Below are 115,343 nucleotides of genomic sequence, written 5' to 3'. Positions count from 1 at the left end.
GCTGCTGTCGACCCTGCGCTCGGTCTCGTTCAGCGACGACGCCGAACCCAACGTCGTGCTGCTGACGCCCGGCCACTACAACAGCGCCTACTTCGAGCATGCGTTTCTGGCCGACGAAATGGGCATCGAACTCGCCAAGGGTTCCGACCTGTTCGTCGACGAGGGCCGCGTCTACATGCGCACGCCGCGCGGCCCGCAGCGGGTCGATGTCATCTATCGGCGAGTCGACGACGCCTTCCTCGATCCGCTGGCCATGCGGCCGGACTCCTATCTCGGCGTGGCCGGATTGCTGGGCGCGTTGCGGGCAGGCCGGGTCAACATCGTGAACGCGCTCGGCAATGGCGTGGCCGACGACAAGTCGACCTATACCTACGTGCCCGAGATGGTCCGATTCTATCTCGGCGAGGAACCGATCCTGCAGAACGTGCCGACCTATCGCGGCGATCGCGCGGACGATCTGAAATACATCCTCGAGCACATGCCCGAACTGGTGGTCAAGGAAGTGCACGGCTCCGGCGGCAAGGGCATGCTGGTCGGTCCCACCTCGAGCCGGAAGGAGATCGAGGACTTCGCCCAGCTGGTGAAGGCGCGGCCCGACAACTACATCGCGCAGCCGACGCTGGCGCTGTCGACCTGCCCGACCTTCGTCGCCCAGGGAGTCGCGCCGCGCCATGTCGATCTCCGCCCCTTCGTCCTCTCCGGCCGCAAGATCACCATCGTGCCGGGCGGCCTCACCCGCGTTGCCCTCAAGGAAGGCTCGCTGGTGGTGAATTCGAGCCAGGGCGGCGGCACCAAGGACACCTGGGTTTTGTCCCCCGAAGCGGCGACGGCGGATTGAATGCTCTCCAGTACCGCCAAGAATCTCTACTGGATGGGCCGCTACCTGCAGCGGGCGAAAACCACGGCACGGCTGATCGAAGCGACGCAACGCATGGCGCTGCAGTCCCGCGGCAAGGAAGCCGAGGCAGTCGTGGCGATCTTCGGCATGGAGGACGAGTTCCGGCACAGCCTGGTCCAGAACCAGAACCATTCCCAGCGCCAGAACGGCTCCGGCAAGAAGCAATTGTCCGATCTCGTCGACTTCCTGGCCTTCGACGAGAACAACCCCTCCTCGATCGTGAGCTCCATCGGCTCGGCCCGGCGCAATGCCCGCGAGGAACGCAACAACATCACGGTCGATGTGTGGGAGAGCCTGAACGGGCTGTGGCTCGAACTCAGTGCGAAACTGAGAGGTGATCGTGCCGGCCTCGACCGTGGTGCCCTGATCGAATCGGTGAAGAAGCAGGCGGTGATGATCTTCGGCGCCGCGCAGGTCACGCTGTTGCGCGACGAAGCCTACAATTTCTTCCAGCTCGGCGCGTTCCTCGAGCGCGGCGACAATACCGCCCGCATTCTCGACGTGAAGTATCATCGGCTGATGCCGGACGGCAGCCCGCATGCCGAGAACCTCGACTACTTCGCCTGGTCCGAGGTGCTGGCCTGCATCGGCGCCGTGCGCACCTATCGCCGCATCTTCCGCAGCTCGCTCGATCCGATGAAGATTGCCGAGCTGATGATGCTGCGTCGCGACGTGCCGCGTTCCGTTCATCACTGCCTTTGGATGGTCGATCTCTCCATGCGCGAGCTCGCCGACATCTACGGCACGCACGGCGAAGCCGATCGCCTGGCCGGCGAGCTGCATGCCCGCCTGCGCTACGCCCGCATCGACAAGGTGTTCCAGATGGGCCTGCACGCGTTCCTGGGTGGCGTGCGCGACGACATCGCCACCCTGTCGGACGAAATCGGCCGCCAGTTCCTGCTGGACTGATCCATGCGCCTCTCGGTCCATCACGTCACCCACTTCGAGTTCGACCGGCCTTCCGGACATTCGATCCACGATGTCCGGCTGACGCCGAAGCCCGCGACCGGGCAAAGAATCATTTCCTGGCGCATCGATGGCCCGGGCAAGCGCTCGGAATGGACCGACGGTCATGGCAACCAGGTCACGACCTTCTCGGTCGCGCACCAGCACAGCGCCGTGGAGATCGTGGTCACCGGACTCTACGACTACAGCGGTGCCGACCAGTGGCTTCGCTATGCCGACACGCCGACGCTGCCGGCGCCCTTCTGGCTCCGCAACACCGGCATGGCCCGACACGACGCGAGCTTCGACCCCGTGATCGCGGGCCTTCAAGATGGGGTGATCGACCCGACCAAGCGCGTATCGGTCCTGCACGAGTTGATGGCGCGGGTGCGGGACCGCATGGCCTACAAGACGGGCGTGTCCACCGTCGATACGACCGCGATCGAGGCCCTGGCGCGAGGCGCCGGCGTGGCGCAGGACACGGCCCATGTCTTCATCGCCTGCTGCCGCCGGCTCGGCGTGCCGGCCCGCTATGTCAGCGGCTACCTGCGCAACGACGATCCCGAACTGCATGTCGGCCACACCAGCCACTCCTGGGCGGAGGCTTGGGTGCCGGGACTCGACTGGGTCGGCTTCGATCCCGCCAACGGCATCTCGCCGCGCGGCGACAGCCTGCGCGTGGCGATCGGGCTCGACTATCACGACGCGGCCCCGGTGAGCGGGCGCCGCATCGGGTTCGGCGACGCCCGCATGACGGTCGACGCCGAGGTGAAGCTGGTCGGCTGAGCCGTTTCCATTAAATAAATGGAAATATAATGGATCGGGCTCCGCCGAAACGGAGTCCGGCACATGGTCTCATCATAGCGGCGCCCGGCCTCGCCGCGGATTATGGTCCTTAGCACCGCGCGCCAGGCCCATCGATGGAGGGCGCAGAATGGCGCGCTCTACCGTCCCGTCAGCAACAGGACGATATGCCGGATCTGGACCACGGCGGCGACGGCGATCAGGGCCACGGACATCCAGAGCAGCTCGTACTCTATGCCAGTCGCGTTGATGATGCGGTCCGGCAGGCTGATCATGGCGACCGGGATATCCGAAAACAGCCCGAGGACGAGCTGGGCCACGCCGAAGGAATGGCACTGGCTGTCGATCAAGGCTTGGGCCTTCTCGTCGGGCCGCCCCTTCATGCCGGCGACCCTGCGGATCACCTCGCGCTCCTCCAGGGCGACGCCCCATCCGATCATGATCGAGGAAACAGTCGTCATGATGTTGACGAGCTCATCGGGGTTGGCCCGCAAAGCTATGCTCTTGGCGACATCGACGATCGACAGGACCATCAGGAAAAGGATGAGGAAGTTGATGGCCGCAATGGCGAACGGCGAAACCAACATACGCAACGGTGCAAGCAACACTGTCAATTTTACGTCTTCCCGGGCGGCAGCAGCCGCCGGACTATCGCCCGGCCGGACCGCCGGGCGCAATCGCGACGGCATCGGAGCCACAAGCCCTAGCGACGATAGGGCGCGCCCCGACGAGAAATCCCGCCTGTTGCCTTGCGGAGGACAGGCGCTGTCATTAGCTTCGCGCCCGCACAAAACCGCCTGAAAGGAGGCGTCTTCGTTATGGCGTTCATTGCCGATCGTCTTGGCCGCATCAAGCCCTCTCCGACCAATGCCGCGCAAGGCAAGTTCCTGGAGATGAAAGCGGCCGGCAAGGACGTGATCGGTCTCGCAGCCGGCGAGCCCGACTTCCCGACTCCCGACCACATCAAGGAAGCGGCGATCCAGGCGATCCGCAACAACGAGACCAAGTACACCGCCGTGCCCGGCACCCCGGCGCTGCGCCAGGCGATCGTCGCCAAGATGAAGCGCGACCACGGCCTCGAGTACAAGCCGAGCCAGACCGTCGTCACCTCGGGCGGCAAGCAGATCATCTTCAACGCCATGCTGGCGACGCTGAACCCCGGCGACGAGGTCATCATCCCGGCGCCGTACTGGGTGTCCTACCCGGAGATGGTGATGTTCGGCGACGGCACGCCCGTCATCGTCGACTGCCCCGAATCGACCGGCTTCAAGCTGACGCCGGAGGCGCTCGACCGCGCCATCACGCCCAAGACCAAGTGGCTGATCCTGAACTCGCCCAGCAACCCGACCGGCGCCGCCTACACGCAGGCCGACCTGCGCGGCCTGTGCGACGTACTGCTGAAGCATCCGCAGGTGTGGGTGCTGACCGACGACATGTACGAGAAGCTCGTCTACGACGACTTCGTGTTCGCCACACCGGCCCAGGTCGAGCCGCGCCTCTATGACCGCACGCTGACCATGAACGGCGTGTCGAAGGCCTACAACATGACCGGCTGGCGCATCGGCTACGCCGCCGGCCCGCAGAAGCTGATCGACGCCATGATCACGGTGCAGAGCCAGAGCACCTCGAACGCCAGCTCGATCAGCCAGGCGGCCTCGGTGGCGGCGCTCAACGGCCCGACCGACTTCATCCCGAGAAACGTCGCCGTCTTCAAGCAGCGCCGCGACCTGATCGTGTCGATGCTGAACCAGTCCAAGGGCCTGCGCTGCCCGCGGCCGGAAGGCGCCTTCTACGTCTATCCGTCCTGCGCCGGCACGATCGGCAAGAAGACCCCGGACGGCAAGGTGATCGCCAACGACACCGACTTCGTGAACTACCTGCTCGAATCCGAAGGCCTGTCGGTGGTCCAGGGTTCGGCCTTCGGCCAGGGTCCTGCCTTCCGCATCTCCTACGCGACGGCCACCGACCTGCTCGAGGAGGCGGGCCGGCGCATCCAGCGGGCTTGTGCCGCGCTGGCCTGATCTCCAAATACTGCGACAAGCAGCGGCCGACTCTGCGAAGGGTCGGCCGTTTTCGTTTCTGCCGGCCGTCGTCATTTCCGAGAGAGTCGCGTCATGAGTACCGCTGCCGTCGCCGCCGTGCCCGTCGAGGAGAACGAGGGCCTGCCGCCGCCACGGCGCTACTGGGTACTGGCCTGCGTGCTCTGCGGCGTGGCGCTGATGAGCATCGACGGCGCGATCGCCAACATCGCCCTGCCCACCATGGCGCGCGATCTCGGGGCCAGCGACGCGGCCACGGTGTGGGTGGTGAACATCTACCAGCTCGGCTCGGTGGTCTGCCTGCTGCCCGCCGCCGCGCTGGGCGAAATTCTCGGCCTGAAGCGGGTCTATGCCTTCGGCCTCATCCTCTTCACCCTGTCCTCGCTCGCCTGCGCGCTGTCGCCCACCCTGCCGATCCTGATCCTGGCGCGCTTCGTCCAGGGCGCGGGCTGCGCTTGCATCGCCGCCATCGGCCCGGCGGTGGTGCGCGACATCTATCCCCGCCGCCTGATCGGCAGCGGCCTCGCCATGATCGCGCTGTGCGTCGCGGCGGGCGGCGCGCTTGGCCCCACCATCGCCTCGCTGATCCTCTCGGTCGCCACCTGGCCGTGGCTGTTCCTGGTCAATGTGCCGATCGGCATCGTGGCGGTCCCGCTGTTCCTGTCGCTGGCCCGTCCCGGACGGCCGTATCCACGCCCGTTCGACTATGCCGCCGCCCTGCTGAGCGCCGCCGCCCTCAGCTTGCTGCTGATCGGCGTCGATTCGCTCGGCAGCAGCGAACGGACGCTGGCGATCGGCGAGATGGCGGCCGGCCTCGCCTGCGGGGCGGCGCTGGTATGGCACCAGAGCGGACGAACCAACGCGCTGCTGCCGCTCGACCTGCTGCGGATTCCCCTGATGTCGCTGTCGCTGGCGACCTCGACCTGCGCCTACATCGCGCAGATCCTCGCCTATGTCTCGCTGCCCTTCCTGTTCGAGACGGTGATGCACCGGTCGCAGACCGAGACCGGCTTCCTGGTCACGCCATGGCCGGCCCTGATCTTCTTCGCCGCCCCGCTGGCGGGCCGGCTGGTGCGGCGCTATCCGGCCGCGCTGCTGAGCAGCATCGGACTGGCGATCCTCGCCACCGGCCTGCTGCTGCTGGCGACAATGCCGACCCAGCCGTCGGATCTCGACATCGCCTGGCGCATGGCGATCTGCGGTATCGGCTTCGGCTTCTACCAGACACCCAACAACGCCACCGTCATGACGGCCGGTCCGGTCTCGCGCTCGGGTGCGGCCGGCGGCATGCTGGCGGTCGCGCGCACGCTCGGCTGGTGCATCGGCTCGGCGCTGGTGACGGTGATCTTCTCGCTCTCCGCCCAGGGCGCGACCATCCTCTGCCTCGAAATCGCCTGCGGCTTCGCGATCGTCGGCGCCATCGTCAGCGTCGCCCGGTTCTCGGCGCGGCGATAGCGCCGTCTGACAGCGAGGCCTCGGCCAGGGCCACTTCCGTTTATGCCCCGCCGACTACATCATGCCCATCGGTCCGATCATGATGCCGTCGGCGATCTTCTTCTGCTCATCGCTGAACGACGCATAGAGCGGCTGCAGCGCCTCTTCCAGGGTCTTCAACGCGGCGAGGTGGGCGGTGATTGCCTTCTCCTGCAGCGCCAGCCGCTCCGGAAGGGGCTTGCCGGTGCGTGCCGCCATCATCTGCTGGTGCATATCGCCCATCGACTTGCCCGCAGCTCGCATCGCATCGGCGAATCGGTTCCATTGCGGCATCTGCGCATCGGTGATCTTGAGCTGCGATTTGAGTTCGGCGATGCGGCCCTCGACATGCGACGTCATCATGCCGCTCTCGGCGCTCATCATGGTCATCATGTTTCGCATCATTTGCATCATGTCGGACCGCATCATGCCGCCCTGCCCCATCATGCCCATGCCATCGGCCTTACCATCGGACTTGGCGTCAGGCTTGGCATCGGGATGATGCATGCTGTGATCCTGATTGGCGGGAGCAGCCGGAGGCGACGTTTGGGCGAAGGTCGAAGGACCTCCCGCGAGAACGGCGAGAGCGATCGCCAAAGCGGCAAGACTGGCGGAAGAACGTATGGTCATGATGTCCTCCTTCTCGACCATCCAATAATCGAACGGCGACTGTAAAAGCCTATGACCTGCATCAACCCGTCAGAGGATGCGTGCGCTTGATCTATGCGCGATCGGATCGTCGAGGAGACGCTCGGCGTCATTGCCGGCTCTCGCCGGGAGCGCTCCGTCCTGTCGAATGCATGGCGTGCTCATGCTCTTCTGCCGCATTCCCGATTGCTGCCCGGTAATCTGTCGCGGAAAACGACGGAAGCTTGCCGAGGAACGCCACCATATCCCAGATGAGTTCGTCGCTATGGGTGACACCCCATGCGGCCATGCCGCTCATCTTCACGCCGTGCTTGATCACCCAGAATGCCTGTTGCGGCCTGAGGCCGGTTCCTTGACGGAAATCCGGTGCGCGAGGATAGAGGCCTTGACTGATCTCGCTGGGCTCCATGCCTGGGGCGAGGTGGCAACCGCTGCACATTTCTCCGTAAAGGGCCGCTCCCTGGGCAAGACGTTGGGGATCGCCAAGGTCCGCGGGCAGCGCGATGTCCGCCGACCGGACGGCGATGGATCGCTGCCGAATAATACCGAGCAGCCACGAAACAAGCTCGTAATGGGGCGCATCGGCGCCGACATCGTAGGCGCCGCCGTAAATCAGGAGCCAAAGGCCGCCCAGACATGCGGCTGTGACGATCAACCCGTTCCGCAGGCGCGCTAGGCTTCGGCTTGGCGGCATGAATCGGTCCTTTCCGGCCTCCATTGCAAGCTGATACGCACAACATGCCGCCATCCCTCCCGGAGGGTTGCACTCCGCTAATGCGTATTCAAAGAGCGGATTGATCGAGGAACCTTGCATGATTGACGACGACATTCGGAAATTGGTCGAGCGGGACCACCGGGCCGATCTCGGCGCCCTGGAAGCCGATGTCTGGCGCCGAGAAGGCCTTCTGCGGACCCGCCGGAACACCACGCGCCGGATCGCAGTCTGGCAGGGTGTGATGATGGCCGTGGCCGTCGCCGGCAGCGCCAGCGCGGGCTTTGCCGTCGCCCGCCAGGCCGATCCGCATCAGGCCCGGCTTCTGGTGCCGGGTGAACAGTTCGCGCCCTCGACCCTGCTGTTCGGGGCGCATCGATGAAGAGCCCGTGGCGGACCTTTGTGGTCATGCTGCTGGTGACCGTGGCCGCAGCCGGCGTCGCTGGCTGGGCCGGCGCTCGCTATGGTCTGAGCCATGCGCCCGAGGTGACCGACCTCGATATTGCCATCCATCGCGACTTGAACCTGACTTCCGAGCAGGATCGCCAGATCCATACGCTGGAAGCCGCTTTCGCCGTGCAGCGGTCCGATCTCCAGGCCGAAATGCGCGCCGCCAACAAGGATCTGGCCGAGGCGCTCAGCCAACGTCACAGCTATGACGAGCCGGCGCGGCAGGCGGTCGCGCGCCTGCATGCGGCGATGAGCAAGCTTCAGGAGAGGACCATCGAGCATGTGCTGGCAATTCGCGCGCTGCTCGATCCTTCCCAGGCGGCTGCCTTCGACCGGCAGGTGTCCAAGGCGCTGGGCCTGCCGCCTTCGTGACCTTGCCACTCCCTGAAAGCGACGAGGCGCTCGCCGCACGCGCACGTGACGGAGAGCGCGCGGCCTTCGATGCGCTCGTACGTCGCCACAAGGACGGGCTGTTCGCTTTCGTACGGCGTTACATGGGGTCGGCCGAGGAGGGCTACGATGTGTTGCAGGAGAGCTTCGTGTCGGCCTGGCTGGCGTTGCGCCGATATGATCCTGAGCGGCCCTTTCTCCCTTGGCTGCGCACCATCGCCCTCAACAAATGCCGCGATTCGGCCCGTCGCCAGAAAGTGCGTCGTCTCGTGATGCGGGCCTTTCTTCTCGAGCAGCCGGACATCGAGCCGACCACCGCCCGACAGGACCAGGCGCGTGAGGATGAAGCGGCTCTGGCGGATCGCCTCGCCCGGCTCGATCGGGCAATCGCGGCACTGCCCGGCCTTTACAAGGAGCCGCTGCTGCTGACGACAGTCAGCGGCCTTTCGCACAAGGAAGCGGCCGAGGTGCTGAAGACGACCCCCAAGGCCATCGAAATGCGCCTGGCCCGTGCACGGCAGAGACTCCAGGCTATGCTGGCGCAGGGATAGAGGGATGCCGCCGCGTGGCGCGTATCCAAACCAAGCTCACGCCCTCCGGCCACAGGTCGCCATGAAAGACACCGCATCCAATCCAGGCCCAAGGCTCGGCCGCCGCCGCTTCGTCGAGGGGCTGGCCCTGACGGCCGGCCTCGCTTCCGTGGGAGCCTCGCGCGGCCACGCCGCTGACTATGCACCAGGCCCGACGACACTGACCGGCGATCGCTTCGACCTCGTGGTCGCCAGCACGGCGGTCAACTTCACGGGCCGCGCGCGGACGGCGACGACCGTGAACGGTTCGGTTCCGGCGCCAATCCTGCGCTTCCGCGAAGGCGACACAGTGACCCTGAACGTCACCAATCGCCTGTCCGAACCGACCTCGATCCATTGGCACGGGCTGATCCTGCCCAATGCGATGGATGGCGTCCCAGGCCTCACCTTTCGCGGCATCATGCCGGGCCAGACTTTCGCCTACCGCTTCCCGATCCGACAGGCCGGGACCTACTGGTACCACAGCCACAGCGGCATGCAGGAGCAGACCGGCCTCTATGGCCCGCTGATCCTCGAACCGCGACGGCCGGAGCCCTACAGCTATCAGCGCGATTATGTCGTCATGCTCTCGGACTGGACCGACGACGACCCGATGACCGTCGTGTCCAACCTCAAGCAGCAGAGCGACTACTACAATTACGGTCAGCGCACGCTCGGCACCTTCATCAAGGATGCGCGACGCGACGGTCTGGGAGCCACCATCGACGATCGGATGATGTGGGGCCAGATGCGCATGAGCCCGACCGATCTGATGGATGTGTCGGGCGCCACCTACACCTTCCTCATGAACGGTCGGCCACCGGCGGCAAACTGGACGGGTCTGTTCCGCCGCGGCGAGCGCGTGCGGCTGCGCTTCATCAACGGCTCGTCGATGAGTACCTTCGACATCCGCATTCCGGGCCTTGCGATGACCGTGGTGCAGGCCGACGGCTCCGATGTCGAGCCGATCGAGATCGAGGAGTTTCGCATCGGCGTCGCCGAAACCTACGACGTGATCGTCACCCCGATGCAGGACGCCTATACGATCTTTGCCCAGGCGATGGACCGCAGCGGCTATGCGCGCGGGACGCTCTGCGTACGCGAAGGCCTGGCGGCACCGATCCCGCCGCTCGATCCGCGGCCCCAGCTCAGTATGGTCGATATGGGAATGGGGGGCATGGATCACGCGATGTCGGGTTCTGGCCATGCCGGTCATGATGCCGGCGGTGCCAAATCCGCACCGGCCATGGACATGAGTCACATGGACATGAGCCATATGAGCCCCGAGGAGCTGAAGCAGCATATGGCGATGATGGCCGCGGCCGCACCCGTCGCGCCGTCGTCGGATACCGTCCCGACCAGCAACGCCGATGGCATCGATCCCGCCTCTCTCGCCGGTCAGCCCAGCGTCGACAATGTCGCGATGCAGACACGCGACCGCCTGGGCGAAGCGGGCATTGGTCTCGACGGCAACGGCCGCCGGACGCTGACCTACCGCGATCTGCGAGCGTTACATCCGGTCCCGAGCAGTGCTCCGCCGACGCGCGCGCTCGAGTTCCATCTCACCGGCAACATGCAGCGTTACATGTGGGGCTTCGACGGCAGGAAATTCTCGCAGGCCGGCCCGATCCGCGTCGCGCGGGGCGAACGCATCCGCTTCGTGCTGATCAACGACACGATGATGGAACATCCCATCCATCTGCACGGCTATCTGTTCGAGCTCGAGAACGGCCAAGGCGATCGTCTGCCGCTGAAGCACACGATCCGCGTCAAACCGGCCGAACGGCTGAGCTTCGTCTTCACCGCCGACATGCCGGGCCACTGGGCCTTCCACTGCCATCTGCTCTTCCACATGGACGCCGGCATGTTCCGGACGATCCTGGTGTCGTGATGCCCCGCACCGGATTTCTGCTGCTCACCCTGCTGCTTGCCGGCATGGCCCTGCCGGCCCAGGCGCAGATGGCTCACGGAGCGATGGACAACAACGCGCCTGCCTCGGGCGATCCGGCCTCGGCCGCGCCCTTCGGGCCGCCGGTCACCGACGAGCACATCTACTATCATCTGCTGTTCGATCAGCTCGAGGGCCGGTTCGGCGCCGATGCGGCCTTTCGCTGGCAGGGTCAAGCCTGGGCCGGGACCGACGAAAACCGCGTGCGGCTGCGCAGCGAAGGCTTCGTCTCCAGAGGAGAGGTGGACGACGGCCAGCAGGAACTCTTCTACAGCCGCGCCATCAGTACCTTCTTCGACGCGCAGATCGGCGCGCGTTACGACCTCGACTCCAAACCCGGCCGCGGCTGGGGCGCCATCGGCATCGAGGGCCTGGCCCCCCTCTTCTTCCATGTCTCCGCCACCGGCTATATCAGTGGCGAGGGTCGGCTCGCCGCCAAGCTGGAAGGCAGCTACGACCTGCTGCTCACCCAGCGCCTGATCCTGCAGCCACAGGCCGAGATGAATTTCTACTCGCTGAGCGACCCCGCCCGCGGCATCGGCAGCGGCCTGTCCGAACTCGATGCGGGCCTGCGGCTGCGCTACGAGATCACGCGCAAGATCGCGCCCTATGTCGGCGTCTCGTATACCGGCCTCTATGGCGGCACGGGCGATTTCGCGCGCGCCGCCGGAGCGCCGGCAAACGAGGTGCGCTTCGTCATCGGCCTGCGCACCTGGCTCTAGCGCCTGCTCGCAGCGCGCTCAGATCAGCGATTTGGGCGGGCGCCAGCTCAGCAGCAGACCGATGACGACGAGCCCGCTCAGGACCGTGCCGAGGGCCAGCCCCAGATGCAGATAGCTCTTTTTGACGAGCACGTCGGCAATCGCGATACCGTCGGCGCGGACCAAGGTCGTCGTGATCCAGAAGGCGTGCAGCCGTCCGCGACGGGTAGGCCACTGCAGATAGACGAGGACGATCGCGACCACGGAGATCGCGAGTGCCGATCCCGCCGCGCCCAGATGGAAGGTGATGGCGAAGAGATCGGCGGCGACCGAGCCCGCCACGCTGGCGATCAGCAATCCCATCCAGTGCGGAAAATCAGCCATCGGCCGCGCGTCTGCGGCAGGACGCTCGAGCTGGAGCCGGGAGAAGATCCTAGTCTCGTCCGAGCGCGACATGACAAGGGTCGCCGCGAGCAGCACCATGAGCCCGATCACCAGCTCGATGCGATTGATATGAAGCTGGATCACGGAGAAATCCGCCAAGCGGACCGCCATCATCTGCACGATGATCACGGCGGACCAGTAATGGATGTCGGAAGCGCGACGATCGCGCCGCTCGATGACAAAAACCAGCGACAGGAAACCGGCGAGCACCAGGATCTGGCACAGCAGGCCACTGCTAACGAGCGACCGCACGGCGTCGCCCATGTGAGAGCCAAAGACGCTGGTGATCAGAAACAAAAGCCAGTAGCGCAGCCCAACCGGCGGAACGTGTCGCTCATCCATTACTCGCCCTCGATACCCCATTCACAGCTGATGCAGCAATGAGAGAATGCGAGGTATTCGCAACAACGGTTCTTTTTATCAGCATATGAGTTGGGTGCGACATCGTTGGAACGGTCGCTTCTCCTTGGTCGTAAACAATTTGCACAATGATCGGCGCGGATTGCCTCACGGTGCATCCCGTCGCAGCTGCGCGCATCGAAGCCACTCCATCAATGGTGGCATGGAACAGGTCTCACGACCTGCCTCGATCGGTCCACCTGTTCAACCGTTTCACCCGATTGGACGGTCCGTGACTTCTTCGATTCTTCCCCCGGCTGCAGATTGACTCACTCCGCCCGCAGTGAAAGCATTTCCATGACAAAGAGCTTCGCTCCGATCGAGGCGCCGCGGGTTCGCATCCTGCGTTCGCGTCACGGCCGAGCGTAGGAGCGACCGTCCACGGACGCTGGAGCAGCTCGCCGACCTTGCGCGATAGCGGCGCAGGGCCGTCCTTCCCGGAGACGCCGTCCGGGGCTTCTACGCGCTTGCTATCGCGCAGGAGGAGGACGTTGTCGTGACCGACCTCAGAACAGGAACCATATCCGGCGGCAGACCAGGCAGCGGCGCGCATCGCGTCGTGGCGCTGTGCGGGCCGTACCTCTCGGGCAAGACAAGCCTGCTGGAAAGCATCCTCTACGCCATGGGCGCCATCGGCCGGCGCGGCTCGACCCGGGCCGGTACCGCCATCGGCGATGGATCGGCCGAAGCCCGCAAGCGCGGCATGAGCACGGAGATCAACATCGCCTCGGCCGACTATCTCGGCGATCAATGGACCTTCCTCGACACGCCGGGCTCGATTGAATTGCAGCACGATGCCCTGGCCGCCTTGGCCGTGTCCGATGCCGCCATCGTGGTGTGCGAGAGCGTGCCCGAGCGCGTGGTCGCGCTGACGCCGCTCTTGAAGTACATCGAGGACAACGGCATTCCCCACCTCTTCTTCGTCAACAAGATCGATTCCGCCGAAGGCCGCGTGCGCGACATGCTGGCGGCGCTGCAGACCGTGTCGACCCGCAAGCTGGTGCTGCGCCAGGTCCCGATCCGTCGTCCCACCGCGAGCGGCGGCGAGGAAACCGTGGGCTATGTCGATCTCGTGAGCGAGCGCGCCTATCGCTACAAGTCGAGCGGTGCTTCCGACCTGATCGAGATGCCGGCCGAGATCCTGCCGCGCGAGAGCGAGGCGCGCCGCGAGATGCTCGAGACGCTGTCCGAGTTCGACGATCAGCTTCTCGAACAGCTGATCGAGGACGTGGCGCCCGAGAAGTCGCTCATCTATCGCGACCTGCACGACGAGTTCGGCGCGCAGCAGATCGTGCCCGTGCTGATCGGCGCCGGCGACCGCGAGAATGGCGTCCGCCGTCTGCTGAAGGCGCTGCGTCACGATACGCCGTTCGCTCCCGAGACCACCAAGCGCCGGGACCTGCCGTCCGACGGAGGCCCCCTTGCCGAGTGCTTCAAGGTGCTGCATCAGGCCCATGCGGGCAAACTCTCGATCTGCCGGGTCTGGTCGGGTTCGATCGCCGAAGGTCAGAGTGTCGGCGGTCAACGCATCGGCAGCCTGTTCCGGCCGTTCGGCCAGCGGCTCGACAAGGTGAGCGAGGCAAAGGTCGGCGAGATCATCGCTATGGCGAAGATGGAAGCCTTGTCGGCCGGTCAGGCGATCGCCGCATCGGGCATCGTCACGATCCCGGATTTCCCGCAGCCCGAGCCGCCGGTCTATGGCCTGGCGCTGACGGCGAAGAACCGGAACGACGAGGTCAAGATGTCCGGGGCGCTGCAGAAGATCGTCGAGGAAGATCCATCGCTGTCCTACGAGCAACGGGCGGAGACGCACGAACTGCTGCTCAAGGGCCAGGGCGAGATGCATCTGAAGGTGGCGGTCGAGAAACTGGCCAGCCGCTACAACGTCGCCGTCGATACGGCTCCTGCGCGGGTCGCCTATCGCGAGACGATCCTCGCCGCGGCGACGCAGCATGCGCGTTACAAGCACCAGACCGGCGGCCATGGGCAGTTCGCCGACATCAAGGTCGAGATCCGGCCGCTGCCGCGCGGCTCCGGGTTCCGCTTCGTCGACAAGATCGTGGGCGGCGTGGTGCCGCGCAATTTCATCCCGGCGGTCGAGGACGGCCTGCGCGACTATCTGAAGGAAGGTCCTCTAGGTCAGCCGGTCGTGGATCTCGAAGTGACCCTGATCGACGGCCAGTATCACAGCGTCGACAGTTCCGAGATGTCGTTCAAGATGGCCGCCCGCATCGCCATGACGGAGGCGATGCCCAAATGCAAACCCGTGCTGCTGGAACCGATCCTCAAGGTGACGGTGGCGGCACCGAGCGATTCCACGTCGCGCATCCAGCGCCTGATCTCGGGCCGTCGGGGACAGCTGCTGGGCTATGACGCACGGCCCGGCTGGCCGGGCTGGGACGAGGTCTCGGCCCTGATGCCCGAAGCCGAGGTCGGGGACATGATCGTGGAGATCCGGTCCGTGACGCAGGGCGTCGGCACCTGGCGGGCAAGCTTCGACCACCTGCAGGAGCTTAGCGGCCGGACCGCCGAGCGTATCGTCGAGGAGACAAGGCGCCGGGCAGCGGCCTGACGAATCACAAGCTGGTGAGCGGCCTTTCGCCCGCTCCCCCGGCCACGCATAGTGACCTCGGGGACGACGTCTCCGAGGAGGGTCATGCGATGTTGAACAGACGGGCGACCATGGCCGGCGGCCTGGCGATGGCGGTGTCGTCGTCGACGCGGTCTGCCTTTGCCGACGCCGACCGGCCGATGCTGGTATTTGTCGGCCACGAGCTTTGAGGCGGATGCAAGATCTGGCGTGCCCAGTACGAACCTTCCTTCCTCAAGTCCGCCGCCTTCCAGAAGCTGGATTACCGTGTCGTCCATCCCGCCAATGCCGACCTGATCCTGCGGGAAGAGAACTGGCCCCCGGATGCGCGCTGGATCCTGGTCGATTTCCAGATGAGCGACGAGGGCGCGCAACGCGGCTACTGGACCCCGCGTTTCATCCTCGCCCAGCATTCCCGGATCATCTTCACCACCACCGGTGTTGACGGCTGGCGCAAGCAGATGTGGCCGAAGATCCTGGAGGTGACGGGAACGGCCGCCTGAAATCTTCCAAGGTGACCGGTGGCCCCGTCACGGTCCGGTGAGCAGGCGTGATTTGCCGCGGCCCCGGCTTCGATCCATGAAGGGCGTAAGAACGTAAAGGACAAGGGCGAACAGGGAGTCCGACATGTTGATCAAACGCCATCAGGGCTGGGAAATACCTGAACGGCAGGCCACGGCCGAAAGCGATTACCTCAACCGGCGGGCCCTGCTGCAGAAGATGGGACTGGGCGCTGGCGTGATCGCCGCCTCGACCCTCGGTTCGGCGCTCGCATTGGCCGATGACAAGGCCGCCGACCCGACGGCGTCGCTCTATCCGGGCACGCACAACGATACCTACGGGGCGCCGACGCCAATCACGGCAGAGCGGCTCGCCACCACCTACAACAACTACTACGAGTTCGGCACCGACAAGAGCATCTGGCGCGATGCCCAGAAGCTGCAGATCCGTCCCTGGACGATCAAGGTCAGCGGCATGGTCGAGAAGCCGTTCGAGATCGCCTTCGACGATCTTCTGGCCAAGATGCCGCTGCAGGAGCGCGTCTACCGCCACCGCTGTGTCGAGACCTGGTCGATGATCGTGCCCTGGAGCGGCTTTCCGATGAAGTCGCTGGTGGAATTCTGCAAACCCACCGGCAGCGCCAAGTACGTGGTCATGCAGACCCTGTCGAAGCCGGCGGTGATGTTCGGCCAGAAGGATTTCCTCTATCCTTGGCCCTACACCGAAGGGCTGGCGATCGACGAGGCGACCAACGATCTCGCCTTCATCGCCACCGGGCTCTACGGCAAGCCGATCGGCAAGCAGAACGGCGCGCCGCTGCGCCTGGTCGTGCCATGGAAGTACGGCTTCAAGAGCGTGAAGGCGATCGTCAGCGTCGAATTCACCGACAAGCGGCCGGTCTCCTTCTGGGAGAAGCTGCAGGACAACGAATACGGCTTCTGGGCCAACGTGAACCCGCAGGTCCCGCATCCGCGCTGGAGCCAGGCCACCGAGAAGCCTCTCGGCAGCGACCAGCGCATCCCGACGCAGATCTACAACGGCTATGGGCAGTTCGTCGCCAGCCTGTACGAGAACCGCAAGTCGGAAAAGCTGTTCATGTAAGGCCACGCCCCTCCTTTGCGGCACGCGACCGGCCGGCTAAAACGGAGGCCGATCGCACAAAGCCGAAAGGGAGGGCGCGATGACGAAGGTCATCATCGAGAAGAACGGACCGGTCAAGACGATCTGGATGAACCGGCCGGACAAGCGCAACGCGCTCGACAGCGAACTCCTGAAGGCGATGATCGACGCGCTAGGCGCGCCGGTCGCCGCCGAGGATCGCGTCGTCGTCATCCGCGGTAAGGGCAATGTCTTCTGCGCCGGCCTCGACATGGCGGAGCGCAGCAAGTCGGCTGCCGCCGGCGAGGCGAGTGGCATCGAGGTGATGCTGCGGTCGATCGAACTCTGTCCCCTGCCGGTGGTCGCGGTCGTCCAGGGCGACGCCATTGCCGGCGGCAACGAGCTGGCGCTCCACTGCGATCTCGTCGTCGCCAGTGACAAGGCGCGCTTCGGCATGTCGCTGGCGCAAGTCGGGCTGGCCCCCAACTGGTTCCTGGCCAAGAAGCTGATGGAAGTGCTCGGGCCGGTCACGACCCGCGAGATGCTGTTGCTGGGCGATCCCCTGCCCGCCACCAAGCTCCATGCGCTCGGCCTGATCGCGCGCTGCGTGCCGGCCGACCAGCTCGAAGCCGAAGCAACGAAGGTGATCGACCGGCTGGCCGCTAATGCGCCGCTGTCGTTGAAGGCGATGAAGGCCCTGACCGTGCGGCAGCTCGAATTCCGCGATCAGATCAAGCACGACGACGTCGATGCGCTGGTGCGCGCGGCCATGCAGAGCCAGGATGCCCAGGAAGGCATGAAGGCGCGGCTCGAGAAGCGCACCGCCCGGTTCCAGGGCCGGTAGCGCCATGTCGATCCGGCTGCGCCTCGACAAGCCCTGGCGACCGCTCACGCAGGACGAAGCGACCCGCCTGCCCGGCCAGCTCGGCGTCTACCAGATCGCCGATGCCTCGGGTGTCGTCCTCTATATTGGCCAGGCCGGTGCCCGCTCGGCATTCGGCCTGCGCACGGAGCTGCAGCGCGAGGCCCGCGAACGCGGCCCCGGCTGCCAGTTCCGGGTCGAGGTGAACATGCAGTACCGCTCGCGCTGGTTCGAGCTGCTGATGGTCCACCAGGCCGACCATGGCGCGCTGCCCCCCGACAACGCCAAGGCCCCGCCGCCTAACCTCGGCCGCCTCAGCCCGTCGTAACGCCGCTCGTCGGGTCAGGCTCGATGCGCGTTGCCATCCTTCGAGACGCGGCCCGCGGCCGCTCAGGATGAAGGCGCGGTGATCCGGCCAACTCGTCAGGTGCCGCCTAGCGCCTTAGGGGAGCGCGCAACTCCAGTTGCGCATTCACACAGATGAGCGCCACTGGAGTGGCGCGCTCCTACGAGTCTTCATCCGGGCGTAGACAGCGAAAGGCGATCTGCGGAAATAGCGGAAATTCATTTTCCGCAATTCGGGCAGGTCTCCCGGGGGTAGGCACACACGAAAACAGGGAGGAAGGAAGGAAGGAAGGAAGGAAGGAAAAAGAAGAACCCGCCAACTCGTCAGGTGCCGCCTAGCGCCTCAGGGGAGCGCGCAACTCCAGTTGCGCATTCATACAGATGAGCGCCACTGGAGTGGCGCGCTCCTATGAATCTTCATCCGGGACAGGGAAAGGCGAGCTGCCCGAATTGCGGAAATTCATTTTCTGCAATTCCGGCAGCTCTCGCCGGTCTTGTGCCCCATACGCCGCTGCGGCAGGAAAGAAGGACAAGAAAGGAAACGTCCATGGATTTCGAACCGTCGTCCGAGCAGCAGATGCTGATCGATCAGGTGCGCCGTTACGTCCGGGAAGAGATCATCCCCCTGGAAGCCAAGCTCGATCCCGATGCTTCCGAGCTGCCGCCGGAGGACTTCAAGCGGCTCACCGAGAAGACCAAGGCGATGGGCCTGTTCGGCATCGACATCCCCAAGGAGTTCGGCGGTCCGGACATCGATATCGTGACGCGTACCCTGCTCGCCATCGAGATGGCGCAGCACCGCGCCGGCCTCTACGTGCCCTGCTACGGCACCTTCGGCGGCGCCGGCCTCGCCCAGATCTTCGAGGCCAACGACGACCAGAAGGAGCGCTACCTCTATCCGACGCTGCGCGGCGAGAAGAAGGCCTTCTTCGGCCTCACCGAACCGTCGGGCGGCAGCGATCCCGCCCGCGCCATCCAGACCAGGGCCGAGCGCAAGGACAATGGCTGGGTGCTGAACGGCGCCAAGATCTTCATCTCCAATGCCGACCGCGCCCAGTACGGCATCGTGTTCGCCCGCACCGACGCCTCCAAGGGGCGCGCCGGCATCACCTGCTTCATCGTCGACTCCGATACGCCGGGCTTCCATGTGCGTCGCGTCGTGCACACGCTGCGCTCCTCGCACTATGCGACCGAGCTCGAGTTCAAGGACTGCTGGGTCTCCGACCACCAGGTGCTGGGCGAGGTGAACAAGGGCTTCGCCGTCGCCAACGATCGCCTGACGCGCCAGCGCATCCCCTACGCCGCCGGCTGCATCGGCGTCGCCATCGCCGCGCACGAGATGGCGATCGAATGGGCCAAGATGCGCACCACCTTCGGCGAGAAGCTGGCCAACCGCCAGGCCGTGCAATGGATGCTGGTCGACAACGAGATCGACATCCGCACGGCGCGGCATTTCACGCTGGAGGCGGCCGAGAAGGCGCGGCGCGGCGTGCCGTTCCGCACCGAGGCGGCGATCGCCAAGCTGACCGCTTCCGAGGGCGGCGGGCGCGTCGTCGATCGGGCCATGCAGATCCATGGCGGCATGGGCATGACCAAGGACTTGCCGCTCGAACGATGGTATCGCGAGATGCGCATCCGCCGCGTCGGCGAGGGGCCGAGCGAGGTGCAGCGCATGGTGATCGCGCGTGAGCTGTTGGGAAGCAATCTGAGATGAGTGCAAAGCCGCTGGAAGGCATCAAGGTCGTCGAGTTCGGACAGAATCTGGCCGGCCCGTATTGCGGACAGATCCTGGCTTTCCTGGGGGCGGAGGTCGTGAAAGTCGAACGGCCGGACGGTGATGACGCTCGCAAGTGGGGTCCTCCGTTCGTCGACGGCGACGCCACCGGCTTCATCGCGCTGAACCGCGGCAAGAAATCCATCACCTGCGATCTGGCCGATCCCGGGCAGCGCGAGGCGCTGATCGAACGCATCGGCGCGGCCGACATCTTCGTGCACAACCTGCGCGCCGACGTGCCAGCCAAGTTCGGCATCGATGGTCCGACGCTCACCAAGCGCTTTCCCCGCCTGATCTATGCCGACCTCGGTGCCTTCGGTCATACCGGCCCCTGGAAGGAGCGGCCGGGTTACGAGCCGATCATCCAGGCGGTGGCCGGCCTGATCTCACTCAACGGCGATCCGTCCGGACCGGCAGCGCGTGTCGGCGTGTCGATCATCGACCTGTCGACCGGCATGTGGACGGCGATCGGCGTCTTGGCGGCGCTAGCCAAGCGCGCCGCCACCGGCCAGGGCAGCCTGGTGAATACGTCCCTGTTCGAGAGCGGCCTGATGTGGGCCTCCAACCACGTCGCGCAATATTCGGTGACGGGGAAGATGCCGCCGCGCCAAGGCACCGGCCATCCGTCGCTGACGCCCTACCAGGCGTTCGAATGCAGCGACGGGCCGCTGATGATCTGCCCCGGCAACGACCGGCTGTGGCGCAAGTTCGCCGAGGTGCTGGGTCATCCCGAATGGCCCGACGAGCCGCGCTTCAAGACCAATGTCGACCGCTTCGAGCGGCGCGAGATGCTGCTGGGCATGATCGCCGACATCATGAAGCGGGAGAGCCGTGCCCACTGGTCGGCCAGGCTCGATGCGCTCGGCGTGCCGAACGGACCGCTCAACACGGTACCCCAGGTGCTGGAGCTGGCGCAGACCGCCGCGCTCGGCATGTTCCTGAAACCCTATGCCGACAGCCCGGCCCTGTTCCACGGCCTGCCGCTCAGCATCGACGGCGAGCGGGCCGGCAGCCTCGCGAGGGCGCCAAAGATCGGCGAGGACAATAGCGGCGAGGATGGCGGCGGCCGATGAGCCGCCTCCTCCTTCCCGTCGTCTGGATCTTCTGGGGCATCGCCTATCCGCTGATGAGCTGGTCGCTGCAGGCAGCCGACCTGTTCTCGACCCGTCTCATCATCCTGCCGTCGTCGGGCCTCATCCTGCTCGCGGTCGGCGTGCTGGGAGGAGCACCGGCGCTGCCGCAGCGACGGCTGTGGGGCCAGATCGCACTAACCGGCGTGCTCAACATGGGGCTGTTCCAGATCTTCCTGATCTGCGGCATCGCCATCCTCGGTCCCAGCCGCACGCCGATCATCGTCTACACCATGCCGGCCTGGTCCTCGCTGTTCGCGGTGTTCCTGCTGAAGGAGCCGATCTCGCCGCGCATCGCGCTGTCGCTGGTGCTGAGCCTGATCGCCGTCGCGCTGGTCATCAGCCAGGAGGCCGCCGCGCGCGCTGCCCCGGTGGGCACGCTGCTGACCCTGCTGGCCGCCATCTCGTTCGGCATCGGCACGGTGCTGACGCGGCGCACCGCCCTGCAGCGCGGCCATGCCGGCGACCCGACCATCAACGCGGCCTGGCAGCTCCTGATCGGGACGCTGCCGGTGATCGCGGTATGGCTGTTCTATCTGCCGCACACCTATTTCCATCCCGAGCAGACGCGCGGCCTGATCGCCCTCGCCTGCCTGACGCTCGGCTCCAACGCGCTGGCCTATTTCTGCTGGTTCCGGATCATCGCCCGGCTGCCGGCCTCCGTGGCCTCGCTCACCACCATGGTCGTGCCCTGTGTCGGCTTTGGGTCGAGCGCCCTGCTGATCGGCGGCGACGTCTCCTGGCTCGACCTCGTCGCCCTCGCCCTCATCATCGCCGCCGTGACGCTGGGACTGACCGACCGGCGCCCGCCGGCGCGGAAGGTCTAATCTGTCATAGGCTTGTCCCAGATGGACGTTCGTCTACACCTCCATCCATGGGCTGCGGCCACGCCAGCAAATTGGACGAAGGCCGTGGTCCTCGGGTTGGCAGGTTTGTATCGTCGCGAAATGGCGGCCGAACTCGAAGAGCTCAAGAGCCTGCTCCTGAATGACTGGGACCCGATTGGCGTCGCGGGAATCCCCGAGGCTGCTGACGAATATGATTCATATGCCTTCCACCTTCACAGCATGTTGACTGCTGGAGCAACCTCGGAGGCAGTCGCCGAATATCTGAGCTGGGCTGTGACGTCCCGAATGGAGCTAACCGGCAATCCCGCCCACGATCGCGACATCGCGGAGCGAGCCATAGCGCTTTACGCTCGCATTGACCGAGTTGCCCGCAACTCGATTCCGATCGAACCGCCCACAGGCGCAGCTGGAAGCGGGGCGTAAGACCAGGCGCTAATCCGCCACGGCGCGGACGACGGTATCGTAGACGACCGGCTCGAGCAGGATGTTGTGCGGCAGGTTCGGCGCCACCTGCACATCGACGGCGATGCCGTGGCGGCGCAGCGCTTCCGCATAGGCCTCGGTGAGGCGCGGCGGTGCGACGTCGTCACGCTGGCCGACGATCATCCAGATGCGGGTCGAGGGCGAGATGTTGCCGGCGAGATCGATCGGTGACAGCGACGTCACCGACTTGTCCCAGATCGAGGTCTTCTGCACGTCCTTCATGTGGCGACGCCATTCCGGGAGGTCGCAGGGACAGGACACCAGCACGGCGCGGTCCACCGCCGTCGCTTGCTTACCCATAAGGTCGGCGGCGATGGCGGCGCCGCCGGAATGGCCAACCAACACCGTCCGCCCCGGATGGTATCGCGCCTTCAGCTGGTCGACCGCTGCCGCGATCGCCGCGATCACCTCGGGCGTGTAATTGTCGCCCGTCGTCTCGCCACGCACGCCCTCGGACTTGTCCTCCCCGTCGCTGTAGCCTGGCCGCAGGATGGCGGCGACCACCGCGCCGGGCAGCCGCTGGGCCAGCTCAGCGGCGAAGCGATACTGGTAGCTGGGCGGGGCGCGAGGCGAATCGCCGTGCAATACAAGAACGAGGGGTGGACGCCCTCCAGCCGCTTCCGCGCCCTTGTAGATGCGCGCTTTCAGCCGCAGCGGCGCGCCCAGCCAGGCGGTCTCGACGGAAGTCTGGGCCTGGGCCGAAACCGTGGCGGCGATCCAAGCGACCCCCAGGAGGAACCAGCGCAGGCGCGACAGCGCGCGCCCGCCGGGCATCAGCCGGCGAAGCTCAGGCAGTAGTCGCGCACCCGCTCGAGCGGAATGCGGGCGTGGCTCTGGACGATGATGAACTTGCCGCCGGGATCGGTACCGGCCGGCAGCTTCACCAGACGCTCGAAATCATCGGCGCCCCACACGCAGGTGTGCTCCGAGAAGAGCTGCAGGTCGGAGAAGTAACAGGGATCCCAGTGCACGTGATAGTCGAGCAGGTTGCCCATGTGCTCGGCGACGCTGGTGTAGAGCGAATATTCCGTCCACGGGATCGAGCCCAGCTTGCGCAGGACCTGCAGGCTCAGCGTCGTCAGGGGATCGTTCCCCTTGCGCCGGAAGTGTTCCAGCGTCTGGGCGGCGAGGTCGCCGTGCAGGATGTTGGGCGTCACCGACAGCCCGTGTGCCTTGGCGTCGTACTGAATGCCGACGACGTCGGAAGCGGCCCGCCACCAGTCGTGGTAGCGCTTGGGCTCCCAGCGCGACAGCGCCCGGCGGTCCTCGACGAAGGTCGTGGCGTCGAAATCGCCGACGCAGCACACATCCGAATCCAGCGTCAGGAAGCCGCCGAAGCCCAGCACCGCCGGCACGTGCAGCTTGACCATCTGCTGCCGGTACCAGCCGGTCATCATGTAGAAGCGGCTGAAGGCGGGAAAGAAATCGCCCTCGGAGCGCACCGAGACATCGATATTCTGGAACCGCGGCAGTTCGGTACGCAGCAGGTGCACGTCCCGGGCCGGCGACACGATCAGCAATTGCAGCGGCACGCTATCCCGCCAATGCTTGGCGAGCGACTCGATCAGCAGGCCGGCACGTTCAAGGTCGCCCCGGCGCTTCAGGTTGCGCAGAGCCAGGGGCAATATTGCTTGGCGTATTTCGGAGAACATCGGCGACTGACTTCTAATTATAGAGGAGGCGCGGGAAGCTTCATAACATTATGTACGGTGCGGACGGTCGAAGTTCGCCCATCAGCGGCACTTGGCCGCCCTGCCCCTGTGACCCCTTGAAAAAAAGACGCCGGGCCCAATGGCCCGGCGAGTCAAACAGGGAGGCTTCACGTCTGGGAGACGTGGGATCATGAGGATCCCGAGTTTCGAGCGCGATCAGTGACAACCGTTCACGTCGAAGACCTGAAAGCACCCTAACCTCTGGGAATTGGTTTGTGAGGGGAGAAGTTTCGGACACTGGCATGCGCCGCCCGCATGCCTGCGCCACTCGTGCAATACACCAGTTCATGTCCGTTAAAACCGGGTCTCGGCCACTTTCCGCAGCAGAAAGTCGCGAAAAACCGCGATCCGCTTGGAATGGCGAAGCTCCTCCGGATAAGTGAAATAGACGTCCGTCGTCCGCACGTTGAGATCGGGCAACAGCATCTCGAGCTTTGTCGACTCACGCGCGAGATAGTCAGGCAGGGAGGCGATACCAAGGCCCGATTCGACGGCGCGGAAAATGCCGTAGGTATTGTTGACGCGCAGCACCACCAGGCGGGGATTCTGGTCGGGATTGCCCTCGCGCAGCAGCCAGTTCACATCGGGCGCCGGCGCGCGCGCATCCTCGCCGAAGATGATCATGCGGTGCTGATCGAGCTCTTCCGGCGTACTCGGCCGTCCGTACTTCTGGATGTAGGTATGGGAGGCATACACATGGCTGCGGACCGTCAGCAAGTGACGCTGCACCAGACCGGGTTGGCGCGGCATGACCATGCGGATGGCGACGTCGGCTTCGCGCATGCCGAGATCGAGCTCGTTGTCCGACAGCACCAGACTGACATCGATGTCCGGATACATATCGATGAATTCGTGCATCTGCGCGGTCAGCCAGGTCGAGCCGAAACCGACCGTCGCCGTGACCTTCAGCCGGCCGGCGGGCTTGTCCTGGTTGGCGCGCAACAGCGCCTCGGCCGTGTTGACCTTGGCCGCCATGTCGCGCGCGGTCCGGTACAGCAGTTCGCCCTGCTCGGTCAGGATCAGCCCCCGGGCATGGCGATGGAACAGCATGACGCCGAGCTGCTCCTCGAGCGCACCGATCTGGCGCGAGATGGCGGACTGGCTGAGCTTCAGGCTCTCGCCGGCATGCGTGAAGCTGCCGGCGTCGGCGACCGCCTGGAAGATGCGCAGCTTGTCCCAGTCCATGTAGCTGCCGCCGGCCCGGTCCCCTTGCCCGTTCACTCGGCGGCCTGCGCGATCCGCGCCTCCTGCTCGGCAAGCCAGCGCTCGGCCTCGAGCGCCGCCATGCAGCCGGTGCCGGCCGCGGTGACAGCTTGGCGGAAGACCTTGTCCTGCACGTCGCCGGCGGCGAAGACGCCGTCGATATCGGTCGCGGTCGAATCCGGCTTAGTGATCAGATAGCCCTCGGAGTCCATGGCCAACTTGCCGCGGAACAGCTCGGTGTTCGGGGAGTGGCCGATGGCGATGAACACGCCGTCGGTCGCGATCTCCTTCTCGACGCCGGTCTTGACGTTCTTCACGCGCACCGCTTTCACCAGCGGCGCCGGGGTGGCCTCGCCCAGGATCTCCTCGAGCGTGTGATCCCACAGGACGCTGATCTTCGGATTGCGGAACAGCCGCTCCTGCAGGATCTTCTCGGCGCGGAAGGAATCGCGGCGGTGGATCAGCGTCACCTTGGAGGCATGGTGCGTGAGGTACAGCGCCTCCTCGACCGCCGTGTTGCCGCCGCCAACAACGACCACTTCCCTGTTGCGGAAGAAGAAGCCGTCGCAGGTGGCGCAGGCCGACACACCGCCGCCGCGGAAGGTCTCCTCGGTCGGCAGGCCGAGCCAGCGGGCGGATGCGCCCGTGCAGACGATCAGGGCGTCGGCCTCGTAGCGATCGCCGGAATCGCCCAGGCAGACAAACGGCCGGCGGCTGAGATCGACGTCGACGATCGTATCGAAGAACAGCGCCGTGCCGACATGCTCGGCCTGCTTCTGCATCTGCTCCATCAGCCAGGGGCCCTGGATGACGTCGGCGAAGCCCGGGTAATTTTCGACATCGGTGGTGATGGTGAGCTGGCCGCCCGGCTGGATGCCCTGGACCAGCATCGGCTTGAGACTTGCCCGGGCGGTATAGATCGCCGCCGTGTAACCGGCCGGTCCCGAGCCGAGTATGAGAACCTTTCCGCGATGAACTGCTGCCATGTCCGCTCCGCATCCCGCCGACTGCATATCTACGACATATATGCAAACCTCATCCCCGTTGCACGGGGGTTCTCGTCCACACAGCGCAATTGTTCACAGGCAGAGCGAGAATTTTTGCAACTTTATTGCGCGGGTGGCATGGTTCTGGCATAGAGCGCGCCCAATGGAGGACCCTAGGATGGCTCGCGCAAAGCTCGACCGGATCGACCGGCGCATTCTCAGCGACTTGCAGGCGAACGGTCGTATGACCAACGTGGAACTGGCCGAACGTGCCGGCATCTCCGCGCCGCCGTGCCTGCGCCGCGTGAGAGCGTTGGAGCGGGCGGGCATAATCAAGGGCTACCATGCCGAGCTGAGCCCGGAGGCGCTGGGCTACAGCGTCTCGGTATTCGCCCTGGTCGGCCTCAACAGCCAGGCCGAGGCGGACCTCAAGGCCTTCGAGGAGATGATTGCGAGCTGGGACGAGGTGCGCGAGTGCCACATGCTGGCGGGCGAGGCCGACTTCCTGCTGAAGATCGTGGCCGAGACCTGGGACGAGTATCAGAAGTTCCTGACCACCCGCCTCACCTCGGCGCCCAATGTCAGCCACGTGAAGTCGATGATGGTCTTCCGCACGGCCAAGGAGCTGCCGGGCGTTCCCATTCCGGTGGAATAGCAACGCGGCGGTTGGGAAAAGGCCGAACGGGCCTTGCCGATAACGCCGTGTACCGATAGCCTGATTTTCAGTACACGGCGTTACCGTCATGAGGCGCAGATGAGGAATCTCTTCCAGGCAGCCCGCGTCCTGATCGCCGACCTGGCGTCGACGATCCTGTTTCTTGCTCTCTATCTGCTGACCAACAATCTCCTGCTGTCGGTCGCTCTCGGCATGGTGCTGGGCGTGGCGCAGATCGGCTGGCAGCTCCTGAACCGCAAGCCGGTCGAAGCGCTGCAATGGATGAGCGTCTTGCTGGTGATTGGCTCAGGTGGGGCCACGATGCTGACGAACGACCCGCGCTTCATCATGCTGAAGCCGACCGTCATCTACGCCGTGGTCGGGCTGGTGATGCTGAAGCGTGGCTGGATGAACCGATACCTGCCGCCGCGCGCCGCCATCGTCACCGACGTCGCCACGACCTTCGGCTATGCCTGGGCCGGATTGATGTTCGTGTCGGCAGCGCTCAACATCTCGCTGGCCCTGACGATCGATGCCAAGAGCTGGGCGGCCATCATGTCCGCCTGGGGCATCGGCAGCAAGGTTGCGCTGTTCCTGGTCCAGTACGCGGTCATGACGGCGGTCGGCCGCCGGCGCGCGGCAGCGGCCATCGCCTCGTAGGAGAGCGCCACTGCAGTGGCGCAATCATGCGCGCCACCGGTGTGGCGCGCTCCGATGGCTACTTGAAGTCGACGCCCAGCACTTCGTAGGACTTGGCGCCCTTCGGCGTCTGGACTTCGACCGTGTCGCCGACGCTCTTGCCGATCAGCGCCCGGCCGATGGGCGACGTGACCGAGATGCGGCCCTTGGCCAGATCGGCCTCGTAGGGCCCGACGATCTGGTACTTCACCTTCTCGTCCGTATCCTCGTCGGCCAGCCGCACGGTGGCGCCGAACTTGACGACTTTGCCGGTCAGGCTCGAGAAGTCGATCACCTCGGCGCGCGAGATGATGTCCTCGACTTCGGCGATGCGGCCCTCGATGAACCCCTGTTTCTCGCGCGCCGACGTGTACTCGGCATTCTCCGACAGATCGCCGTGCTCGCGCGCCGCCGCGATCGCCTTGATGATGGCCGGACGCTCGACACTCTTGAGCTGCTTCAGTTCTTCCTCGAGAGACTTGAGGCCTCCGGAGGTCATAGGCACTTTTTCCATACGCAGATCGTCCTTAATCAAACGAACGCCGTCAACGCCCAACGACGCACCGCGGTTGCGGCGCGTCCCGAGTGACGCCGAACGGCGGTTAGAACGCGCCTTTGAAGTAGGATTGCAGCGGCGCCACGTCCAAGGCCCCAGCGCTTACCGCGGCGATACCTTCGACCGAAGCCTTGGCGCCAGCGACCGTCGTGTAGTAGGCGATCTTGTGCATCAAGGCGGTGCGACGCAACGTGAAACTGTCGGTCAGCGCCGAGGCACCGTCGACGGTGTTGAAGACGAGCTGCACCTTGCCGTCCTTCATCAGGTCGACGATGTGCGGCCGTCCTTCGAGCACCTTGTTCACCCGTTGGGCTTCGATGCCGTGGCGATGAAGGAAGTCGGCGGTGCCGCCGGTGGCCACGACCTTGAAGCCGAGTTCGATCAGGCGCTTCACGGGCTTCACCATCGCCGGCTTGTCCTGATCGCGCACCGAGACGAACACCATGCCCTCGACCGGCACCTTGGCGCCGCTGCCAAGCTGCGACTTGGCGAAGGCACGGCCGAAATCGGCATCGAGCCCCATCACCTCGCCTGTCGAGCGCATCTCCGGTCCCAGGATCACGTCCACGCCCGGGAAGCGCGCGAAGGGGAACACGGCCTCCTTGACGGCGACATGCTTGCTCTTCGAGGCCTTCTTGATGCCGAGTGACTTGAGCGGCTCCCCGGCCATCAGGCGCGCGGCGTACTTGGCGATCGGCTGGCCTGTCGCCTTGGCGACGAACGGCACGGTACGGCTCGCGCGCGGATTGACTTCGAGCACATAGACGTCGCCGTCCTTCACCGCGTACTGCACGTTCATCAGACCGACGACATGCAATGCCCTGGCCATGGCCTCGGTCTGCCGCTCGATCTCGGCGATGATCTTGGCCGGCAACGAATAAGGCGGCAGCGAGCAGGCCGAATCGCCGGAATGGATCCCGGCCTCCTCGATATGCTCCATGATGCCGGCCACGAACACGTTCTGGTCCTTGTCGGCCAGAGCGTCGACATCGACCTCGATGGCATCGCGCAGATAGGAATCGATCAGCACCGGATTGGCGCCCGAGACCTTGACCGCGTCGCGCATGTAGCGCTCCAGCCCTTCGCGGTCGTAGACGATCTGCATGGCGCGGCCGCCCAGCACGTAGGACGGACGGATCACGACCGGGTAGCCGATCTTCTCGGCCACGGCGATCGCCTGGCTCTGCGACTTGGCCGTGCCGTTGTCGGGCTGGCGCAGCGCGAGGTCCTGGATCAGCTTCTGGAAGCGCTCGCGATCCTCGGCGAGATCGATCGCGTCGGGCGTCGTGCCCAGGATCGGGATGCCGGCGGCTTCCAGCGGCTTGGCGAGCTTGAGTGGCGTCTGGCCGCCGAACTGAACGATCAGTCCCAACAGCTCGCCTTTCGAGCGCTCGACCTCGACCAGCTCGATCACGTCCTCGGCTGTCAGCGGCTCGAAATAGAGGCGGTCGGCGGTGTCGTAGTCGGTCGACACGGTCTCCGGGTTGCAGTTGACCATGATGGTCTCGTACCCGGCCTCGCGCAGCGCGTAGACCGCGTGCACGCAGCAATAGTCGAATTCGATGCCCTGCCCGATGCGGTTGGGACCGCCGCCCAGGATGATGATCTTGCGCCGGTCGGTCGGCCGCGCCTCGCATTCGGCCGGACGGACGCCGTCACCCTCGTAACAGGAATAAAGGTACGGCGTGCGCGACTCGAACTCGGCGGCGCAGGTATCGATGCGCTTGAACACCGGCCGCACGCCCAGCGCGCGCCGACGCTTGGCCACCTCGGCGGCGCTGAGCCGCGTGAGTTCGCCCAGCCGTTCGTCGGAGAAGCCCTTCTTCTTGAGCTCCAGCAGCGTCTTGGCGTCCTTGGGCAGGCCGCTCTTGCGCAGGCCGGCCTCGATCTCGACCAGCTGCGCGATCTGGCGCAGGAACCATGGCTCGTACTTGGAGGCCTGCGCCACTTCCTCGACCGTCAGGCCGTGACGGAAGGCCTGCGCGATCACCAGGATGCGGTCGGGCGTCGGCCGCGACAGAGCGGCGATCAGCGCTCCCTTGTCGGGCGCGCCCTTGATCTCGATCTCGTTGAGGCCAGTGAGGCCCGTCTCCATCGAACGCAGCGCCTTCTGCAGCGATTCCTGGAAGGTGCGGCCGACCGACATCGCCTCGCCCACGCTCTTCATCGAGGTGGTGAGCAGCGGCTCCGCGCCGGGGAACTTCTCGAACGCGAAGCGCGGCATCTTGGTGACGACATAGTCGATCGTCGGCTCGAACGAAGCCGGCGTGCTGCCGGTGATGTCGTTCAGCAGCTCGTCGAGCGTGTAGCCGACGGCCAGTCGCGCCGCGACCTTGGCGATCGGGAAGCCGGTCGCCTTAGAGGCCAGCGCCGAGGAGCGCGACACGCGCGGGTTCATCTCGATCACGACCATGCGGCCGGTGGCCGGGTCGACGGCGAACTGGACGTTCGAGCCGCCGGTATCGACCCCGATCTCGCGCAGGCACGCGATCGAGGCGTTGCGCATGATCTGGTATTCCTTGTCGGTGAGCGTCAGCGCCGGCGCGACCGTCACCGAGTCGCCGGTGTGGATGCCCATCGGATCGATGTTCTCGATCGAGCAGATGATGATGCAGTTGTCGTGGCGGTCGCGCACGACCTCCATCTCGTATTCCTTCCAGCCGAGGACCGATTCCTCGACCAGCACCTCGCCCACCGGCGAGGCATCGAGGCCGCCCTGGACGATCTCGAAATATTCGTCGCGGTTGTAGGCGATGCCGCCGCCGGTGCCACCCAGCGTGAAGGACGGCCGGATGATGGCCGGCAGCCCGACATGCTCGACGGCCTTGGCCGCCTCCTCGCGATTGTGCACGACCTCGCTCTTGGGCGATTCGAGCCCGATCTTGGTCATGGCGTCGCGGAACAGCAGCCGGTCCTCGGCCTTGTCGATCGCCTCGGCATTGGCGCCGATCAACTCGACCTTGAGCTTCTCGAGCCGGCCGTCGCGATGCAGCGCCATCGCCGTGTTGAGCGCGGTCTGGCCGCCCATCGTCGGCAGGATGGCGTCCGGCTTCTCCTTCTCGATGATCTTCGCCACCATGTCGGGCGTGATCGGCTCGATATAGGTCGCATCGGCCAGGCCCGGATCGGTCATGATCGTGGCCGGGTTGGAGTTCACCAGGATGACGCGATAGCCCTCGTCCTTCAGCGCCTTGCAGGCCTGCACGCCCGAATAGTCGAACTCACAGGCCTGGCCGATCACGATCGGCCCGGCGCCGATGACGAGGATGCTCTTTATGTCTGTACGTTTGGGCATGATCTTTATTCGCTGGGGGCGCGCCACTCCAGTGGCGCGATCATGAGCTGTCGAACGGCGCGCATCCAAGTTCGGCGCTCGTAAGACGCGCCACTGGAGTGGCGCGCCCCCAGGAGTGAGGAGATGCCAGCCATCACTTCTTCGCCTTGCTCTCGTCGATCAGCTCGACGAAGCGGTCGAAGAGGTAGTGGCTGTCGGTCGGGCCCGGCGAGGCCTCGGGATGGTACTGCACCGAGAACACCGGCCGGTCGGTGGCGCGGATGCCCTCGTTGGTGCCGTCGAACAGCGAGACGTGCGTCACCTCGACATTCGCCGGCAGCGACTCGGGGATGACGCAGAAGCCGTGGTTCTGCGACGTGATCTCGACCTTGCCGGTGGTCAGGTCCTTGACCGGCTGGTTGGCGCCGCGATGGCCGCGCTCCATCTTGCGCGTCTTGCCGCCCAGCGACAGCGCCAGCAGCTGGTGGCCGAGGCAGATGCCGAAGATCGGCACCTTCTTGTCCATCACGCCCTGGATGGCCGGCACGGCATAGACGCCGGTCGCCGCCGGGTCGCCGGGGCCGTTGGACAGGAACACGCCATCGGGCTTGTGGCGGAGGATGTCTTCGGCCGTGGCCGTGGCCGGCACCACCGTCACCTTGCAGCCGGTGGCGGCGAGGCAGCGCAGGATGTTGCGCTTGGCGCCGTAATCGACGGCAACGACATGATACTTGGCCTTGTCGAGCTTGCCGTAGCCCTTGCCGAGCGTCCAGGTGCTCTCGTCCCAGCCGTAGTTCTGCTTGGTCGTGACCTCGATCGCCAGGTCCATGCCCTCGAGACCGGGCCAGTCGGTCGCGATCTTGACCAGCTTGGGAATGTCGAACTTGCCGTCCGGCGCATGGACCACGACGCCATTGGGCGCGCCGCCGTCGCGAACACGACGCGTGATCTCGCGCGTGTCGACGCCGCATACGCCCGGCAGGTCGTGGCTCTTCAGCCAGTCGTCGAGCGGCTTGGCGGCGCGCCAGTTGGCCGGCTCCGTGATATCGCCCCGCAGAACCACCCCGCGGGCGGCAGGATTGATGCTCTCGATGTCTTCGAGATTGGTGCCGACATTCCCGATGTGCGGGAAGGTGAAGGTGATGATCTGTCCCGCGTAGGACGGATCGGTGATGATCTCCTGGTAGCCGGTCATCGAGGTGTTGAAGCAGACCTCGCCGACGGCGTGGCGCGCTGCGCCGACGCCCTTGCCCCAGAAGACCGCACCATCGGCCAGGACCAGGGCGGCCGTGGCCCAACGCGGCGCGGCGTCATTCGCGCCGGCGGTCTTGGGTGAGGTCATGATGATTTATTTCCGTTCGTGCGGCCCGGTTGGCCTCGCCCCTGCCATTAGGGGAGGCGGCCTGCGAACCGGGCGGGTTGTAACGAAGTGGTCGCACAGGGTCAAGGCCGGGCAGCGCCTCGAATTGTCAGCTTTTTCAATAACTTATTTGCTTTGCCAACAGCCGGCGAGACGATTAGTTTCCGCAGCTTCAGCCAATGGGGCAAGTTTCATGCTGCGCGACAAGTTGAACGAGGCGCTGAAGGATGCCATGCGGGCCCGCGACATGGGCGCCGTCGGCACCATCCGCCTGATCCTGGCCAAGCTCAAGGAAGTCGACATCGCCTCGCGCACCGAGGCCAATCGCGAAGGCGTGGCCGACGACAAGATCCTGTCCATGCTACAAGGCATGATCAAGCAGCGCCGCGAATCGATCACCCTCTACGAGCAGGGCAATCGCGCCGATCTGGCCGACAAGGAAAAGGCCGAGATCGTCGTGATCGAGCGCTTCCTGCCCCAGCAGATGGACGAGACGGCGGTCGAGGCCGCCGTCAAGGAAGCGATCGCCGCCGCCGGCGCGACCTCGATCAAGGACATGGGCGGCGTGATGGCGGCCCTGAAGGGCAAATACGCCGGCCAGATGGACTTCGCCAAGGCCTCCGCCGTGGTGAAGAAGGCGCTGGCGGGGTGAATCTCGCCGAACCGTCGGTCGTCGAGCATGGCGCGGAGCGTCATGCCGGTGCGGCGGTCGCGATCCTCGCCGAACTGCAAGCGATCCTCGCAACGGTGCCGATCGACAACGCTGGCGTGCGGCTGCGGGGCCTACCTGGCCTGAAGACCTTGCTGGATGTCGACGGCCCGATTGGCACACTTGCCGGTCCAAATCTTGGACCGGCGGCGAAACCTGTGCGCGCATTGCTGTTCGACAAATCAGCAAAGAACAACTGGTCCCTGTCGTGGCACCAGGATCGCACGATCGCCGTAGTCGAACGGCGCGACACGGAGGGGTTTGGCCCTTGGACGATCAAGGCCGGCATGCCTCATGTCGAGCCACCCGCCGCTCTACAGGCGGCGATGATCACTTTGCGCGTGCATCTTGATCCGGTAGACGAGAACAACGCGCCTTTGCTGGTGGCGCCGGGCTCGCATCGCATGGGCCGGATCCCGCAAGCCGATATCCCCTTGGTCGTCCGGCACCGGGGGATACTGACCTGTCCAGCAGAGGCAGGCGACGTCTGGATTTACTCGACACCAATTCTGCATGCCTCCGAAGCTGCGGCGTGCCCCCGCCGCAGGAGGGTTCTTCAGATCGATTATGCAGCGACAGATCTGCCCGGTGGCCTGCAATGGCTCGGCATATGATTGGGATCTGAGATCACGAGCTTCGCGGCAGGCAGATCCGGGGTCGGAAAGCCGGGGCATTTCGAGATTTGCTTCGCGATGGCCGGGCCGTTTCAGAGAGCCATAGCGTCACCAAAGCCGATCCCGTTTTTGTCCTCATAAGGCGAGCCGGAGGCTCGCGGTCCGGCAAGATGGTCTTCCGGGACCGCGGGCCTCCAGGCCCGCTCAGGCAGGTGTCGGGACCGGGATGGTCAGAACCGCTCGCCCACCATCTCCTCGCTCTTGGCCCACAGCGCCTTGGCGCGCTCGGGATCGAGGGCGTAGGTGCGGACGCCGTCGCGGATCTCGCTGCCTTCGGTGAAGTCGGCGACATGGCAGTCCTCGCAGTAGCGGCCGCCGACTTCGTCGGCCTTCGCCACCACGCCGGCCCAGACCGAGGTCGCCGCCCCCTGGGGAATGCTCTTGTAACTGAAGGGCGGCAGCCCCTTTGCCGCGTTGGCGGCATTGACCTGATTGATCATCTGCTGCAGGGCGTCCGGGGCCATGTGGCGGGCCAGCTCGGTACGGATGCCGCCCGGATGCACCGCCGTGGCGCGGATGCCTCGCTCCTTGTGACGACGATCGAACTCGACCGCGAACAGGATGTTGGCGGTCTTGGAACGACCATAGGCACCGAACTCGGTGTAGGGCGTGCGCTCGAAATTGGGGTCGTCGAGATCGACATCCGAGAAGCGATGTCCGGCGGATGAAAGGTTCACCAGTCGTGCGCCGGGTTTCAGCAGCGAGGCGATGCGGTTCACGAACACGAAGTGGCCAAGGTGATTGGTGCCGAACTGGGTCTCGAAGCCGTCGGCCGTGAAACTCTTCGGGCACGCCATCACCCCGGCATTGGCAATGACAAGATCGAACGGCTTGCCGGCCGCCACCAGCCCGTCGGCGCAGCGCCGCACGCTGCCGAGCGAGGCGAGATCGAGTTCCACCAGTTCGAGACCGCCACCCTTTGCCGCCTGTTCCCGGGCCTGCACTGTCGCGATCTTTGCCTTGTCAAGATTGCGCGCCGCGCCGACCACGGTCGCCCCATGGGCCGCCAAGGCACGCGCCGTCTCCACGCCCAGCCCGGCCGACACGCCGGTCACCAGGACGCGCTTTCCACTCAGGTCGATGCCCTTCAGGACCTCGTCCGTTGTCGATGTGGCTCCAAAACTCTTCGCCATGATTGTCGCTCTCTCTGGGGTTCGTTCTCGACCAGGAATGGTCCACTCTCCCTTCCCGCGAGGCCGCCATGTCGATTTGCCAACACAGAGACCGATACAGAACCGGAGGGATCCTCCGATACACATGTGGAGGACTCCTCCGTTTATCAAGGGGCGTCGGCGCATGACTGCCGGATCAGGGCCGGCCAAAACTGAGGCCCGCAAACCGCGAGCGGACGCGCAGCGCAATCGCGACCGGTTGCTGGAGGCGGCGAAGGCCGCCTTCGCGGACCTGGGACCCGAGGTCAGTCTGGAAGAGATCGCTCGCCGCGCCGGGGTCGGGATCGGCACGCTCTACCGTCACTTCCCCACCCGCGACGCGATCGTCGCCGCCGTGTACCGGCATGAGGTCGAGCAACTGGCCGGCGCGGCGACGCACCTCCTCGAGACGCTGCCGCCCGGCGAGGCGCTTCACCAATGGATGCGGTTGTTCGTCGACTATGTCGCCACGAAGAAGGTGATGGCGGCGGCCCTCAGCGCCATCGTCGACGGCCCGACCAGGCTCTACGCCTCGTCCGGGCCGCGCATCACCGAAGCGATGGATCTGCTGGTGGGGCGCGCCAAGGCGTCCGGCGAGATCCGGGCCGACACCGACGCCAACGATCTCCTGCGCGCTCTGGTGGGCTTCGCTTATGCCAACCTCAGCCCAAGTGCCAGTCCCGATCCCGGCTGGCGGGACAGTGCCCTGCGCCTGATCGACGTGCTGATGGCCGGTCTGAAATCGACCCGCTAGTGGCCGTGGCGCTGGCGACCGGAATCGTGTCCAAGGGTCGCGATGGATTATGGTCGGTCCTCATGCGTGATTGCGATAGGCAGTTACGAAAGGTGACGGTTAAATTTCCGTTTCTTTAACGGAGACCGGGCCATTCGGAGTTGATCGAGTGCATGCGGGCGGAGGGACGTGGATCGATCCCACGGCAGTTCAATCCCCGCAATCCTCTCTGGTGCACCGGAGACAGGGTCGGCATTTTAGGACATGGCCTTCCCTCCCGGCTTCCTCGACGAGCTTCGCGCCAGGCTCAGCCTGTCCGACATTGTCGGACGCAAGGTCGCGCTCAAGCGTCGGTCGGGCTCGGAATATGCCGGCCTCTGCCCGTTCCACAACGAGAAGACGCCGTCCTTCACGGTGAACGACAAGAAGGGCTTCTTTCACTGCTTCGGCTGCGGCGAACACGGCGATGCGGTGGGCTTCGTCATGAAGACCGAGGGCCTCACCTTCCCCGAATCCGTGGAGAAGCTCGCCCGCGAAGTCGGCCTGCCGGTGCCGCGCGCCACCCCGATGGAGCGCGAACGCGCCGAGCGGGTCTCGACCCTGCAGCAGGTGGTCGAGGAAGCGGCCCGCTGGTTCCAGAAGCAGCTGCGGCTGCCGGTGGGCCGGCAGGGCCTCGACTATCTGCGCGGGCGCGGGCTCGAAGACGCGACGATCGACGATTTTCGTCTGGGCTTTGCGCCCGACTCGCGTGACGGCCTGTTGTCGGCCCTGAAGCGCGAGGGCGTGCCGCTCGACAAGATCGTCGAGGCCGGTCTTGCCATCCAGCCGGAGGATAATCGCCGCGACGCCTACGATCGCTTCCGGGGCCGGGTGATGTTCACCATCAACGACCGCCGCGGACGCGCCATCGCCTTCGGGGGACGCGTGATCGGCATGGGCGAGCCCAAGTATCTGAATTCGCCGGAGACACCCCTCTTCCACAAGGGCGCCAATCTCTACTGCCTGGACCGCGCCCGTGTTGCCGCCACCAAGGATCAGCCGGTCATCGTCGCCGAAGGCTACATGGATGTGATCGCGCTGCATGTCGCGGGCTTCACCGGTGCCGTGGCCCCGTTGGGCACGGCGCTGACCGAGGGTCAGCTGGGCGAGCTGTGGAAGCTGGCCGACGAGCCCTTCCTGTGCTTCGACGGCGACAATGCCGGCCGTCGCGCCGCCCAGCGCGCCGCGCTCCGCGCCCTGCCCTTGCTGCGTCCCGGCAAGAGCCTGCGCTTCGTCGCGCTGCCTGCCGCGGAGGACCCGGACAGCTTGATCCGCAGTCACGGCCGGGAGGCGATCCGCCGGGTGCTGGAACTGGCTCGGCCCCTGGTCGACCTGGTCTGGGACCTGGAGATGGAGGGCCAGCCGGGAGACACGCCCGAGCGTCGCGCCAGCATCCAGGCCGCCCTGGACAAACGGGTCGCCGAGATCGCCGACCCCGTGGTGCGGGCCCACTATCAGAGCGAGATCCGCTCCCGGCTCGGCCGCGCCTGGCGTACCGAACGTCCAGCCTGGCAGCCGGGCAAACGCACCGGTGCGGGCTCCAAAGCCGGTGGCGGGCGGCCTTTTCGTGGTCCCGGTGCGGCAATGGAGGTGCCGGTCTCGGCCGGGACCGAGGCGCGCCAGGCCTCGCTCGATCTGGATGGCTATTCGCGGCAGATCCGCATGCTCCTCGGTGCCCTGATCGAGCGGCCGGCCATGCTCCATGTGCTGAACGAGGAGGTCTCCGTGCTGCCGACGGACAAGTATCCGGAACTGGCGCGCCTGCAGCGTGGCCTGCTGGATGCCCTTTCGCTGATGCCGTCCGGTCTCGATCCGGCCGCCGACGATGCCGCAGCCGATAGCGTCCCCCTTGAAGTACAGCTGATTACAGACCACCTGCAGCGCAACGGTCTGGGCCGGTTGGCCGAGACGGCCCGCCTCAAGGCACGCGAAATCTTTCGGACCGATCCCAGCGACAGCGAGGCCTGGATGGCCCAATGGCGCCGGACGGCCGAGCACGTCATGAGGCGGCTGTCGAACATGGCCGAGATCGAGCAGCTCAAGGCAGAATTCTGTCGGGATCCGAGCGAAGAGAATGCAGAGCGCCTGAAAGCTGCCGTGGGCCGGATGGGTCGCGAGACCCTCCAGGAGGCCCACGAGGGAAGCCGATAAATGACCGGTCTGCGCAATTTTGGAGCCGTAGCCCCTATCGCTGCTTGAAGTTATATCCCATATAGTAGAAGGGATGCTGCACGGGTCGCCGCCCGTTCCCCCTACTGCCACCGAATTTCCGGCCTCCTCCGGCCGTTAACTGTGTTTGTCGCATTGCCAAGGAAAAGAAATGGCGACTAAGACCGCAACCGTAGCCCAACCCGAACCCACCGAAGCACGCGAAGAAGGGCCCGACGCCCCGCTGCTCGATTCCCTTGGTGCCGAGCTCAAGAAGCTCGTCCAGAAGGGCAAGGAGCGCGGCTACGTCACCTACGACGAGCTGAACGCCGCGCTGCCGCCGGACGAAGTATCCTCCGAGCAGATCGAGGATACGATGGCCATGCTCTCGGAAGCGGGGGTGAATGTCGTCGAGGCCGAGGAGCAGGAAGAGACTCCGGCCGCCGGCGCCGAACCGGCCAAGACCGCAGTCGTCGCCGCGGAGGCGACCGGCGAGGACGAGGAACTCGGCCGCACCGACGATCCCGTGCGCATGTACCTGCGCGAGATGGGCAGCGTTGAGCTGCTCAGCCGCGAGGGCGAAATCGAGATCGCCAAGCGCATCGAGGCCGGCCAGGACAAGATGATCGGCGGCATCTGCGAGAGCCCGATGACGATCAGCGCGCTCATGACCTGGCGCGACGCGATCAACGAAGGCCGCATGCTGCTGCGCGACGTGATCGACCTCGAAGCCACCCAGGGCGGCGTCCCCGGCGAGGCCAAGGCCGCGGGCGGCGAAGGCGGCGCCCCTGCACCGGTGCCAGCCATGCCGGCCATGCCGCGTCCGCCGATCATCAAGGCCGTGGCGCCCCGCCCTGCCCCGGCGCCGCAGCCCAACGGCGCCAATGGTGAAGTCGGCGCCGAAGGCGTCGTCAGCAGCGAGGGTGGCGAGGAGGACGACGAAAACGCGCTCTCGCTGTCCGCTCTCGAAGAGAAGCTGAAGCCCGAAGTGCTGCGCACGCTGACCAAGATCTCGAAGGTCTATGTCGAGATGTCGAAGGTGCAGAACCGGCGCCTGTCGACGCTCAGCCGCGGCCAGAAGCCCAGCGCCGAGTTCGAGAAGAGCTACGAGAAGCACCGCAAGAAGATCGTCGAGCTGGTGCGCACGGTGCATATCAACGCCAACCGCATCGAGCAGCTCAAGCTCACGCTCTACGACCTGAACCGCAAGCTGATGCTGCAGGAAGGCAAGCTGCTGCGGCTGGCCGAGAGCTTCCGCATCCAGCGTCAGGACTTCCTCGACAACTACCTGACCCACGAGCTCGATCCCAACTGGGTCGAGAAGGTCGGCAAGCTGTCCGGCCGTGGCTGGAAGGACTTCGCCAAGAAGAAGGGCGAGGACATCGAGAAGATCCGCGAGGAGATCAAGCTGATCTCGGATCAGGCCGGTGCGCCGATCTTCGAATATCGCCGCATGGTCAAGACCGTGCAGGACGGCGAGCGCGAGATGATGCGCGCCAAGAAGGAGATGATCGAGGCCAACCTGCGCCTCGTGATCTCGATCGCCAAGAAGTACACCAACCGCGGCCTGCAGTTCCTGGATCTGATCCAGGAGGGCAACATCGGCCTGATGAAGGCGGTCGACAAGTTCGAGTATCGTCGCGGCTACAAGTTCTCGACCTACGCGACGTGGTGGATCCGGCAGGCCATCACGCGCTCGATCGCCGACCAGGCACGCACCATCCGTATCCCGGTGCACATGATCGAGACGATCAACAAGCTGGTCCGCACCAGCCGCCAGATGCTGCACGAGATCGGCCGCGAGCCGCAGCCCGAGGAGCTGGCCGAGAAGCTCGGCATGCCGCTCGAGAAGGTGCGCAAGGTGCTGAAGATCGCCAAGGAGCCGATCAGCCTCGAGACCCCGATCGGCGACGAGGAGGACAGCCACCTCGGCGACTTCATCGAGGACAAGAACGCGGTCATTCCGCTCGAGGCGGCCATCCAGGGCAATCTGCGCGAGAGCACGACCCGCGTGCTGGCCACCCTCACCCCGCGCGAGGAGCGCGTGCTGCGCATGCGCTTCGGCATCGGCATGAACACCGACCACACGCTGGAAGAGGTCGGGCAGCAGTTCTCGGTCACCCGCGAGCGTATCCGCCAGATCGAGGCCAAGGCGCTGCGCAAGCTCAAGCATCCCAGCCGCTCGCGCATGCTGCGCAGCTTCCTGGATCAGGGCTGATCGAGACCCACCAGACGCAACAAAGCCGGGGCTTCCTCCCCGGCTTTTTCTTTGCCCCTGAAGACGAATCCGCGCCGGCTCCCGGGAGCTGTCAGCCGGCCTGCCGTGCGGTACGCCGTTGTGCCAGATCGACCAGTTCGGCGCGCTGCTTGGGCAGGGCCTCCGGATATTCCTGCTGCAGATACACGATCAGCTTCTCCCGCACCTCGCAGCGCAGGTCCCAGGCATCGGATGACGTCCGGGCGCTCGCCAGCGCCCGCAGCTGGATGGCGCGCTCGTTGCTGTCTACCACCTGCAGGTTGACCACCTGCCCGTCCCACAGCTTGCTCTCGCGCGCGATCTGCTCGAGCCTGGTCCGGATCGGCGCGACGGGCACGGTGTAGTCGACCCAGATGAGCACGCTGCCGATCAGGTCGGTGGTCTGACGGGTCCAGTTCTGGAACGGCCTCTCCAGGAAGTACGAAAGCGGCACGACCAAGCGCCGCCAGTCCCAGATCTTGATCACGACATAGGTGCTCGTGATCTCCTCGACCCAGCCCCACTCGTTCTCGACGATGACGGCGTCGCCGATGCGGATCGGCTGAGTGACGGCGAGCTGGATGCCGGCGAAGAGATTGGTGAGCAGCGGACGGATCGCGAGACCGACGACGATGCCGGCCGCGCCCGCCGAAGCGATCAGGCTGACGCCGTACTGCTTGACCGAATTGAACGTCATCAGTGCCGCCGCCACGGTGATGATGATCACCAGCGTGACCGTGACCCGCCGCAGGACGCGGACCTGCGTCACATGCTTGCGCGCCAGGGCATTGGACTGCTCGTTGATGGTGGACCGGGCCAGGTAGACATCGGTGGCCAGCATCAGCGCGGTGATCGAGGCCCAGCCGACCAATCCGATGAAGGCCACGAACAGCCAGTGGGCGACAATGTTCGTCGCTTCCTTGCCCAATGGCACCACCGGCAGGACCGTCGCCATCGCCACCAGGACGAGAGCGACGCGCGAAAGGTCCCGCGTGGAGGACAGCAGCGTCTGCAGGAAGACGAAGCGCGGCGGAACGAGCCGATGCGCGAGCCGCACCACGGCGCCGTGCACCAGCAGCGCCAGCGCCGCCGCGAGGACAAACGCCGCCGCGGTGATCAGCCAGTCCGGCAGCCAGCCCGCCAGCCGGCCGATTTCAGTGAAGAGATCCTGGAGGGGCATCGCAATAGCTACGCCCGCCCCTGCCACCGGTTGCGGCCTTCACGAAAGCGTCGCGATTGCCGACGGCCAACCCCGTACGGCCCGGATGTCGGCCGTACGGCGCGCTTCCGACAGCGGCTATGCGGCGAGCTTGTAGAGCTCGACCACGTTGTCGCGCAGGATGCGCTTCTTGAGGTCCGGCGTGAGATCGCGCGTCTGTTGCTCCAGCACGTCCTGGCTCCATGGCCAGGTCGAATCGCTGTGCGGGAAGTCGTTGGCCCACATCAGCTGCTGCGGCCCCAGCCGGTCGGCGAACTGGAATGCCGTCCAGTCGTCCTGGAAGGTGAGCGAAATGTGGTCGCGGAAGTATTCGGATGGCAGCCGCGCCAGCTCCTGCCCCTTCATCCAGTAACGATGGCGCTTGTAGGCGTGGTCCATGCGATACATGAAGTGCGGCGCCCAGCCTGCATCGGCCTCGACGCACACCACGCGCAGCTTGGGATGGCGCTCGAACACGCCGGAGAAGACCAGCATGCCCATGATGTCCTGGCAGCCCCGGATGATGCTGAGGAAGCCGTTGATCTTCGGTCCGCGCGGCCTGGAGAGCGTATTGTCGCCGCTGGTGGTGAGGATGTGCCAGGACAGCGGCAGGTCCAGCGCGACCGCAGCCTCCCAGAACGGATCGTAGGCCGGATCGTCGTAATCCTTCTCGCCCGGATTGCCCGGCATCATCACGCCGCGGAAGCCCATCGCCTTGATTCGCTCGAGATCCTCGATGCCTTCCTTGACGGTGCGCAACGCGGTCTGGCCGAGCCCGATCAGGCGATCGGGGGCATGGCTGCAATAGCCCTGGAGCCAGCGGTTGTAGGCATCGAAGCAGGCCTTCTTGTAGTCGAAGTCGGGATGATTGCAGATCAGCATGCCGACCGTGGGATAGATGACCTCGGCGGCGACACCATCGCGATCCTGATCCGCTAGGCGGCCGCCGGGATCCCAGCCGCTGCGATGCAGGTCCTCGAATTTGGCGCCCCCCATGCGAATGTCCTTCGGCGCTACCCCGGCCGCCGCGATCAAGCCCAGCGGCACCGGCGTCTTCATGCCGTCGACGACGAAGGTGTCGCCCAGCCCCTCCTTGTGGATCAGTCGGGGCGCCCGCTCCCGCCAAGCGGGATCGATATGGTCGACATAGCAGTTGGGCGGCTCGGTGATGTGCGAGTCCGCCGAAATCGGACGCCAATCCATGGGTTTCCTCCTGCTTTTGTCGGAAATCGTAGGACTCGGGCGCCCGGATCGGCAAGTCGGCGCGGATCGCCTGTTTCGGCGGGCGGCAGCGTGGTTGAACCGGCCGGCCCCCTATGGCATATCCGCGCCGCGCTCGGGCCCGTCCCGCCGGAGCTGCCGTAGCTCAGTGGTAGAGCACTCCCTTGGTAAGGGAGAGGTCGACAGTTCAATCCTGTCCGGCAGCACCAGTCCGACCGCGAAAAAGGCCCGATTTCATTGAGTTTGAAATCGGGCCTTTTATCCCCACCATGAACATCCGTGGTCCGAAATGGACCAAGATGTTGTGAGATGGACGGAGATGCGTGGGGAAACGTGGGGAGACGTTCACGCGATGTTCGATGCATGTGGCGACGAAAGGGACATCGTGCTGAACACTTCGCAGTGCTGCTCTTGCAAAGCTTTGTGATCCGTCGCGCTGCATGAATGGTCTTTCCTAGCCGCGCAGCCACGTAGCCGTTCGGCGCGCGAGGTTTGTCACCCGCCAAAGCCGGCCTTCCCCGACCTTCGCGCAGTTCTGCGATGTTGATCGCAACTTTGAACGGCCGTCGTTTTCCTCTGACGTCGCTTGATGGCTGAGCAATTTTGCCGATGCGTCAGGCTCTTGCTGCGTGTGACAGCGAACATGCGAGAGGTCCCGCCCGGATTGCCCGGGCGGGACCTTCGGAGCTGGACCTACTCGCCGCTCGGGCGGCGGCGCGACCAGATCAAAGAGTAGCCCTCGCCGGACTCGTCGTCGAACAGGTTGGCGAAGATCGGGCTGGCGAAGCTTGGATCGTCGAGCTTGACCGAGAGGTAGTCGCGGCCTTCGTTCGACCGCTTGGGCCAGGCGGCGCCGATCTCGGCCCGCCGGACATAGACGCGATGGCTGGGCGCCTTGTCGCTGGACCTGTTGGCCTCCGGGACAATGCGGACACCCTTGGTCTGAACGCTCAGCGTGACGATCTCGCCCTGGTACTCGTCATTGACCTTCTTGAAGGAACCGATGTTGGCCATGTCGCTTCTCCTTGCTGTTCGGGCCCGCGACCATCGCGGCCTCGATGGCGATCTGCAGGCCGGAGACGATCGCCGACGCACCCGCTTGCGGGCCGGAGCGCAGCGGAGGATGCCCTCGGGGAGACTTTCTTGCCTCGCGAGGAATGGGCGAAGCCCAGGGGAAGAAAGTCGAGGCGAGGGCGTTGCGGCTCAGGCGATCGAGGCGCAGCCGGTCTACGGCCAGATTCGCCATAACGAGGCCCCGCGTGTCGCGTGCTGAACAACATGGTGAGGAAAAGACGTGGCCAATCTCGGGTCATTCACAAGAGGTCGGCGACCGAAGGGCGATGAGAAAGATGGCTGAGCGTAGATAAGGGCCGGTTGTCCGAAAGCCCGCCAGTCGAGCGACAAGCGCCCAGCCATCGCGTCTATGTCCGGCGGGCCGAGATCGGCGCCGCCTGGCCCAAGCGGTCCAACGAAGGCCGCGACCACCTCTCGGTCAAGCTCGACGATCCAAACTTCGCCAGCCCGATCTTCGCCAAGCTCCTCGACGATGAATTGGGCGAGCGTTAGCTCGGTCAGCCCCTCATCTGGTCGCGCCGCCGCCCGAGCGGCGAGTAGGTCCGGCTCCGAAGGCGCGGCAGTGCGACTGGCGCACCTTGGCGAACTGGATGAGCGCTTCCTTCAACGACGGCGTTTCTGCCTGCCCAACACCTCGGCATGGCTGGCAGCCCCGACAGCCTTGATCGTCTCGTAGATACGTTTGCGGACCCTGCCTTCGCGAATCTTGTAGTAGGCGCGCACAAGCTCGAGCGTCTCGCGCTTGATCAGCGGATCCTTGTCTTGCTTGAACGGCGTGCCGGCTTCGCCGAAGCCATCCTTGCGACCACGGCCGGACATCGGGCGGCCAGCCAGTGCGGTCGACGGCATTTCGTCGAAGAAATACGACACCGGCACGTCGAGCACCTTGGCGAATTCGTACAGGCGACTCGAGCCCATACGATTGGAGCCGCGCTCGTATTTCTGCACTTGCTGGAACGTCAGCCCGACAGAATTTCCAAGCACAGTCTGGCTCATCCCAAGCAGCGCCCGACGCTGGCGCATCCGCAGACCAACATGCACGTCGACCGGGTGTGATCTCGCCATCTTTCTCCCCCCACCTCACGGACACTTATGGCTTCCAGGGCACGACCCGTGCAATCGCCAAGTTGGCCAGCTTGCTGGATCGACCAATTTGAACGCGGTTGAGGCAGGCGGCGCTTTACGCGCCGCCCTCGCCGAATTGCCACACCGGAATGCCGAGCTTCCTCGCCTTGTCGGCCAGGTTTGCCTGGATGCCGCTGCCCGCGAACACCATGACGCCGATCGGCAGCACCTCGAGCAGGGCGTCGTTGCGCTTGAACGGCGCCGCCTTGGCGTGCCCGTGCCAGTCCGGCTTGAAGGCGATCTGCGGCACCTTGCGATGGTCGGCCCAGCGGGCGGCGATGCGCTCGGCGCCCTTGGGCGAGCCACCGTGCAGCAGCACCATGTCGGGATGCTTGGCGTGGACCTGATCGAGCTTCGCCCAGATCAGCCGATGGTCGTTGTAGTCGAGCCCGCCGCTGAGCGCGATCTTTGGGCCCTTGGGCAGCAGGACCTCGGTGTCGGCGCGACGGCGGGCGGCGAGGAAGTCGCGGCTGTCGATCATCGTTGCGGTGAGCGTGCTGCGGCTGACCATCGAGCCGGTGCGCGGCCGCCAGGCTGAGCCGGTGTGACGCTCGAACTGCTCGGCGGCCTGGTCGCGGAACAGTTCCATGGCATTGCGCCGCTCGATCAGCGTGATGCCCTGGGCGGTCAGGCGTTCGAGCTCGACCGAGCGCACCTCCGAGCCGTTCTGCTCGCGCTGGCTCTTGTGTTGCGCCTGCTCGTTGCCGTCGAGCTCGCGCTCGACGCGGTCGACGGCACGGTGGAAGAGGTTGACGGTCGACCACAGCAGGCCTTCGAGGTCGGGCTCGAGGCGGGTGTCGCTCAGCGTCGCGACCAGGGCGTCGAAGATGTCGGCGACGGCGCCGGCGACGGCGTTGCCCTCGGGCAGCGGCCTGGGGTCGGGCTCGTCCTCGAAGGGACGCCAGGCGTAGAGCTGCAGCTCGCTGAGGACGTGCTCGGTGGGAGATGCGGTATGTGCGGACTCGAGATCGGGATCGTCGCGGTCGGTGGTCATGATGAGGTCCTTTGCCGGATCGGCCGCGCCCATCGCGGCCTTCGTGGGCGCCGAGAGACGGCAGGCGGACCGGGTCTGCACCGCGGAGCGGCCGGAGCGCCAGCGGAGGACGGCAGAGCGCGGCTATTTTGCTTCGCGATGCAAAGGCGCGTCAGCGCCGGCGGAAAATAGCCGCGCTCTGCCGTTGCAGAAGCCGGGCCGCCTGCCGTCCGATCGCCCCCACAAGGCCGGGCGCGGCCTGTCCTGGCGGCCCAGGATCTCATCCTCGCCGACCGCGACGATTGCGGCCTTGCCCGCCTGTCACCCCGTCCCGGCCATCATCGGATCGCAGAAGTACTGGGCGTCCCGCGGCGCGAGTTGACGCCACAGGGCTGCCCTCAGGTCGTCAACGCCGAAGGCGCGCAGGTCGTCGTTGAAGTCGCCGAGCCTGGGCGAGAGCGTGATCGCCTCGATCCTGGCCTCCTGGGCGCGAGTGCTGAGCGTCACCGCCGCGCGGTCGCCAGCCGCATCGGTGTCGCGCGCGATGTACAGCCGGCGCAGTGTTGCGGGGAGCAGCAGGGCGGCGAGGTGATTGGCCGAGAGTGCCGCTGCCATGGGCATGGTCGGCAGGGCGCATCGCAGCGACAGCATGGTCTCGATGCCCTCGCCGGCGGCGAGCACGTCGTCAGCCGGGCCGAAGCGCACGGCATTGCCCAAGAGCTCGCCCATTGCCCGGCGTGGTGTACCGATCGGCGCCTTGCCGCGACCGGAGCGGTCGAGCCAGGTGCGATGCACGCCAGTGATGCGGCCGTCGAGATCCGTGATGGACGCGACCATGGCCGGCCAGGCCTCGGTCGGGGAGTGCTCGTCGGGACGATAGTAGCAGCGCGGATGGAAGCGCAGGGCCCCACTATGGTGCACGGTCATGATGCTTCGCTCGTGCAGGTATGCCTCCGCGAGCGTGCCCGCGAGTGGGCATGATATGGCGAACAGCCATCGGGCAGACTCGGGCGAGCCACGGCGTGCTGGCCTCGTGTGTTGCGACACCAGTTGGCACTCGGGCTTGGGCAGGGCGAGGAAGCGTCGCGCCTCCTCGGCGACATCGCGAAAGTCGATGAGACCGCAGCTCTCGCGGATCACGTCGAGGAGATCGCCATATTCTGCCGTTGCGGCATCGGTCCAATGCCCGGCGGCGCCAGGACCGGATTCCGGCCCGCTGAGCCGGACGAACATCGACCGGCCGGGTGTGTTGTGCACATCGCCGACCAGCCAGTAGCGGCCCTGGCGACGGCCGTTGGAGAGATAGTGGCGGCACACGGCCTCGGCGTCGCGCGCGAGGCAGCGCGCCAGATCGGCGGCGGATTGGGCCATGGTCGCCTCCTCATGCCGCCCGCTCGGCAACCCGCCGCAGCGGGTGCCGCTCGCGCAAGGCTTCGAGGATGGCGGGGCCGTTCGCGCCGGTCGGCACGAACAGGCGGAGCTTCCAGGCGATGATCTCCGACATCAGCCCCATCGCCTTCAGCCGGTCGAGCATGCCGTCGCTAAATCCATCGAGCTCGACGCGGCGGACACCCATGACCAGTGCACGGCGCAGTGACAGCCCGTCGTCGAGCGTCAGCACGGCACCGCGCTCAAAGACGGCGGTCCACGCGTCTTCGGCCGAAAGCTGCGGCGTCTCGCCGACGGCATCGGCCACCCAGGCCGCGGAGACCTGCCGGCCGATGACGCGCTGGCCGTCATCGGTTTGAAGGCGCCAGACGCGGCAGCCTTCCTCGGGCAGGCGCCGCCAGATAGGCAGAAGCAAGCCGGTCACCATGTACAGGTGGCTCTCGGCGAACGCCGGCAGCTCCGCGATCTCCGCCTGCCACGCTTCAGCGAATGCAGCCCTGTCAGCCTCCTCCCAGGCTGACGTGGCGAGCGAGTCGGCGGCGAGAGCCGGGCGCTCCATCGGGCGCACGAGGCGAACCCGCCGCTCGATGGCACCGTCATCGAGCATCACGCTCGGCGCCGAGACCTGAACGGCAGCACGGTGGGACTTCGCGTTGACCAGCAGGCGGCCCCGTTCGCGGGCCAGGTCGAGAGCCTGGTCGAGCGCCAGAGGCCGGTTGCGATCGCGGCGCAGGATGGTGAGCGCGTGAGTCTCGGCACCCGTGCCGGCATGGCTGTAGATCGTGCGGCGATCGACGATGCGGAGCGAGTCGGCCACGACCGTCTCGACGCCCCGGTCATAAGCGCCGGAGGCGATGGCGCCCTCGATCTTGGCGCGCAGCAGCGCCTCGAAGGCCTCGAACAGGGTGTTCTGCAGGCCGATCGTGAGCGCGAGCAGCCGGTTGAGGAACTGCGCGATCGAGGGCAACTCCTCGCGCAGCGAGCCGTCGCGGTCAGTGAGCGAAAGTCCGGTCGCCGCCTCGAAGCGCTGCAGCGAGCAGCCCTCGACCTTGCCGGCGTAGAGCAGCGTATAGAGCTGGCGCAGCGCCGCGCGGGCATAAGGGCTCTCCAGATTGTCCTCGGGCCGGAACAGGCCCTGCCCGCCAGTCTGCCGCTGGCCGCGCGTGATCGCGCCCAGCGTATCGAGCCGGCGCGCGATCGTGCTCAGGAACCGCTTCTCGGCGGCAACGTCGGTGGCGATCGGCCGGAACAGCGGCGGCTGCGCCTGGGCCGTTCGGTTGGTGCGGCCGAGGCCTTGGATGGCGGCATCGGCCTTCCAGCCGGCCTCCAGCAAATAGTGGACCCGCAGCCTCTGATTGCGGGCCGCAAGATCGGCGTGATAGCTGCGGCCCGTGCCGCCTGCCTCTGAGAACACCAGGATGCGCTTCTTGTCGTCCTGGAACGCTGCAGCCTCGGCAAGGTTGGCCGAGGGCGCCCGTGTCTCCACGGCGAGCCGGTCGTCCTTGCGCACGATGCGGCGGGTGCGGCCCGTCACTTCGGCCACCTGCTCGGTGCCGAAGCGCTGCACGATCTGGTCCAGCGCGCCGGGCACGGGCGGCAGGGCTGCCAACTGCTCGATCAGCCGGTCACGCCGTTCGATCGCCTCGCGGCATTGCACCGGCTGGCCGTCGCGGAACACCGGGCGCGACAGAAGGTTGCCCTCGTCGTCGGTGTACTCCTCGAAGAGCTGCGTCGGGAACGAATGGGCGAGATAGTCGAGCACGTACTCGCGCGGCGTGATGTCGACGGCGATGTCGTTCCATTCGGACGTCGGGATGTCGGCGAGGCGCCGTTCCATCAGCGCTTCGCCGGTCGACACGATCTGCACGACGGCCGCGTGGCCCTTGGCGAGATCGCGCTCGATCGAGCGGACCAGGGTCGGGGTCTTCATGCTGGTGAGCAGATGGCCGAAGAAGCGCTGCTTGGCGGCTTCGAAAGCCGAGCGCGCCGCCGACTTGGCCTGCGCGTTGAGGGTACGCGACCCGCCCTCGCCAGCGCCCGTGATGTTGGCGGCCTCCAGCGCGGCGTTGAGATTGTTGTGGATGATCTCAAAGGCGCCGGCATAGGCGTCGTAGACACGCCGCTGCTCGTCGCTCAGCGCGTGCTCTAAAAGCTCGTACTCGATGCCGGCATAGCTGAGCGACCGGGCGGCGTAGAGACCGAGGCTCTTGAGGTCGCGCGCCAGGACCTCCATTGCCGCGACGCCACCCGCCTCGATCGCCTCGACGAACTCCGCACGGGTGGCGAAGGGGAAATCGTCCCCGCCCCACAGGCCAAGCCGCTGGGCATAGGCGAGGTTGCGCACCGTCGTGGCGCCGGTCGCCGAGACATAGAGCACGCGGGCGTCAGGCAGCGCGTGCTGTAGGCGCAGGCCGGCGCGGCCCTGCTGGGACGGCGCCTGCTCGCCGCGCTCGCCTCTGTCTCCCGCCGCATTCGCCATGGCGTGGGCCTCGTCGAACACGACCACGCCGTCGAAGCCCGGGCCCAGCCACTCGAGGATCTGGTCCAGCCGCGAGAGCTTGCCGTCGCGTTCGGCCGAACGCAGCGTGGCATAGGTCAGGAACAGAATGCCCTCGTGCAGCCGGATCGGCCTGCCCGGCCGGAAGCGCGACAGGGGCTGCACGAGCAGGCGCTCCTGGCCGAGCACCGACCAGTCGCGCCGGGCGTCCTCGATCAGGGCATCGGACTTGGAGATCCACAACGCGCGACGGCGGCCGCGCAGCCAGTGGTCGAGGATGATAGCGGCAACCTGGCGGCCCTTGCCGCAGCCCGTGCCGTCGCCAAGGAAGAAGCCGCGGCGGAAGCGGACCGCATGCTCGGTCGCGTCGGGCGCGGCCGAGAGCGTGTCGAAGGTCTCATCCACGGTCCAGGCGCCGGCGAGCAAGCCCGAATGGGCCTCGCCGGCATAGATCACGGTCTCGAGCTGAGCGTCGGACAGCGCGCCCTTGGCGACAAGACCGGGCGCCAGCCGCGGCCGGTAGGAGGGCTCAGGGGGCGCCACCGACGCCATGGCGGCCGATTGCACGAGCGGGGTCGGATGCGGCTGAGCGCCGGCAATCCGGATCGATTGCAGCGCATAGGGTTCATAGAGCGACTCGGTGAGCCGGCCGGTCTCGGTCGGGCGCCAATCGGTGGTCTCGCAGCCGACCTCCTCGAACTCGGTGTCGGCGACGGCAAACAAGACGGAGCGCGAACCAGCCGTACGGGCGATACACGTCGGCGCACTGCACGGTGCGGCCGCTGGCGTGACAGTGCCACCGACGGACAGCCGAGGCGGCACCGACGCGACCACCCACGCCAGCAGGGTCGCTACGTCGTTGGCCATGCCAGGCGAAGACGGGAAGCCCTTCGGATCATCGGCTGGCCGCTTGTCGATGACGAAGAGCCGAGTCGGCATGCTCGTGCCGTGCCGCGCGTAGACAGCGCCATCGACTGCCGCCATGAAGACGAGGCGGGCTCGCTCCTGCAGGCGCACGAAGGCGTCGCGCCAGGCGGGATGATCAGGGGACAGATTGGCGCCGGTGATGGCAACCAGGCGCCCGCCGTCGCTGAGGCGCGCCAGTGCCGAGCGAAGGTGCCTGAGTGCCGCATCGGCGACGCGGCCGTCGACGTGCGCGGCGGCCGAGAATGGCGGATTCATCAGCACGACGCTCGGCTGCACGCCGGCATCAAGATGGTCGTGAATGTGCGCCGCGTCGAAGCGGGTGACGGGAACCGCCGGGAAGAGGAGATCGAGCAGGCCTGCGCGCGTGTCCGCCAGCTCATTCAGAGCAAGCCCGGCGCCTGCCAGCTCGGCGAAGATGGCGAGCAGGCCCGTGCCGGCAGAAGGTTCCAAGACATGGTCGGACGGTGTGATGGCAGCAGCAGCGCTAACCGCAAGGCCAAGTGCAATCGGCGTGGAGAACTGCTGAAGGGATTGGCTCTCCTGCGAGCGGCGGGTATGGCTGGGCAGGAGAGCGGCGATCTTGTCCAGCATCGCCAGCTGCGCCGCCGGGGACGCCGCACGCGCTCGCATGGCCGGACCGAAGCGGCGCAGGAAGAGCACCGTCGTCGCCTCGCAGGCATCGTAAGCGGCCTTCCAGTCCCACAAGCCTTCAGCATCGGAGCCGCCGAAGGCGTGTTCCATCGCAGCCCTCAGGGCTGCGGCATCGATGCGCCGGCCACGCGCAAGATCATTCAGGAGATGCTCGGCGGCGCCGAGAAGCGCGGTAGCGGTATTGGACGCAGGCGTGCTCGGAGTGGCAATCACGCTGGCCGCAGAGACGGGAGTCGTCATGGAGGAGACCTCGGGAGAGCGGGAACGGGTCGAGCCGATGGGCGCTCTCTCTTCGACCCGACCGGCTCACTTCCGTCCCGGCAGGCCTCTCCCTCTCATCACGACGCGATCACCACTCCGAAACAAGAAGCGCCCGGCACAAAGCCGGGCGTGAATGGTGAGATCGATCCGAAACGGACGGGATGGCCGTGGCCATACCGGCGCATTCGTTAGATCAGTCGGCCAACCTGTCGGCTTGGGCAGGGCAAGCCGCGCTAGCTGAGGCCGCCCGAATTAATGCGGGCCCGCATTAAAGCAATCCGAGAGACTTGAACGACGCGTGCTTGCCGTGACCGATCACGACGTGGTCGTGCAGTTCAACCTCAAGAGAGTTGGCCGCTACCTTCAATTGACGCGTCGTCTCGATGTCTTCCCGGGACGGCTTGGGATCACCCGACGGATGATTGTGCACAGCGATGAGAGCGGAGGCGTTGAGGATCAAGGCGCGCTTCATCACCTCCCGCGGGTAAACGGGCGTGTGACTGACCGTGCCGCGTTGCTGCACCTCGTCGGCGATGAGAGTGTTCTTGCGATCAAGAAACAGGATTCGAAACTGCTCGATCTGCTGGTACGCCATTGCCGTCTGCAAGTAGGCGATCAGCGCCGGCCAATTGCTGAGGACGGGGCGGCTGCGCACTTCGGCTCTGGCCATGCGGCAGGCGATTTGGTGGACAAGGCGCAATACGGCGATGTCACGTCCACTCAAGCCGAATGTGCGAAGCTGTGACGCTTCGGCCGAGATGACATGCCCAATGCTGGGAAAGTGCTGCAAGAGGGCAGATGCGCACGCCGTACCATGCGAAGAAGCCAGCAATCGCGCGAGCAAATCCTGGTCTGCGGTCTCTTCCGTCGGCAGGACAACAACGCTGCCGTCCTTGAGGTAAGCTTGGCCGCCGCGGACACGCGCCTTCGCTTGTGCGGATTCTGTCGTGGATGAAGGGTCGCACCCACCATCCGTCTCACTGTGACGGTGAGCGTCTTCCATGGCGGCACGCACCGCGCCGGCGTGGATGCGCGGGTCTCGTTGGAGACCGGGAGGAATACGCTGCGCCGCCTCGGCGACGCACTTGGCGGGATCGAGCGTAGGGGCGACTCGAACGGATGCGGCCGCACGAGCGGCCGCCGTGGTGACGACAGCAGTCATGAGGAAGACCTCGGAAGAGCTGGGAAGGGACAAGCCGGTCGGCGCTCTCTCGGCCTGATCGGCTCACTCCCTTCCCGGCAGGCCTCTCCCTCTCGCGGCGGCGGTCACTGCCCTCAAACAATGGCGCCCGGCACGCGGCCGGGCGCCAAGGCGTGGATCGATGAAGAACCAAGGACGGGGACGCCGTCCCGACGTGATCGTTATTCGGCCGGTTGCTGAGGTCGCTCCTCCGATGCATCGGCCGTGGCGTCGTCGCTGGTCAGGAACTCCGGCAACGCCTCGCCCCGTGCGGATGGCTCGTCGGCCTCCGACTCGGCAGTGGCGATGCGCAGCGGTTCAGGCAGCCACCCGGAGCCATCGAGCAGCCGCTCGGCCTCCTTCGCCATGTCGGCTTTCTTGAGATGATCGATGAGCCCGGCCGCCTGCTCGCCTTTCGCCTCGCGCACGGCTTCGAGGATGCGGGGCTTGGTCACGCGGCCAAGGTAGTTCTCGACAGTCGGTCGCCAGCCGGCGGCGACCATGTCGAGGCCGACGGCCGCGGCCAGCCTGTCGGCCTGCGCCAGTCGACAGCGCAAGCCGTGCTCGCTGAGACCCGCGCCATAGCGGCCAACCCGCTCGTAGAGGGCGTTGACGCCGAACGACACGCAATGGGCCAGGAGCTGAGTCCGCCTGTCGTCGTCGAGGGCTGCGAGCCAGTTCCAGAGGGCTCCCTCCTCCGTCGGCAATTCGGCCTTCCATGCCTCGTGCCGCTCGGCGACGGCCTTGGCCGACGCGGTATCCCTGAGGTCAGAGGCCTGAACGGCGAAGAAGACATGGCCGACGGAGGCCTCGAGACAGGCAGGAGACGTGCTGTGCTCGAAGGCATCCAGACACAGCTTGTGCAGGAGCGCCGTCATGGCGACCTGCGGATCGTTAGCAACGGCGTTGCGCAGGGCAAGCGTGCGGTGCGCCGTCAGTTCCATGAGGAGCCGCTCCGGCAATGGCCGGATGGCTTCGTCATCCTCGGCTTCTACCTCCGGCTGGTGTCCAAAGGTGATGACCGTGCCCTGATCGACCGTCGTGCACGGCGATTGGGCAGATGACGCGCCGGAGTCTGCATGTTCCGTTTCCTGCCCATCGGCGTCCCTCCGATGCTCATCCTCAGGCCGAACGTAGCCGCGGTCGACCGAAAGTCTGCCGTCACTGTCGATGCCGATGAAGGCACCGGCTCGGGCGATCTCGGCGGGATCGTAGGTCACTGGCCGATCGTCGAAGGCGGCCAGCTCCGTCTCGATCTCGCCCAGCCGCTGGTCCACCTCGTCGGGCAGTTCGTCGGCGTTGTGGTATTCGGCCTCGAGCCGGGCGTACTCGGCATTCAGGGCGTCGATGGTGGCTTGCTCGTCGGCAGAGAGGTCGGCTTGCGCGCCCTTGAGCTTGCGCATTCGGTGCGTGTGGCCGTAGGGGAAGTCGACGGCGACCTCGATCCACTTCCAGCCCTCGCCCGCGATAGCCTGGGCGTCGGCCTTCAGCTTCTGGGCGACCAGGCCGTCGAGCAGACCCAAGTCCTCCAGCCAGCCGCCGTGGTCCTGCTCGAACAGGTCGCGGAGAACGACACCGCCCGCCGCCTCGTAGGCGTCGACGCCGACGAAGCGCACGCGCTTGTCGCAGGCTCGTACTGAACGTTCCGTCAGCATACGGCGGATCTGGTAGGGATCCTGGTTGTACGAGTGCTGCACCGCCTCCCAGACCTGCTCCTGCCGTGGGTGGTCGCTGGTCACTGCGAAGGCCATGAGCTGCTCGAGCGACATGCCGTCTTCGGCATAGAGGTCGAGCAGCTTTGGCGAAACGGAGACCAGCCGCAGGCGCTGCATCACGACATTGACGCTCACAAAAAAGGCGGCGGCGATATCCTCCTCCGACCGCCCCTTCTCGCGCAAAGCCTGGAAGGCGCGGAACTGGTCGAGCGGATGCAGCGGGGCGCGCTGGACGTTCTCAGCCAGCGAATCGTCCTCGGCGAGGATGTCGGCAGGAGCCTCACGAACGACGCAGGGTACAGGCGCGGTCTTGGCGAGGCGCTTCTGCTGCACCAGGAGCGCGAGTGCGCGATAACGGCGTCCGCCCGCCGGCACCTCGAACGTGCCGTTCTCCTTGCCCTGGGAGTCGAGCACCGGTCGGACGTTGAGGCTCTGCAGGAGCCCGCGTCGGGCGATGTCCTCGGCCAGCTCCTCGATCGAGAGCCCAGCTTTCACGCGCCGGACGTTAGACTGGCTGGGCATAAGCTTGTTGAAGGGAATGTCGCGTGAGCTGCTGAGCGTGATCTTCCATGTGGTCTTGGCCATGTCGATGTACTCCGCGACGGACGGCCGAGAGACTCTCTCTCGACCTCCCAATCCGTCACGGAACTCGGCACGGCCCTCTCACTCTTCCTACACGCATCAGTGTCAAGGCCTCAGGGACTACTGACCTGCCGCTGTCGCGCTCACTACATGCGCATAACCGGAGATCCGGCCTGCATCAGGCACTTCTTCCAACACGAGATCGTTTGCGATCCATTTCTTCTACGACCTTCAGGCAAATGTCAGCTGCCTTCCGATAATTCTCGGAAGCAACGAGCGACCGCTCGGCGCTCTGCGCAAATAGCTTCTTTGCACGTTCGGACGATACGAAATCAGCCATCGTCAAAGCCTTTGCCGCCTCATCTCCGTGCTTCTTTGCTTCAGCCCAAGCTTTTGTATAGGCGTCGATCGCACGCTTTAGATCGAACTCTTTCATGTCGCTCCTCATGTTCTCATGATTGGCTCGAACACCGCCTCCACTGACTTCATCTCTTATGAGGAGAATAGGAGGGTTCGACTTGATACATCTCAATCGATGTTGAGGAATCGCATCGCCCCACTAGACTCTGCATGCGTGAGACCGAGACGGCCACGATATCGCTTCGCATCATGGCAAGTCGAAATGACCGTCGTCGTCGGAATCCGGCTGACCATGTCGAGCAGGAACGTTGCAACTCTTTCCTCTGCCCTGCTCGTCGGCGCCGGCGACAATCATCCGTGAGGACGTGAGGACGTGAGGACGTGCGGACGCGCTCAAGCACGTCACCGGCCATATCGGAGCGCCCCACCGTCCCTATACCATTCTCAGTGGCTGCAGCCTGGAGCCAGGCCAGTGATCGTGTAAAGATTTACCGGCTTCGCGAAGCCCTTTAGCTCATGTGGACCAAGGGCCACGACTCGGCCTGCGCTGATCAATCGGGCAAAGCCCTGAGACATCAACAGAGGCTGGGCGGTGGTGCTGCAGATTCCCTGCAGGCGGCTCACCAGATTGACGTCAGGACCGATCAAGGTGAAATCGAGCCGGTGACCGTAGCCGATGTTGCCATAGCTAACCATGCCGTAGTGCAAGGCTATGCCGGCGCGCAGTTCGGCATCCGGTACACTCAACCCTCTTAAGCTGTCGAGCGCAGCCAATGCGCCCCGCAGAGCGGCAGCGCAAGCTGCCGATGCATCTTCACGGTAGAAAAAGGCGAGCACGGCATCTCCCATGAACTTTATCACCTCGCCGCCCACTTCATTGACCGCAGGAATCACGCAGTCGAAGTATGCATCCAGCAGCTCGAGGACACGTTCGCTGGGCAGACGATTGGAGAGCTCAGTGAAGCCGCGCAGGTCGCAGAGCATGAGCGCGGCTTCGAACGTTTCGACCTCGCCTCGACGCACACGGCCTTCGAGGATGCGGCGCCCTGCAAGAGTGCCGAGGTAAGTATCCAGAAGCGTGCGCTCTACCTTTCGCAGGGTGCGAAGCTCACAGGCATTTCGCAGTGCTGGAACGATCCGATACAAGGCGGCCCGCTGGGCTGCAGTGAATCCATTGCTGGACGTCGTGGCGAAGGACACAGCGCTTGGCAATGCATCTGAACTGCACAATGGCAGGATGACGAATTCTACCAAATGGCGACCTTTGAATATATCGATCTGGGTCCATGATTCGTCCTTCTGCGTCCCTACCCGCAGAACGAGGGGCTCCTCCGTCTCCAAGACCCGCCGGACCGGATTGTCGAGGTAGGCGGACGAGCGCACAATGTCGTATCGTCTAGCATAGATTCGCGCCGGCTCATTGGGCGCCCACACAATCGTGTGGCCGATGATCTCAGGATGCAGCGTACGCAAATACAGGCCAACGTGGTCTAGCGGTAGACCAGCTGCCCTGAGCCGACGACCGAGCTCGTCTGCCAACCCGGCGTCGTCGAGTGCGTAACACTCGTCTCCAGCCAGCCATTCAATCAGCGTCGACGGGCCGGCATCAGTATCTCGTTCCATCGTGCGTTCTCAACAGCAAATGGATGTAAGCGGCGCTGACAGTAGTCCCACCCTCGCAAGCGGGTGGCCGCCATGCGCTTTACCCATAGCTCGTCGCCCCTGGGCCGACATGAGAGTTTCGACCGACCGGACCTTGTCCCCATCGATGACGGCGATGGTCGCCAATCCCGTTGCCGCCGCCCTTGCCGTCGACTGGCTCGTGTCGGATACAGCTCGGATGTGCCCCACTTCCACCCGGGCCGAGTCCGTCGAATGAGTTGGAAGTGGTGTTGTCTCCTTCCATCGCACTTCCTTTTCGTCCCGCAGATGCGCGTGCTGGTCGTGCTCCTGTTCCACCATCCCTGCAGTGACGTAGAGACCGCGGAGGCTCGAGGGCTCGCCAATAGGCCGCTCAAACCGCGACGTTGTCGATCAGCCGCGTGCGGCCGAGCCGGGCCGCCGCTGCAATCCGCGCCGGGCCCGCGACACGTTCGATCGGCGCCAGGCTCTCGGCATCGACGACATCGAGATACTCGACCTTGTCGAAGCCGGCGGCGAGCAGCGCCTGCGCCGACTCTGCCGCTGCCTTGGCGCAGGGCGTGTGGCCGTCGCGCACGTTGGCCGCGAGCGCGGTGAGCTCGCGATACATCGCACTGGCGGTCTTGCGCTCGCCAGGCGACAGGTAACGATTACGCGACGACATGGCGAGCCCGTCGGGCTCGCGGACGGTCGGCATGCCCACGATCTCGATGGGCATGGCAAAGTCGCGCGCCATGCGCTTCAGCACCTGGAGCTGCTGGTAGTCCTTCTCGCCGAAATAGCCGCGGTCCGGTATGGCCATCATCAGGAGCTTGCATACGACCGTGGCGACGCCCTGGAAGTGGCCGGGCCTGAAGGGCCCGCACAGCCCGTCGGTCAGATCGGCCACCGTCGCCGTCGTGAGCTGCGGGCTAGGGTACATCTCCCCCACACCAGGCGCATAGGCGATGCGGCAGCCCGCTGCCTCGAGCTTGGCGAAGTCGCCCGCTTCGTCGCGCGGATAGGCGGCGAAATCCTCGTTCGGTCCGAACTGCGTCGGATTGACGAAGATCGAGGCGACCGGCACGTCACCGTGATCGAGCGCACCCTGCACCAGGCTCGTATGGCCCGCGTGCAGCGCGCCCATGGTCGGGATCATGCCGATGGTGCGGCCGGCAGCACGGAACTCGCCGACCGCGCGGCGCAGATCGGCAACGGTCCGAACGACTGCGAGATCTCTCATGCCGTCGATCCTCGTACGCTACGCCCGTAGGGGCATGCTGTTCGGTCCTGTCGCCTAACCCGTCCGAGGACGAGTTAGCTCACGGCCCTGCCGCCCCTTCCCAGCAGCGCGCCGGACAAGGATGGCGCCGCGGAGGTGAGGACGATCCCCTCGTAGCCTTTCTGCTCGACCTCGATGATGCGGGCCACGTACTTCGGAGCGCCGCCGTTGTAGACGAAGTAGCGGATCCTGCCGTACTCGTGGCCGGGGACGTTCGAGTTGTAGCCGGTGAACCAGGACTTGGCCTTCCGCATCAGCATCGTCGCGTACATCTGCGTGACGTGGGCGGTCCAGCTTTCTTCCGCCTCGCGCGTCGCCTCGGCGCGCATGTAGCCATGCCCCCACATGTGCTCGAGCAGGTCGGTGCACCAGTTGACGCCGGTCTCGATGCCACGCGGGTAGTTGGTCGAGGCGGAGCCGCTCTGCGGCCCGGCCGGCATCAGAAGGTTCGGGAACCCATGGATGAGCATCCCGAGGAACGTCGACGGTCCGTCCTTCCACTTGTCGTGCAGCGTCTCACCATCGACACCCCGGATGTCGATGTGATCGAAGGCGCCGGTGATCGCATCGAAGCCCGTGGCGTAGACGATGATGTCGAAACCGTAATCGCGCTCGGTGGTGCGCAGGCCGGTCTCGGTCACGCGCACGATCGGCGTCTCGCTGATGTCCACGAGATGCACGTTGGGCCGGTTGTAGGCCTCGAAGTAGTGGGTCTCCATCGGGACCCGCTGGACGCCAAAGCCGTGATCCCGGGGGATGAGCTTCTCCGCGACCACGGGGTCCTTCACCCGCCGGCGGATGCGGTCCGCGATGTACTCGGAGAACTCCGCGTTCGCGTCCTCGTTGGTGAAGATCTCGCGGAAGTTCCGCAGCCAGATCGCAAAGCCGGGTTGGTCGTAGAGCTGGTCCCAAAGCTTCAGCCGCTCCTCGCGCGAGACCTCGTAGAAGCCGCGCCGGTCCGGCTCGTGCTCGAAGCCGCCCGGCGTGCGTGCGCAGGTCGCGAAAATCTCTTCGTAGCGCGCGCGAATATCAGCCATCTCCGCTTGGGAGATCGGCCTGTTGTTCAGCGGCGCGCTCCAGTTGGGCCGCCGCTGGAACACTGTGAGTTCACCGACCTTGTCTGCGATTTCCCCAATCACCTGGATGCCCGTAGCGCCCGTGCCGATGACCGCGACCTTCTTGCTGGCGAGTTCGACCGGCTCGCGTGGCCAGTACAAGGTATGGAACGAGCGGCCCTTGAAGCTGTCCATGCCCTCGAATCGCGGCAGGGTCGGAATCGACAGCAGGCCCAGCGCCATGATCACGAACCGGCAGGTGACTTCACGCCCGTCCGCGATTTTCAGCCGCCAGAGATTGTGCGCCTCGTCGTAGTGCGCCGCCTCCACCTTCGCGTCGAACTGCATGTATTTGCGCAAGTCGAACTTTTCCGCGACATAGTTCAGATAGCGCAGGTTCTCCGGCTGGCCCGAGAACCGCTCCTTCCAGTGCCACTCGTTCAGCAATTCCTTCGAGAACGAGTAACCATAAGTGTAGCTCTCCGAGTCGAAGCGGGCACCGGGATACCGGTTCCAGTACCATGTCCCGCCGAGATCCGGCGCGGCCTCGAGCACCGTTGCGCGCACCCCGAGGTCGGCCAGCCGCTTGATCTGATAGATCCCGGCCACGCCAGCACCGATGACGATAGCCTCATAGTCCGGTTCGTTCCTGTCCCTCATGCGCCACTCCCGTTCCGCCGCGTTGACAAAATCGACGCCGCTGCTTCGGCGTCACGCCACCGGCGCGCCTTGCCGGGTCAGCCTGAACCCTTCGTACCCGCTCGCGGCGACGGCGTCGCAGCGCCGCTTGTAGGCGTCGAAGCCGCCGACATAGGGCATGAACACCCGCGGCTTGTCCGGGATGTTGGCCCCGAGATACCAGGAGTTGGCGAGCGGATAGAGCGTACTGTCGGCCACGGCATTGACGTGCTGCACCCAGGCGGCTTCGGCTTCGACCATCGGTTCGATGCGATCGAGGCCATGTCGGCTCATGTGATCGAGGCAGCCGGCGATCCAGTCGGTGTGCTGCTCAATCGAGGCGATCATCTGCGTCTTCACGCCAGGGCTGCCAGGGCCAGTGATGATGAGCATGTTGGGGAAACCGGCAACCATCAGCCCGAGATAGGTCAATGGGCCACCGGCCCATCTGTCCGCCAGCGTGGCGCCGTCGGTGGTGCGAATGTCGATCTCGCGCAACGCGCCCGTCATGGCATCGAAGCCGGTGGCGAAGACGATGGTGTCCAGTTCGTACGCCACGCCGCTGGCGGTACGCAGGCCGTTCGGTGTGATCTCCCCGATCGGGTCGCTGCGCACGTCGACGAGCGTGACGTTGTTGCGATTGTAGGTCTCGTAGTAACCGGTATCGAGGCACAGCCGCTTGGTTCCGATCGGATGGTCCTTCGGCGCCAGCAGTTCAGCCGTCCTGGGGTCCTTGACGATGCTGCGAATCTTCTCGCGCACGAACTCCGAGGCCGTGTCGTTGGCCTCCTTGTTCACCAGCAGGTCGGTGTAGCTGTAGAGGAAGCTGATGCTGCCGCCTTCCTGCCACTTCGCTTCATAAGCGGCGCGGCGCTCCGCGGGTGTTGCTTGCAGCGCCGACCTGGTCGGCTTCGGATAGCCGGCGATAGCGAACGGTGTGTCGTAGGCGGCGCGCCGGCGGGCCGGATACTCGGCCTTATGGCGGCGCTCGCGCTCCGGATCCATCGGCGCGTTGCGCGCCGGCAGGCTGAAGTTCGCCGTGCGCTGGAAGACATGCAGGTGACTCGCCTGCCGGGCGATGATCGGAATCATCTGGACGCCCGACGAGCCGGTGCCGATGACGCCGACTCGCTGGCCGCTGAAATCGACGCCCTCGTGCGGCCAGAGCCCGGAGTGGTACCACTTGCCCCGGAAGTCGCGCAGGCCCCTGAATTCGGGCACGCGCGGCGTCGAGAGATTGCCAGCGGCCATGATGCAGAAATGCGCCCGCACGACGTCACCCCTGTCCGTCGTCAATGTCCAGTCGTTGGCTTTGCTGTCGAACAGCGCGGACATCACGCGGGTGTTCAGTTGCACATCGCGGCGCAGGTCGAAGCGATCGGCAACGTGGTTGATGTAGCGCAGGATTTCTGGCTGGGTGCCGTAGCGTTCCGGCCATTTCCACACCTGCTGCAGGTCGTCGGAGAAGGAATAGGAGTACTCGAGGCTTTCGACGTCGCAGCGCGCGCCCGGATAGCGGTTCCAGAACCAGGTGCCGCCAATGTCCGACCCGGCCTCGAAAGCGCGCACGCGCAGGCCCATGCCGCGCAGGCGGTGGATGGCGTACAGCCCGGCCAATCCGCCCCCGACAATGGCGACGTCGAGCCGGGTCAAGATACGCCCATCAGGAAGGGTCGACGCGTCGGGCATGCTGGATCCTCCGAAGGTTACAGTCCGCGCATCACTGCGTTTGCGGGACTGCATATGAACGATCATTCATTAGAATTTATATTAGCGCCTACAGCGAGGTGGTGCTATTCGGCTGACGCATGGCAGCACAGCGCGATGTTGCGACGGGCGCCACGAAACGCGAATTATTCGACGATCCGGAAATCGTCGTGCAACCGTCGCAGCGCAGCCGCCGTCGTCGCCGATCAGGTTGGACGGCGGCAAAGGCGGTGGGCCTTGCGTCCAATATGATGCAGCGCGCCGGTCCGTGCGATGTGGTTAGTGCGATGTAGTTGAGGTCGTGCCCGGCGGGCGCGAACGCCCCCTCTTGCCCCCAACCCGTCATGCGCCCGTAGGCAAGTCGCGGAGCGTGCGCGAGGCATTCCTCAGGCCCGAGGCCGAGCCGCTTGGCGACACCGGACCGGAGACCCTCGATCAGCGGCCACCAGCCGCAGCGCGAGTCCGCGTGCGGGCGGCAGCTTGAGGTCGAGCGCGAGGGCGCGCCGCCCGCGCAGGGTGAGTTCGTACTTGAACGGCTGGCGCATGCCAGTTCGGGCGGATCCGGCCGGTCGATGCGCAGCACGGTCGCGTCCGTGTCGGCCGGCAGCATCGCCGCCATCGGCCCCGGGCCAATGCCCCCAAGGTCAACCCACCTTCAAACCGGCCAGCGAACCCATAATCTTCTCCCGTGCTTCGCACAGCTCCCGCCGGCCAGCGCCAATGGACGAGATTACGAGCGACGTTCGGCAGGAACCCACGCAGCGGGCGTCTCGCAGTGACGCCGGGGCCTTTGACAGCGACCGCACGCCGCGTTCAGCATACCGAACAAGCTGCCAGATACGGCACACCACCCAGCGGCCAGTCACAACGAGGAGGAAACGGGCGTGTCCTTTACCCTGACCGAGGAGCAACTCCAGGTCCGAGACTTGGTGCGTCGCGTCGCGCGCGAACGCGTGGCGCCGCGCGCTGCGGCCATCGACGCCAGCGGCGAATACCCGCAGGACATGTTCGACCTGCTGCGCGAGCTCGGCTTGTTTACTCTGCCCTTCCCGCCCGATTATGGTGGCTCGGGCAGCACGCTCGCGGGCTGCCTCGCGGTCGAGGAGTTGGGCCGGGTCTGCTACAACACCGGCTATCTGCTGGTTGTGCAGTGGGTACCGCTCGGCACCATCCTTGCCAGCGGGACGCCGGAGCAGAAGGCGCGGCTGCTGCCCGGCCTCGCCTCTGGCGCGCTGCGAGCCGCCTTCTCGCTGACCGAGCCGCAATCCGGCTCCGACGTTGCCGGCATCCGCACTCGCGCGCGACCCGACGGCGACGGCTTCGTGCTGAACGGCGGCAAGATCTGGTGCACCAACGCCGCGGTGTCGGACTTCGTTCTGGTCGGCGCGCGGCTCGAGCGCGATGACAGCCCGGCCGAGGTCAATTTCTTCATCGTCGAGCGCGACCGCCCGGGCTTCCGCGTCGACCGCAAGGAAGAGAAGATGGGCGCCCGCGGTGTCCCTTCCTCGGCGCTGTTCTTCGACGACGTGCGGCTGCCGAAGGAGAACCTGCTCGGCGGTGGCGCGGGCGGCTTCCGCTCGGTGATGGAGGCGCTGAACAAGTCCCGCCCTATCGTCGCCGCCCGCGCGGTCGGGCTGGCGCAAGGCGCGATGGATCACGCGATCGAGTTCGCCCGCGGCCGCCGCGCCTTCGGCGAGACCGTCTCCAACTACCAGGGTATCCGCTGGATGATCGCCGACATGGCGATCCAGATCGAGGCGGCGCGGCAGCTCACTTACGCGGCTGCGGCGGCGGTGGATGCCGGTAAGACGGGCGCTGAGATGGCGAGCCTCGCCGCCTCGGCCAAGTGCTTCGCCAGCGACGTAGCGATGAAGGTGGCCACCGATGCGGTGCAGATATTCGGTGCCTCCGGCATCTCGAACGAGTTCCCGATCAACCGCTATTTTCGAGATGCGAAGGTGGTGCAGATCATCGAGGGAACCAACCAGATTCAACGCAATATCGTGGCGCGCAACCTCATCGGCAAGGCGGAGTGACGAGCATGGCGAAGGACGTGGGCGGGCTGCCCTATGTGGGGCTGGCCCTCTGCTACGAAGAACTGACGATTGGGCGACGCTTCCGCACCATCGGTCGTACGGTGACCGAGGCCGACATCGTGAGCGTCATCAACCGCACCGGCATGGCCGAGGTGCTGTTCATGAACCTCGACTTCCTCATCCGCGAGAGCGACATCAAGGGCCGCGTCGCCCCCGGCGCGTTCGGTCACACCTTCGCCGATGGATCGCCGATGCAGGCCACCATGCAGCACACCGGCTTTGCCTTCCTCGGCACGGACCTGAAGACCGAGAACCCGCTCTTCGCCAGCGACACCATCCATGTCGAGGTCGAAGTGATTGAGGCGCAGCTGTCGCAGAGCCGCCGCGGACCCGTGCGCACGCGCAACCGCGTCGTCGGCAGGACGGCACCGTGGTTGTCACCTACACGCCGTTGCGCATGGTCAAGTGTCGTAGCGCCGGTGGGGCCTGAGGCATGAGCGAGGCCGGCGGCGGGCCGCTGGCCGGCGTCAGGGTGATCGACCTGACGAGCGCCGTGCTCGGCCCGGTGGCGACGCAGATCCTCGGCGACATGGGCGCTGAGGTCGTGAAGGTAGAGCCGCCGCAGGGCGACACCATGCGCCAGGTCGGCCCGACGCGCGGGCGCGACATGGCGGTTATGTTCCTCAACATCAACCGCAACAAGCGCAGCGTCGTGCTCGACCTGAAGCGGGAACAGGCGCGTCGTGCGCTGCTGCGGCTGATCGACGGCGCCGACGTGCTCGTGCACAACATGCGGGTCGGCGCCGCCGAGCGGCTCGGCCTCTCCTATGCCGCGCTGGCGCAGCGCAACCCGCGGCTCATCCACGCCAGCGCCACCGGCTTCCGTAAGGATGGGCGGCATCGAGACCGCCCGGCCTTCGACGACGTGATCCAGGGCATGAGCGGCCTCGCCGCGCTCAACGCCATGCGCGACGGTGGCGAGCCTCGCTACGTGCCGAGCGCCATCGCTGACAAGTTCTGCGGCCATGTCCTCGCCTCCGCCGTCGCTATGGCGCTCTACCGGCGCGAGCGCACCGGCCGCGGGCAGGAGGTGCATGTGCCGATGCTTGAGACCATGATCTCCTTCAACCTCGCCGAGCATCTCTGGGGCGGGGTGCTGGACGACCCGTCCCTCGGCCTCGGCTACGGGCGCATGTTCACACCCTATCGGCGGCCCTTCCCGACCAGCGACGGGCATTTGTGCCTGATGGCCAACTCCGACGACCAGTGGCAACGGCTGCTGGTCGCGCTCGGGCGGCCGGACCTCGCTGAGGATCCGCGTTTCGCCCGCCTCGCGCAGCGCGCGCTCAACATCGGCGCCCTCTATGCCATCGTCGAGGAGTTGATGCGCACCCGCAGTACCGCCGAGTGGCAGGCGCGCCTCGATGCCGCCGACGTGCCGAACGGGCCGGTTCACGGCCTCGCCGACCTGCTGGAGGACGACTACCTCGCAGAGACCGGCTTTTTCCGGCGTGTCGAGCACCCTTCAGAAGGGCGGATGCTGGTGACGGCAGTGCCGGTGGATTTCTCCGAGTCGCCCGGCGCGGTGCGCCTGCTGCCGCCGCGCCTTGGCGAGCACACGGGGGAGGTGCTGCGCGAAGCGGGGCTGCCGGAGGCAGAGATCTGCGATCTCATCGGACGGGAAACCAGCGGCGGCCAATGACACGCGGCCGCCAATGCGGGGAGGCCGGCGCGCAACAGGGAGGGAAGTGTTCAGGCGCCGTTCCTCGAGCTGCGGGAAGTAGTGATAGACCTTCTCAGGGTCGTCGGCGATCTGGCGGCGCTTACGCGTGGATGAAGGCGCCGATCAGCAGGTTCTCCTCGACCGTGAGATGGCCGAAGCAGTGGCGGCCCCCCATCACCTGGATGACGCCGCGCCGCGCCAGGTCGTTGGGCGTCAGCCCGTCGACGCGCTCGCCGCGGCACAGGATCTTGTCCTTGGTGACCTCGCCACGCTCGGCGAGGAACAGATTCAAGATAGCCTTCAGGGTCGTCGACTTGCGCATTCGCGCAAGCGGAGCTAGCGCGTCCGGCAACTCAGCTTCGCGATGCCGTGGTTCAGGCGGCCTAGCCCGGGACCAGGTAGGGCAGGGTCAGACCTTCCTTCACCGTCTCGAACGCGACGCGTACAGGCAGGCCGATGCGCAGATCCTCGAGCCGAGTCCCGCGCAGCTGCGCGTTCATGCGCACGCCTTCCGCCAGGTCCACGGTGGCGAGGGTATAGGGCAGATCATCGCGGAAGCCGGGATGGAAGGGGTGGTGTGTGACCGTCCAGCTATGCACCGCACCGCGACCGGACGATTCGATCCACTCCACCTCCATGGAATGGCAGACAGGACACATCGGCTGCGGGTAGTGCCGCATCCTGCCGCAGCTGCGGCACCTCTGCAGCAGCAGTTTGTGCTCGTTCAGCCCTTCCCAGTACGGGGCGCTGTGCGGCGTGGGCTCGGGTACAAGCTTATTGTATGTCTCGGTCGCGCTCATCATCCCCTCCGCATGATGGCGACGGAACCGTCGCCCATGTCGCCATAGCCGGTGACGAGACCGACCTCGGCTCCGGCCACCTGTGCCTTCCCGGCCTCGCCGCGAAGCTGGCGCACCAGCTCCGTGATGTGGTTCATCCCGACCATATGCGCCTGTGAGAGCAGACCACCATGCGTGTTCACCGGGAGCTTTCCGCCGAGGCGTATGGCGCCACTTTCGACGAAGGGGCCGCCTTCCCCCTTCTTGCAGAATCCGAGATCCTCCAATTGACAGAGCACGATGTAGGTAAAGCAATCGTAGATCTCCGCGACGTCGATGTCGGCGTGGGTCACGCCAGCCATGTCGAAAGCACGCGCCGCCGCCTTGGCGAGGCCGAGGCGCGTTATATCCGGACGTTGTGTGATCACGCTCGGCGAGTCGGGATGCCCTTCGGCGATACCCATAACCATGACCGGCGTCCTGCGCAGACCGCGGGCGCGCTCGATGCCGCTGACAACGATGGCGCAGGCACCGTCGCTCTCCAGGCTGCAATCCAGCAGCCGGAGCGGATCGGAGATCATGCGCGAGACTTGGTGGTCCTCGATGGAAATTGGTTTCGTCATGATCGCGTTGCCATTGAGGATAGCGTTGGCGCGCGTCGACACGGCGATCTCGCCGAACTGGCGGCTAGTCGTGCCGTAGAGCTCCATGTGCCGCCGCGCCATCGGCGCATAGAGCTGCGCCGGCGCGATGGCGCCGAGCGGCATCTCGAACTCCCCCACCAGCCGGAACTGCGGCATCTGCTGCACTCGGGCGCCGATGCGACCCTGGGAGGCGCCATTCCGACCTACCGGGATCAGCACATGATTGCAGATCCCGGCCGTGATGGCGGCAGTGGCGCACTGGACCGCGGCGACACAGCTTGCTCCGCCAAGCGGCGTGGTGGCGGAGAAGCGGAGATCGCCGATGCCGAAATTGGTGACGAGCTCCTCGGCAACGACAGCACTCCCGTAAGGGATCACTCCATCGATGTCGGAGGGACGGAGCCCCGCGTCCTCGATCGCCCGGAGCGACGCTTCGAGCTGCAACGATACGACGCTGCGACCCGACTCGCGGGAATAAGCGGTCTCGCCCACCCCGGTGATCGCCGCTTTCTCCCGCATTGACATGTGCTCTTCCCCTCCTGTTGCTCTGTCGCGTTCAGGCTCCGATCCAGCCCTGCGCCACCGCTGCGTCGTGCCGGCACCGCTCGGAAGTACCCAGCACCTGCCGGTCGAAGGTGATGCGCTTGAACTGGAAATGCAGGCCGAGCAGGTCGGTGAAGCCCATGCCGCCATGAACCTCGGTGGCCAGCCGGGCTACCTCGCGCGTGACCTCGGCCAGGTGCGCCTTGGCATGGTTCGCCGCAATCGCGGCTTCCTCCAGGATCGCATCCTGCGCATAGGCCGCGTACCAGACCATGGCGCGGCACGGCTCGAGCATGGCCGCCATGTCCGCGCACATGTATTTCACTCCCTGAAAGCTGCCGATGACCCGGCCGAACTGTACGCGCTCCTTGGCATAGGCGACGGCGCGGTCGAGCATGGCCTGCGCCGCCCCCAGCATGTCGGCCGCCAGCATCACCCGGCCCGCGTCGCGGACGCGCGCCGCCACCTGGAGCGGAGCATTGGACGCCTCCAGCACCTCGACGGCCGGCGTCTCCGCAAGGTCGAGGTCCACAAGCGGCCGTGTGCGATCGACGCTGCGACGCAGGGTGGCAGTGATGCCCGTTGCGTCAGCGTCGAGCAGCGCGGCGCGGCCATCCGCGAGGTAAACGAGGAAGTGTGTGGCGCCGCCGCCATCCAAGAGCCCATCCACTGCGCCGGAAAGCCGCCCGCCCTGGAGCCTGAGCGCAGCTCGACCGGTTTGCCCCGACAGCCCGCCGAGGCCAACGCCAATCCGCGTCTCGCCAGCGGCGATCCGGGGAATCCAGATCCGTCGCTGCACATCATCAGCGGCTGCCTGGAACGCCCGGACTGCCATCACCAGGGAGGCCGCGAAGGGCGTCGGAGCGGCGTGGAAACCCAACGCCTCGGCAACCAGCGCCGCGTCGAGAAGGCTGAGCCCGGCACCGCCATATTCCTCTGGCACCAGCATCGCATGCAGGCCGAGCTCGCCGAGCCCTTTCCACAGATCTGCATCGAATCCGTTGCCAGGTTCGGCCAGCCGGCGCAGGACGTCGGGGGGCAGCCGCGCTGACAGGAAACCCCTGAGAGAATGGTCGAAGAGCTTCTGATCTTCGGTCAGTCCGAAACGCATGTTCAGGCTTCCCCCGCTTTCGGTTCGCGCGGCAAGCCAAGTCCGCGCTCTCCGATGATGTTCTTCTGGATGTTCGAGGAACCGCCACCGATGATCAATCCGATGTCGTACATGTAGTCGATGTGCCAAGTGGTGGCCGGGTCATCCTCCGCCGCCTCACCCTGAGGCTCGTAGGCGAGCCCGGCGGAACCCAGCACGTCGACCGCCAGGGAGGTCAGCCGGTGCGCGAGCATCGTGCCGTGATACTTCACGATCAGGCGTCCGAGGCCTGAATCGACTCCCTCCGCCTGATCGGTCAACAGACGCAGATTGTGGTAGCGGGCCGCCATCACCTCGCCTTGCAGTCGCAGCAACCTGTCGCGCCATTCCGCGCAATCCAGAAGGCGGGAGCCGTCCGATCGCGGCTCCTGCATCATCCGGCGAATGGCTTCGAGACGGTGCTGCAGCTTGTTGGCATCACCGAGAAGCAGCCTTTCGTATTTCAAGGTGATGTTGGCAACCCGCCAACCATCGCCGCGCCCCATCACGATCTGGTCCACGGGCACGCGAACGTCGGTGAAGAAGGTCTCGTTGAACTCCGCCCGTCCTGTCATGGTGCGCAGCGGTCGAACCTCGATCCCCGGCGTGTTCATCGGAACCAGAAGGTAGGACAGACCGGCGTGCTTCGGCTTGTCAGGCTCTGTCCGGCAGAGCAGGAACATCATGTCGGCATAGTGGGCCGAGCTTGTCCAGATTTTCTGGCCGTTGATGACAAACTCTCCGTCCTGCACCGCCGCGCGCGTGTGCGCGGCGGCGAGATCCGAGCCGGATCCGGGCTCCGAGTAGCCCTGGCACCAGATAACCTCGCCCCGAATGGTAGGACCGATCCAACGCCGTTTTTGCTCCTCCGTGCCGACCTCCAGCAGTGTCGGCACCAGCATGCTGATGCCCTGGTTGTGGATGCCCGGCGAAACGCCGCTCCGGCCGAACGCGTCGGCGATGATCGCCACTTCGATGAGATCATGAGGGGCGCCGAAGCCGCCATACTCACGTGGTATGTTTCGGCCGAAATAACCGGCCTCGAGCAGCAGCGCCTGCCACTCCAGAACCTTCCTGTCGGGTCGCTTGCGCCCGCCGCCAGACCGGGGCGCGCGGTCGCGGTGCCGGGCAATGAAGGCATCCACTTCATCGCGTAGTGTCCGATGCTTTTCAGTCAGTGTCAGATCCATGGACATCCTCGCTGTGCGACCCTCTCGCCGGCCCGCCTTGAACGAATACTCTTGCGCGCTCTGCCGCGAGGGATCTGGTTCCGGAACCCCACACTGTACGGACCTGAGCCCGGAGCACGCGCAGGCCCGCCAGGGCGTTTTCGGGCGCTACGAGCTTCGCGTGCCAGCATCGAGCTTGTGTATCCGCGCATTCTTGCCGGAGCCGCTCGACACGAGAAACTCTCCGGCGCCATACCCCGCTTCGATGGGAATACGGAGGAGCCGCCCACCTTCCGCCGTACTGGCTTCCGGCCGGACGGTGACGATCCGGGATGCCCGAGCGGCGCCGAGTGCTTCAGCCACGGTTCGGTGTTGTCCGACCTTTTCCAGGTTCAACCGCGTTGGAAACAGAACCGTGTGGCGGCCGGCATCGGCGTCCTCGCACGCTTGACGTGGTGTCACCCAGACGGAGTCGACCGATTCTCTACCGTCGTGCCGCAGTAGGTGATCGAGCGGTGCCTCGGCGAGGAAGAAGTGGGTATCGAACCGCTTGGGCATGTGCAGCGGCGTTATCCAATGGGCGAAATGCACGAGCCGGTCGAAGGCCGCAACCAGATCTTCCCGCTCGATCATATCGGCGAAGCTTAGACTGCCCGCCTCGATTGCCTGCCGGTAGGTCGCTCCCAACGCCTCCGCCCGGGCGCCGTCCAGCAGCGGCCCACGAGTGGCCGTTCGGGCGAACAGCACGCCGCATTCCTCGAAGGCTTCCCGCGCCGCGGCCGCCATCACGTTCAGCATCTCGTCGCTGATTTGGTCAGCACCGTCCGCCAAGCGGCGCCATCGGGGATCGGCGTCGCCAGCGCTCGCGGAGCCGCCGGGGAACACCAGGGCTCCTGACGCGAACTCAATCTCGTGATGGCGAACCACCATGAAAACTTCCAGCCCATCTGCGCCGTCACGCGCAAGCATCAGCGTCGCGGCGGTGCGCGGCGTCACAGGTTCGGTCACGAGCACACCTCGGCGTCGGAAGGATTGGGTCTGAACAGGTCAGCCATGGTGAGCCACGGCCGGGACCTGATCGCCGAGGGTGGCGGATAGTCTTTCAACCGCCTCGGCGTAGTCCTTCATGAAGTCATACACGACCGACCTGACGGATTGTTCCGTGTTCATCAGGCCGACGCACTGCCCGACAAAGTAGGCAGCGATCTGCTTGGCGCCTTCGTGACCCGCCTCTGCGAGCTTGTCCACCTTGGCCATCGCCGGGCGCGTAAGAATGCCTTGCAAAGGCATCGGCAGGGGATCGGGCGCCCCCTTGGCGCCCCATGCGTCCGACCAGGCGGACTGCAACTGCCGGGTCGGCTTGCCGGTCCTGCTGCGGGAACGCACCGTGTTGGCGGAGAACGCTTTCAGCATCTTCTCTTTGACGGCGGGCGTCGTTTCTGCCTCCGTCGTCGTGAGCCACACCGACCCGCACCAAACGCCGGCTGCACCCATCGCCATGCATGCGGCCATCTGGCGGCCGGTGGCGATCCCGCCCGCCGCCAGCACGTCGATGTTGTCGTAGTCCTGCACCGCCTCGATCACTTCGGGGACCAGCACCATCGTCGAGATCTCGCCGCAATGGCCGCCCGCTTCCCCGCCCGCGGCGACCAGGACATCGACGCCCGCCTGCGCATGCTTGACGGCGTGGCGCCTGGATCCGGTCAAGGCGCCGACGACGATACCCCGCGAATGCGCCTCCGAAATGATGGACGCGGGGGGCACGCCGAGCGCATTGACGAACATCTTGATCGGATACTGGAACGCGATTTCCAGCATCTTGGCGGCGCCGCTCTCGCGCATGAAGGACGAGTCACGATCGTCGTATTTGCCTGTCCAGACGTCGGAACTATCGATGCCGTGCCGTTCAAGCAGGTTCGCAACGAATTTGCGATGCTCCTCCGGGACACTCCCCTGAAGCTCCGCGTCGTCCGAGTCCGAGTCCTTGCCTACCATGTTCTGGGGAATCAGCAGGTCGATGCCGAACGGCTTTCCGTTGACACGCTCGTTGATCCAGTTCAGCTCGACAGCCAGCTTCTCCGGATTCAGGCCGACCGCTCCGAGGACGCCGAACCCCCCAGCATTCGTCACCTCGGCGACGACATCCCGACAATGCGAGAAGGCAAAAAGTGGGAACTCGATCCCAAGTTTCCTGCAGAGTCTCGAGTTCATCATTTCCTCACCCCATCTATTTCGTGAAATTGGCCGCCGTCCGTCTCAGCACATCTCCAGTTGCCGGTATCCTTCCGTTGCCACGGCGTTGGCCCTCGCGCGAAACGCGGGCGCGCTTCCGCTGTAGCGTGCAATGATCCGCGTCTGCTTGCCTTCGACGTTCTGGTTGATCCCGGTCATCCAACTATCGACGTCGTTCGAAAGCAGGCCTTCCCCAGCCTTGAGCACGAAGCTGGTCCAGTCCTCGACCGCCTCGGGCCGCGGTACGACATACGTGTAGCCATGTTGGCGCATGTACTGGATCAGGTTAGTGATCCAGAGGACGTTGTACTCGGCCGATCGCGGTATATTGCCGAGAGCCGTGTGCGGACCGATGCACATGAACATGTTCGGGAAGTCCGCGATCTGGACTCCCAGGAATGTTTCGAGCGCGGCCCGCCATTTCTCCTTGAGCTTTGCTTTGCTCGCGCCGCGGATGTCGATGCGCTCGAAGCTTCCGGTAATGGCGTCGAAGCCGGTGGCGTAGACGATCAGGTCGAAGGCGAAGTCGCGGTCTGCGAGCTCCAGGCCAGTCGGCGTGATACGCCGGATCGGATTCTCGAGAATGCTGACGAGTTCGACATTCGGCTGGTTGAACACCTCGTAGTAGCCGGATTCCTGGGGAACCCGCCGTGTGCCGAACCCGTGATCCTTCGGGATCAGCAGATCGGCGACCTTCGGATCATGCACCCGTTCGCGAATCTTGCGAGCGACGAATTTCGATACCTCGTCGTTGGCGGCACGATCCGTCATCATGTCCTTGAAGCCACCGACCCACATGGAGAAGCCGGGAGTCCCGTATTGTTTTTCCCAGAACGCCTCTCGTTCATCGGGCGGTAGATCGAAGGTCCGGCGACCATCCGGGGTGTGCAGGAATCCAGCCGAGGTCTGTTCGCAGAGCTGGAACATCTCAGGATACCACGCGCGCAGCCGCTTCATTTCGTTCTTGGAAATTGGCCGGTTGTGCAACGGCTTGCACCAGTTCGGGCGACGCTGAAATACCGTGAGGGTTTTCGCCGTCTTGGCGATCTCCGTTATGACCTGGACGCCACTCGCTCCGGTGCCGATCACGGCGACCCGCTTGTCCTCGAAAGTCACCGGATGTTTGGGCCACAAACCGGTGTGATAAGCCTCGCCGGCGAAGCTTTCCTGTCCAGGGACTTTCGGAAGGGTCGGCGCGGAAAGCGGGCCGACCGCCGTTACGAGGAAGCGGCATGTGTGCCACGAACCGCCCTCCAACCGGACCACCCAGGAGCGGGAGTCATCGTGGTAATGGCACGCGGTCACTTTACTCGCGAAGCTGATGCTGCGGCGGAGATCGAACTTGTCGGCGACGTGGTTCAGATATCGCTCGGTTTCCGGCTGTCCCGCGAAGTGTTCACTCCAATCCCATTCGTCCAGCAGTTCCTGACTGAAGGAATATGCGTACGAGTAGCTTTCGCTGTCGAAACGCGCCCCTGGATAGCGGTTCCAGTACCATGTCCCGCCGACGCCGGTGCCCATCTCAAACAGCCGCACATTCATGCCGAGGCGGTCGCGCAGGCAATGCAGCTGAAAAAGGCCGGATATGCCGGCGCCGATGATGATTGCGTCCCATTCCGGTGTGGGCGCTGGATCTGCGCGACGCAACGTTTCAGATGTCTGGGTTTGCATGGATGCCGCTCCGGGGGTCCGCGAGGTTGCGTTTGACGTGCGAATGGCCTAGCGGCGGAACCTGACCGTGGCCCGTCCGGGCGTCATGATCTCGCCGGCCTCCGACTTGACGAACACCGAGATCTCCGCCTCGAGGTCGGCAGGCCTGACCGCCTCTATCCTTCCTCCGGAGATCAGCGTTTCGCCGAGGTAGCTTGCCCGCCGGTTCGAATACTCGAACTCGATGAGGTCGCCGTCATCACCCAGCCAGTTGATAACGGCTTGCGTGAGCCAGTCGCCTTGCAGCGGACCGTCCACCACGATCGCGGGATGCTTCTCCACCTCGGTGGTATAGCCGGCATCATAGTGAATGCGATGCGCGTTCCAGATCGCGGCATTATAGAGAAACAGGGATACGTTGGTCGGTGCATGACGACGCTCGGGCAGGCAATCGCCGACTTGGATGTCTTCGATACTTCGCATGGTAAGGTTCCTCAGCGAACAATGCGCGTTTGCACTTCTTCGGCCACCCGTTCTCCAGTTTCGGTTCGCACGTCAATTGTATAGACGAGGAAAATCAGGTCGCCCTTCGAGCCACGCTTTTCATAGATATCCGAGAGAGTGCGAACGGCCACGAGGACGTCGCCGGGCTTTATCCGGCGGAAATAGCGGGTCTTCGTGCCACCGGCCATGACACGCTTCAGCGGCAGGTCAGGCAAGAGCGAGGTCGTGGCGATGCCGTCCGGCCCCAGTTCGTTCACGGGCACGAGCGGACGAAGCGCGCCGAACAGAAACATCGGCGGAGCCTCATCCCCGTCGAGGAATTTCTTCAATCGCTGCTCCGTGGCGATCGAATACTTGGTGATCTCGCGGCGGCTTACCTCGACCCGCATCGGCGGATCGGACGCGCCGATCATACCCCGTGCCTGGTCCGGTATCAGACCCATATCCCGATCTCGCCTACCATCCGTCTCTCGCCGAAATTCTGGTACGACAGATTTCTGGTTCATCCATGCACCGTTCTCTATGCAAGCCGCAACAATCTGACGCTTTCGGAAAGCCGTCCCGCCGCAGATTGCATCGCGCGGCTGAGCGGCCCGAGAGCATCGTCGCCGAGGTCGTACGAATGCCCCGCGGCCGTCAGGATCAGCAGCGGCTCCCAGGAGGGGGACAGAACAGGCACCGAGACCTGCGTGATGCCTTGGAACATGGTTCCGCGATCCACCGCGAAACCAGATTGCTTCGCGTCCTTCACCCGCGCTACGAACTCGGGAAAGGAAGGCTTTCGGTACCACCTGACCTGCGCCAGGAGCGCCTTGAGCTCGGGTTCGGTGCTGTTTCCGAATGCAGCCATGATCACGCCCGATGCCCCAGCCGGGCCGGGATATTGGCGCCCGACCATCACATATAAATCGTTGCGAAACGCGGTGCCGACCCAGTCCAACAGCAGCAGCGAGGAGCGGCCCAGGACCTTGGACAGGTACACCGACACGCCGTGTGCGTCGGAAAGCGCATGCATCAGCGGGCGCGCCAAGTCCATCAGCCCGCTGCGCTGCAACACCCCGTACGCGAATTCGAGAATGCGCAGGCTCATCGAGTAGCTGCGCGTCGCCTCGTCATAGCCGACAAAGCCCTCGGCTTGCAGCGTGCGCAGGATGTTGTAGGCGGTGCCGCGATGCAGGCCCGCGGCGCGGGCGACCTCGCTGGCGTTCAAGGGCCGCTCGGAAGCATGCAGCGCCCGGAGGACACTCGCGGCCGCGACGATCGCGCCGACAGGCTTCCCGGGCGTTCCCGTGGTCCTACCGGTCGCCGCCGGTCTCCGGCGCCTCGCACTGGTCGGCTCGCCTTCGAGGTCTTTCGCTTGAAGCGTTCTGGTTGAGCTCGCCGGCTCCCGATCCATTCTTCTGACCTACCAAGCGCGTTGACGCATGCCGACGGGCATGATAGTCACGCGCTCTGTCGGCGCAATAGAAATCGTGTGTCTTCTATTGAAGACACCGAGGAACGATATGCCCTTAGATCCGCAGATCCAGGCATTGCTCGACAAAGGCACCGGTGTGCCCGCTACGCACACCCTGCCGGTCGACGTGGCACGCGCGCAGTACGAGGCCCGGATTGCTTTGATGGCGCCGCCGGCTGCGGTCGCCGACGTGTGCGAGCGGATGATCGACGGACCGGGCGGGCCGTTGCGACTGCGCATCTATAAGCCACTCGGGGCCGGCCCCTTTCCGCTGCTCGTGTTCTTTCACGGTAGCGGCTTCGTGCTGTGCAGCCTCGACACGCATGACGGCATGTGCCGCAATCTGTGCGCCGGGGCGGCGTGTGTCGTCGTGTCGGTCGATTACCGACTGGCGCCCGAGCACAAATTTCCCGCCGGAATCGAGGATTGCCTGCACGCTGTCCGCTGGGCGGCCGCCCACGCCTCCGAACTCGGCGCCGACCCAACGCGCGTCGCCGTCGCGGGCGACAGCGCCGGCGGCAACATGGCCGCGGTTGCCGCGCTCAGGCTGCGCGACGAAGGCGGCCCGGCCTTGTGCGCCCAGCTGCTGCTCTACCCGGTGACGGACTACCACACGCCCGGCACGCCTTCATACGAAGAGAACGCCGAGGGCTATGGGCTCAGCCGCGACACGATGAAGTGGTTCTGGGAGCACTACCTGAGCGATCCTGCCCAGGGGGCGCACCCGCATGCCTCGCCGCTCCGCGCCCGTGATCTGGCCGGCTTGCCGTCGGCGCTCGTCATCACCGCCGAATACGACCCGCTACGCGACGAGGGCGAATTATACGCGCAGAAGCTGCGTGCGGGCGGCGTCCGGACGGCGCTGAGCCGGTACGACGGTGTCAACCACGGATTCATGTTCTGGGTCGGCGTCGTCGACAAAGCCGGCGTTGCGATGAAGGAGACCTGCGCATGGCTGCGCGGCGCTCTTGCCGCTCCGCACCATTCCTGACCGATGTGCCGCTGATCGTCGCCCGCGAGCTCGGCCTGCGCTGACCGCAAGAGCGAAGGAGATCACATGACGTCAGCAGAGCAACGCGGCCGCGGCGGTCCCCTCGCCGGCATGAAAGTCCTGGAGTTTGCCGGCATCGGGCCGGCGCCGATGGGCGCCATGATGCTGGCCGACATGGGCGCCGAGGTGCTGACGATCGATCGCGTCGAGGCGGTCGAGCTCGGCAGCCCGCGGACACCGGGCTTCGACCTGCTGCGCCGCAACCGGCTGGTCACCAAGCTCGACCTCAAGAGCAAGGATACCCAGGCCTGCGCGCTCGACCTCGCGGCGCGCGCCGACGTGCTGATCGAGGGCTTCAGGCCGGGCGTAATGGAGCGCCTCGGCCTCGGGCCCGAACTCTGCCACGCGCGCAACCCGCGGCTGGTCTATGCGCGCATGACGGGCTGGGGTCAGAATGGCCCGCTCGCCGATCGAGCGGGGCACGACCTCAACTACATCGCGCTTTCGGGCGCGCTGCACGCCATCGGCCGCGACGGCGGGCCGCCGACGCCGCCGCTCAACCTGGTGGGCGACTTCGGCGGCGGCGCCGTCTATCTCGTGGTCGGCGTGCTTGCCGCCCTGCAGTCGCGCCACACGACCGGCAAGGGTCAGGTCATCGACGTCGCCATGGTCGATGGCGCCCTATCGCTGATGACGGCCTTCTACGGCAACTATGCCTCCGGCCGGATGTCGCTCGAGCGCGGCGCCAACGTCGTCGACGGCGGCGCGCCCTACTACGACGTCTACCAGTGCGCCGACGGCGAGTACGTCTCGGTGGCCGCGATCGAGACGCGCTTCCGCCGCGAGCTCTACAAGCGGCTCGGCCTCGATCCCGACAGCCTGATCGGTCAGGACGGTGCGGCGCAGCGCCACGCGCTGAAGCCGAAGCTCGCCGCGATCTTCAAGCAACGCACGCGCGCCGAATGGTGCAAGGTCTTCGAGGGTAGCGACGCCTGTTTCGCCCCGGTGCTGTCGATCGCCGAGACGGCGGCGCATCCGCACAATGTGGGGCGCGGCGCGCTGCAGGTGATCGATGGCATCACCCAGCCGGCCCCGGCGCCGCGCTTCCAGGGCACGCCCTCGCCCGTGCCGCGGCCGCCGCGCCGTTCCGGCACCGACACCGACGACGTGCTGCCGCGCTGGGGCGTCGATGCCGACACGATCGGCCGCCTGCGCGCCGCCAACGTCCTCGCCTGAGCCAACGGAGCTGCCATGCAGCCTTACGCCACCTATCGCGATATCGGCGTGTCGCCGACCGCGTCGGATGACCTGCCGAGCTGGCCGAGTTCCCGCAGGTCGCCCGGTCCTGGCGCGGCCTGGCCCGCCGATGACTCGACACCCGCACCGTCGCGAACTGCTCCTGCCTGCTGGAAACGCCAGAGGGAGCCGTGTCATGACACTTAGGGATGCCAATAAGGTCGCTGGCTTCGCTGAGGGCGATCTCACAGGTCTCACCGACGCTGTGTTTCACGATCTCCCAGATGCTGTGATTTGTGCTGACTGCGAGGGGCTTATTCGGTTCTGGAATGCCGGCGCGGAGCGCATCTTCGGCTTCTCGCGCGATGAGGCGGTTGGTCAGTCTCTCGAGATCATCATTCCCGAACGCCTCCGGCAGCGCCACTGGGACGCCTACCGCCTCATGATGGAGACCGGGCGATCCCGGCATCCGTCGAACGAACCCCTCTCGGTGCCGGCCCAGACCAAATCTGGGCAGACGATCTCCATACACTTCACGGTTGCCCCGCTGCCCGGTCCGTACGGCGTAGTGGCGGGTATCGTTGCGGTGCTGCGCGACGCGACCGCGACGTTTCAGGAACTCAGGAGACTATGTGCGGACGAACGCGGGATGTGATCCCAATAAACTCATGCCGCGCGCCCGACGAGACAATATCCGTCGCGAATGTTGAGCCCGATCAGCGTGCGATTGATAGAGCCTGCGACAAGCTCAATCGCCTGGACGCCACGGAACATGGCCCGACTACGCCGCGGACAGTGAGCGCAGAGAAACAGACCGCTGCGAGTAACTCGTCAAAGAGAATTTGACGAGTTGCGGCGCAACTTGAGGATCGGCAGGCTTGATGCGAGACGATAGATAAATGTCGATACTTCATGCGGCGCTCGGCTGTCGTGTGATGGGGCCGTCGGGTTCCGAGGACCATCGAACCGAGCCAAGCAGAACGCGCCGAGCTTGAGCTTGTGACGCCGCTGAGCGGCGGCAAGCATGCGGCTCGCGAGCTGAAGCGGGCGCAGATCCTGCTGGCGGCCGACGCGCGGGCCGGTGAGGAGGACATCGCCCGCGCGATGGGGTGGGCGGCTCCATAGTGTACTGGACCATGGGGCGCTTCGTGCCGGCCAACCGAGTGGCGGCGCTGGGCGAAGAGGCGGTGCCGTGGGCGAGGATGGTGGCGGTACGGCTGCGCGAGTCGCCGAGCGAGCTGCCCTTCGCCGCGCACTGGTAGGTGCTGGATGATCTGCTGCAGCTCGGTGCCGATCTGATCAACAAGGACCAGCTTTATCGGGCACTCGACCTGTTTGTGGAGCACACGCTGGAAGCCCATCTCCCGCGGAGGGGCGGCGAGCCGTTCGCTGGACGCGGTCATAGCCACGATCATCGGCCCGACTACAAGCAGATCTGCATCGCCCTGCTAGACTAGAAACCTTGACGGCTTTCCGCTCGGCCACGGAGTGTTCGAAGCAGCGCAATAGGCAAGCCAACAATTCTTCACGGGTCTGCTGCTAGTCCGCCGGTGCCTTTGGTTGACAGTAAGGGGACCGAATTCTAGCCTTTATTGATCAACCAAACGATTGGTCAAAGATAGTTCTTCTTAGCAGTGAGTGTCCCGTCCGGACTGTCTGGACATTATCGTTACCTTTGTTTTCGGCAGCATGTTCGAGTGTCATCCGAAACTCAAGCTGGCTTGTGTCGAGGCCGATGTGGGCTCGGTGCCACATTTCATGTGCCGTATGGGCCACGCTTGGGAGCGCCACCGTTGCTACGCCGCATTTCAGGATGGCTGGCTGGCCTTCAAGAAAAACGACCTCTGCAACGTCTGTCGACTGATGTGGGCGAACAACTTCCCGCGCACTCCTTCTGGCCGAAAGAACAGGTCGTTTGTTGGCAGGGCAAACCGCGTACATGACCAAGGCGGAGCGCGACCTCGCACGCCGCTACAACGTGCCAGAGCTCTATGGCCTCGAGCGACCATAGGGACCGGTACCTGCATTCAGCAAGCTTCGAGGAGGACTCGCCATGTATGAGCTGGTGATTCGTGGAGGCGAGGTCGTGGACGGCTCGGGACTGCCTTCCTATCGCGCCGACATCGGCATTCGTAGCGGCCGGATCTCGCGTATCGGGCGTATCAAGGATCGAGGGCGACAGGAGCTAGATGCACGCGGGCTCGTGGTGGCGCCGGGCTTCATTGACGGACACACCCATATGGATGCGCAAGTCGCGTGGGATCCGCTCGGCACCTGCTCATGCTGGCATGGTGTGACCACGGCCATCATGGGCAATTGCGGCTTCACGCTCGCGCCGTGCCGCCCGGACGAGAAGCATCTCGTGCTGCGCAATCTCGAGCGCGCTGAAGACATCCCCGCTGAGGCCATGGAAGCCGGGATCGATTGGACATGGGAGACGTACGCTCAGTATCTCGATGCGCTGGAGGGCTTGCGCAAGGGTATCAACTACGCGGGGTACGTCGGACATTCGGCACTGCGCACCTATGCCATGGGCGAGCGCGCGTTCTCAGAACCAGCGACCGCCGACGATCTCATGACCATGAAGCGTGAGCTGTCGAACGCGTTATACGCGGGGGCGATCGGCTTCACTACGTCGCGTACGCGAAACCACGCGACGCCCGATGGCAGTCCCGTGGCGAGCCGGGTCGCGGCGTGGAGCGAGGTTCGCGAGCTGGTAGGCGTGATGAGCGAGCTTGGAGCAGGCGTCTTCGAAATCGCGAGTGAAGATACAGGCCGCGATCCTGAGCGGATCCGCGACTACCTCAACCGTCTCCGCGATCTCGCTGTGGAGACCGGGGTGCCCGTGACCTGGGGGATGTTCAGCTCGCGGGCGGTGCCAGACCACTGGCGGCAGTTCTTCGCGTTGCTGGACGAAACCGCGCGAGCGGGCGGGCGGATGTTCGCGCAGGTGCACAGCCGCGCCATCAGCGTGCTGCTATCCTTCGAGACAAGCCTGCCTTTCGATGGCCTGCCAGAGTGGGGACCGCTGCGTGCTCTTCCGCTCGCCGAACAGCTTGCTGCGTTACGCGACCAAACGCTACGGACGAGACTCATCGCGGCCGCGAACCGCATGGATTCGGCTCAAGCGGTGGGCGCCGAGGCGCGCCGCCCGGACTACGAGTGGCTCTTTCTCATGGAACAGCCGGTTGGGCCGCACCGCTCCATCGCCAGCATCGCACGCGAGCGCGACGTCGATCCGGTCGAGGCGATGATCCAGCTTGCGCTTGAGCGCGACCTTCACTGCTTCTTCGTCCAGCCGCTGTCGAACGGACAGGACGACATCGTGCTCGAAATGATGCGCCATCCCCGGTCCGTGGTGACGTTCTCGGACTCCGGCGCGCATGTCTCACAGATTATGGATTCCTCGCTTCAGACGCACGTGCTCGCGTATTGGGTGCGGGAGCGGAAGGCACTGACGTTGGAGGAAGGCGTTCGCCTGCTGACCCTTGAGCCGGCATCCGCCTGGGGACTTCATGATCGGGGCCTGCTGCGCGAGGGATTGGCCGCCGACCTCGTTGTGTTCGATCCCGACCGAGTGGCGCCGCTCATGCCCGAGGTCGTCGACGACCTACCGGCGGGGGCGCGGCGGCTTCGCCAGAAGGCGACGGGCTTTGCGGCATCCATCGTCAACGGCGTCGTCGTGCTGCGCGACGGCGAGCATACCGGCGCACATCCCGGCCGCGTGCTCCGCGGTCCCCTCGCCGCGGCAGCGCTCCGCTAGCGGCGAAGCGGGGCATACAATGCGAGGCAGCAGATGATCTCCCATCCGCTGGCTGGCGTGCTGGTCGTGGATTTCACCCAGTACGTTGCCGGTCCGGTCTGCACTCGGGCAATGGCCGAGCTGGGCGCCGAGGTGATCAAGATAGAACTGGCACCGCAAGGCGACTTAGCCCGGGCCATGCCAGTCAAGCGCAACGGGCGCAGCGCTTATTTCATCCAGCAGAATCTCGGCAAGCGCAGCCTGTGCGTCGACCTGCGCGACAAGCGTGGGCTCGGTCTGGTCAAGCGGCTGATCGCCAAGGCCGAGGTGATGGTGGAGAACTTCTCTCCTGGCACGATTGCGCGTTTGGGTCTCGGCTGGGAAGTCGTACACGCCTTGAACCCTGAGCTGATCTTGTGCTCGGTCTCGGCCTTTGGCCAGTCCGGCCCACTTTCCCAACAGCCCGGTTTTGATTTCATTGCCCAGGCCTACACCGGCGTGACGGCAATGATCGGCGACAAGGACGGCGTCCCGCCGATGGCCGGCGTCGCCATCGGCGATGTTGGCGCCGGCGTCACGGCGCTGGCCATGATCCATGCCGCACTCTATGGGCGACTAAAGCACGGCAACGGTGGGCGCTGGCTTGACGTCGCGCTGATCGACTTCTACTTCCACAGCCACGGCTTGGCAGTGGAGCTGGCCAGCGCGTCGGGCGGCACCATCAAGCCGACCCGCAACGGTAGCCGGCACTTCTCGGTGGTGCCAGCCGGCATCTACAAGAGCCGCGAAGGCCATATCGTGCTGGTGCCGGTAGGCGAGGACATGTGGCGTCGCCTGGCCCGCGCCGTGGATCGTGCCGATCTTTTGGACGATCCTCGCTTTGCCGACAGTGCCGGGAGGGCACGTCATGTCGAGGTGCTGGAGCAGATCATCACTGACTGGCTCCAAGCGCAGCACTCCGATGCTGTGGCACTCGGCGTGCTACAGCGGCATCGCGTGCCTTGCGCCCCGGTGCTCTCGGTCGAGGACGCCATGCGCCACCCGCACCTGGTCGAGCGCTACACCGTGCGCGACGTCGAGGACGCTGCGCTAGGCCAGTTTCAGGTGCCCGGCCCACTCCTGCACGTGGTCGGCCAGCCGCCAGTCAAGACACCGACCGCGCCCTCGCTGGGCGAGCACAACACGGATGTGCTGTCGCGCCACTTGGGATTGGGCGCAGCCGAGATTGCACTGTTGGAAGGTGACGGCGTGTTGAGGCGCGACGTCGGCTAGTCGCGGACGCACTCGCTGCTACAATGGCCATCCATGGCAAACATTGAGGAGATCATTGCGGCGGCGGCGAGGGTGTTTCAGCGGAAGGGCTATCACGCCGCCACCGTCCAGGACATCGCAGATGCTGTCGGGATCCTCAAGGGCACCCTTTACCATCATTTCAAGGGTAAGGACGACCTGCTTTACCTCATCGTCAAGGAGCCGATTTCTCGGATGTACAGCAGGATGGGCGAGATTGCTGCCAGCGAGCGAGAAGCTCCGATGCGCCATTCTGGCTCACCTCGATGGCTTCGACTAGCACTACCCCCGCTTGTTCGTCTATCTCCGCGAGCGGAAGGAGATGAAGCGCCCGCCTGTTCCGCCAGCAGCTCAATCTCTCACCGAAGCAGCATGTAGGCTATTGGCAACGGATCTTACGTGAGGGCGTAAAGGCCGGCGAGTTTCGAGCGGAGCTGGACGTGGCGGTGGTCACGTACGGTCTGCTCGGGATGCTGAATTGGGCATATAAATGGTACAAACCTCGCGGACGGCTCGGCGTGCGCGAGGTCGCCGAACAGTTCTCGACGCTCGCACTCGCCGGTCTTGCTGTTGCGTCGCCGAAGCCGAGAACCTCCCGCAAGCGGCGCCGCTGATGCTAGAGCATCGAGCTTGAAATAGGAATCGAAGGGGGATTCAAGATGCTGGCTAGGCAGGAGGCCAGCCTGGATGGGAAAGCCCTATTCGATTGACCTTCGGGAGCGGGTTCAGGCGGACATCGAGAGTGGGCAGTCGCGACGTGCCGCGGCTCGACGCTACGATGTCAGTGCAAGCTTTGTGGTGAAGCTGGCCGATCGGCTATCGCGAACGGGGTCAGCGCAGCCGGCACCGCAGGGTCGTCCGCTTGGCGGCGGCAAACTGGCGCCGTATCTGGGCGGCTCTACTCAAGTGGGTCGACGCCGAGCCGGACATTACGATGCCGGGAACCGGCGGGCAAATTGAACGCCGAGAAGGATGTGACGGCGCATCCGGCGTCGTTGTCGCGGGCGCTGCTAAAGGCGGGCCTGTCCGTCGGGAAAACACTGCTGGCCTCCGAGGCCAAGCGCGAGGACGTGCGCCAGGCGCGTGACGAGTGGCAGACGCGGCGCCAACTGCGCATGCGCGAGGAGGTCCATCGACGGATCTTCCTCGACGAAACCGCCACGACAACCAAGATGACCCGCCTGCGTGGCCGGGCTCGTCATGGTGCTCGGTTGAAAGCCAAGGTGCCGTTCGGACACTGGGCCACCCAGACCTTCATCGCTGGACTGCGGTGCGACGGCCTGACCGCGCCGCAGCTCCTGGCACTGACTGCCATCGGGGGTGCCTATTTCCTGGTCTCGTTGTTGCGCTTCCGAAAGGTGCTGGCGACGTTCCAGTTGCACGGCTCGCGCCGTTGGTCATTGAGCAGCCCCGATCTGCTTCGTCAAGCAGATGAGCAGATGCGCAATACGAAATCGCCGAGGTCGCCGTCCGCCAGATCGCCGCGCGCCGGCAGCACACGGCGCCGATCATCGCGGCCGCTACGGCTCTGGCTCGAGAAGCAGCTGTCGATGATCTGCTCCGGCTCCACGCTGGCCGCCGACATCCGCTACGCCTTCGTCCACTGGGAGGGGCTCACCCGGTTCCTCGACGACGGCCACCTCGAGCTGGACACCAGCCCGGTCGAGAACACCAATCCGGGCTGTGGCTCTGACGAGGAAGTATCTTATGCATCTGCCATCTGGGGCCAGTCCTGCTGGTTGGCGATGCTCGGCGATGCGAGCCGCGCGAAAGTTGCGGTTTTCGCGATTTTTTACCGGGCCTGTTGATTTCAGATTGTGCACTTACGCATACTGAGCTTGGGAAGGGGTGCCGCTTGTTCGGTCGTGGGGACCGTCTACTAGCGGAGCCGGGCGCGGTATCGGCCAGCCGACCGATACCGTGCTTCCCGAGCCGGTGGGTCAAGCCCGCCGTCGTTAATTTCGGTCATTCATGCGAAATCTGAAGCCCTTCTTCGCGATATCGGCGTGGCCTCTATAGGTGGCTGCGAGCGACTGCAAGCGCGCTTTCGCGCGAAGCCATCAGGATGGCGCGACTAACCGAGTCCCAGCTTGGGACGCACCCACGAGGCCAGCTTTCTGATGGCGTCGTCCGCCTCCGGCGCGACGCCCGCCAGGAAGTGGAAGACGTGCTGCATGTCGGGATAGACGTCGACGGTGACGTCGATTCCCGCCTTGCGCGCCCTGTCGGCAAGCCGTTGGCTGTCGTCGAGCAACGTCTCGTCGCCACCAACCTGGATGTAGATGGGCGGAAAGCCCCTCAGGTCGGCATGGATCGGGCTCGCCAGCGGGTCCTTCGGGTTGCCGCCCTCCCCCAGGAACGTGCTCGCCATTACCTTGATGATGTCACGCGACACCAGCACGTCCTTCTCGCCATTGCTGGCGAAGCTCTTGCCGGTCGCCTCCATGTCGGCCCACGGCGACAAAGGCATGGTCGCGGCCGGCATCGGCAGGCCGCGCTCGCGGGCGCGCAGCAACGTCGTGATCGCGAGCCCACCACCGGCCGAATCGCCGGTCAGCGCAATGTGCTGCGGCTTGACGCCCTGATCGAGCAGCCAGCGGTAGCTGGCGACGACATCGTCGACCGGCCCCGGATGCACGTGCTCCGGGGCGCGGCGGTAGTGGACGATCAGCGCGCGGCAGCCGATTGCCTTGGCGAAGTGGCCGTACACCTTGCGATGCGTGTACATCGAGCCGGTGACGTAGCCGCCGCCGTGGGTGCAGAGGAGCACACGATCCTGCGCACAGCCTTTCGGCGTCGCCCACAGCGCCGGCACGCCGCCGGCCGTCACCTCGACATAGTCGACGCCGCCGGGTTCGGCAGTGACGTCGCCCCAGTGCTCGAACATGCGGCGCATCTCGCCAAGCTCCATGTTCGGGTTGGCGGCCAGCGCCGCCACCCAGCCCTTGTAGAGCGTCTTCAGCTCCTCCGATTGCACGCTAGGCATCGCGCCCTCCCTCACTCGGCCGCAGCGGCGCGCTGCGTCGCGGGTGCACCAACATAGTCGATGCCGACGCTCGGCAGCTCCACCTTACCTCCGCATTCGCGGGCGATCACCGGCATGACCTCCTCGGCGAAGAGCTGCATCTGGTCCTCGATCTCGCGGCCCTCGAAGCCGCCGAGCTCGAACCAGGCGAGGAACGAGAAGTCCTCGTAGCCGCACTCGGTCTTCATCTTCATGATCTTGTCGATCACGAACTGCTTGGAGCCCTGGATGGCGATCTCGCGCTCGCGCAGCATCTCGGCCGTGACGCGCTTGTTGAGGTCGAACATCGGCTCGTTCAGCCGCGCCACCACGGCGCCGAAGCCGAAGGGGCCGTAGTAGTCGAACTGCAGCTCCATGGCGCGCGCCGCCCGGTCGAGCGCCTGCTTCTCCTTGCCGGGTGTGGTGACGTGGATGTAGCGGCTAGTCATGATGCCGCGCCGCTTGCCGGCGTCCCAGCCGTACTTGAAGCGGCCGCGACCGTGCATGTCGGGCCAGCCGGCCTTCTCGGCCGCCTCGTAGTAGATGTCGATGTTCTTGCGCAGACGGTCGTTGGGCTCGACGATCATTACGCCGTTCAGCCCCTTCTCGGCCGCCCACTTGATCGAGCGCGAGCTGGTCACCGGCTCCCAGAGCTGCGGATGCGGCTTCTGCACCGGTTGTGGGAAGACCTGCAGTTCCTTCAGCGTCGTCGTCGTCGCCTGCACCGGATTGCCTGCCGAATACATGTCGGGCTCGCCGATCGCCACCACGTCATCGAGCTTGCGTCCGGCCTTCTCCATGCCGAAGTAGGCGAGCGTCTGCTTGTGATTCCACTTGGTGTAGGTGGGCGGCACCGAGAAGTTCTCGCCGTGATGGGCGAAGGAATCCTCCGTCCAGCACTTCTTCATCACCGCGACGACTTCCTCGAACGACTTGCGGTTGCGCTCCTGGTCCTGGATGGTCGAGCCGTATGGCCGGCCCAGCGTCTCGTTCTCGCGCGGCTGGTAACCGCGACCGACACCGCATTCGACCCTGCCGCCGCTGATCACATCGAGCAGGGCGATCTGCTCGGCGAGCCGCACCGGGTGATGCCACACTACGATGTTCGCGCACTGGCCGAGGCGGATCTTCCTGGTGTGCGAGGCGATCGCCATCTGGACCAGCAGCGGATTGGGACTCATCTCCGCGCCCTCGGGCTGGAAGTGGTGCTCGGTCAACCAGAACGACTGGAAGCCCAGCCGCTCGGCAAGGATGCCCTGGCGCACCTGATTCACTAACGTCTCCTGGGCTGCGCGATGGACCTCCTTGAGCGAGCCGTCGTTCACTGCCACGCCTTCCTTCGTCAAGGTCACCGGGAGGCTCGAAGCGCCGTTGTGGAAGATACCGATTTCCAGCATGTCCTGATCTCCTGTCTCTTGCGTTTCCTTCCGTGCCGCACACGGCACAGGCCTTGGAGCGCAACTGGCGTGCCAGAAGGAAAATCACGGCGGGGCAAGGACTTGCGGGGAAACGTGTACGTCAACCTGATGCGCAGCGCTACACGGCGCGCGCCGCAACTGTAGCGAAGCGCTACAGTACGTTTGATTTACAGGATCTCAATCGCGCGCCTATCCTCTCAGCAACTACAAATCATTCGCCTCCTCTGTCCTACGGGGGGGAGGTGGATGGGATAGCCCTTGGGAGGAGCTTGGTGATGAAAGATATCCCCCTCGCTCAGCTGTGCTCCAAGGACTACATCCGGACCGTCGGCAGGGTCTGGGAAAGATTCGTCACCGACCGTCCCGTCGACGATGCCGTCGTGCGCGACGTCGTCATCGAATCGTGGCGCCGTTGCCGACAAAGCGGCGTCGATCCGGCGACGAGGTCGGCGCCGCTGCGTGTCAACGGCGCCGACGTCGACCGCTTTCAGCTGCGCCATGCACAATTCTATGCGGCGGTGCGTGCCTGCGTGCCGCCCATCGTTCCCTATCTCAAGGGTTCGCGCATCATCCTTATCACCAGCGCTCCGGACGGCACCCTGCTGTCGGTCGACGGTGATCCACATCTCACCGACCGGCTAGCCGCCGACCACATCGTTCCCGGCGCCGCCTGGCATGAATGCAGCAGCGGCACCAACGCGGTCGGCACGGCGCTCGCGCTCGGCCGTCCGCTCCACATCCATGCCGAGGAACACTTCTGCGAGGTCGCCAAGCCCTGGAGCTGCACGGCCGCCGTAGTTCGAGATCCGTTCGACCGGCGCATCGTCGGCGTGGTCGATATCACCGGGCCGCCGGATACGGTCAATGCCCAGACCTGGCCGTTCGTCATGTCGCTGGTCGGCCAGCTGCAGGGCCATCTGCAGAAGCAGGCGCTGGCCAAGCGGGCGCGCCTGATCGAGCTGTTCGAAGCCGCAATTGGCGGGCGTGAGACCGCTGCCGTCCTGCTCGACGCGCAGGGCCGCGTGATCGCGCGCACCGCGCAGGCCCCCTCGGCGTTACGCGAGCACGGCCTCAGCCGGACGCAGGCGATGGGCGAACTGGTCGCGGCACCTCATGGCAGCGTCGAGCCGAAGTGGCTGGCGTCGCTAGCGCCGGGCATCAGGGCGGAATGGCTGTCGCCGCTCAAGGAGGACGGGCAGTGTGTCGGCGCCATCCTGCATCTGCCGACGACCAGCCGCCGCCAGCGCTCGACGTCGCATCGCCTCAAGACTCTGCCGCCGCTGGCGCCGGCGTTCCAGCGCCTGTTGCAGACATCGCCGTCGCTCGAAAGCCTGCTGCGTCAGGCCGAGCGCTTCGCAGCGGCGAGCACGCCGTTGCTGCTCCAGGGCGAAACGGGCACCGGCAAGGACATGCTGGCGCGCGCCGTGCACGCGGCCGGCCCCTTCCATGCCGGTCCCTTCGTGCCGGTCAACTGCGCCGCTCTGCCGCGCGATATCCTCGCCAGCGAGCTGTTCGGACATGCCGAGGGAGCCTTCACCGGCGCCCGGCGTGGCGGTGCCAGGGGCCGCTTCGAACAGGCCAATGGCGGCGTGCTGTTCCTCGACGAGATCGGCGACATGCCGGCCGACCTGCAGCCCTACCTGCTGCGCGTCCTGGAGGAAGGCGCGGTGTGGCGGCTGGGCGAGGCGGCGCCGCGCAAGATCGCGATGCGAGTCATCGCCGCCACCAACCGTCCGCTGGCCAAGGACGTGGCCGCCGGGCGCTTCCGCGCCGACCTTTATCACCGTCTCAACGTCGCCGGGCTGACCGTGCCGCCACTACGCGAGCGGCCGGGTGACATTCCGCCTCTTGTCGGTCATCTGCTGCGCGACATTGCCGGGGCGGCACCGCCGGTGCAGATCGCGCCTGAGGTCATGGATGTCTTCCTTCACTACGGCTGGCCCGGCAACGTGCGTGAGCTGCGCAACTGTCTCGAGCGCATGGTCCCGCTGGCGACGGACCCTATACTCGGCCTCGAGCTTCTGCCGACGGCAATTCTAGAGGATGAGTCGCCGTGCGGTTTACCCCTCGCCTCGACGATCCGCGGCGCCGAGCGACAGATGGTGCTAGCCGCCATTCGGCGCGAGGGCGGCAATCTCAGCCGCGCCGCTCGATCGCTAGGTATCGCCCGAACGACGCTCTATCGGCACATCCGTCGCTGCGGTACTGATTGAAGTCGTTGTCGGGGGTGTTCGATTTCGCTTGAGCCGTACGCGGTACGGGCGCCGTTCCCATTTTCCAGATCAGGCCCTGCCGCGGGGAGGAGTCATGCTTCAAACGTGGCTCTACGGCGCGGTCAGAGGCCTTCTCCAAACCGCCAATGCGCGCACCGGCAATCAAGATCGGTTTGCTTTGCACAACGTGGTCCTCCACGTCCGGATAAGTCCCCCATGAGATCTGAGCCGAACACTGGCGGCGCTCTCATCCATCGTCGCCATGTGCGTCGCAAAGTGCTCATGCGAAGAGGATTCTGCGACACCTTGGCTGAGCGGCTTTGGTCAACTCTCGAACTTCGCCTCGCGCTTTTCGAGAAAGGCAGCGATACCTTCCTGTGCGTCTTGATGCATGAACAGGAGTGGAAAGCCATCGATCGCGTGCCGCATCTCATCGCCACCGAGACCGCGGTTGTAAAACGATTTTGCCATCTGCACCGCAAGCTTTGGTTTTGATGCAATTCGTTCCGCAAATTCCAGAGCGGCTGTGACAAGATCACCATGGGGAACCACACGTAGTACGAGGCCTAGTCGGAATGCCTCATCGGCGCTGATTGGATCACCAAGGATACTCATCTCCTTGGCTTTGGCGCGGCCAATCAGATCGTGAAGACGCACAATCGCAAAACCGGGCAGTAGCCCGAGCTTGATCTCTGGCACCGCGAAGCATGCGCGATCGGACGCGATGATGAAGTCCGAAGCGATCGCGAGTTCAAAGCCACCGCCGAACGCAATACCATTGACGGCGGAGATCACGGGTTTGCGGCAATTCTCTGGTGCAGCTAATACCGCTAAAGCCTCGATCATAAATTTGCGTACTTTGTCCGGATCAAAGTTGAAGCCGCTAATATCGGCGCCAGCGCAAAATGCTTTGTCGCCGTTGCCGGTGATGATGGCGACGCGGACGTTGTCGTCTTCATCCACTTTCTTCAGGCCATCGAGAACACCCTCACGGATGCCTGCGCTGAGCGCGTTAAGCTTGCCCGGTTCATCCAGCGTAAGAATGGCGATCTTCCCTTTGGTTTCATAGTTGACGCTGCCTAGTCTCATCGCAGTCTCCCTTACGCAATGGCGTTATCGCTTTAGCGAAACGCGCTGAAATCCGGTTTGCGTTTTTCGAGGAATGCATTGGCCCCTTCCTGCTGTTCTTGTGTCGTGAAATAGGCAGGTGCTACCTCGCGGACGAGGTCGTCCATATCGCGCTCCATGATCGGAGCCATGTGATAATAAAATGAGCGCTTGAGAATCTTCAGGCAAGTGGGGCTCAAAGCCAGGAGTTCGTCGCAATATTTCCTCACCTCGACGTCGAGTTCGGCCATCGGAACGACGGAATTAGCTAGCCCCCAGTCGAGTGCTTGTTTGGCGGTGTAGCGTCGCGCCAGCATCCAGAGCTCGCGGGCGCGCTTGTGACCAAGCACATTGGCGCTGTGCGAGACGATGTAACCCCCCGCCGGGGAGCCAACACGCGGACCATTCTGGCCGAAAATCGCATGCTCTGCGGCGATGGTGAAATCGCAAAAATAGGCGATGTGGTGTCCGCCGCCAATCGCGTAACCGTTGACACGTGCGATCACGGGTTTGGGACACTCGACGATGTGGCGATTGAAGTTGAATTTCAGTCCTTCGAGCCCGCTCTTGCCACCGGCATCCTTCTCCCAGTTGACGTCGCCGCCGACGCAGAACGCGCGATCACCGGAGCCGGTGAGGACAATGACGCCAACTTTCTTGTCTGCGGTTGCCTCGAGGATCAGCCGCTCCATCTCTACGATGTTATCGCCGGTAAAGGCATTGAGGGTCTTTGGCCGATTGATGGTGATGGTCGCGACGTAATCCTTGACGTCATACATGATCTCTCTTTCGGACACGATGGAGCTCCATTTTGTTTTGACGAATTAGCAGCCGAACTCAGCCGATCATGGTGTATCCGCCTGACACCGACAGGACCTGGCCGGTGACGTGACCTGCGGCGGCGGATGACAGGAACACTACGGCGTTGGCGATATCATTCGGGCGACCGAGCTTGCGCAGCGGCAGCGCCTTGGCAACTTTCTCGAATTGCTCCGCCGTGAACATTGAATCTGGTTTTGTCCACATGCTGTTGGTACCGACCTCTTCCGTAGCCACAGGAACAGTGACGCCAGGACAAACGACATTGCAGCGGATGCCATAGCGACCGTTTTCTTTGGCAATGGTCTTCATGAAAGAATTGACGGCGGCCTTAACGCCACCATAGACTGCCTCGCGCGGCTCGCCTGATCGGCTTGCGTCAGAACTTATCGACACGATAGCACCGGTGCTCTTCGGAATCATGATATCGAGTGCGCATCTAGTGCAGTTAAGCACGCCAACATAGTTGATCTGGATGATCTTCTGCCAGAACTCGGGCGTCGTCTGAGTGAAGAACATCAACTGATCCCAGCCAACGTTGTTGACCAGCACATCAACCGTGCCATGCTTGTCGATCGCGGCCTTGAACATGGCCTTCACCTGATCAAAATCGGTCACGTCGGTCTTGATTACCTGAACGCTGGCAGCGCCGTTCTGCCGCGCAAGGTCGGCAACTTTCTCAGTCTGCAACTCGTCGAGATCGCCAACCGTGATGTTTGCGCCCTCAGCTGCAAACCCTAGCACAATCGCCCGGCCGATGTTGGAGCCGCCGCCAGTGACGACGACCGATTTGCCCTTTAGATTGAGATCCATATTCGCCGCTCCCAGTTTTCAATTGAATTGCGGTTGCCGCTCCTGCTCCACCACCACTACAAACTCAACAGTCTCGCCCGGCGCTGACGATCTCGCGAAGCTTGAATTTCTGCACCTTGCCGCTGGGCGTTTTAGGCAAGGCGTCGAACACCTCAATGCGTTCCGGCCAGTAGTTTTTCGCCACATTGTTCTCTGCCATGTAGCCTGACAGATCCGGCAACGCGAGCGAAGCTCCCTCGCGCAGCACCACGCAGGCACAGGCTCTCTCGCCCAAGCGCTCATCCGGCACGCCAACAATTGCAACTTCCTGCACGGCGGGATGGCGATACATCAGCTGTTCAATCTCGATCACAGGAACGTTCTCGCCGCCGCGGATGACGATGTCCTTGGTGCGCCCCGTGATACGAATGTAACCGTCCTTGTCTTTGCGGGCGAGGTCGCCTGTCTCGAACCAGCCATCTTGATCGACGGCATAGAGTTGCGGCCGCTTGAGGTAGCCTACAAAGGTGCCGGGGCCTCTCGCTTGTAGACGCCCCTCTTCATCATGAGCCAGGACCTTTCCCTCGCCGTTGACGATCCTGACTTCCATACCCTGGCTTGGGCAACCGTCGGTCTCAAAGACCTTTTCCGGTGGATCGTCGAGTTTGGTGGTCGTCACTAGCCCGTTTTCCGTCATGCCCCATCCCGAGACGATGTGCGCACCAAGACTCTGTGTGGCCTGACGCACCAAAACACGAGGAATTGGAGCGCCTGCCGATACGAAAGTACGCAGTGAACGCATTGCGCCAGGCCGCCGCTCCGCCTCCGCGGTCAAATCCGCCAGGAACGGTGTAGACGCCATGGTCATCGTTACACGTTCTGTCTCGATGATGTCTGCGGCTTTGGCTGGATTCCAGATATCCTGAAGAACGACCCGTCCTCCAAGATACAACGGCAAGAGCAGGCCAACGAGAAAACCGGTCTGATGGGCCATCGGCGAGGCCATCAGCACGACGTCGCTGGCTGTGAGGTGGACGCGATCCTCAAAATATCGCACGCTATTAAGCAAGGTATTGCTTGTGTGCATGACTCCCTTCGGCTCACCGGTTGTGCCCGACGTATAAAGCAATTGCACGACATTATCGGCCGAGGCAGCGGTCGCTGCCTCAATCCGCTTTCCCGGCGCATTCAGCGCTGCCTCGAAGTCGCGATCGTCGCCGGAACCGATAACAACAATGTGCTCGAGTGTGGGCACCTTGACCTTGAGGCGGTCCGCCATTGCGGCGTGATCGAAATCGCGAAATTGCCGTGGAACGATCAGCACGCGCGTCTCGGCCAAGGTCAGCATGAATTTGATTTCGCGATCGCGGAAAATAGGCATGACGGGATTTGTGACCGCGCCGATCCGCAGCAGCGCGAGGTGAAGGACCACGAATTGCCACCAATTCGGCAATTGGTACGACACCACTTCGCCAGGCTTGACACCAAGCCGCAACAAATTGGCTGCGATTCGATCTGCAGTTTGCTCCAGTTCGCTGTATGTCAGCACCGTACGTCGGTTGGACGCACCTTCGTAGCCAACTACCGCTATGCGCCCTGGATCATACCTGACCGTCTTGGAAAAAGCGTCAAGCAGCGTCTGATCGCTCCAAAAACCAGCGGCTCGCATCGCTTGCTTGCGCTGCTCTGAAAGGATCGGATCCATCGCCATCATATCCCTCCGTTATCATTATATCGCCTTGTGCGCGTCGGGGCCGCTGGTCTCCAGGATCTCTTCTTCGGCGCTGAGCTTGCCCCCAACCTTGGATCACCTGAGCTAGGAAAATTCGGCTTCATCGGACGGCCGGCTGGCCGGGCTGTCTGTCCCTGTCAAATCCGTCAGCAGCGGCAGAACCTCGGCGGCGACGCGCTCGATCTGCGCCTGGCGCAGCTCATACGGTCCCAGCAAGTCGAGCACGATGTGCCGCACGCCGGCGGCATAGAAGGCACGCATGCACTCGGCAACGTTGGCCGCCGGGCCGAGGGCACAATAGCGTTGCGCCGCCTTGCGAAAATCCATGGCGTAGCGGACGCTTAGTGTCTGGGCCGCCGCGTCGAGCGCCTTTTCGTATGTGTCGTCCAGCCGCGTGAACAACAGATGGCCCGTGCCGAACCGGGCAAGCTTACGCCCAGCAGCCGTCGCAGCCATCGCAATCACATCGAGGCTACTTCGGTACATCTCCGGTGTTACCACGTACGACATCCAGCCATCGGCCAAGCGCCCACTGCGCTTCAGCGCTCCTTCCGATCGTCCGCCGCACCAGATCGGCGGGCCTCTCGATTGCCGCGGGGGTGGCTGCATCTGAACTTCGCTGAAGGCGCTGAACCTTCCCTGATGCGTGACCGGCTCGCCAGTCCAGAGCTTGCGCAGAACCACGATCCCTTCGCTGAGCCGCGCGCCGCGCTCCTGAGTTGGCGCGCCGGCCAAAGCGTATTCCCTTGGGAACTCACCGCCGACACCAACGCCAAAGATGAGGCGCCCCTCGGTCAGATGGTCGAGGGTCGCAACCTGCTTGGCCACCGGCCCCGCGTGCCGCAGTGGCAGTAGATAGACCGATGTCCCGAACAGCAGCCGCCGGCTGACGACGGCAGCCTGAGCAAGTTGTAGCAGCGGATCAAGGATGGGGATGGCGAAGGCGATGTGATCGCCGACCCACAGCGAGTCGAAGCCGCTACGGTCCACGAGTTGCACCAGCGAGACCAGTTCGTCGATGCGTGGTAGCCATGCGCCGGTCGCAGGTTCGGTGCGACGGTGGATCGTCTGGACGCCAATCCTCAGGCGAGCATCGAGCGGCAGTAGCATGGACGTCTCCCCGAGGACTGGAACTCAGGTGGTGGCAAAGCCCTGGAAAGCATGCGGTATCCGGTGGATGTTGGCGACGAGCTCGCGCATCGGTCCAGGCTCCGTTCCCGGTGCAAAGTTCAGCTCGATAGCGTCCGCTGCTCCACCGAAACGTGTTTCGATGGCAGGCACGATCTCGTCGTAAGTGCCGCAGGCCGCAAAAATGCGCACAACGTCGTCCGAGACAAGTGCCGCCATTTCCCTCCAACGGCCCTGGACCGAGAGATCATGCAGCTTCATCCCGAGATCCTGGAGCCCATGCAGCTCCAGAATGGGCATATAGGTACGCGTGGAACCGTAGAATGCGATGCGGAAGCGCACCCAGTCCATGGCTTTCGCCACCGACGCGGCGTCCGGCCCGGTCGCGATGAAACCGCCGCCATGCACGTTGAAGTTCTCGCGCTTGCGGCCGCTACGGCGCATGCCCTCCACCAGGCGCGGCATACACACTTCCTCAAGATAGCGCCGCGAGCAGATCGGGTGCAGCCGCACACCGTCGGCGACCTCACCGGCCACCCGCAACATTGCCGGCCCAACCGCTGCAATAGTCACCGGCACCATCGGCAGGCCGGTCGGCTCGGGCGAAAAGTCCGGGGTCATAAGCGTGAGCCGATAGTGCTCGCCCTCGTGACGCAGCTCTTCGCCAGTCTGCCAACAGCGCCAGATCGCGCGCAGGGCTCGAACATAGTCGCGCAGGCGCGGTGCCGGCGGGGTCCAAGGAACGCCGAAGCGGCGTTCGTTGTGGCCTTTCACCTGGCTGCCCAGCCCGAGCACGAAGCGGCCTGTCGAGTTGGCATGCAGGTCCCAAGCCTGCATTGCTGTCACCGCCGGGCTGCGCGGAAAGGCGACTGCGACAGACGTGGTAAGTGCGATCCGTTTGGTCGCAAGCGCCGCGACGGCGAGCGGCAAGAATGGGTCATGCTTCGCCTCCACCGTCATGAGCGCGTCGAACCCAGCCGTCTCCGCCGCTCGCGCTGCCGATCCGGTCTGATTCCAGTCGTTCACCGGCAGCATCGTAAACACCTGCATCGCGCCCAACCCCTCACATGGTCCGCTCGTCGGCATTCACGTTGCGACCCGCCGGCACAGTCGGTCGAGCGTGGCTTCCGCCTCTCGGACGATTTGCTGGACGACCTCAGCAGCCGGCACAACCGACCCGACCAGACCGCAGCTTTGGCCCGCGGGCAAAACGCCGTTCTCCACATCACCCTCCAGCCGGCCGCGCTCCGAAGCCGGGTGACCCACGTGCACGGCCTGCAAGGGATAGGGTTCGATCTCGTGCTCGCGCCCAACCCAGGAGTCGGTGAAACGGTTGCGAATCAGACGGCAAGGCTTGCCGCTGTGGGCCCGGGTCACGACAGTCCCAGCGGTGCTGGTTGCCACGATCCTCTTCTTGTAGTTTTCATGCGCCCGCGCCTCATAGGTGGCGATGAAGCGCGTGCCCATCCAGATCCCTTGTGCGCCGAACGCCAATGCTGCAGCAAGCCCGCGGCCGTCTGCAAGGCCGCCGCCAGCCAGGACCGGCACCTCCACGGCGTCGACGACCGCTGGCACCAGCACCGCAGTTCCGATCTGGCCGACATGGCCGCCGCCGTCACAGCCCGAGGCAATGACTGCATCAACGGCATCTGCAACGGCCCGCTCCGCATGCTGCACCGCTCCGACCACCGACATCACGAAAATACCGCGCGCGTGCGCCTCCGGCACTACGGCGGCGGGGCTGCCGAGCCCTGATATGAGCACGGGAACTCGCTCATCAAGGACCACCTCCACCATCGCAGCGACAGAGGCCGTATAGTGTTCGACCTCCGCCCCGGCGGCCCGCACGGTTGCGAACAAGATGTCGACGCCGAATGGCCTGTCCGTGCGCGCCCGCACAGCACGGATCTCACGACGTAGCTCGTCTGCCGTCATGTTCGATCCGGCACCAATCACACCGAGACCACCGGCGGCTGATACCGCCGCGGCGAGTTCTGCGCGCGCGACCCAGCCCATGCCCGCCTGGAATACCGGGTGCTCCAAGCCGAGTCGCTTGCAGAGCGGTGTCAGTAGGCGGTGCCGGGCCAGTGTGGCCAACGTTTCCCTCGTCGGCGTCATGAAGGTCCTTCCCTGATGCGAACTAGGCGATCGCCTTCATCGACATTCATTCGCTCCGGTATCGCTACCGCAAAGCGACTCGTGCCGGCACTCGGGTCGTTCGCTCTAATCGCGTCGCCTCTCGTTCCTTTACCCGCGTCGTCGCTGGTCTTGTGCGCAAACCAACCCTTGGTCTGCGTTGACACACCTTGCACTATAGGTAGATCATTCGAATTGTCATTCGAAAATTTGCCGAATACCGAACGAACCGGCGGCGCCGGCGGCTGACAGAAAAGCTAGGCTCTCCGGCTGCTGTTGATTTGACTCGGCTAGCATTTCAAATGAACATTAGATTTAGACCCATATGCGGTGAAGGCCCATGGAAACAGCCCCCAATCTGACGCATCCAGACTTCATCTCTGATCCGCACAACGTGTATCGGCGGCTGCGCGCAGAAGAACCTCTTCACTGGAACCCATCCCTTAAGGGATGGGTGATCACGCGCCACGCCGATGCCTCTCTGGTGTTGAAAGACCCCCGCTTCTCGGCTGCAAAGCTGGATCCCTTTCTGAGCCATATCGGACCAGACACGCGAGGCAAGATCGAGCGGCTAACCGCTGTGCTGGCGGATTGGATGGTGTTCAATGATCCACCGCGCCATGAGAAGCTGCGCAAGGCCATTGCCAAGTACTTCCTGCCGCAGGAAATCGCGCGTCTCCACCCGATGATAATGCAACGCGTTGAAGAACTGCTGGACGGCTTCAGGGGGCGCGATCGGGTGGATTTCATCGAGGCGTTCGCCTTTCCGCTGCCGGCGCGCGTGATTTCGGACCTGTTCGGTGTTCCCAGGGAGCGGGTCGAGGATCTCAGAAAGTGGTCCGAAAACCTCAAGGACTTCGTCGCCTTGGCCCGCGCTACGCCGGACAAGTACGACCGGGCAAGCGCGGCTGCAAACGACATGGTCACATTCTTTCGCGAGACGCTCCATGACCACCGCCGCAATCCACGTGACGACTTGACCGGGCGGCTTCTCGAAGCGGGGATCGGGCCCGAAGGGCTGAGCGAAGATGAAATGGTTTCGACGCTCATCCTCTTGCTCTTTGCTGGCCACGAAACAACGGCCAGCCTGTTGGCCAACGGGCTCTATTGGCTCCTGCGAAACCCGGCCTCGATTGAGGCGCTGCGGCGCAATCGGTCCCTCATCCCGGGCGCTGTGGAGGAAATGCTGCGGTACGAAGGGCCTGCCCAGACGGTGACACGGATTGCTACTGAAGATCTGCGTTTGGGTGATGCGGATATCCGACGAGGGCAGCGTGTTTTCGTGGCGCTCAATTCCGCCGCTCGAGATTCGACCGTCTTCGCGGATCCCGACCTTTTCAAGGTTGACCGTCCTGTCAACCGCCACGTCGCTTTCGGTTTGGGCATCCACTTCTGCCTTGGAGCACCGCTCGCACGCCTCGAAGCTCGGATTGCGTTCGACCGGCTGCTTTCGAGGCTGCCGGAAATCCGGCTCGAGACGCCTCAACCGGAATGGCACGACGAACTCGTGACGCGCAGCATGAGGCAGCTCGTTATCTCCTATGTCATGGCGGACTGAGCATGTCGCATGCTCCATTCGGTCAAGATGCCGCCCTCGCCGCCCGAATTACTGTTGGCGAGCTCTTGCGGGCGCAAGCGCGCATGCGGCCGAAATCACCAGCCGTTGTCGATCGAGGCCGCATGTGCACCTATGGTGAGTTCAATGCGCGCGTAAACTGCCTGGCGCATGCCCTGGCCGCCCTCGGGCTGCAACGAGGCGATCGCGTCGCAATCCTTTCCGAGAACCGTCGCGAATACCTTGAATTGGCTTTCGCCGGGGCAAAGCTCGGGCTGATCCTCTGCGCTCTGAATTGGCGGCTTACCGAAGAAGAGCTGGCTCACTGCATTCGCTTGACGACACCCAAGGTGACACTGGTCTCGGAGCGGTTCGTGGGTGCGCTGAGCGCCCTTGAACATGGCTGTCATACCATCATCGAACTGGGGGCCGATTACGAGAAACGGCTGGCGGCACAGCCCGTTGACGAACCCGACATCGCGGCACAGCCAGAAGATGGTCTGGTCATCATCTACACCAGCGGAACAACCGGACTGCCCAAGGGCGCCCTGATCAGCCACCGGGCCGAGATCGCGAGGCTGCACGTGAACTGCCTCGACTTCGACCTCGATCGCACTGATGCCTTCGTGGCATGGCCCCCAATGTTTCATATGGTGTCATTGGACCAATCGATCAGCCTGCTCACCATCGGCGGGAAGGTGGTCGTCGTCGACGGGTTCGACGTTGCCCGGATCTTGGACAGCGTCGAGACGGAGCGGCAATGGTGGCTTGTGCTGATGCCCGGCATGATCGACCAAGTTATTCGTGAGCTTCGTGCGCGAACCATCAGGCCCAAAGGAATCAAATTGATTGGCGCCATGGCCGATCTCGTTCCGCGGGCGCAGATCGCGGAGATCACACAGCTGCTGCAGGCCTCCTACGCCAATACTTTCGGCTCGACCGAAACCGGAATCCCGCCGATGTCGGGTGGTCGCATCCCCATCGGTGAAGTGCCGACCGACCTGTCGAAAAGCCAAAACTCGCTATGCGAGTTCCGACTCGTCGATGCGGAAGACCGGGACGTGCCAGATGGAACACCTGGAGAGCTGGCGTTTCGCGGCCCAACGCTTTTCAGCGGCTACTGGAACGCCCCGGAAGTGAACGCGAAGGACTTTCGCGGTGGATGGTTCCACATGGGCGATATGTTCGTCCGGCGACCGGACGGTAGGCTCGATTTCGTCGACCGTGCCAAATACTTGATCAAGTCGGGCGGCGAGAACATCTACCCGGCCGAGATCGAGCGCGTCCTGCTCGCCGACCATCGCGTCGCCGACGCTGTCGTGGTCCGCAGTCGCGACGAGAAGTGGGGCGAGGTGCCTGTGGCTTTCGTCGCACGGCGGGATGAAGGCCTGACCGCCGACGACCTTGTCGAGCTCTGCCGCCGGCATCTCGCCGGCTACAAGCGCCCGAAGGACATCCGCTTCGTCGCCTTCAATGCCCTGCCGCGCAGCACAACGGGCAAGATACAGCGCCACGAGGTCGAGCGCTGGCTGGCGCAGGAGCACGCATGACCTGCGAGATCGCGATCGTCGGGATTGGCGAAACGCCACCAGTGCGTCGCTCAGGCCGGACTTTGCGTGCGATGGTGGTGGATGCCGTGATGGCCGCCCTCGCCGACGCGGGCATCTGCCCGAAGGAGGTCGACGGGTTGGTCACCGACGCGGTCATCATGCCGACACAGGTGCCCTTCGACTACCTCGCCGGTCAGCTTGGCGCTTCGAACTGTTTTGCAGCTTCCGCTTCCTTGGGCGGCGCAGGAATCGCCTGTGCGCCCATGCTCGCGCAGCATGCAATCGCGTCGGGCCTCGCAAAAGTCGTCGTTGGCTACTTCGGAGTCGACTGGGGAACTCGCGCCGGAGGCCCTTACGCATTTCACGACCTTTACCCTGCAAAGCAAGCGTTCGAGAAGCCTTACGGCTTCAATGCGCAGCCGATCTATTTTGCCCTCTGGGCGCGGCGCTACATGCACGAGTACGGTCTCACCGAGCGCCAGCTCGGCGCCTTGGCCGTGTCGCACCGGCAACACGCCCTGCTCAACGGCCGCGGCCAGCTTCGCGACTCCCTGACGTTCGAGCAGTATCTCACCTCACGCATGATCGCGGAGCCGCTTCGGGCGGCGGACTGTTGCCTGATTACCGACGGAGCTGGCGCCTTCGTAATGACGGCCATGGATCGCGCACGCGATTGTTCGAAACGGCCGGTCAGAGTGCTCGGGACGGGGTTTGCCTCGGCGCCCGTCACCGGTGACTCGGTGTTCACGCAGGGTTCCTGCCTCACCGCTATGCCTGGCGCCGCCGAAGCCGCTCGGCGCGCTTTCGCATCCGCTCGCCTTGGCCCGAAGGATGTCGACTTCGCCGAGATCTACGACTGCTTCTCGATCTCCTGCCTGTTGCAGCTCGAAGACACCGGTCTCTGCCGCAAGGGCGAGGCCGGCTGCTTCATCCAGGACGGCGGCATCGCGCCAGGCGGTCCCCTACCGGTCAACACGCATGGCGGGTTTCTCGCATACAGCTATCGCCTTGGAATCGAGCATGTAACCGAGGCGGTGCGACAACTCCGGCATGAGGCTGGCAGGGCTCAGGTTCCCGATGCCGAAATCGGCCTCGTGACCGGATTGTCGATGCCCGACTTCGGCGTGCTGCTGCTGGGACGATGATGGAGCGCCCCATGACGGACGAACAGATACCCGAATTCGCCCCGTTCTGGCGCAACGTCGCGGAACGCCGGCTGTGCTTTCCAAGGTGTGAGGCATGTGGTCGCTTCCATTGGTATCCGCTGACACGTTGTCCACATTGCTTCGCCGCCGATATCGAATGGTGCGCCGTCGAGCCCCGGGGCACACTCTATTCGTGGACGGTTGTACGGCATGCTTTCGCGCCCACGTTCGTCGACAGGCTGCCGTACGTCGTCGGCCTGATTGAATTCCCAGACGCACCGGGAATTCGGCTCGTTTCGGAAGTTCGCGCGGCATCGACAGACGCGTTGTGGATCTTGATGCCTGTGCGAGCCGTGTTCGCGGGCGGCTCTGGTGCCGACGGGCTGCATTTTATACCCACAACGCCAAACGAAAGAGGATCCCAGGATGATGGCGATCCTTGCGTCTCCTCAGTTCAGTGAGTTCCCGCGGCTGCCGGCTACTTAAGGAGGAAGCTATGGATTATGATTTAAAGATTATCGGCGCCGAGATCGTCGACGGGTCCGGCAGAGAGCGCTATCGCGGCGACGTGGCAATCAAGGATCGGCGCATTGTCGCGTTGGGCGCCGCCCCTGGGCAGGCCCACAGCACCGTCGATGCCGGCGGGCTGGTCGTCTCGCCGGGTTTCGTCGACATCCACACCCACTACGATGCCCAGGTCATGTGGGACCGTATGCTGAGCATCTCGCCGTGGCACGGCGTGACGACGGCCGTGCTCGGCAATTGCGGCTTCGGCGTCGCGCCGACCCGGCCGGCGCACCGGGACCTGATCGTGCGGACCCTCGAGAAGGTCGAGGGCATGAGTGTCGATGCGCTTGGGGCCGGCCTTGGCGCAAATTGGCCGTTCCAGACCTTCCCGGAATTCCTCGACGCGATCGAGCAGCGCGGCATCGCGATCAACATCGGCGTTCTCGTCGGTCATACACCGGTGCGCCTTTGGGTGATGGGCGAAGCAGCTACCGAGCGCGCGGCCACGTCCGCGGAAATCGCCGAGATGAAGGCGATCGTGCGAGGAGCGATCGATGCCGGAGCGATCGGGTTCGCAACATCAAAGGCCTCGACCCATGTCGGCTATGGTGGGCGACCTGTGCCGAGCCGAGTCGCCGACTTGGCCGAAATCAAAGCCCTGGCCGGTGTTTTGGGCGAAGCCGGCCGTGGGATCATGCAGGCGACCATCGGCAAGGAATTGTTCCTGGACGAGTTCGTGGAGATTGCCCGAGCGACCGGACGGCCGATCACATGGACGGCCCTTCTCGCCGGCCTTTCGTTCGGCGTCGGCGACCACCGCCAACAACTCGCGCGCTCGGAGGCCATCGCAGCCGAGGGATTGAAGATCGTGCCACAGGTCACGCCCCGGCCGCTCAATTTCGAGTACCAGTTCAAGGCACCGTTCCCGTTCGAGCCACTGAGCCTGTTCAAGCCGATTTCAGCCGCAGATGCCGACGGCAAGGCTCGCATTTACGCCGATCCGGAGTTCCGACGGGCCTTCGCAGAGCGGATGCTGACGAACGGTCCTCCTACGTTCCGCGCCACCTTCGCCAAGACGGTGGTCGGCCAGTACACGCCAGAGCCGGAGTTGGAGGAGCGCCTGCTTTTCGACATCGCGCGTGAACGCGATGTCCTGCCGACGGATTTGGCGCTCGACATGGCGCTGCGTACCGGACTCGAAGCGCGCTTCCGCATGCCGGTGGCCAACCACGAGGAGAGCGAAGTAGAGCCGTTGCTGAAGAGCACGTGTACCGTGGTGGGACTGTCTGATGCCGGTGCGCATGCCAGCCAGCTCTGTGACGCGTGCTTGCCGACCTATTTTCTCGGGCATTGGGTGCGGGAGAAGAGCGCATTTAGCCTCGAGGAAGGGGTTCGCATGCTGACATCGCGCCCCGCAGAGGTGTTCGGTCTCGTAGATCGCGGTCGCCTGGCGCTTGGTGCACCGGCCGATCTGGTGATCTTTGATCCCGCGACGATCGGTGCGAGCAAGCTGCGCCGCATAAACGACTTCCCCGCTGGAGCTGACCGACTGATCTCGGATGCATCCGGCATCGAAGGCGTGGTCGTCAACGGAACCGTGATTCGCAGCCGCGGCGTCGACGCTGTCGATCCGGCGGGGCCACTGCCAGGCATGCTGCTCCGCGGAGGTCGCGCAGCCGCCTAGCTTCGGCAGGCGGCACCAGAGGGCTGCACCCTGAGGTGCGGATCGACCGTAAACGGTGGGAATGACCATCACATCGGGGATTGAGCCATCTCGTTCGACGTAGGTGCGCTGCATGTCCGCAGACGGATGGTTCCAGCAAGAGGTTGTCTCAAAGGTTGAGTTCTATGCGAGGAGAAAGACGATGCATGTCGGAATGGCCACCATCTTCCAAAATACCGGGCGTCAGCTCACGGACCGGCAGGTGTATTTGAATGAGCTTGCGCTGGCCGACATGGCCGAACCGCTAGGCTTCGAGTCGATCTGGTCGGTCGAGCATCATTTCACCGACTACACGATGTGCCCCGATGTCGTGCAGTTCCTGTCCTATATGGCCGGGCGAACCAAGGACGTGCGACTGGGGTCGATGGTCGTGGTATTGCCTTGGCACGATCCCATGCGCGTTGCCGAGCAGGTCTCCATGCTCGACCAGTTGTCAGGAGGTCGCATGATCCTTGGTCTGGGTCGGGGCGCGGGTAAGGTCGAGTTTGACGGGTTTCGGCTGGATATGGGTGAAAGCCGGGAGCGCTTTGTCGCGTACGCCGAGGCGTTGCTCAACGGTCTTGAGACGGGACTCATGGAACATAATGACAAGTTCTATCGGCAGCCGCCGGCAGCAATCCGGCCAGCTCCATTCAAGAGTTTCCGGGGCCGCACCTACGCCGCGGCGGTAAGCCCGGAAAGCTCGCGGATCATGGCCAAGCTTGGCGTCGGCCTGCTGATCATCCCGCAAAAGCCCTGGCGCGAGGTCGAAAAGGAGCTTGCGGAGTACAATCGGCTCTATCGCGAGATCAATGGCACCGATGCGCCGCAGCCGATTTCGGCTGGCTGGACCTTCGTCGATGAAAGCCCGGAGCGGGCGCGTGAGATGGCGTTGAAGTATATCGGTGGCTACTACCGTACCGTGCTCGCCCACTATCAGTTCGCGGGTGAGCACATCAAGAACACCAAGGGATACGAGTACTATGCCAAGATGAACGAGAAGCTGCATAGTTACGGTGAGGAAAAGGCAATAGAATTCTTCGCCGAGCTACAGGTCTACGGTACTCCAGATCAAGTCCACGAGAAGATCATGGCCATTCACCGACGGACCAAGAACTCGGCTTATGTTGGCGTATTCTCCTACGCGGGGATGGCCCATGAGGAAGCAGTGCGCAACATGCGGCTGTTCGCCAAGACAGTGATGCCCGAGCTCAAGAAGTTTGACGCCGGTGCAGCCATCGATCGCGCAGGTATGTTGCCGGATCACCGCTATGCCCACGCAGCTGAGTGATCGAAGCGCTAAACCAGACCGCTGAGAGCAGAGAAGATTCTCGGCAGGGCACATTCCGGTTCGGCCACGCGGTTGCGCTCCTGACGCGCCTTGCACCGCTCGTTGGGAGGCGTCTGTTGGTGTCGCGCGCGATAGCCCCACCGTGCTGTCCAACTCCCGGACAGGGCCGCACCCGTGATGTAGTTGTCGTTCTGACACGAAGCGTTCGCTCTGTGTCCGACGTGCGTGCGAACCCTGGCGGCTTCGACCATCGGACCATGAAGCTCGTGCCGCCATTACCGCAAGATGGAGACAAGACAGCGCATATGATGTATCTCGATGACCTTGTCTCCTTCACGTACGCATTGTCTCTGCCCAGGTACCGGTCGCCTGCAAGGTAGGTGTATCCGCCTTTAGTCTCTAGCGGCCACAGAGTGACCGAACCAAGCGGCAGGAGGACGGATCGAAGCGAGCGGCGGCGTTTGTACGCCAGATGAGAAACTGAAACGATCTCGGCGACGCCATCCGCGCCTGCTCCCGGGCGCGCATGGAAACCGGGTTTGCCGCCGGAGTTGTTTGATCACGCGTTTGCTGCATTTCTGATTCGCCTGTCCTTTTGGCTGTTGGCCGTCGCACTGTCCTCGGCTTGAAGAAGGTTCTGCCTTAAATGCTGCAGCGACTTTATGAGCATTCGTTGTCGTTGGATCGGCATACCTGCGAGTGCCTGTTCCCGAGTTTGGGTAGCAATTGACCACATGCGTGCGAGCAGAGGCTGCGCCCTATCCGTCAGATAGAGCCGGAACGCGCGCCGGTCATGCGGATCAGGCCTACGGGTCACCAAACCAGCTGCCTGAAGACGATCGAGAAGGCGGACGAGCGTGATCGGCTGGATCTCCAAGCGGTCTGCGAGGGAGGCCTGACTCACGCCTTGCTGGCGTGACAGATAGGCAAGCGCTCTCCATTGAGCTTGCGATAGACCGAGTGCCTGCGCCCGCCGATTGAAATTGCGCCGCAGCAGGCGCGCGACATCCCCCACGAGAAACCCAATGCTTGAATCTGGATCCGCCACGACAGTCTCCCATATTGATAAGTATACCTTATAATATATGTCTTATGCCTTTTTTGCAGAGCTGGTCTACGCTTCCGAACAACTGACAGGCACCGAGCCGTCTTGCCAGTCGTCGAAAATCGAATAAGCATTCAAAAAACAGACGCTTCGCTTTCGATTGGGAGATTCCACTATGGGAGCCACAAGACGCAGTTTTCTGGCGAGCGCTTCGGCCACGGCGACCATGTTCGCTGGCATGACAGTGTACGCACAGAAGGCCAAATACGACGATGGCGTCAGCGACATCGAGATCAAAATCGGTAACGCGAACCCCTACAGTGGGCCGGCCTCCGCCTATGGCGTGATTGGCAAGGCGATCGACGCCTATTGGAAGATGGTCAATGACCAGGGCGGCGTCAACGGCCGCAAGGTGAAGTTCATCACGATGGACGACGGCTACAGCCCGCCCAAGGCCGTCGAAGTGGTGCGTCAACTGGTCGAGCAGGAAAAGGTGTTCGCAATGTTCCAAACGCTGGGAACGCCGAGCAACACTGCGATCCAGAAGTACTTGAACACCAAGAAAGTGCCACAGCTCTTTGTGGCTACGGGCGCCTCCAAATGGGGCAAGCCGAAGGAGTTCCCGTGGACTATGGGCTGGCAGCCCGACTACCACACCGAGGCCGTGATCTATGCCAAGCATATCCTGGCCACCGTCAAGGATCCGAAGGTCGCCGTGCTGATGCAGAACGACGACTACGGCAAAGACTATTACGATGGCATGCGCGACGGGCTGGGCAAGGACGTCGGTAAGATCGTCAAGCACGTCACGTACGAAGTGACCGACCCGACGGTCGATTCGCAGATCATCCAGCTTAAGGACTCGGGCGCCAACGTATTCTTCAATATCACGACGCCGAAGTTCGCGGCCCAGGCTATCCGCAAGGCAGCCGACATCGGCTGGAAGCCGGCCCATTACCTGAACAACGTATCCTCCTCGGTAGCGGCAGTGCTGAAACCAGCCGGATTCGAGAACAGCCAAGGCATCGTCACAGCGGCCTATCTGAAGGATCCCACCGACAAGCAGTGGGACAATTCGGACGACATGAAAGCTTGGCGCGTGTGGATGGCCAAATACAATCCCAGTGCCAGTTTGGCCGACGGTTTCAACGTTTATGCGTATGCCGTTTCCTACACCTTGCACAAGACACTGGAGCAGTGCGGCAATGAACTCACACGCGCCAACCTGATGAAGCAGGCGGCCAACCTCAAAAAGCTCACCGTCCCGCTGTTGCTGCCCGGCATTACTGTCAACACCAGTCCAACAGATTACTATCCCATTCAATCGGAACGCCTGCAGCGCTTCGAAGGCGAAACCTGGGAGCTCTTCGGCGAGGTGATGTCAAACGAAAGCTCCTAGCGCGCACTGGCTGCAGCTGCGCTCGCCATTCAAGTCTCGTTAGAACTGTGGGGACGGACATGAAGGCCGCAACGGAGCTTAATGCCCTTTCGCTGTTCGCGACGGTGATCGCCCTATTCGATGTGCCGGACGCAGTATCGCTCAACGCTCAGTTGCGCCGGGTGATCGAGCAGCGCGAGAGAACCCATCCCGCCGGCCGCGTGCGTTCCAACCTGGGCGGCTGGCAGTCGAGCGACGACATGGAAACCTGGGGTAGTACGGCCGCCCTCAAGCTGCTGGCATTCGGCCGAAACGTCGCGAACCGCATGACGACAGATCGCGAGGGAAATCCGGGCAGCGGACCGCACCCTGGGCATTTTGCCGTAACGTGGCGAGCGAACATGTGGGCGAATATCAACCGCAAGGACGAGGGCAACGCATTTCACTCGCACCCAGGCGCGTTCTGGTCAGGAGTCTACTACGTCGACGACGGCGGCATTGACGCCGATCCGTCGCTTGGAGGTGAGCTAGAGTTCATGGATCCACGTGGGCCCTTGCCGCTGATGTTAGCGCCGCATCTCGGCTATGTTGGATCGAGCGACCTTTCGAATACCTCCATTCAGGCGCTGCGGCCCAAGCCCGGCCGGCTTGTGATGTTCCCCGCCTGGCTGATGCACCAGGTGCGCCCCTATCACGGAACCGCCGAGCGTATCTCCGTCGCCTTCAATCTCACGCTGTGAGCGCATCCGATTATCTTGAAGTATAGCCGAGCGTAAGAGCGTAAGGAGTATGCGCGATTTTGCGTCTACTTTGCTGTAGTCCTTTTGCAGATTGTCGATTGTCGCGAAATCGAGGGTGGTATCAACGCCCCGGCAGCCAGGCGGTTTACCGCCTGCCAGGAGCTGGCGCTTCACTGATTGCGGCGCCCTTGAGGATTGATACGCGAGAAGTGCGCAGGCTGTCGCGCTTGATGCCTAACGATGATCGCCCGTCGGCAGATTCGTGAAATGAATGGATCTTGTTGAGCTACCTCGGTTCGTGCCGTAGGTTTCGCGAAGACCAGCTCAGCAAACACGACATCCCGCTTCCGGCGTGCCAACTCGCTCGTGAACCATCGCATCCAGCTTGTTCATGCCGTTGATCCTCCATCGACTGGTAGAGCCGCGCCAGTCACGAAAGAAGCCTCGTCGGACAAGAGAAACAGTGCTGCGTTGGCAATCTCCTCAGGGCTGCCCGGCCGTCCTAAAGGCGTCATGCCAGCGTGCTTGCGGATGAGTTCCTCTGGATCTTGGCCGCGTGTACTTTGTTGGTCGGGTCTGGCGACGAACACGCGTAACATCGGCGTATCTATGGGGCCCGGGCACAGAGCGTTGACGCGAATCCCATCGCGGGCCAAGCGCTTGGCGAGCGAGCGCGTGAGACCAACGACCCCGAACTTCATGGCAGAATAGACAGGACTAAATGGCGAGCCATGCAGGCCTGATGTCGAGGCCGTAAAGAGCAGTGTACCGCCGCCTCGCGCTCGCAATTCTGGAATGGCTGCTTCGGTGGTGATCAGCACAGAACGCAAGTTTAGGCGGACCGCCAAGTCGAAATCCGCCAGATCCAGGCCCTCAACCGAAGCGGGACCGGGATGGCCGAGATGGTTCCAGACGAAATCGAGGCCGCCAAAGGCGTTGGCGGCTTCCTTGACGATCTCGCGCGCCGCATCGGCTTCGCCTAAATCGGCGACGATGCCCTTCGCTCGGCCTCCAGAGTTCACGATCTGTGCGACCGCGGCAGCAACGCCTGCCTCGTCCCGATCGACAACGGCGACGGCAGCGCCCTCGCGCGCGAAACGAACTGCCCCTGCCCTCCCCATTCCCGACGCCGCCGCTGTAACGATGCCGACCTTGCCCTTCATTCGCATGGTGTCTTCCTTCTTAGCAAACATTCGCTCGGCGACAGCGTAGAGCAGCACTCCGCATACGAACGGAGCCTGAGACGCTTCCGGGACGCCTACAATTCCGTGTCTCCCGCAAGGAGGCGTTGCACAATCGTGCGCCGCAAGACCTCATTTGTGCCGTCCGCCACGTTCACCGAGCGAACGTCCTGCCACGCATGAACAAGTCCGAGCTCGTTGGTGAAACCCATGGCGCCATGAGTCTGGATAGCGCGATCCAGCGCCCGGGCACCGATTTCCACCGCATAGGCCTTGGCCATCGACAGCTCCTTCACCGCCCGCTCGCCGCGGTCGATCAAGGTCGCCGCATTCAGCGCCATAAGATGCGCCGCATGCAGCTCCATCGCCGCTTCGGCCAACGGAAACGTCACGCCTTGGTATTCCGCGATCGGCTTGCCGAAAGCCTCACGCTGCTGAGTATAACGCAGCGCTGCCTCGATCGCCCAACGGCCAAGTCCCACAGCGCGAGCTGAATTGTAGATACGGCCGATAGAGACGCCCAACAGTCCGATGCGGAAGCCCTCATGCAGTTCGCCGACCAGCTGCCATGGCTCGACCTGCACGTCCTCCAGCACGATGGAGCCCTCGTTGCCACCCACCGACCCATGCATGCGGATGACACTCTCCAGCCTGAAGCCGGGTGACGCGGTCGGCACGAGAAAGGCGCTGATGCCACCAGCCCGGCGTGACGCACGGTCCGGATCGGTCACGGCAAAGACGATGCAATAGTCTGCCTGCGGCGCGTTCGTCGTCCAGATCTTGCGGCCGTTGAGTCGCCAGCCAGAGTCGGTTTGTCTCGCTTTCGTACGGATCATGGTCGCATCCGAGCCGGCGCCAGGCTCAGACATGCCGAAGCACATCGATGTCCGGCCCTCCATCATGCCCGCTAGAATCTCGGAGCGTGCACGATCCGTCACTTTCAATAGGACCTGGCTTGGACCGAAGGCCCAGTGGCTGACCGCATAAGCACCCAGCCAATTGTGGCTGCCACAAAGACGATAGATACGCTCCCAAACAACGAAGTAGGCAAGCATGCCCATGCCTGCCCCACCCAGTTCCACAGGCACTGACATCGAATAGTAACCAGCCTTTGCGGCCGCAATGCGCACGCCTCGAATATGCTCGACCACGGCAGGGACATAGCGGCCATCCTCGCTGTACGTGCGACGCGGATCGGACAGCAGCGCATGATCGTTCTGGTGACGCGGGAACACCTCTCTGCGAAGGAAACCTTCGATGCCATCCGCTATTGCGGTGACGTCGTCAGGAATCGGAAAGGCAAGGGCGGTCAATGTGATCCTTTCAACGGTTGTCGGTTGCCTGGTGCAGGTTTGGAGCACGCGCATTCCCAGACCCGACATAGCCTAACCTGATGTGGAATTAGAGGGAGACCGTCCCGCCATCGACGGCAATCGTTTGGCCTGTCACCATCGAGCTGGCATCGGAGGCAAGATAGAGGATTGTGCCAACCAGATCGTCGGTTGTGAGGACACGGCGAATCGACTGGCCGGAGACAATAGCCTTCACAGCGTCTTCCTTCTTCTCACCGAAGAACTGGCTCATGCCGTCTGTCTCAACGGTCGCAGGGGCCACTGCGTTGACACGTATGTTGAAGCGGCCCAGTTCGCGCGCCAGACCTCGCGTCAATCCAATCACGGCCGCCTTAGACGTCGTGTAATGCAGGGCGTTGGGCAGACCGTACGTCGCGGCCAACGAGGAGATATTGACCACGGAGCCACCCCGTTCGCGCATGGGCGGCACAAACGCGCGGCAGCAATTCCACACGCCGGTGACATTGACACGCATGCATGACTCCCAGTCTCCCTCGGCGATGGTATCAAAGCGACCCGACTTGAGCGTCGCAAACAATGCCGCGTTGTTGACCAGCACATCCACCCGGCCAAGCCGGGTGAGGGCGTCGTCCGCCGCGTCGCGGCAACTGGTCATGTCTCCAACATCGCATCGCCGGCCGAATGCCCGACCGCCGTTAGTCTCAATGTCGCGAACTGTATCGCTGCAATCCGAGAGATCGAGCGCAACGACCGTGGCCCCAGCCTTGGCAAGCCCCTGCGCATAGGCACGGCCGAGGCCTCTAGCAGCGCCCGTTACAACCGCTACCCTGCCGGTCAGATCAGTCTGGGCCATCATCATTCTCCTTCACCTTGGTGCACGGCGCCGTTCCCCCGAGGTCATCGACGGCGCGGTGGCTAGACCTGTCGCCCGCCTCCGTTCATGCAAAGGCGTCGCGACGCGAACACCGACTCGTCCGCCTGGGCGTCGACTGATCAGGTGTATTTGCGCACATCGTCGATCACCTTGCCGTCGTTAGGCAGGCTGCCGGGCGCCACGAACTCCACGCGCCCTCGGACCTTGCAGATACTCTGGATGTTGCCTTCCACCGCCTTAGCCACGTCGTCGGAGCCCCCGATGAGCTCGGCTTTCAAGATCATGACGTCTTGCTGATCGACCCAGTCGACGACCAACCGCACGCGGCCGAGCTCCGGATGACGCCGGGCGATCAGCGCAATCTGCGCTGGGTCAACAAACATGCCCTTGACCTTTGTGCGCTGGTCGGCACGCCCCATCCAACCCTTGATGCGCATGTTTGTGCGGCCACAAGGGCTGATGCCGGGCAGTACGGCGGACAGGTCACCGGTTCCGAAGCGCACCAAAGGATAGGCCTTGCTGAAGGTCGTAACGACCACTTCGCCTACCTCGCCGTCGGCAACGGGATCGCCAGTGCCCGGCCGCACGATCTCGACCAGAACACCTTCGTCGACGATCATTCCCTCCAGGGCTTGGGACTCGTAGGCGATGATGCCTACATCTGCCGTGCCATAGCTCTGAAAGGCCGATATGCCACGGTCGCGAAACATTTGGCGGAGCGAAGGTGGCAGCGCCTCGGCGCTGACAAAGGCCTTTCGAATGGACGAAATGTCCTTGCCAAGGTCATCAGCTTTCTCGAGGAGAATCTTCAGAAACGAGGGTGTTCCAACATAGCTCCCCGGTCGGATGGCCTCTATGGCGTCGAGCTGCAACTCGGTCTGGCCGACGCCTCCCGGCACGACCGCGCAGCCCAATGACCGCGCCGCGGCCTCCATCATGAGGCCGGCCGGCGTGAGGTGGTACGAAAAGGTATTGTGAACGATATCGCCCGCACGAAACCCTGCCGCATACATGGCCCGCGCGCCGCGCAAGTAGTCCTTCTCAGCGGTATCGATCTCGAAAATGGGCCCTGGCGACATGAAGATGTGCTGGACTTCTGCGAGGGGCACGCTGAGCAGCCCTCCCATCGGCCGATTCTTCCTCTGCACCTCACTTAGGTCTGCCTTCCGCAAAATTGGAAGGCGCGCAAGCGCAGCGCGGCTCGTTACCGTGGCCGGATTGACGTCCTTCAGCCATTCGACGAAGAATGGCGCATTGGCCTTGGCATGCGCGACTTGCGCCTTGAGGGCGGCGGCCAACGCAATCTCCCGTTCTTCGGACGAGCGTGTTTCAAGAGTGTCGAAATACTCGGTGCGTTCCATATCTAGCGCCGCCTTTCTGAGCATCCCTGAACATCCGCTAAGACCGCGAAAAACTGCGGCGCCCGCAATACTTCACGAGAGTCCGACGCATGCATGAACTGGCCATGTTCAATCAAAGCTGGCCCCCCGCCACGCCGGAATTCTCGCTCACTTTGCGGTCACTCCTTGCACCCCAGCCTTTGGATTTGCGTTCCACTAGCATCGAACCTTCATTAGAATACAAATATACGGCTCTCAAGGAACATCAAATTTGTAGCGAGTTTCGTAGCTATATTCTAATTAACATTAGAACATTGGTGTGGTATGCCCGCCCTCCGGGAGCGTGATGGCAGCGGTTGCCGCACCCCTCGCTGCGGCATGAGGAGAGCGCATGGAGTACGTCGGCCTCGGGCTGTTCTGGACTGACCTCAAGGTCGGCCAGAAGTTTCGCACCATCAATCGCACCATCACCGAAGCTGATCTGGTGAATTTCATCAATGCCACAGGTATGGTCGAGATGATCTTCACCGATGTGACGTTCAGCGAGCAACATGGTGCCATGCGAGGCCGTCCGGTGCCGGGTGCTCTTTGCTACTGCTTCGTTGAAGGCCTTTTGGTTCAGGCCACGATGCAGCATACGGGGCTCGCCATGCTGGAATCGACCATAAAGGTGCATGCTCCTACCAATGTCGGCGATACTATTCACGGCGAAGTGGAAGTGACGGCGGTCCGGCCAACCAGCAAAGGGAATCGGGGAATCGTCACGACGATCAACAGCATTGTCAATCAGCGCAACGAGGTGGTCATAACCTACAATGTTACCCGGATGATGGCAGGGCGCAGCTGAACCCATCACCTTTGTCAGCGAATACCGTCGCCGGTGGTTTGGCAAAGGGCGAGAACCAAGTCTAGTCACGGGACTTTGGTTGCTTTGGTTGCATGATCAGAACCGTGCCTTGAGCAGCACCACAGGGTCGCCCGTCGTTCTCAACGTCGATCCGCACTACTGCCGTCGAACGGGTCATGGCGACAATACGAGCCTCCGCAATCACGGTACCTGCCGAGACCGGCGCGAGGAGATTTAGTTTGAATTCTGTGGTGGCCGCCCATTGGCCCGGTTGCATGTGCGGATAGCATACGAGTCCAAGCGTATGATCGCACAATGCGGCGAGTACGCCGCCATGCAGATTGCCGAAACGCGTCAGCAGCTTCGGGTCCGCCGCCATTTCCACGCGCAGTCGCCCGGGCTCGACGAGCGTGGTGCGTAGACCGAGGAACTGCGGGAGGCCGGATGACGGTACGGTCGGTTCGAGGAAGCGGCGAGCCACCTCCTCATCGAAGGGCGGGAGCCGCGGCGGTAGGTTCATGACGTTGCTTTTTTCCGAAACTGTTGCCTCTACGAGGGCGGGATAAGGCAGGAGTGGATCGACCGTTCGCCGTCAACCTGGCCGGCAAGCGTTCGGATCGCCAGATCAGCCTCCTCCAGCGCGAAATCGTGCGTGTGCATCAGTGCGAGCGGAATCTTGCGGCTTTCAATTAGATCGATCGCCTTGCGGTAGCCTGAGCTGAGAACGCCGATGGCACCCTTAATGGTGATTTCCTTCCACACAACCATGTCGGAGACGAAGTCCGGCACCGTCTTTTGACGCCTCTTTCCGTCCTGCATGGTGAATCCCTTCACTCCGGCAAGGACGATTGTCCCGCCGCGACGCACGTAGTCGAGCGCTCCTCGCACAGGTTGGGTGGCGTACGACGTGACATCGACAACGACATCCACGCCTCTTCCGGCCGTGATCTCTCGGACACGCTCCCTGGGGTCCTCGTTGTCTACGTCGATCGTGTAGTCCGCGCCGAGTTCACGCGCGACGGCCAGCTTCTTGGCGTCCGAGGCCAGTCCAGTAACGATGATGGTGCCCGCTCCAGCATGGCGTGCGGCAACGACGCTGGCCAGTCCACGCTGCCCCGGCCCGAGAATCATGACGGTATCGCCGGCGCTTGTCCCGGGAAGCTCGACCGCCCAGCGAAAACCGGCGCCGAGTGGATTGAACATGACAGCGATCTCAGGCGGCAAGGACTTGTCGATCCGATGAACGATCGCGTTGGGCGCGAGATACATGTACTGCGAGTATGCACCCCAGATTCCCGGCGCCACGGTGAGCGGGATGTAGGAATAGATCTGCCGCCGGTCGCACAGATGGTAGTGCCCGCCGAGACACGTGTTGCAACAGTGGCAGGACAGCATCGTCTCGACGCAGACACGGTCGCCGACGTCGACGCGCCAGCGCTTCGCCGCGACATCGCCGATGGCCGCAATGATGCCCAGCGGCTCATGGCCGGGGACGACCGGATAGGGCGTGTTCAGCGCGCCTTCGTATTGCTCGTGGTCGCTGCCGCAGATGCCGCAAGCCTCGATTCTGAGAATCGCGCTGTCGGCGCTTATCGGCGGGATCGGGAGATCACGACGCTCCAGTTGGCGCGGACCCGTCTGAACCATGGCCATCGTTTTCTTGGGCAGCATCGCGTCGCCTCTAGCCGAGTTTGAAGTAGTCCGGACGGCCGGCGGACCAGAAGTCGCCCCACATCTGCTGC

Annotated in this window: 103 protein-coding genes, 1 tRNA gene and 2 pseudogenes (3 of these 106 running past the window's edge); 51 read left to right on the top strand and 55 right to left on the bottom strand. The window is 64.4% G+C overall.

The features are described from left to right. The 3 genes in view from B5D62_RS01295 to B5D62_RS01285 are tightly spaced (at most 3 nt apart) and all read left to right on the top strand, a layout consistent with a single transcriptional unit that may run on beyond the window. Positions 1–838, top strand: partial view of a circularly permuted type 2 ATP-grasp protein gene (locus B5D62_RS01295; protein ID WP_085932021.1) — the 3' portion only. The gene continues 599 nt to the left of window position 1, outside the view; 838 of the gene's 1,437 nt are visible here — the last part of the coding sequence; the start codon falls outside the window, past its left edge; the stop codon is at positions 836–838. Continuing rightward, entirely contained in the window at positions 839–1,807 is a 969-nt protein-coding gene (locus B5D62_RS01290; protein ID WP_085932020.1) for an alpha-E domain-containing protein, read from the top strand. 3 nt (positions 1,808–1,810) lie between these two features. Beyond that, complete coding sequence (locus B5D62_RS01285; RefSeq protein ID WP_085932019.1) at positions 1,811–2,629, top strand: transglutaminase family protein; 819 nt, start codon at positions 1,811–1,813, stop codon at positions 2,627–2,629. Between the two features lie 158 nt (positions 2,630–2,787). Here B5D62_RS01285 and B5D62_RS01280 read toward each other — a convergent pair whose 3' ends face one another. Beyond that, the gene (locus tag B5D62_RS01280) at positions 2,788–3,261 is read right to left on the bottom strand and encodes a hypothetical protein (protein WP_139373687.1); all 474 of its coding nucleotides are present in this window, start codon (positions 3,259–3,261) and stop codon (positions 2,788–2,790) included. A gap of 204 nt (positions 3,262–3,465) precedes the next feature. On the opposite strand from B5D62_RS01280, the gene B5D62_RS01275 reads away from it, so the two are divergent. After that, positions 3,466–4,668: a pyridoxal phosphate-dependent aminotransferase gene (locus B5D62_RS01275; RefSeq protein ID WP_085932017.1), complete on the top strand. Its 1,203-nt coding sequence runs from the start codon at positions 3,466–3,468 to the stop codon at positions 4,666–4,668. Positions 4,669–4,761: 93 nt separating this feature from the next. Further along, on the top strand, positions 4,762–6,141 hold the full coding sequence (locus B5D62_RS01270; protein WP_085932016.1) for an MFS transporter: 1,380 nt from the start codon (positions 4,762–4,764) through the stop codon (positions 6,139–6,141). A gap of 54 nt (positions 6,142–6,195) precedes the next feature. Here the strand turns inward: B5D62_RS01270 and B5D62_RS33685 are convergent, their stop codons facing one another. Together B5D62_RS33685 and B5D62_RS01260 are read right to left on the bottom strand one after the other, a co-directional pair. Further along, positions 6,196–6,789, bottom strand: a complete 594-nt coding sequence (locus B5D62_RS33685) for a Spy/CpxP family protein refolding chaperone (RefSeq protein WP_218190904.1) — start codon at positions 6,787–6,789, stop codon at positions 6,196–6,198. A gap of 127 nt (positions 6,790–6,916) precedes the next feature. After that, positions 6,917–7,462 (bottom strand): c-type cytochrome, encoded by a 546-nt coding sequence (locus tag B5D62_RS01260; protein ID WP_218190903.1) that lies wholly within the window; start codon positions 7,460–7,462, stop codon positions 6,917–6,919. 157 nt (positions 7,463–7,619) lie between these two features. Here B5D62_RS01260 and B5D62_RS01255 point away from each other — a divergent pair, with 157 nt between their 5' ends. From B5D62_RS01255 to B5D62_RS01235, 5 genes are all read left to right on the top strand, one after another. Continuing rightward, entirely contained in the window at positions 7,620–7,901 is a 282-nt protein-coding gene (locus tag B5D62_RS01255) for a hypothetical protein (RefSeq protein ID WP_085932015.1), read from the top strand. Further along, the gene (locus B5D62_RS01250) at positions 7,898–8,341 is read left to right on the top strand and encodes a periplasmic heavy metal sensor (RefSeq protein WP_085932014.1); all 444 of its coding nucleotides are present in this window, start codon (positions 7,898–7,900) and stop codon (positions 8,339–8,341) included. Before B5D62_RS01255 ends, B5D62_RS01250 begins: the two co-directional genes overlap by 4 nt. Then, positions 8,338–8,910, top strand: coding sequence for an RNA polymerase sigma factor (locus B5D62_RS01245; protein WP_218190902.1), 573 nt, complete (start codon positions 8,338–8,340; stop codon positions 8,908–8,910). The genes B5D62_RS01250 and B5D62_RS01245 overlap by 4 nt, the downstream gene beginning before the upstream one ends. Positions 8,911–8,971: 61 nt before the next feature. Continuing rightward, positions 8,972–10,819: a copper resistance system multicopper oxidase gene (locus B5D62_RS01240; protein WP_085933459.1), complete on the top strand. Its 1,848-nt coding sequence runs from the start codon at positions 8,972–8,974 to the stop codon at positions 10,817–10,819. Next, entirely contained in the window at positions 10,819–11,598 is a 780-nt protein-coding gene (locus B5D62_RS01235) for a copper resistance protein B (RefSeq protein WP_085932013.1), read from the top strand. Before B5D62_RS01240 ends, B5D62_RS01235 begins: the two co-directional genes overlap by 1 nt. A gap of 18 nt (positions 11,599–11,616) precedes the next feature. On the opposite strand, the gene B5D62_RS01230 is transcribed toward B5D62_RS01235, so the two are convergent. Further along, the gene (locus B5D62_RS01230) at positions 11,617–12,363 is read right to left on the bottom strand and encodes a hypothetical protein (RefSeq protein ID WP_085932012.1); all 747 of its coding nucleotides are present in this window, start codon (positions 12,361–12,363) and stop codon (positions 11,617–11,619) included. A 553-nt stretch (positions 12,364–12,916) separates the two neighbouring features. Here B5D62_RS01230 and B5D62_RS01225 point away from each other — a divergent pair. The 9 genes from B5D62_RS01225 to B5D62_RS32785 all read left to right on the top strand — a co-directional run bounded on the left by B5D62_RS01225 (position 12,917) and on the right by B5D62_RS32785 (position 21,991). Next, complete coding sequence (locus B5D62_RS01225; RefSeq protein ID WP_231714686.1) at positions 12,917–14,992, top strand: elongation factor G; 2,076 nt, start codon at positions 12,917–12,919, stop codon at positions 14,990–14,992. Positions 14,993–15,363: 371 nt separating this feature from the next. Further along, positions 15,364–15,513 (top strand): hypothetical protein, encoded by a 150-nt coding sequence (locus tag B5D62_RS33225; protein WP_170920732.1) that lies wholly within the window; start codon positions 15,364–15,366, stop codon positions 15,511–15,513. A 124-nt stretch (positions 15,514–15,637) separates the two neighbouring features. Continuing rightward, positions 15,638–16,612, top strand: coding sequence for a protein-methionine-sulfoxide reductase catalytic subunit MsrP (gene msrP, locus B5D62_RS01220; RefSeq protein ID WP_085932011.1), 975 nt, complete (start codon positions 15,638–15,640; stop codon positions 16,610–16,612). 79 nt (positions 16,613–16,691) lie between these two features. Beyond that, positions 16,692–17,453, top strand: coding sequence for an enoyl-CoA hydratase/isomerase family protein (locus B5D62_RS01215; RefSeq protein WP_085932010.1), 762 nt, complete (start codon positions 16,692–16,694; stop codon positions 17,451–17,453). A 4-nt stretch (positions 17,454–17,457) separates the two neighbouring features. After that, positions 17,458–17,799 (top strand): DUF7508 domain-containing protein, encoded by a 342-nt coding sequence (locus B5D62_RS01210; protein ID WP_085932009.1) that lies wholly within the window; start codon positions 17,458–17,460, stop codon positions 17,797–17,799. Positions 17,800–18,363: 564 nt separating this feature from the next. After that, positions 18,364–19,530 carry an acyl-CoA dehydrogenase family protein gene (locus B5D62_RS01205; RefSeq protein WP_085932008.1) on the top strand — a complete coding sequence of 389 codons (1,167 nt, stop codon included), beginning with the start codon at positions 18,364–18,366 and terminating at the stop codon, positions 19,528–19,530. Beyond that, positions 19,527–20,663 (top strand): CaiB/BaiF CoA transferase family protein, encoded by a 1,137-nt coding sequence (locus B5D62_RS01200; RefSeq protein WP_085932007.1) that lies wholly within the window; start codon positions 19,527–19,529, stop codon positions 20,661–20,663. Before B5D62_RS01205 ends, B5D62_RS01200 begins: the two co-directional genes overlap by 4 nt. Beyond that, on the top strand, positions 20,660–21,547 hold the full coding sequence (locus tag B5D62_RS01195) for a DMT family transporter (RefSeq protein ID WP_085932006.1): 888 nt from the start codon (positions 20,660–20,662) through the stop codon (positions 21,545–21,547). The genes B5D62_RS01200 and B5D62_RS01195 overlap by 4 nt, the downstream gene beginning before the upstream one ends. A 21-nt stretch (positions 21,548–21,568) precedes the next feature. After that, positions 21,569–21,991: a hypothetical protein gene (locus B5D62_RS32785; protein ID WP_170920731.1), complete on the top strand. Its 423-nt coding sequence runs from the start codon at positions 21,569–21,571 to the stop codon at positions 21,989–21,991. A gap of 9 nt (positions 21,992–22,000) precedes the next feature. Here B5D62_RS32785 and B5D62_RS01185 read toward each other — a convergent pair whose 3' ends face one another. The 4 genes from B5D62_RS01185 to trxB all read right to left on the bottom strand — a co-directional run bounded on the left by B5D62_RS01185 (position 22,001) and on the right by trxB (position 25,952). Further along, entirely contained in the window at positions 22,001–22,825 is an 825-nt protein-coding gene (locus B5D62_RS01185; RefSeq protein ID WP_085932005.1) for an alpha/beta hydrolase family protein, read from the bottom strand. After that, positions 22,825–23,703, bottom strand: coding sequence for a DUF6492 family protein (locus B5D62_RS01180; protein ID WP_139373685.1), 879 nt, complete (start codon positions 23,701–23,703; stop codon positions 22,825–22,827). The genes B5D62_RS01185 and B5D62_RS01180 overlap by 1 nt, the downstream gene beginning before the upstream one ends. Before the next feature lie 354 nt (positions 23,704–24,057). Continuing rightward, positions 24,058–24,984, bottom strand: coding sequence for a LysR family transcriptional regulator (locus B5D62_RS01175; RefSeq protein WP_336470139.1), 927 nt, complete (start codon positions 24,982–24,984; stop codon positions 24,058–24,060). Continuing rightward, complete coding sequence (gene trxB, locus B5D62_RS01170; protein ID WP_085933456.1) at positions 24,981–25,952, bottom strand: thioredoxin-disulfide reductase; 972 nt, start codon at positions 25,950–25,952, stop codon at positions 24,981–24,983. The genes B5D62_RS01175 and trxB overlap by 4 nt, the downstream gene beginning before the upstream one ends. A gap of 178 nt (positions 25,953–26,130) precedes the next feature. On the opposite strand from trxB, the gene B5D62_RS01165 reads away from it, so the two are divergent. Further along, a complete protein-coding gene (locus tag B5D62_RS01165; protein ID WP_085932003.1) occupies positions 26,131–26,607 on the top strand; it encodes an Lrp/AsnC family transcriptional regulator in 477 nt (158 codons plus the stop codon). Between the two features lie 99 nt (positions 26,608–26,706). Further along, entirely contained in the window at positions 26,707–27,267 is a 561-nt protein-coding gene (locus tag B5D62_RS01160) for an inner membrane-spanning protein YciB (protein WP_085932002.1), read from the top strand. Positions 27,268–27,325: 58 nt separating this feature from the next. On the opposite strand, the gene greA is transcribed toward B5D62_RS01160, so the two are convergent. The 3 genes from greA to carA all read right to left on the bottom strand — a co-directional run bounded on the left by greA (position 27,326) and on the right by carA (position 32,457). Continuing rightward, positions 27,326–27,799 carry a transcription elongation factor GreA gene (gene greA, locus B5D62_RS01155; protein WP_085932001.1) on the bottom strand — a complete coding sequence of 158 codons (474 nt, stop codon included), beginning with the start codon at positions 27,797–27,799 and terminating at the stop codon, positions 27,326–27,328. Between the two features lie 88 nt (positions 27,800–27,887). Next, complete coding sequence (gene carB / locus B5D62_RS01150; protein ID WP_085932000.1) at positions 27,888–31,136, bottom strand: carbamoyl-phosphate synthase large subunit; 3,249 nt, start codon at positions 31,134–31,136, stop codon at positions 27,888–27,890. Between the two features lie 133 nt (positions 31,137–31,269). Beyond that, positions 31,270–32,457, bottom strand: coding sequence for a glutamine-hydrolyzing carbamoyl-phosphate synthase small subunit (gene carA / locus B5D62_RS01145; protein WP_085931999.1), 1,188 nt, complete (start codon positions 32,455–32,457; stop codon positions 31,270–31,272). Positions 32,458–32,668: 211 nt separating this feature from the next. Between carA and B5D62_RS01140 the strand changes: the two genes are divergently transcribed. Then, complete coding sequence (locus tag B5D62_RS01140; RefSeq protein WP_085931998.1) at positions 32,669–33,127, top strand: GatB/YqeY domain-containing protein; 459 nt, start codon at positions 32,669–32,671, stop codon at positions 33,125–33,127. Further along, the gene (locus tag B5D62_RS01135; RefSeq protein WP_085931997.1) at positions 33,124–33,798 is read left to right on the top strand and encodes a phytanoyl-CoA dioxygenase family protein; all 675 of its coding nucleotides are present in this window, start codon (positions 33,124–33,126) and stop codon (positions 33,796–33,798) included. The genes B5D62_RS01140 and B5D62_RS01135 overlap by 4 nt, the downstream gene beginning before the upstream one ends. A gap of 230 nt (positions 33,799–34,028) precedes the next feature. On the opposite strand, the gene B5D62_RS01130 is transcribed toward B5D62_RS01135, so the two are convergent. Next, the gene (locus B5D62_RS01130; protein WP_085931996.1) at positions 34,029–34,991 is read right to left on the bottom strand and encodes an SDR family NAD(P)-dependent oxidoreductase; all 963 of its coding nucleotides are present in this window, start codon (positions 34,989–34,991) and stop codon (positions 34,029–34,031) included. A 163-nt stretch (positions 34,992–35,154) separates the two neighbouring features. On the opposite strand from B5D62_RS01130, the gene B5D62_RS01125 reads away from it, so the two are divergent. The 3 genes from B5D62_RS01125 (at position 35,155) to rpoD (ending at position 40,147) form a co-directional block, all read left to right on the top strand. Then, positions 35,155–35,763 carry a TetR/AcrR family transcriptional regulator gene (locus B5D62_RS01125; RefSeq protein ID WP_085931995.1) on the top strand — a complete coding sequence of 203 codons (609 nt, stop codon included), beginning with the start codon at positions 35,155–35,157 and terminating at the stop codon, positions 35,761–35,763. Positions 35,764–36,006: 243 nt separating this feature from the next. Beyond that, the gene (gene dnaG / locus B5D62_RS01120; protein ID WP_085931994.1) at positions 36,007–37,932 is read left to right on the top strand and encodes a DNA primase; all 1,926 of its coding nucleotides are present in this window, start codon (positions 36,007–36,009) and stop codon (positions 37,930–37,932) included. Between the two features lie 169 nt (positions 37,933–38,101). Next, the gene (gene rpoD / locus B5D62_RS01115; RefSeq protein WP_085931993.1) at positions 38,102–40,147 is read left to right on the top strand and encodes an RNA polymerase sigma factor RpoD; all 2,046 of its coding nucleotides are present in this window, start codon (positions 38,102–38,104) and stop codon (positions 40,145–40,147) included. Positions 40,148–40,238: 91 nt separating this feature from the next. Here rpoD and B5D62_RS01110 read toward each other — a convergent pair whose 3' ends face one another. Then, positions 40,239–41,345 (bottom strand): mechanosensitive ion channel family protein, encoded by a 1,107-nt coding sequence (locus B5D62_RS01110; RefSeq protein ID WP_085931992.1) that lies wholly within the window; start codon positions 41,343–41,345, stop codon positions 40,239–40,241. A 117-nt stretch (positions 41,346–41,462) separates the two neighbouring features. After that, on the bottom strand, positions 41,463–42,566 hold the full coding sequence (locus B5D62_RS01105; protein WP_085931991.1) for an amidohydrolase family protein: 1,104 nt from the start codon (positions 42,564–42,566) through the stop codon (positions 41,463–41,465). Positions 42,567–42,718: 152 nt separating this feature from the next. Here B5D62_RS01105 and B5D62_RS01100 point away from each other — a divergent pair. Further along, positions 42,719–42,793: transfer RNA gene (locus B5D62_RS01100), tRNA-Thr, on the top strand. A 484-nt stretch (positions 42,794–43,277) separates the two neighbouring features. On the opposite strand, the gene B5D62_RS01095 is transcribed toward B5D62_RS01100, so the two are convergent. Then, complete coding sequence (locus tag B5D62_RS01095) at positions 43,278–43,598, bottom strand: DUF736 domain-containing protein (protein ID WP_085931990.1); 321 nt, start codon at positions 43,596–43,598, stop codon at positions 43,278–43,280. A gap of 390 nt (positions 43,599–43,988) precedes the next feature. Between B5D62_RS01095 and B5D62_RS01090 the strand changes: the two are divergent. Next, a pseudogene (locus B5D62_RS01090) lies at positions 43,989–44,150 on the top strand (DUF736 family protein); the annotation flags it as partial. Positions 44,151–44,261: 111 nt separating this feature from the next. Here the strand turns inward: B5D62_RS01090 and B5D62_RS01085 are convergent. The 12 genes from B5D62_RS01085 to B5D62_RS34315 all read right to left on the bottom strand — a co-directional run bounded on the left by B5D62_RS01085 (position 44,262) and on the right by B5D62_RS34315 (position 62,270). Then, the gene (locus B5D62_RS01085; RefSeq protein ID WP_231714685.1) at positions 44,262–44,681 is read right to left on the bottom strand and encodes a helix-turn-helix domain-containing protein; all 420 of its coding nucleotides are present in this window, start codon (positions 44,679–44,681) and stop codon (positions 44,262–44,264) included. 157 nt (positions 44,682–44,838) lie between these two features. Then, positions 44,839–45,777 carry a DUF2493 domain-containing protein gene (locus B5D62_RS01080; RefSeq protein ID WP_085933455.1) on the bottom strand — a complete coding sequence of 313 codons (939 nt, stop codon included), beginning with the start codon at positions 45,775–45,777 and terminating at the stop codon, positions 44,839–44,841. Between the two features lie 300 nt (positions 45,778–46,077). Next, positions 46,078–47,127 (bottom strand): DUF7146 domain-containing protein, encoded by a 1,050-nt coding sequence (locus B5D62_RS01075; RefSeq protein ID WP_085931987.1) that lies wholly within the window; start codon positions 47,125–47,127, stop codon positions 46,078–46,080. Positions 47,128–47,137: 10 nt separating this feature from the next. Continuing rightward, entirely contained in the window at positions 47,138–51,460 is a 4,323-nt protein-coding gene (locus B5D62_RS01070; protein ID WP_085931986.1) for a strawberry notch family protein, read from the bottom strand. A gap of 289 nt (positions 51,461–51,749) precedes the next feature. Continuing rightward, the gene (locus B5D62_RS01065) at positions 51,750–52,643 is read right to left on the bottom strand and encodes a JAB domain-containing protein (RefSeq protein ID WP_231714684.1); all 894 of its coding nucleotides are present in this window, start codon (positions 52,641–52,643) and stop codon (positions 51,750–51,752) included. A 200-nt stretch (positions 52,644–52,843) separates the two neighbouring features. Next, positions 52,844–54,961 carry a ParB/RepB/Spo0J family partition protein gene (locus B5D62_RS01060; RefSeq protein ID WP_085931985.1) on the bottom strand — a complete coding sequence of 706 codons (2,118 nt, stop codon included), beginning with the start codon at positions 54,959–54,961 and terminating at the stop codon, positions 52,844–52,846. Positions 54,962–55,136: 175 nt separating this feature from the next. Beyond that, positions 55,137–55,394: a hypothetical protein gene (locus tag B5D62_RS01055; RefSeq protein ID WP_139373684.1), complete on the bottom strand. Its 258-nt coding sequence runs from the start codon at positions 55,392–55,394 to the stop codon at positions 55,137–55,139. 368 nt (positions 55,395–55,762) lie between these two features. Beyond that, positions 55,763–56,941, bottom strand: coding sequence for an adenylate/guanylate cyclase domain-containing protein (locus tag B5D62_RS01050; RefSeq protein WP_085931983.1), 1,179 nt, complete (start codon positions 56,939–56,941; stop codon positions 55,763–55,765). A 391-nt stretch (positions 56,942–57,332) separates the two neighbouring features. Beyond that, entirely contained in the window at positions 57,333–58,181 is an 849-nt protein-coding gene (gene panC / locus B5D62_RS01045; RefSeq protein ID WP_085931982.1) for a pantoate--beta-alanine ligase, read from the bottom strand. Positions 58,182–58,255: 74 nt separating this feature from the next. Then, a complete protein-coding gene (locus tag B5D62_RS01040; RefSeq protein WP_085931981.1) occupies positions 58,256–59,935 on the bottom strand; it encodes a flavin-containing monooxygenase in 1,680 nt (559 codons plus the stop codon). Between the two features lie 51 nt (positions 59,936–59,986). Further along, complete coding sequence (locus B5D62_RS01035) at positions 59,987–61,642, bottom strand: flavin-containing monooxygenase (RefSeq protein WP_085931980.1); 1,656 nt, start codon at positions 61,640–61,642, stop codon at positions 59,987–59,989. An 88-nt stretch (positions 61,643–61,730) separates the two neighbouring features. Further along, positions 61,731–62,270 carry a CoA transferase gene (locus tag B5D62_RS34315; RefSeq protein WP_419188773.1) on the bottom strand — a complete coding sequence of 180 codons (540 nt, stop codon included), beginning with the start codon at positions 62,268–62,270 and terminating at the stop codon, positions 61,731–61,733. Positions 62,271–62,544: 274 nt separating this feature from the next. On the opposite strand from B5D62_RS34315, the gene B5D62_RS01025 reads away from it, so the two are divergent. Genes B5D62_RS01025 through B5D62_RS01015 form a run of 3 tightly spaced genes read left to right on the top strand, consistent with a single transcriptional unit; the run spans position 62,545 to position 65,398 of the window. Then, positions 62,545–63,696, top strand: a complete 1,152-nt coding sequence (locus tag B5D62_RS01025) for an acyl-CoA dehydrogenase family protein (protein ID WP_085931979.1) — start codon at positions 62,545–62,547, stop codon at positions 63,694–63,696. Positions 63,697–63,701: 5 nt separating this feature from the next. Beyond that, complete coding sequence (locus tag B5D62_RS01020) at positions 63,702–64,193, top strand: hotdog family protein (protein WP_218190900.1); 492 nt, start codon at positions 63,702–63,704, stop codon at positions 64,191–64,193. Beyond that, positions 64,190–65,398, top strand: coding sequence for a CaiB/BaiF CoA transferase family protein (locus B5D62_RS01015; protein WP_085931978.1), 1,209 nt, complete (start codon positions 64,190–64,192; stop codon positions 65,396–65,398). The genes B5D62_RS01020 and B5D62_RS01015 overlap by 4 nt, the downstream gene beginning before the upstream one ends. Before the next feature lie 121 nt (positions 65,399–65,519). On the opposite strand, the gene B5D62_RS01010 is transcribed toward B5D62_RS01015, so the two are convergent. From B5D62_RS01010 to B5D62_RS00960, 11 genes are all read right to left on the bottom strand, one after another. Then, positions 65,520–65,711, bottom strand: coding sequence for an ATP-binding cassette domain-containing protein (locus B5D62_RS01010; RefSeq protein WP_139373683.1), 192 nt, complete (start codon positions 65,709–65,711; stop codon positions 65,520–65,522). A 91-nt stretch (positions 65,712–65,802) separates the two neighbouring features. Continuing rightward, complete coding sequence (locus B5D62_RS01005) at positions 65,803–66,219, bottom strand: Zn-ribbon domain-containing OB-fold protein (protein WP_170920730.1); 417 nt, start codon at positions 66,217–66,219, stop codon at positions 65,803–65,805. Next, complete coding sequence (locus tag B5D62_RS01000; protein ID WP_085931975.1) at positions 66,219–67,367, bottom strand: thiolase C-terminal domain-containing protein; 1,149 nt, start codon at positions 67,365–67,367, stop codon at positions 66,219–66,221. The genes B5D62_RS01005 and B5D62_RS01000 overlap by 1 nt, the downstream gene beginning before the upstream one ends. Before the next feature lie 31 nt (positions 67,368–67,398). Then, on the bottom strand, positions 67,399–68,496 hold the full coding sequence (locus B5D62_RS00995; RefSeq protein ID WP_085931974.1) for an acyl-CoA dehydrogenase family protein: 1,098 nt from the start codon (positions 68,494–68,496) through the stop codon (positions 67,399–67,401). A 2-nt stretch (positions 68,497–68,498) separates the two neighbouring features. After that, a complete protein-coding gene (locus B5D62_RS00990; protein WP_085931973.1) occupies positions 68,499–69,704 on the bottom strand; it encodes an acyl-CoA dehydrogenase family protein in 1,206 nt (401 codons plus the stop codon). Between the two features lie 147 nt (positions 69,705–69,851). After that, positions 69,852–70,691, bottom strand: a complete 840-nt coding sequence (locus B5D62_RS00985) for an NUDIX hydrolase (RefSeq protein WP_218190899.1) — start codon at positions 70,689–70,691, stop codon at positions 69,852–69,854. Positions 70,692–70,730: 39 nt separating this feature from the next. Then, complete coding sequence (locus tag B5D62_RS00980; RefSeq protein WP_085933452.1) at positions 70,731–71,894, bottom strand: nitronate monooxygenase; 1,164 nt, start codon at positions 71,892–71,894, stop codon at positions 70,731–70,733. Positions 71,895–71,939: 45 nt separating this feature from the next. After that, positions 71,940–73,586 (bottom strand): flavin-containing monooxygenase, encoded by a 1,647-nt coding sequence (locus B5D62_RS00975; RefSeq protein ID WP_085931972.1) that lies wholly within the window; start codon positions 73,584–73,586, stop codon positions 71,940–71,942. A 48-nt stretch (positions 73,587–73,634) separates the two neighbouring features. Next, positions 73,635–74,048, bottom strand: a complete 414-nt coding sequence (locus B5D62_RS00970; protein WP_085931971.1) for a hotdog family protein — start codon at positions 74,046–74,048, stop codon at positions 73,635–73,637. 11 nt (positions 74,049–74,059) lie between these two features. Further along, a complete protein-coding gene (locus B5D62_RS00965) occupies positions 74,060–74,482 on the bottom strand; it encodes an FAS1-like dehydratase domain-containing protein (protein ID WP_170920729.1) in 423 nt (140 codons plus the stop codon). Positions 74,483–74,589: 107 nt separating this feature from the next. Beyond that, entirely contained in the window at positions 74,590–75,465 is an 876-nt protein-coding gene (locus B5D62_RS00960; RefSeq protein ID WP_085931969.1) for an IclR family transcriptional regulator, read from the bottom strand. 109 nt (positions 75,466–75,574) lie between these two features. Here B5D62_RS00960 and B5D62_RS00955 point away from each other — a divergent pair, with 109 nt between their 5' ends. The 10 genes and pseudogenes from B5D62_RS00955 (at position 75,575) to B5D62_RS00920 (ending at position 84,592) form a co-directional block, all read left to right on the top strand. After that, on the top strand, positions 75,575–76,516 hold the full coding sequence (locus B5D62_RS00955) for an alpha/beta hydrolase (RefSeq protein WP_085931968.1): 942 nt from the start codon (positions 75,575–75,577) through the stop codon (positions 76,514–76,516). Positions 76,517–76,582: 66 nt separating this feature from the next. Next, positions 76,583–77,752: a CaiB/BaiF CoA transferase family protein gene (locus B5D62_RS00950; RefSeq protein ID WP_085931967.1), complete on the top strand. Its 1,170-nt coding sequence runs from the start codon at positions 76,583–76,585 to the stop codon at positions 77,750–77,752. Between the two features lie 196 nt (positions 77,753–77,948). After that, complete coding sequence (locus B5D62_RS00945) at positions 77,949–78,407, top strand: PAS domain S-box protein (RefSeq protein WP_085931966.1); 459 nt, start codon at positions 77,949–77,951, stop codon at positions 78,405–78,407. A 305-nt stretch (positions 78,408–78,712) separates the two neighbouring features. Further along, positions 78,713–78,951 (top strand): annotated as a pseudogene (locus B5D62_RS33890) (IS630 family transposase); the annotation flags it as partial. 63 nt (positions 78,952–79,014) lie between these two features. Continuing rightward, the gene (locus B5D62_RS00940; protein WP_085931965.1) at positions 79,015–79,209 is read left to right on the top strand and encodes a hypothetical protein; all 195 of its coding nucleotides are present in this window, start codon (positions 79,015–79,017) and stop codon (positions 79,207–79,209) included. Between the two features lie 596 nt (positions 79,210–79,805). Continuing rightward, a complete protein-coding gene (locus tag B5D62_RS00935) occupies positions 79,806–81,515 on the top strand; it encodes an N-acyl-D-amino-acid deacylase family protein (RefSeq protein WP_085931964.1) in 1,710 nt (569 codons plus the stop codon). A 33-nt stretch (positions 81,516–81,548) separates the two neighbouring features. After that, a complete protein-coding gene (locus B5D62_RS00930) occupies positions 81,549–82,766 on the top strand; it encodes a CaiB/BaiF CoA transferase family protein (protein WP_085931963.1) in 1,218 nt (405 codons plus the stop codon). Between the two features lie 33 nt (positions 82,767–82,799). After that, a complete protein-coding gene (locus tag B5D62_RS34310) occupies positions 82,800–83,162 on the top strand; it encodes a helix-turn-helix domain-containing protein (RefSeq protein WP_085931962.1) in 363 nt (120 codons plus the stop codon). Further along, on the top strand, positions 83,120–83,398 hold the full coding sequence (locus tag B5D62_RS33215; RefSeq protein WP_170920846.1) for a TetR-type transcription factor C-terminal domain-containing protein: 279 nt from the start codon (positions 83,120–83,122) through the stop codon (positions 83,396–83,398). The genes B5D62_RS34310 and B5D62_RS33215 overlap by 43 nt, the downstream gene beginning before the upstream one ends. A 342-nt stretch (positions 83,399–83,740) precedes the next feature. Continuing rightward, positions 83,741–84,592, top strand: coding sequence for an IS66 family transposase (locus tag B5D62_RS00920; protein WP_085931961.1), 852 nt, complete (start codon positions 83,741–83,743; stop codon positions 84,590–84,592). 266 nt (positions 84,593–84,858) lie between these two features. Here the strand turns inward: B5D62_RS00920 and B5D62_RS00915 are convergent, their stop codons facing one another. Together B5D62_RS00915 and B5D62_RS00910 are read right to left on the bottom strand one after the other, a co-directional pair. Further along, the gene (locus B5D62_RS00915; protein WP_085931960.1) at positions 84,859–85,770 is read right to left on the bottom strand and encodes an alpha/beta hydrolase; all 912 of its coding nucleotides are present in this window, start codon (positions 85,768–85,770) and stop codon (positions 84,859–84,861) included. Between the two features lie 11 nt (positions 85,771–85,781). Beyond that, positions 85,782–87,185, bottom strand: coding sequence for an LLM class flavin-dependent oxidoreductase (locus B5D62_RS00910; RefSeq protein WP_085931959.1), 1,404 nt, complete (start codon positions 87,183–87,185; stop codon positions 85,782–85,784). Between the two features lie 296 nt (positions 87,186–87,481). Here B5D62_RS00910 and B5D62_RS00905 point away from each other — a divergent pair, with 296 nt between their 5' ends. Next, positions 87,482–89,419: a sigma-54-dependent Fis family transcriptional regulator gene (locus tag B5D62_RS00905; RefSeq protein ID WP_085931958.1), complete on the top strand. Its 1,938-nt coding sequence runs from the start codon at positions 87,482–87,484 to the stop codon at positions 89,417–89,419. Positions 89,420–89,743: 324 nt separating this feature from the next. Here B5D62_RS00905 and B5D62_RS00900 read toward each other — a convergent pair whose 3' ends face one another. The 7 genes from B5D62_RS00900 to B5D62_RS00870 all read right to left on the bottom strand — a co-directional run bounded on the left by B5D62_RS00900 (position 89,744) and on the right by B5D62_RS00870 (position 97,094). Beyond that, complete coding sequence (locus B5D62_RS00900) at positions 89,744–90,508, bottom strand: enoyl-CoA hydratase/isomerase family protein (protein WP_085931957.1); 765 nt, start codon at positions 90,506–90,508, stop codon at positions 89,744–89,746. A gap of 32 nt (positions 90,509–90,540) precedes the next feature. Beyond that, positions 90,541–91,305 carry an enoyl-CoA hydratase-related protein gene (locus tag B5D62_RS00895; RefSeq protein ID WP_218190898.1) on the bottom strand — a complete coding sequence of 255 codons (765 nt, stop codon included), beginning with the start codon at positions 91,303–91,305 and terminating at the stop codon, positions 90,541–90,543. A 58-nt stretch (positions 91,306–91,363) separates the two neighbouring features. Beyond that, entirely contained in the window at positions 91,364–92,158 is a 795-nt protein-coding gene (locus tag B5D62_RS00890) for an SDR family NAD(P)-dependent oxidoreductase (RefSeq protein WP_085931955.1), read from the bottom strand. 64 nt (positions 92,159–92,222) lie between these two features. Then, entirely contained in the window at positions 92,223–93,842 is a 1,620-nt protein-coding gene (locus B5D62_RS00885) for an AMP-binding protein (protein ID WP_218190897.1), read from the bottom strand. Between the two features lie 111 nt (positions 93,843–93,953). Further along, positions 93,954–94,979, bottom strand: a complete 1,026-nt coding sequence (locus tag B5D62_RS00880) for an LLM class flavin-dependent oxidoreductase (protein WP_085931954.1) — start codon at positions 94,977–94,979, stop codon at positions 93,954–93,956. 24 nt (positions 94,980–95,003) lie between these two features. After that, positions 95,004–96,047 (bottom strand): TIGR03617 family F420-dependent LLM class oxidoreductase, encoded by a 1,044-nt coding sequence (locus B5D62_RS00875; RefSeq protein ID WP_170920727.1) that lies wholly within the window; start codon positions 96,045–96,047, stop codon positions 95,004–95,006. A gap of 36 nt (positions 96,048–96,083) precedes the next feature. Then, on the bottom strand, positions 96,084–97,094 hold the full coding sequence (locus tag B5D62_RS00870; protein ID WP_170920726.1) for an NAD(P)H-dependent flavin oxidoreductase: 1,011 nt from the start codon (positions 97,092–97,094) through the stop codon (positions 96,084–96,086). A 379-nt stretch (positions 97,095–97,473) separates the two neighbouring features. Between B5D62_RS00870 and B5D62_RS00865 the strand changes: the two genes are divergently transcribed. From B5D62_RS00865 to B5D62_RS00840, 6 genes are all read left to right on the top strand, one after another. Further along, positions 97,474–98,691, top strand: coding sequence for a cytochrome P450 (locus tag B5D62_RS00865; protein ID WP_085931951.1), 1,218 nt, complete (start codon positions 97,474–97,476; stop codon positions 98,689–98,691). Positions 98,692–98,693: 2 nt separating this feature from the next. Next, positions 98,694–100,238, top strand: coding sequence for a class I adenylate-forming enzyme family protein (locus tag B5D62_RS00860; protein ID WP_085931950.1), 1,545 nt, complete (start codon positions 98,694–98,696; stop codon positions 100,236–100,238). Beyond that, positions 100,235–101,383, top strand: coding sequence for a thiolase family protein (locus B5D62_RS00855; RefSeq protein WP_085931949.1), 1,149 nt, complete (start codon positions 100,235–100,237; stop codon positions 101,381–101,383). Before B5D62_RS00860 ends, B5D62_RS00855 begins: the two co-directional genes overlap by 4 nt. An 11-nt stretch (positions 101,384–101,394) precedes the next feature. Beyond that, complete coding sequence (locus B5D62_RS00850; protein ID WP_170920725.1) at positions 101,395–101,844, top strand: Zn-ribbon domain-containing OB-fold protein; 450 nt, start codon at positions 101,395–101,397, stop codon at positions 101,842–101,844. A gap of 35 nt (positions 101,845–101,879) precedes the next feature. Then, positions 101,880–103,574: an N-acyl-D-amino-acid deacylase family protein gene (locus tag B5D62_RS00845; protein ID WP_085931947.1), complete on the top strand. Its 1,695-nt coding sequence runs from the start codon at positions 101,880–101,882 to the stop codon at positions 103,572–103,574. 193 nt (positions 103,575–103,767) lie between these two features. Further along, positions 103,768–104,883 carry an LLM class flavin-dependent oxidoreductase gene (locus B5D62_RS00840; protein ID WP_218190895.1) on the top strand — a complete coding sequence of 372 codons (1,116 nt, stop codon included), beginning with the start codon at positions 103,768–103,770 and terminating at the stop codon, positions 104,881–104,883. Between the two features lie 559 nt (positions 104,884–105,442). Here the strand turns inward: B5D62_RS00840 and B5D62_RS00835 are convergent. Then, complete coding sequence (locus B5D62_RS00835; RefSeq protein ID WP_085931945.1) at positions 105,443–105,931, bottom strand: MarR family winged helix-turn-helix transcriptional regulator; 489 nt, start codon at positions 105,929–105,931, stop codon at positions 105,443–105,445. Positions 105,932–106,103: 172 nt separating this feature from the next. On the opposite strand from B5D62_RS00835, the gene B5D62_RS00830 reads away from it, so the two are divergent. Both B5D62_RS00830 and B5D62_RS00825 read left to right on the top strand, forming a co-directional pair. Continuing rightward, positions 106,104–107,327, top strand: a complete 1,224-nt coding sequence (locus B5D62_RS00830; protein ID WP_085931944.1) for an ABC transporter substrate-binding protein — start codon at positions 106,104–106,106, stop codon at positions 107,325–107,327. A gap of 59 nt (positions 107,328–107,386) precedes the next feature. Then, positions 107,387–108,046: a 2OG-Fe(II) oxygenase family protein gene (locus B5D62_RS00825; RefSeq protein WP_085931943.1), complete on the top strand. Its 660-nt coding sequence runs from the start codon at positions 107,387–107,389 to the stop codon at positions 108,044–108,046. 389 nt (positions 108,047–108,435) lie between these two features. On the opposite strand, the gene B5D62_RS00820 is transcribed toward B5D62_RS00825, so the two are convergent. From B5D62_RS00820 to B5D62_RS00805, 4 genes are all read right to left on the bottom strand, one after another. Further along, positions 108,436–109,266 (bottom strand): SDR family NAD(P)-dependent oxidoreductase, encoded by an 831-nt coding sequence (locus B5D62_RS00820; RefSeq protein WP_231714681.1) that lies wholly within the window; start codon positions 109,264–109,266, stop codon positions 108,436–108,438. A 38-nt stretch (positions 109,267–109,304) separates the two neighbouring features. Continuing rightward, positions 109,305–110,540: an acyl-CoA dehydrogenase family protein gene (locus tag B5D62_RS00815; RefSeq protein WP_170920724.1), complete on the bottom strand. Its 1,236-nt coding sequence runs from the start codon at positions 110,538–110,540 to the stop codon at positions 109,305–109,307. Between the two features lie 88 nt (positions 110,541–110,628). Beyond that, positions 110,629–111,393 carry an SDR family NAD(P)-dependent oxidoreductase gene (locus tag B5D62_RS00810; RefSeq protein WP_170920723.1) on the bottom strand — a complete coding sequence of 255 codons (765 nt, stop codon included), beginning with the start codon at positions 111,391–111,393 and terminating at the stop codon, positions 110,629–110,631. 140 nt (positions 111,394–111,533) lie between these two features. Then, the gene (locus B5D62_RS00805) at positions 111,534–112,775 is read right to left on the bottom strand and encodes a phenylacetate--CoA ligase family protein (protein ID WP_085931940.1); all 1,242 of its coding nucleotides are present in this window, start codon (positions 112,773–112,775) and stop codon (positions 111,534–111,536) included. Positions 112,776–113,145: 370 nt separating this feature from the next. Between B5D62_RS00805 and B5D62_RS00800 the strand changes: the two genes are divergently transcribed. After that, positions 113,146–113,601, top strand: a complete 456-nt coding sequence (locus B5D62_RS00800) for a MaoC family dehydratase (protein ID WP_085931939.1) — start codon at positions 113,146–113,148, stop codon at positions 113,599–113,601. Between the two features lie 61 nt (positions 113,602–113,662). Here the strand turns inward: B5D62_RS00800 and B5D62_RS00795 are convergent, their stop codons facing one another. After that, on the bottom strand, positions 113,663–114,121 hold the full coding sequence (locus tag B5D62_RS00795) for a PaaI family thioesterase (protein ID WP_085931938.1): 459 nt from the start codon (positions 114,119–114,121) through the stop codon (positions 113,663–113,665). Positions 114,122–114,150: 29 nt separating this feature from the next. Next, positions 114,151–115,343, bottom strand: the 3' portion of a protein-coding gene (locus B5D62_RS00790) for a zinc-dependent alcohol dehydrogenase (protein ID WP_218190893.1). The gene runs 7 nt beyond the window's last position; only the last 1,193 of its 1,200 coding nucleotides appear in the window; its start codon lies beyond the right edge, outside the window; its stop codon occupies positions 114,151–114,153. Continuing rightward, on the bottom strand, positions 115,283–115,343 hold the 3' end of the coding sequence (locus tag B5D62_RS00785; RefSeq protein ID WP_085931936.1) for an SDR family oxidoreductase. The gene runs 812 nt beyond the window's last position; only the last 61 of its 873 coding nucleotides appear in the window; its start codon lies off the right edge, out of view — the gene reads right to left on this strand; the stop codon is at positions 115,283–115,285. Before B5D62_RS00785 ends, B5D62_RS00790 begins: the two co-directional genes overlap by 68 nt.

This window comes from Enhydrobacter aerosaccus (assembly GCF_900167455.1).
GTDB classification, from domain to species: domain Bacteria; phylum Pseudomonadota; class Alphaproteobacteria; order Reyranellales; family Reyranellaceae; genus Reyranella; species Reyranella aerosaccus.
The sequence above is the reverse complement of the archived record's forward strand: the minus strand, read 5'-3'. Positions and strand labels throughout refer to the sequence as shown.

Coding starts and splice junctions, on each gene's coding strand:
- B5D62_RS01050 (WP_085931983.1), bottom strand. CDS start 56,941: ATGGAACGAGATACTGATGCCGGCCCGTCGACGCTGATTGAATGGCTG.
- B5D62_RS01005 (WP_170920730.1), bottom strand. CDS start 66,219: ATGAGCGCGACCGAGACATACAATAAGCTTGTACCCGAGCCCACGCCG.
- B5D62_RS00840 (WP_218190895.1), top strand. CDS start 103,768: ATGGCCACCATCTTCCAAAATACCGGGCGTCAGCTCACGGACCGGCAG.
- panC (WP_085931982.1), bottom strand. CDS start 58,181: ATGAGAGATCTCGCAGTCGTTCGGACCGTTGCCGATCTGCGCCGCGCG.
- B5D62_RS00880 (WP_085931954.1), bottom strand. CDS start 94,979: ATGCTACTGCCGCTCGATGCTCGCCTGAGGATTGGCGTCCAGACGATC.
- B5D62_RS34310 (WP_085931962.1), top strand. CDS start 82,800: ATGGCAAACATTGAGGAGATCATTGCGGCGGCGGCGAGGGTGTTTCAG.
- B5D62_RS33225 (WP_170920732.1), top strand. CDS start 15,364: ATGAGCGACGAGGGCGCGCAACGCGGCTACTGGACCCCGCGTTTCATC.
- carB (WP_085932000.1), bottom strand. CDS start 31,136: ATGCCCAAACGTACAGACATAAAGAGCATCCTCGTCATCGGCGCCGGG.
- B5D62_RS01140 (WP_085931998.1), top strand. CDS start 32,669: ATGCTGCGCGACAAGTTGAACGAGGCGCTGAAGGATGCCATGCGGGCC.
- dnaG (WP_085931994.1), top strand. CDS start 36,007: ATGGCCTTCCCTCCCGGCTTCCTCGACGAGCTTCGCGCCAGGCTCAGC.
- B5D62_RS01180 (WP_139373685.1), bottom strand. CDS start 23,703: ATGTTCTCCGAAATACGCCAAGCAATATTGCCCCTGGCTCTGCGCAAC.
- B5D62_RS01215 (WP_085932010.1), top strand. CDS start 16,692: ATGACGAAGGTCATCATCGAGAAGAACGGACCGGTCAAGACGATCTGG.
- B5D62_RS00980 (WP_085933452.1), bottom strand. CDS start 71,894: ATGAACTCGAGACTCTGCAGGAAACTTGGGATCGAGTTCCCACTTTTT.
- B5D62_RS01205 (WP_085932008.1), top strand. CDS start 18,364: ATGGATTTCGAACCGTCGTCCGAGCAGCAGATGCTGATCGATCAGGTG.
- B5D62_RS01040 (WP_085931981.1), bottom strand. CDS start 59,935: ATGAGGGACAGGAACGAACCGGACTATGAGGCTATCGTCATCGGTGCT.
- B5D62_RS00965 (WP_170920729.1), bottom strand. CDS start 74,482: ATGATCGGCGCGTCCGATCCGCCGATGCGGGTCGAGGTAAGCCGCCGC.
- B5D62_RS01125 (WP_085931995.1), top strand. CDS start 35,155: ATGACTGCCGGATCAGGGCCGGCCAAAACTGAGGCCCGCAAACCGCGA.
- B5D62_RS01255 (WP_085932015.1), top strand. CDS start 7,620: ATGATTGACGACGACATTCGGAAATTGGTCGAGCGGGACCACCGGGCC.
- B5D62_RS33685 (WP_218190904.1), bottom strand. CDS start 6,789: ATGACCATACGTTCTTCCGCCAGTCTTGCCGCTTTGGCGATCGCTCTC.
- B5D62_RS01020 (WP_218190900.1), top strand. CDS start 63,702: ATGGCGAAGGACGTGGGCGGGCTGCCCTATGTGGGGCTGGCCCTCTGC.
- B5D62_RS00865 (WP_085931951.1), top strand. CDS start 97,474: ATGGAAACAGCCCCCAATCTGACGCATCCAGACTTCATCTCTGATCCG.
- B5D62_RS00935 (WP_085931964.1), top strand. CDS start 79,806: ATGTATGAGCTGGTGATTCGTGGAGGCGAGGTCGTGGACGGCTCGGGA.
- B5D62_RS01035 (WP_085931980.1), bottom strand. CDS start 61,642: ATGCCCGACGCGTCGACCCTTCCTGATGGGCGTATCTTGACCCGGCTC.
- B5D62_RS01290 (WP_085932020.1), top strand. CDS start 839: ATGCTCTCCAGTACCGCCAAGAATCTCTACTGGATGGGCCGCTACCTG.
- B5D62_RS00895 (WP_218190898.1), bottom strand. CDS start 91,305: ATGTATGACGTCAAGGATTACGTCGCGACCATCACCATCAATCGGCCA.
- B5D62_RS00915 (WP_085931960.1), bottom strand. CDS start 85,770: ATGCCTAGCGTGCAATCGGAGGAGCTGAAGACGCTCTACAAGGGCTGG.
- B5D62_RS01130 (WP_085931996.1), bottom strand. CDS start 34,991: ATGGCGAAGAGTTTTGGAGCCACATCGACAACGGACGAGGTCCTGAAG.
- B5D62_RS01085 (WP_231714685.1), bottom strand. CDS start 44,681: ATGCGCCAGCGTCGGGCGCTGCTTGGGATGAGCCAGACTGTGCTTGGA.
- B5D62_RS01270 (WP_085932016.1), top strand. CDS start 4,762: ATGAGTACCGCTGCCGTCGCCGCCGTGCCCGTCGAGGAGAACGAGGGC.
- B5D62_RS01160 (WP_085932002.1), top strand. CDS start 26,707: ATGAGGAATCTCTTCCAGGCAGCCCGCGTCCTGATCGCCGACCTGGCG.
- B5D62_RS01185 (WP_085932005.1), bottom strand. CDS start 22,825: ATGCCCGGCGGGCGCGCGCTGTCGCGCCTGCGCTGGTTCCTCCTGGGG.
- B5D62_RS00900 (WP_085931957.1), bottom strand. CDS start 90,508: ATGAGACTAGGCAGCGTCAACTATGAAACCAAAGGGAAGATCGCCATT.
- rpoD (WP_085931993.1), top strand. CDS start 38,102: ATGGCGACTAAGACCGCAACCGTAGCCCAACCCGAACCCACCGAAGCA.
- msrP (WP_085932011.1), top strand. CDS start 15,638: ATGTTGATCAAACGCCATCAGGGCTGGGAAATACCTGAACGGCAGGCC.
- B5D62_RS00875 (WP_170920727.1), bottom strand. CDS start 96,047: ATGCAGGTGTTTACGATGCTGCCGGTGAACGACTGGAATCAGACCGGA.
- B5D62_RS01070 (WP_085931986.1), bottom strand. CDS start 51,460: ATGACGACTCCCGTCTCTGCGGCCAGCGTGATTGCCACTCCGAGCACG.
- B5D62_RS00905 (WP_085931958.1), top strand. CDS start 87,482: ATGAAAGATATCCCCCTCGCTCAGCTGTGCTCCAAGGACTACATCCGG.
- B5D62_RS01230 (WP_085932012.1), bottom strand. CDS start 12,363: ATGGATGAGCGACACGTTCCGCCGGTTGGGCTGCGCTACTGGCTTTTG.
- B5D62_RS01275 (WP_085932017.1), top strand. CDS start 3,466: ATGGCGTTCATTGCCGATCGTCTTGGCCGCATCAAGCCCTCTCCGACC.
- B5D62_RS01285 (WP_085932019.1), top strand. CDS start 1,811: ATGCGCCTCTCGGTCCATCACGTCACCCACTTCGAGTTCGACCGGCCT.
- B5D62_RS34315 (WP_419188773.1), bottom strand. CDS start 62,270: ATGCTGCCGGCCGACACGGACGCGACCGTGCTGCGCATCGACCGGCCG.
- B5D62_RS01165 (WP_085932003.1), top strand. CDS start 26,131: ATGGCTCGCGCAAAGCTCGACCGGATCGACCGGCGCATTCTCAGCGAC.
- B5D62_RS01210 (WP_085932009.1), top strand. CDS start 17,458: ATGTCGATCCGGCTGCGCCTCGACAAGCCCTGGCGACCGCTCACGCAG.
- B5D62_RS00995 (WP_085931974.1), bottom strand. CDS start 68,496: ATGCGTTTCGGACTGACCGAAGATCAGAAGCTCTTCGACCATTCTCTC.
- B5D62_RS00950 (WP_085931967.1), top strand. CDS start 76,583: ATGACGTCAGCAGAGCAACGCGGCCGCGGCGGTCCCCTCGCCGGCATG.
- B5D62_RS01080 (WP_085933455.1), bottom strand. CDS start 45,777: ATGACCACCGACCGCGACGATCCCGATCTCGAGTCCGCACATACCGCA.
- B5D62_RS01065 (WP_231714684.1), bottom strand. CDS start 52,643: ATGACTGCTGTCGTCACCACGGCGGCCGCTCGTGCGGCCGCATCCGTT.
- B5D62_RS32785 (WP_170920731.1), top strand. CDS start 21,569: ATGGACGTTCGTCTACACCTCCATCCATGGGCTGCGGCCACGCCAGCA.
- B5D62_RS00890 (WP_085931955.1), bottom strand. CDS start 92,158: ATGGATCTCAATCTAAAGGGCAAATCGGTCGTCGTCACTGGCGGCGGC.
- B5D62_RS01000 (WP_085931975.1), bottom strand. CDS start 67,367: ATGTCAATGCGGGAGAAAGCGGCGATCACCGGGGTGGGCGAGACCGCT.
- B5D62_RS00960 (WP_085931969.1), bottom strand. CDS start 75,465: ATGGATCGGGAGCCGGCGAGCTCAACCAGAACGCTTCAAGCGAAAGAC.
- B5D62_RS00800 (WP_085931939.1), top strand. CDS start 113,146: ATGGAGTACGTCGGCCTCGGGCTGTTCTGGACTGACCTCAAGGTCGGC.
- B5D62_RS01055 (WP_139373684.1), bottom strand. CDS start 55,394: ATGAAAGAGTTCGATCTAAAGCGTGCGATCGACGCCTATACAAAAGCT.
- B5D62_RS00990 (WP_085931973.1), bottom strand. CDS start 69,704: ATGGATCTGACACTGACTGAAAAGCATCGGACACTACGCGATGAAGTG.
- B5D62_RS00805 (WP_085931940.1), bottom strand. CDS start 112,775: ATGGAACGCACCGAGTATTTCGACACTCTTGAAACACGCTCGTCCGAA.
- B5D62_RS00855 (WP_085931949.1), top strand. CDS start 100,235: ATGACCTGCGAGATCGCGATCGTCGGGATTGGCGAAACGCCACCAGTG.
- B5D62_RS00975 (WP_085931972.1), bottom strand. CDS start 73,586: ATGCAAACCCAGACATCTGAAACGTTGCGTCGCGCAGATCCAGCGCCC.
- B5D62_RS01060 (WP_085931985.1), bottom strand. CDS start 54,961: ATGGCCAAGACCACATGGAAGATCACGCTCAGCAGCTCACGCGACATT.
- B5D62_RS00970 (WP_085931971.1), bottom strand. CDS start 74,048: ATGCGAAGTATCGAAGACATCCAAGTCGGCGATTGCCTGCCCGAGCGT.
- B5D62_RS01200 (WP_085932007.1), top strand. CDS start 19,527: ATGAGTGCAAAGCCGCTGGAAGGCATCAAGGTCGTCGAGTTCGGACAG.
- B5D62_RS00910 (WP_085931959.1), bottom strand. CDS start 87,185: ATGCTGGAAATCGGTATCTTCCACAACGGCGCTTCGAGCCTCCCGGTG.
- B5D62_RS01015 (WP_085931978.1), top strand. CDS start 64,190: ATGAGCGAGGCCGGCGGCGGGCCGCTGGCCGGCGTCAGGGTGATCGAC.
- B5D62_RS00825 (WP_085931943.1), top strand. CDS start 107,387: ATGAAGGCCGCAACGGAGCTTAATGCCCTTTCGCTGTTCGCGACGGTG.
- B5D62_RS01110 (WP_085931992.1), bottom strand. CDS start 41,345: ATGCCCCTCCAGGATCTCTTCACTGAAATCGGCCGGCTGGCGGGCTGG.
- B5D62_RS00830 (WP_085931944.1), top strand. CDS start 106,104: ATGGGAGCCACAAGACGCAGTTTTCTGGCGAGCGCTTCGGCCACGGCG.
- greA (WP_085932001.1), bottom strand. CDS start 27,799: ATGGAAAAAGTGCCTATGACCTCCGGAGGCCTCAAGTCTCTCGAGGAA.
- B5D62_RS00885 (WP_218190897.1), bottom strand. CDS start 93,842: ATGGATCCGATCCTTTCAGAGCAGCGCAAGCAAGCGATGCGAGCCGCT.
- B5D62_RS01195 (WP_085932006.1), top strand. CDS start 20,660: ATGAGCCGCCTCCTCCTTCCCGTCGTCTGGATCTTCTGGGGCATCGCC.
- B5D62_RS00795 (WP_085931938.1), bottom strand. CDS start 114,121: ATGAACCTACCGCCGCGGCTCCCGCCCTTCGATGAGGAGGTGGCTCGC.
- B5D62_RS01095 (WP_085931990.1), bottom strand. CDS start 43,598: ATGGCCAACATCGGTTCCTTCAAGAAGGTCAATGACGAGTACCAGGGC.
- B5D62_RS00860 (WP_085931950.1), top strand. CDS start 98,694: ATGTCGCATGCTCCATTCGGTCAAGATGCCGCCCTCGCCGCCCGAATT.
- B5D62_RS00945 (WP_085931966.1), top strand. CDS start 77,949: ATGACACTTAGGGATGCCAATAAGGTCGCTGGCTTCGCTGAGGGCGAT.
- B5D62_RS01240 (WP_085933459.1), top strand. CDS start 8,972: ATGAAAGACACCGCATCCAATCCAGGCCCAAGGCTCGGCCGCCGCCGC.
- B5D62_RS00845 (WP_085931947.1), top strand. CDS start 101,880: ATGGATTATGATTTAAAGATTATCGGCGCCGAGATCGTCGACGGGTCC.
- B5D62_RS01105 (WP_085931991.1), bottom strand. CDS start 42,566: ATGGATTGGCGTCCGATTTCGGCGGACTCGCACATCACCGAGCCGCCC.
- B5D62_RS01075 (WP_085931987.1), bottom strand. CDS start 47,127: ATGGCCCAATCCGCCGCCGATCTGGCGCGCTGCCTCGCGCGCGACGCC.
- B5D62_RS00955 (WP_085931968.1), top strand. CDS start 75,575: ATGCCCTTAGATCCGCAGATCCAGGCATTGCTCGACAAAGGCACCGGT.
- B5D62_RS00810 (WP_170920723.1), bottom strand. CDS start 111,393: ATGGCCCAGACTGATCTGACCGGCAGGGTAGCGGTTGTAACGGGCGCT.
- carA (WP_085931999.1), bottom strand. CDS start 32,457: ATGACCTCACCCAAGACCGCCGGCGCGAATGACGCCGCGCCGCGTTGG.
- B5D62_RS00930 (WP_085931963.1), top strand. CDS start 81,549: ATGATCTCCCATCCGCTGGCTGGCGTGCTGGTCGTGGATTTCACCCAG.
- B5D62_RS00850 (WP_170920725.1), top strand. CDS start 101,395: ATGACGGACGAACAGATACCCGAATTCGCCCCGTTCTGGCGCAACGTC.
- B5D62_RS01250 (WP_085932014.1), top strand. CDS start 7,898: ATGAAGAGCCCGTGGCGGACCTTTGTGGTCATGCTGCTGGTGACCGTG.
- trxB (WP_085933456.1), bottom strand. CDS start 25,952: ATGGCAGCAGTTCATCGCGGAAAGGTTCTCATACTCGGCTCGGGACCG.
- B5D62_RS01235 (WP_085932013.1), top strand. CDS start 10,819: ATGCCCCGCACCGGATTTCTGCTGCTCACCCTGCTGCTTGCCGGCATG.